Source organism: Mucilaginibacter sp. OK268 (genome assembly GCF_900103125.1).
Lineage (GTDB): Bacteria > Bacteroidota > Bacteroidia > Sphingobacteriales > Sphingobacteriaceae > Mucilaginibacter.
The window spans coordinates 634,386-749,728 of record NZ_FNJV01000003.1; the positions used below are offsets into that span (position 1 = coordinate 634,386).

89 protein-coding genes (2 of these 89 cut by a window edge) are annotated in these 115,343 nt (G+C 43.4%); 26 read left to right on the forward strand and 63 right to left on the reverse strand.

What is annotated here, in order from left to right:
• From BLR84_RS13025 to BLR84_RS13055, 7 genes are all read right to left on the reverse strand, one after another.
• Positions 1-836, reverse strand: partial view of an alpha-L-fucosidase gene (locus BLR84_RS13025; RefSeq protein ID WP_090468558.1) — the 5' portion only. 472 nt of this gene lie to the left of the window's left edge; the window shows 836 of its 1,308 coding nt (coding positions 1-836); the start codon lies at positions 834-836; its stop codon lies beyond the left edge, outside the window.
• A 7-nt stretch (positions 837-843) separates the two neighbouring features.
• Positions 844-2,781, reverse strand: a complete 1,938-nt coding sequence (locus tag BLR84_RS13030; protein WP_090469294.1) for an SGNH/GDSL hydrolase family protein — start codon at positions 2,779-2,781, stop codon at positions 844-846.
• A gap of 212 nt (positions 2,782-2,993) precedes the next feature.
• Positions 2,994-5,276 carry a glycoside hydrolase family 95 protein gene (locus BLR84_RS13035; protein ID WP_090468560.1) on the reverse strand — a complete coding sequence of 761 codons (2,283 nt, stop codon included), beginning with the start codon at positions 5,274-5,276 and terminating at the stop codon, positions 2,994-2,996.
• A 181-nt stretch (positions 5,277-5,457) separates the two neighbouring features.
• Positions 5,458-5,889: an L-rhamnose mutarotase gene (locus tag BLR84_RS13040; protein WP_090469297.1), complete on the reverse strand. Its 432-nt coding sequence runs from the start codon at positions 5,887-5,889 to the stop codon at positions 5,458-5,460.
• A gap of 12 nt (positions 5,890-5,901) precedes the next feature.
• The gene (locus BLR84_RS13045) at positions 5,902-7,557 is read right to left on the reverse strand and encodes a sodium:solute symporter (RefSeq protein WP_090468561.1); all 1,656 of its coding nucleotides are present in this window, start codon (positions 7,555-7,557) and stop codon (positions 5,902-5,904) included.
• A gap of 128 nt (positions 7,558-7,685) precedes the next feature.
• Complete coding sequence (locus tag BLR84_RS13050) at positions 7,686-8,915, reverse strand: enolase C-terminal domain-like protein (RefSeq protein WP_090468563.1); 1,230 nt, start codon at positions 8,913-8,915, stop codon at positions 7,686-7,688.
• Positions 8,916-8,920: 5 nt separating this feature from the next.
• Positions 8,921-9,718, reverse strand: coding sequence for an SDR family NAD(P)-dependent oxidoreductase (locus tag BLR84_RS13055; protein WP_090468565.1), 798 nt, complete (start codon positions 9,716-9,718; stop codon positions 8,921-8,923).
• Positions 9,719-10,064: 346 nt separating this feature from the next.
• On the opposite strand from BLR84_RS13055, the gene BLR84_RS13060 reads away from it, so the two are divergent.
• Positions 10,065-10,967, forward strand: coding sequence for an AraC family transcriptional regulator (locus BLR84_RS13060; RefSeq protein WP_090468566.1), 903 nt, complete (start codon positions 10,065-10,067; stop codon positions 10,965-10,967).
• Positions 10,968-11,176: 209 nt separating this feature from the next.
• Here the strand turns inward: BLR84_RS13060 and BLR84_RS13065 are convergent, their stop codons facing one another.
• Both BLR84_RS13065 and BLR84_RS13070 read right to left on the reverse strand, forming a co-directional pair.
• Positions 11,177-13,507 carry a GH92 family glycosyl hydrolase gene (locus BLR84_RS13065; protein ID WP_090468567.1) on the reverse strand — a complete coding sequence of 777 codons (2,331 nt, stop codon included), beginning with the start codon at positions 13,505-13,507 and terminating at the stop codon, positions 11,177-11,179.
• Positions 13,508-13,721: 214 nt separating this feature from the next.
• Complete coding sequence (locus tag BLR84_RS13070; RefSeq protein ID WP_090468569.1) at positions 13,722-14,831, reverse strand: twin-arginine translocation signal domain-containing protein; 1,110 nt, start codon at positions 14,829-14,831, stop codon at positions 13,722-13,724.
• Between the two features lie 335 nt (positions 14,832-15,166).
• Between BLR84_RS13070 and BLR84_RS13075 the strand changes: the two genes are divergently transcribed.
• The 3 genes from BLR84_RS13075 (at position 15,167) to BLR84_RS13085 (ending at position 18,132) form a co-directional block, all read left to right on the forward strand.
• Complete coding sequence (locus BLR84_RS13075; RefSeq protein WP_090468571.1) at positions 15,167-16,546, forward strand: ATP-binding protein; 1,380 nt, start codon at positions 15,167-15,169, stop codon at positions 16,544-16,546.
• A 165-nt stretch (positions 16,547-16,711) separates the two neighbouring features.
• Positions 16,712-17,089, forward strand: coding sequence for a response regulator (locus tag BLR84_RS13080; protein WP_090468573.1), 378 nt, complete (start codon positions 16,712-16,714; stop codon positions 17,087-17,089).
• Positions 17,089-18,132, forward strand: a complete 1,044-nt coding sequence (locus BLR84_RS13085; protein WP_176852054.1) for an adenylate/guanylate cyclase domain-containing response regulator — start codon at positions 17,089-17,091, stop codon at positions 18,130-18,132. Before BLR84_RS13080 ends, BLR84_RS13085 begins: the two co-directional genes overlap by 1 nt.
• An 87-nt stretch (positions 18,133-18,219) precedes the next feature.
• On the opposite strand, the gene BLR84_RS13090 is transcribed toward BLR84_RS13085, so the two are convergent.
• The 3 genes from BLR84_RS13090 to BLR84_RS13100 all read right to left on the reverse strand — a co-directional run bounded on the left by BLR84_RS13090 (position 18,220) and on the right by BLR84_RS13100 (position 22,484).
• The gene (locus tag BLR84_RS13090) at positions 18,220-19,098 is read right to left on the reverse strand and encodes a YitT family protein (protein WP_090468578.1); all 879 of its coding nucleotides are present in this window, start codon (positions 19,096-19,098) and stop codon (positions 18,220-18,222) included.
• Between the two features lie 11 nt (positions 19,099-19,109).
• Positions 19,110-19,688, reverse strand: a complete 579-nt coding sequence (locus tag BLR84_RS13095) for an HD domain-containing protein (protein WP_090468580.1) — start codon at positions 19,686-19,688, stop codon at positions 19,110-19,112.
• 402 nt (positions 19,689-20,090) lie between these two features.
• A complete protein-coding gene (locus tag BLR84_RS13100; RefSeq protein WP_090468582.1) occupies positions 20,091-22,484 on the reverse strand; it encodes a TonB-dependent receptor in 2,394 nt (797 codons plus the stop codon).
• 357 nt (positions 22,485-22,841) lie between these two features.
• Between BLR84_RS13100 and BLR84_RS13105 the strand changes: the two genes are divergently transcribed.
• Both BLR84_RS13105 and BLR84_RS13110 read left to right on the forward strand, forming a co-directional pair.
• Entirely contained in the window at positions 22,842-24,062 is a 1,221-nt protein-coding gene (locus BLR84_RS13105) for a dicarboxylate/amino acid:cation symporter (protein WP_090468584.1), read from the forward strand.
• Positions 24,063-24,547: 485 nt separating this feature from the next.
• Complete coding sequence (locus BLR84_RS13110; RefSeq protein WP_090468586.1) at positions 24,548-25,162, forward strand: trimeric intracellular cation channel family protein; 615 nt, start codon at positions 24,548-24,550, stop codon at positions 25,160-25,162.
• A gap of 56 nt (positions 25,163-25,218) precedes the next feature.
• Here BLR84_RS13110 and BLR84_RS13115 read toward each other — a convergent pair whose 3' ends face one another.
• From BLR84_RS13115 to BLR84_RS13290, 35 genes are all read right to left on the reverse strand, one after another.
• Positions 25,219-26,745 carry a RagB/SusD family nutrient uptake outer membrane protein gene (locus BLR84_RS13115; protein ID WP_090468588.1) on the reverse strand — a complete coding sequence of 509 codons (1,527 nt, stop codon included), beginning with the start codon at positions 26,743-26,745 and terminating at the stop codon, positions 25,219-25,221.
• Positions 26,746-26,768: 23 nt separating this feature from the next.
• A complete protein-coding gene (locus BLR84_RS13120) occupies positions 26,769-30,161 on the reverse strand; it encodes a TonB-dependent receptor (protein WP_090468590.1) in 3,393 nt (1,130 codons plus the stop codon).
• 283 nt (positions 30,162-30,444) lie between these two features.
• Positions 30,445-31,650: a FecR family protein gene (locus tag BLR84_RS13125; RefSeq protein ID WP_090468592.1), complete on the reverse strand. Its 1,206-nt coding sequence runs from the start codon at positions 31,648-31,650 to the stop codon at positions 30,445-30,447.
• A 101-nt stretch (positions 31,651-31,751) separates the two neighbouring features.
• Complete coding sequence (locus BLR84_RS13130; protein ID WP_090468594.1) at positions 31,752-32,351, reverse strand: RNA polymerase sigma factor; 600 nt, start codon at positions 32,349-32,351, stop codon at positions 31,752-31,754.
• A 170-nt stretch (positions 32,352-32,521) separates the two neighbouring features.
• Positions 32,522-33,118: a TMEM175 family protein gene (locus tag BLR84_RS13135; RefSeq protein ID WP_090468596.1), complete on the reverse strand. Its 597-nt coding sequence runs from the start codon at positions 33,116-33,118 to the stop codon at positions 32,522-32,524.
• A 15-nt stretch (positions 33,119-33,133) separates the two neighbouring features.
• Positions 33,134-34,357, reverse strand: a complete 1,224-nt coding sequence (locus BLR84_RS13140; RefSeq protein ID WP_090468598.1) for a glycoside hydrolase family 88 protein — start codon at positions 34,355-34,357, stop codon at positions 33,134-33,136.
• A gap of 125 nt (positions 34,358-34,482) precedes the next feature.
• Positions 34,483-36,681 (reverse strand): outer membrane protein assembly factor BamB family protein, encoded by a 2,199-nt coding sequence (locus BLR84_RS13145; protein ID WP_255366932.1) that lies wholly within the window; start codon positions 36,679-36,681, stop codon positions 34,483-34,485.
• Positions 36,682-36,690: 9 nt separating this feature from the next.
• Positions 36,691-38,001 (reverse strand): hypothetical protein, encoded by a 1,311-nt coding sequence (locus tag BLR84_RS13150; protein WP_090468600.1) that lies wholly within the window; start codon positions 37,999-38,001, stop codon positions 36,691-36,693.
• A gap of 487 nt (positions 38,002-38,488) precedes the next feature.
• On the reverse strand, positions 38,489-40,159 hold the full coding sequence (locus BLR84_RS13155) for an alpha-amylase family protein (protein WP_090468602.1): 1,671 nt from the start codon (positions 40,157-40,159) through the stop codon (positions 38,489-38,491).
• A 418-nt stretch (positions 40,160-40,577) separates the two neighbouring features.
• Positions 40,578-41,879: a sensor histidine kinase gene (locus BLR84_RS13165; RefSeq protein ID WP_090468605.1), complete on the reverse strand. Its 1,302-nt coding sequence runs from the start codon at positions 41,877-41,879 to the stop codon at positions 40,578-40,580.
• Complete coding sequence (locus BLR84_RS13170; RefSeq protein WP_090468607.1) at positions 41,863-43,236, reverse strand: sigma-54-dependent transcriptional regulator; 1,374 nt, start codon at positions 43,234-43,236, stop codon at positions 41,863-41,865. The genes BLR84_RS13165 and BLR84_RS13170 overlap by 17 nt, the downstream gene beginning before the upstream one ends.
• Positions 43,237-43,257: 21 nt before the next feature.
• Positions 43,258-44,448, reverse strand: coding sequence for an ABC transporter permease (locus tag BLR84_RS13175; protein ID WP_218128317.1), 1,191 nt, complete (start codon positions 44,446-44,448; stop codon positions 43,258-43,260).
• 27 nt (positions 44,449-44,475) lie between these two features.
• On the reverse strand, positions 44,476-45,705 hold the full coding sequence (locus tag BLR84_RS13180; RefSeq protein WP_090468610.1) for an ABC transporter permease: 1,230 nt from the start codon (positions 45,703-45,705) through the stop codon (positions 44,476-44,478).
• 22 nt (positions 45,706-45,727) lie between these two features.
• Positions 45,728-46,393 (reverse strand): ABC transporter ATP-binding protein, encoded by a 666-nt coding sequence (locus BLR84_RS13185; RefSeq protein ID WP_090468612.1) that lies wholly within the window; start codon positions 46,391-46,393, stop codon positions 45,728-45,730.
• 124 nt (positions 46,394-46,517) lie between these two features.
• A complete protein-coding gene (locus tag BLR84_RS13190; RefSeq protein WP_090468614.1) occupies positions 46,518-47,975 on the reverse strand; it encodes a TolC family protein in 1,458 nt (485 codons plus the stop codon).
• Positions 47,976-48,029: 54 nt separating this feature from the next.
• Entirely contained in the window at positions 48,030-49,277 is a 1,248-nt protein-coding gene (locus BLR84_RS13195; protein WP_090468616.1) for an efflux RND transporter periplasmic adaptor subunit, read from the reverse strand.
• A 378-nt stretch (positions 49,278-49,655) separates the two neighbouring features.
• Positions 49,656-50,450: an NIPSNAP family protein gene (locus tag BLR84_RS13200; RefSeq protein WP_143013896.1), complete on the reverse strand. Its 795-nt coding sequence runs from the start codon at positions 50,448-50,450 to the stop codon at positions 49,656-49,658.
• Positions 50,451-50,557: 107 nt separating this feature from the next.
• Positions 50,558-50,836, reverse strand: a complete 279-nt coding sequence (locus tag BLR84_RS13205; protein WP_143013897.1) for a hypothetical protein — start codon at positions 50,834-50,836, stop codon at positions 50,558-50,560.
• Positions 50,837-50,958: 122 nt separating this feature from the next.
• Positions 50,959-51,729: a 3-keto-disaccharide hydrolase gene (locus tag BLR84_RS13210; RefSeq protein ID WP_090468620.1), complete on the reverse strand. Its 771-nt coding sequence runs from the start codon at positions 51,727-51,729 to the stop codon at positions 50,959-50,961.
• 139 nt (positions 51,730-51,868) lie between these two features.
• Positions 51,869-52,744 carry a sugar phosphate isomerase/epimerase family protein gene (locus BLR84_RS13215; RefSeq protein ID WP_090468621.1) on the reverse strand — a complete coding sequence of 292 codons (876 nt, stop codon included), beginning with the start codon at positions 52,742-52,744 and terminating at the stop codon, positions 51,869-51,871.
• A 51-nt stretch (positions 52,745-52,795) separates the two neighbouring features.
• Positions 52,796-53,689, reverse strand: coding sequence for a hydroxypyruvate isomerase family protein (locus tag BLR84_RS13220; RefSeq protein ID WP_090468623.1), 894 nt, complete (start codon positions 53,687-53,689; stop codon positions 52,796-52,798).
• Positions 53,690-53,693: 4 nt separating this feature from the next.
• Positions 53,694-54,941, reverse strand: a complete 1,248-nt coding sequence (locus BLR84_RS13225) for a nucleoside permease (protein WP_090468624.1) — start codon at positions 54,939-54,941, stop codon at positions 53,694-53,696.
• A gap of 28 nt (positions 54,942-54,969) precedes the next feature.
• Positions 54,970-55,410 (reverse strand): c-type cytochrome, encoded by a 441-nt coding sequence (locus BLR84_RS13230; protein ID WP_090468627.1) that lies wholly within the window; start codon positions 55,408-55,410, stop codon positions 54,970-54,972.
• Between the two features lie 141 nt (positions 55,411-55,551).
• Positions 55,552-56,859, reverse strand: coding sequence for an MFS transporter (locus BLR84_RS13235; protein WP_090468629.1), 1,308 nt, complete (start codon positions 56,857-56,859; stop codon positions 55,552-55,554).
• Positions 56,860-57,043: 184 nt separating this feature from the next.
• On the reverse strand, positions 57,044-58,096 hold the full coding sequence (locus tag BLR84_RS13240; RefSeq protein WP_090468631.1) for a sugar phosphate isomerase/epimerase family protein: 1,053 nt from the start codon (positions 58,094-58,096) through the stop codon (positions 57,044-57,046).
• A gap of 7 nt (positions 58,097-58,103) precedes the next feature.
• The gene (locus BLR84_RS13245; RefSeq protein WP_255366935.1) at positions 58,104-59,255 is read right to left on the reverse strand and encodes a Gfo/Idh/MocA family protein; all 1,152 of its coding nucleotides are present in this window, start codon (positions 59,253-59,255) and stop codon (positions 58,104-58,106) included.
• A gap of 94 nt (positions 59,256-59,349) precedes the next feature.
• Complete coding sequence (locus tag BLR84_RS13250) at positions 59,350-59,916, reverse strand: gluconate 2-dehydrogenase subunit 3 family protein (RefSeq protein WP_090468635.1); 567 nt, start codon at positions 59,914-59,916, stop codon at positions 59,350-59,352.
• A gap of 140 nt (positions 59,917-60,056) precedes the next feature.
• On the reverse strand, positions 60,057-61,487 hold the full coding sequence (locus BLR84_RS13255; RefSeq protein WP_090468637.1) for a Gfo/Idh/MocA family protein: 1,431 nt from the start codon (positions 61,485-61,487) through the stop codon (positions 60,057-60,059).
• A 30-nt stretch (positions 61,488-61,517) separates the two neighbouring features.
• Positions 61,518-63,197, reverse strand: a complete 1,680-nt coding sequence (locus tag BLR84_RS13260) for a GMC oxidoreductase (RefSeq protein WP_090468639.1) — start codon at positions 63,195-63,197, stop codon at positions 61,518-61,520.
• A gap of 322 nt (positions 63,198-63,519) precedes the next feature.
• On the reverse strand, positions 63,520-65,232 hold the full coding sequence (locus tag BLR84_RS13265; protein WP_090468641.1) for a GMC oxidoreductase: 1,713 nt from the start codon (positions 65,230-65,232) through the stop codon (positions 63,520-63,522).
• Between the two features lie 2 nt (positions 65,233-65,234).
• Entirely contained in the window at positions 65,235-65,789 is a 555-nt protein-coding gene (locus BLR84_RS13270) for a gluconate 2-dehydrogenase subunit 3 family protein (protein ID WP_090468642.1), read from the reverse strand.
• Positions 65,790-65,965: 176 nt separating this feature from the next.
• Positions 65,966-66,880 (reverse strand): sugar phosphate isomerase/epimerase family protein, encoded by a 915-nt coding sequence (locus BLR84_RS13275; protein ID WP_090468644.1) that lies wholly within the window; start codon positions 66,878-66,880, stop codon positions 65,966-65,968.
• A 302-nt stretch (positions 66,881-67,182) separates the two neighbouring features.
• Positions 67,183-68,691: a TolB family protein gene (locus BLR84_RS13280; protein ID WP_090468645.1), complete on the reverse strand. Its 1,509-nt coding sequence runs from the start codon at positions 68,689-68,691 to the stop codon at positions 67,183-67,185.
• A gap of 199 nt (positions 68,692-68,890) precedes the next feature.
• Positions 68,891-69,967, reverse strand: coding sequence for a fatty acid desaturase (locus BLR84_RS13285; RefSeq protein ID WP_090468646.1), 1,077 nt, complete (start codon positions 69,965-69,967; stop codon positions 68,891-68,893).
• A gap of 457 nt (positions 69,968-70,424) precedes the next feature.
• Positions 70,425-70,994 carry an acyl-CoA thioesterase gene (locus BLR84_RS13290; protein ID WP_090468648.1) on the reverse strand — a complete coding sequence of 190 codons (570 nt, stop codon included), beginning with the start codon at positions 70,992-70,994 and terminating at the stop codon, positions 70,425-70,427.
• Between the two features lie 139 nt (positions 70,995-71,133).
• Between BLR84_RS13290 and BLR84_RS13295 the strand changes: the two genes are divergently transcribed.
• Positions 71,134-73,929 carry a TonB-dependent receptor gene (locus BLR84_RS13295; RefSeq protein WP_090468650.1) on the forward strand — a complete coding sequence of 932 codons (2,796 nt, stop codon included), beginning with the start codon at positions 71,134-71,136 and terminating at the stop codon, positions 73,927-73,929.
• A gap of 63 nt (positions 73,930-73,992) precedes the next feature.
• Entirely contained in the window at positions 73,993-74,682 is a 690-nt protein-coding gene (locus tag BLR84_RS13300; RefSeq protein WP_090468652.1) for a hypothetical protein, read from the forward strand.
• Positions 74,683-75,430: 748 nt separating this feature from the next.
• Here the strand turns inward: BLR84_RS13300 and BLR84_RS13305 are convergent.
• A complete protein-coding gene (locus BLR84_RS13305; RefSeq protein WP_090468654.1) occupies positions 75,431-75,928 on the reverse strand; it encodes an FKBP-type peptidyl-prolyl cis-trans isomerase in 498 nt (165 codons plus the stop codon).
• A gap of 25 nt (positions 75,929-75,953) precedes the next feature.
• The gene (locus BLR84_RS13310) at positions 75,954-77,966 is read right to left on the reverse strand and encodes a thioredoxin domain-containing protein (RefSeq protein WP_090468656.1); all 2,013 of its coding nucleotides are present in this window, start codon (positions 77,964-77,966) and stop codon (positions 75,954-75,956) included.
• Positions 77,967-78,220: 254 nt separating this feature from the next.
• Here BLR84_RS13310 and BLR84_RS13315 point away from each other — a divergent pair, with 254 nt between their 5' ends.
• The 3 genes from BLR84_RS13315 to BLR84_RS13325 all read left to right on the forward strand — a co-directional run bounded on the left by BLR84_RS13315 (position 78,221) and on the right by BLR84_RS13325 (position 83,171).
• Positions 78,221-79,846: a sensor histidine kinase gene (locus BLR84_RS13315; RefSeq protein ID WP_090468658.1), complete on the forward strand. Its 1,626-nt coding sequence runs from the start codon at positions 78,221-78,223 to the stop codon at positions 79,844-79,846.
• A 249-nt stretch (positions 79,847-80,095) separates the two neighbouring features.
• Positions 80,096-82,060 carry a M1 family metallopeptidase gene (locus tag BLR84_RS13320; RefSeq protein WP_218128319.1) on the forward strand — a complete coding sequence of 655 codons (1,965 nt, stop codon included), beginning with the start codon at positions 80,096-80,098 and terminating at the stop codon, positions 82,058-82,060.
• Between the two features lie 127 nt (positions 82,061-82,187).
• Positions 82,188-83,171 (forward strand): hypothetical protein, encoded by a 984-nt coding sequence (locus tag BLR84_RS13325; protein WP_090468660.1) that lies wholly within the window; start codon positions 82,188-82,190, stop codon positions 83,169-83,171.
• Positions 83,172-83,306: 135 nt separating this feature from the next.
• On the opposite strand, the gene BLR84_RS13330 is transcribed toward BLR84_RS13325, so the two are convergent.
• Positions 83,307-84,416: a DUF4097 family beta strand repeat-containing protein gene (locus BLR84_RS13330; RefSeq protein ID WP_143013899.1), complete on the reverse strand. Its 1,110-nt coding sequence runs from the start codon at positions 84,414-84,416 to the stop codon at positions 83,307-83,309.
• A gap of 128 nt (positions 84,417-84,544) precedes the next feature.
• Between BLR84_RS13330 and BLR84_RS13335 the strand changes: the two genes are divergently transcribed.
• On the forward strand, positions 84,545-86,350 hold the full coding sequence (locus BLR84_RS13335; RefSeq protein WP_090468664.1) for a right-handed parallel beta-helix repeat-containing protein: 1,806 nt from the start codon (positions 84,545-84,547) through the stop codon (positions 86,348-86,350).
• A 257-nt stretch (positions 86,351-86,607) separates the two neighbouring features.
• A complete protein-coding gene (fabV, locus tag BLR84_RS13340; protein ID WP_090468666.1) occupies positions 86,608-87,801 on the forward strand; it encodes an enoyl-ACP reductase FabV in 1,194 nt (397 codons plus the stop codon).
• 296 nt (positions 87,802-88,097) lie between these two features.
• Here the strand turns inward: fabV and BLR84_RS13345 are convergent, their stop codons facing one another.
• The 3 genes from BLR84_RS13345 to BLR84_RS13355 form a co-directional block, all read right to left on the reverse strand.
• Positions 88,098-88,301 (reverse strand): helix-turn-helix domain-containing protein, encoded by a 204-nt coding sequence (locus tag BLR84_RS13345; RefSeq protein ID WP_090468668.1) that lies wholly within the window; start codon positions 88,299-88,301, stop codon positions 88,098-88,100.
• 2 nt (positions 88,302-88,303) lie between these two features.
• Positions 88,304-89,287, reverse strand: coding sequence for a DUF2975 domain-containing protein (locus tag BLR84_RS13350; protein WP_090468670.1), 984 nt, complete (start codon positions 89,285-89,287; stop codon positions 88,304-88,306).
• A gap of 259 nt (positions 89,288-89,546) precedes the next feature.
• Positions 89,547-90,296 (reverse strand): AAA family ATPase, encoded by a 750-nt coding sequence (locus tag BLR84_RS13355; protein ID WP_090468672.1) that lies wholly within the window; start codon positions 90,294-90,296, stop codon positions 89,547-89,549.
• A gap of 626 nt (positions 90,297-90,922) precedes the next feature.
• On the opposite strand from BLR84_RS13355, the gene BLR84_RS13360 reads away from it, so the two are divergent.
• The 3 genes from BLR84_RS13360 (at position 90,923) to BLR84_RS13370 (ending at position 94,269) form a co-directional block, all read left to right on the forward strand.
• A complete protein-coding gene (locus BLR84_RS13360; protein WP_090468674.1) occupies positions 90,923-93,217 on the forward strand; it encodes an ATP-dependent helicase in 2,295 nt (764 codons plus the stop codon).
• 147 nt (positions 93,218-93,364) lie between these two features.
• Positions 93,365-93,733 carry a helix-turn-helix domain-containing protein gene (locus BLR84_RS13365; protein WP_076374337.1) on the forward strand — a complete coding sequence of 123 codons (369 nt, stop codon included), beginning with the start codon at positions 93,365-93,367 and terminating at the stop codon, positions 93,731-93,733.
• Between the two features lie 233 nt (positions 93,734-93,966).
• Entirely contained in the window at positions 93,967-94,269 is a 303-nt protein-coding gene (locus BLR84_RS13370) for a hypothetical protein (RefSeq protein ID WP_090468675.1), read from the forward strand.
• A 24-nt stretch (positions 94,270-94,293) separates the two neighbouring features.
• On the opposite strand, the gene BLR84_RS13375 is transcribed toward BLR84_RS13370, so the two are convergent.
• Complete coding sequence (locus BLR84_RS13375; protein ID WP_090468677.1) at positions 94,294-95,733, reverse strand: tetratricopeptide repeat protein; 1,440 nt, start codon at positions 95,731-95,733, stop codon at positions 94,294-94,296.
• A gap of 561 nt (positions 95,734-96,294) precedes the next feature.
• On the opposite strand from BLR84_RS13375, the gene BLR84_RS30015 reads away from it, so the two are divergent.
• The 4 genes from BLR84_RS30015 to BLR84_RS13385 all read left to right on the forward strand — a co-directional run bounded on the left by BLR84_RS30015 (position 96,295) and on the right by BLR84_RS13385 (position 99,261).
• A complete protein-coding gene (locus BLR84_RS30015) occupies positions 96,295-96,438 on the forward strand; it encodes a hypothetical protein (protein WP_176852055.1) in 144 nt (47 codons plus the stop codon).
• Positions 96,439-96,496: 58 nt separating this feature from the next.
• Entirely contained in the window at positions 96,497-96,640 is a 144-nt protein-coding gene (locus tag BLR84_RS30020; protein ID WP_176852056.1) for a hypothetical protein, read from the forward strand.
• Between the two features lie 257 nt (positions 96,641-96,897).
• The gene (locus BLR84_RS30025) at positions 96,898-97,770 is read left to right on the forward strand and encodes a hypothetical protein (RefSeq protein ID WP_176852057.1); all 873 of its coding nucleotides are present in this window, start codon (positions 96,898-96,900) and stop codon (positions 97,768-97,770) included.
• Between the two features lie 120 nt (positions 97,771-97,890).
• Complete coding sequence (locus tag BLR84_RS13385; protein ID WP_090468679.1) at positions 97,891-99,261, forward strand: dipeptidase; 1,371 nt, start codon at positions 97,891-97,893, stop codon at positions 99,259-99,261.
• A gap of 194 nt (positions 99,262-99,455) precedes the next feature.
• On the opposite strand, the gene BLR84_RS13390 is transcribed toward BLR84_RS13385, so the two are convergent.
• Genes BLR84_RS13390 through BLR84_RS13400 form a run of 3 tightly spaced genes read right to left on the reverse strand, consistent with a single transcriptional unit; the run spans position 99,456 to position 102,850 of the window.
• Positions 99,456-100,073, reverse strand: a complete 618-nt coding sequence (locus BLR84_RS13390; protein ID WP_090468681.1) for a gluconate 2-dehydrogenase subunit 3 family protein — start codon at positions 100,071-100,073, stop codon at positions 99,456-99,458.
• Positions 100,074-100,076: 3 nt separating this feature from the next.
• Positions 100,077-101,834, reverse strand: a complete 1,758-nt coding sequence (locus tag BLR84_RS13395; protein WP_090468683.1) for a GMC family oxidoreductase — start codon at positions 101,832-101,834, stop codon at positions 100,077-100,079.
• 11 nt (positions 101,835-101,845) lie between these two features.
• Positions 101,846-102,850 carry a sugar phosphate isomerase/epimerase family protein gene (locus BLR84_RS13400; protein ID WP_090468684.1) on the reverse strand — a complete coding sequence of 335 codons (1,005 nt, stop codon included), beginning with the start codon at positions 102,848-102,850 and terminating at the stop codon, positions 101,846-101,848.
• A gap of 139 nt (positions 102,851-102,989) precedes the next feature.
• Here BLR84_RS13400 and BLR84_RS13405 point away from each other — a divergent pair, with 139 nt between their 5' ends.
• A complete protein-coding gene (locus BLR84_RS13405) occupies positions 102,990-103,766 on the forward strand; it encodes an NUDIX hydrolase (RefSeq protein ID WP_090468686.1) in 777 nt (258 codons plus the stop codon).
• 118 nt (positions 103,767-103,884) lie between these two features.
• The gene (locus tag BLR84_RS30375; RefSeq protein ID WP_255366937.1) at positions 103,885-104,010 is read left to right on the forward strand and encodes a hypothetical protein; all 126 of its coding nucleotides are present in this window, start codon (positions 103,885-103,887) and stop codon (positions 104,008-104,010) included.
• A 42-nt stretch (positions 104,011-104,052) separates the two neighbouring features.
• On the opposite strand, the gene BLR84_RS13410 is transcribed toward BLR84_RS30375, so the two are convergent.
• Positions 104,053-105,150: a mandelate racemase/muconate lactonizing enzyme family protein gene (locus tag BLR84_RS13410; RefSeq protein WP_090469311.1), complete on the reverse strand. Its 1,098-nt coding sequence runs from the start codon at positions 105,148-105,150 to the stop codon at positions 104,053-104,055.
• 208 nt (positions 105,151-105,358) lie between these two features.
• On the opposite strand from BLR84_RS13410, the gene BLR84_RS13415 reads away from it, so the two are divergent.
• The 3 genes from BLR84_RS13415 (at position 105,359) to BLR84_RS13425 (ending at position 109,370) form a co-directional block, all read left to right on the forward strand.
• The gene (locus tag BLR84_RS13415; protein WP_090468688.1) at positions 105,359-106,099 is read left to right on the forward strand and encodes a DUF4290 domain-containing protein; all 741 of its coding nucleotides are present in this window, start codon (positions 105,359-105,361) and stop codon (positions 106,097-106,099) included.
• Positions 106,100-106,313: 214 nt separating this feature from the next.
• Positions 106,314-107,621, forward strand: a complete 1,308-nt coding sequence (murA, locus tag BLR84_RS13420) for a UDP-N-acetylglucosamine 1-carboxyvinyltransferase (protein WP_090468690.1) — start codon at positions 106,314-106,316, stop codon at positions 107,619-107,621.
• A 183-nt stretch (positions 107,622-107,804) separates the two neighbouring features.
• Entirely contained in the window at positions 107,805-109,370 is a 1,566-nt protein-coding gene (locus tag BLR84_RS13425) for an ArnT family glycosyltransferase (protein WP_090468692.1), read from the forward strand.
• Between the two features lie 107 nt (positions 109,371-109,477).
• Here BLR84_RS13425 and BLR84_RS13430 read toward each other — a convergent pair whose 3' ends face one another.
• The gene (locus tag BLR84_RS13430; protein WP_090468694.1) at positions 109,478-110,839 is read right to left on the reverse strand and encodes a pyridoxal-phosphate dependent enzyme; all 1,362 of its coding nucleotides are present in this window, start codon (positions 110,837-110,839) and stop codon (positions 109,478-109,480) included.
• A gap of 294 nt (positions 110,840-111,133) precedes the next feature.
• Between BLR84_RS13430 and BLR84_RS30030 the strand changes: the two genes are divergently transcribed.
• Positions 111,134-111,298, forward strand: a complete 165-nt coding sequence (locus BLR84_RS30030; protein WP_176852058.1) for a hypothetical protein — start codon at positions 111,134-111,136, stop codon at positions 111,296-111,298.
• 256 nt (positions 111,299-111,554) lie between these two features.
• Here BLR84_RS30030 and BLR84_RS13435 read toward each other — a convergent pair whose 3' ends face one another.
• The 4 genes from BLR84_RS13435 to tig form a co-directional block, all read right to left on the reverse strand.
• A complete protein-coding gene (locus tag BLR84_RS13435) occupies positions 111,555-112,409 on the reverse strand; it encodes an AMP nucleosidase (protein ID WP_090468696.1) in 855 nt (284 codons plus the stop codon).
• A gap of 180 nt (positions 112,410-112,589) precedes the next feature.
• The gene (gene clpX, locus BLR84_RS13440) at positions 112,590-113,828 is read right to left on the reverse strand and encodes an ATP-dependent Clp protease ATP-binding subunit ClpX (RefSeq protein ID WP_090468698.1); all 1,239 of its coding nucleotides are present in this window, start codon (positions 113,826-113,828) and stop codon (positions 112,590-112,592) included.
• Positions 113,829-113,996: 168 nt separating this feature from the next.
• On the reverse strand, positions 113,997-114,725 hold the full coding sequence (locus tag BLR84_RS13445; RefSeq protein ID WP_090469314.1) for an ATP-dependent Clp protease proteolytic subunit: 729 nt from the start codon (positions 114,723-114,725) through the stop codon (positions 113,997-113,999).
• Between the two features lie 297 nt (positions 114,726-115,022).
• Positions 115,023-115,343 carry the final stretch of a trigger factor gene (gene tig / locus BLR84_RS13450; protein ID WP_090469317.1) on the reverse strand. 1,038 nt of this gene lie beyond the right edge of the window, so the window shows 321 of its 1,359 coding nt (coding positions 1,039-1,359); its start codon lies beyond the right edge, outside the window; the stop codon is at positions 115,023-115,025.

The following is a 115,343-nucleotide window of genomic DNA, read 5'->3' on the forward strand; positions in this document are numbered from 1 at the left end:
TTCGGTTTCCAGGCCCATTGGTTGCAAATAGTAATGCAGCTTTCCCAGGGCTCATTCATGTTGATCTCTCCTATGCGTTGTTCGGGGGTTAAAAAGTCACCTACCGACTCTTCATTCAATTTGTCGCTTATCTTGCCTAATCTGTTGTTGACGATTACGTTGGCATCAACACTTTTAATAAACTGGTATATTTCTTTACCATCGGCAGTTGTCCAGGGCTTTTCCCAATAACCATCAAACCAAAGCATAAAGGGTTTGTATTTGGTGATCACTTCTTTCAACTCGTTTTTCATGCGGGTTTTAAAGGCAGTCATGTTGCCGCCAACACCCTTACTTTGGGTAGTGTCATGCGGGTTGTGGATGGGATAATCAGGATCATGCCAGTCTAACACGGTAAAATAGATACAAAAAGTTACCCCCTGTTTTTTGCAGGCCTGGGCAAGCTCGCCTACTATATCTCTCTTAAAAGGCGAGTTGGATATGTTATAATTTGAAAAAGCAGTTGGCCATAAGCAAAACCCATCGTGATGTTTGGCAGTGATCACCAGATATTTCATGCCGGCATCTTTAGCTGTTTTTACCCAGGCATCGGCATTGAACAAACGAGGATCAAACTCGTGGTACAGGTTATCATAATCGGCCTGGCTTACCTCGGCATTACGACTCCAGCCAATTTCGGTACCGCGCTGAGTAACCGGGCCAAAATGAATGAACATACCAAAACGTTTATCCATAAACTGATCCATAACCACCTTTGGTGTTTTAACCTCCTGGGCAAATACAGTGCAAATGCTTAACGCCAGGGCCATCACCAACCCCGCTTTTTTCTTCATCATATCTGGTTTATTTGTTGTTTACCAAAAAATGGACGATCCGGCAGGCATGTCCCTTGCTCGAACTGTTCTTTTTATCGCTGATCTTAATTTTAAGCACATGGTTACCATTGCTCAAATTATCGCCCAGTATATGATAAATGGGTAGGTGCAGCCAGCTGCTCCACTCCGTGAACAAGTCCTTATCTTTATATGGGCCGTTATCAACCGAATAGGATATGGTACCTGCATCGCCACCGGCTACAATGGCAATTCCTACGGCGTTATCTTTAAATGGCAGCGAAAGTTCTGAACCCGGTTCATCGGCATTTAATACCGGCACATGCACAAAACCATCACGGGTTGAAAGACCGTCCTTAGGACTCCAATCGGGTGTGATCTGCCATCCTTTACCCAGTTTGGCATTCGTCAGATCGTAATAGCTGCCATTTTCATAACGAGCCTTATCAATTACCTGGGGCAGCGGCATTTTAAACGGAACCTTGTATTTATCTTCCACACATTCCTGTAACAGTGTTCTGATCGAAGCGAAGTAGAGTTCCTGCCCATAATGTGCCGGGTGGATATCTTTAAAATCATCGGCCCAGGTGAGCTCTTTATTTTTGATCTTGTCGTTTACTTCCAGTGCCAGGTTTACATAGGGCAGGTTATAATGTTTAGCTATCAGTTCATGGTTCAACAACTCGGGCGATACTTTGCCTTTAGCATAGTTCTCCATTTTTTGCTGATCGACAAAAGCCATCAGGATCACGTCGGTATAGGGATTAGCGTTGCGGGCATGCCTCACAATACCTTCCAAGGCGCGTACCTGGGTGGTACTATCAGTACCACGATCATTCACGGCAGCTTCTAAAAACAGCAGATCGGTTTTGCCCGAATCCAGGATATCGCGCTGTACGCGGAAAGCATGCGGCAAACTGCCTAACGAAGGTATACCGGCGGCTATAAAATGAAAATCGGTTTCCGGATAGGTCTCTTTTAAATACCGGCAGATCTTGTTGCGCCAGCCCGGATTAAAGGTGATGGATCCGCCCAGGAACGAAACCGTGGCTTTCTTTTTAACCGTAACCGCGTAGTAAAAGTTATTGAGCTTGCTGGCCGTGTTTACATAATTGCTGTACGGCAGCGCGTTTTTTACCGGGTATGAGTTGTTGTAGATAAAATCGGCATAATATTCAGGGCGATCAATTTTAACGTGATGGCCCTGGAGTTCCACAGGTCCCTGGGTTATGGGTTGAATGCTCACCGGACCACCCAAAGCGATGTAATTTTGGGCAAAGGGGTAAGAATTTTCGTCAGGCGGCACCAGTTTATCATTTAAACCGATGGTATGCAGTACCGGCACGCGGAACGAGGCCAGCCCTTCCAGGTTATCTATCGGGTTATCTTTACAGGCCAGTGCCTGTTCTTCGGTAAAATGGTACACTTCTTTTAACTCTTTCCAGTTATTGGCATCACCCGGACCTTTACCTTTGCCACCTGGCCAGCTTTTGAAATCGCAAACGGGGGTTTCGCCATAAATACAGCTTACTTTATCGGGATTGCGCTTAGCCCAGCCGTACACATAAAGACCACCACGGCTCACGGCTTCGAGCGCTACTTTGTGGGCAAATGATTGTTTTTCGGTTAAATAGGCATAGAATTTATCCCAAATCTGCAAGGCCTGCGGACTGCCATATTGATTATCGACATTAACAAAGGCAACGTAAAAGCCCCTGGTGAGTAATATGCTGTCAATTTCGGTATGCCAATCCGGGAAGGAGGCGCGCCATACCCAGGGATTACCGGGCAGTGGGTGCGTAGGTTTTACATAATAGGCGTCGTGCCCGTCAATAGTCACGGTAGCTTTTTCAAAACCCTTCCAAAGGGTATTTTTATCCTGGGCTTTTACCGGTAAAAAAGCGCCGAATGATAGTGTTAAAATAAATAGGTATTTAAATTTTATCATGCCTTGCATCATGTAATACTGTTATAATAGTTTCGCCGGAAGGCTTCTTACTGGTTTGGTAAATGTATTGGCTAATTGTATCTCAAAAAATGGATAAATCTTTGAAGTAGATGGACAATCCCACACCTCACCTAAATCCTCTCCAAAGGAGAGGACTTTAATACTTTGGATAGTGCTTTTGAACCCTCTCCTTTGGAGAGGGCAGGGTGAGGTCAATTCCCCTCAAAATCATAAACTTTCCCTACCTCTGTCTTAAAACTATAGGCCACATCACTACCTGCTCCATCGGTTTTTGACACTTGTACATTGGTTTTTAAAGCATTAGGGCTTTGCAGCCTGCAATCTCCACCTGCTAAGGATTTAATGCTGAGCTTAACAATTTTGCCGTCTTTCCATTCCATATTGGTAATCTCAAAATCGCCGCGGGCACGCAGGCCTTGTACACTACCCGTTAGCCATCCTTTTGGCAATGCCGGTAATAATTGTAATTCGCCGGTTTGGCTTTGCAACAGCATTTCGGTTACCCCGGCTGTGTAGCCAAAGTTTCCGTCAATCTGGAACGGCGGATGAGCACAGAAAAGGTTGGAATATAAACCGCCGCCTTCGTTATAATTTACACCTGAACCGCCGACCAGTGTTATAAAATTATTCAGAATGGTATAAGCATGGTTACCATCCTGCAAACGCGCCCAGAAATTAATTTTCCATGCCATCGACCAGCCTGTGGATACATCGCCACGGGCCAGTAAGCTTACTTTGGCAGCCTTGGCCAGTTCGGGTGTTTTCAAGGTGCTAATGCGGCTACCCGGATGCAGACCAAACAGGTTGGAAGAGTGGCGGTGCGTATCTTTCGGATCATCACGGTCGGTTTCCCATTCCTGTAATTGTCCCCATTTACCAATTTTTGGTTTCAGGAGATGCTCACGCATATCGGCAACACGGTCGCGGTATGCTTTATCGATACCTAAAACATCAGTAGCTTGAATATAGTTCGTGAAAAGGTCGTACACTATTTCCTGGTCGTAAGTTACGCCGTCTTCGGTAGGGCCATGCTCTGGCGACCAGCCCTGTGGCGAAACCAGCGTTCCGTCGGGGCGACGTTTCAGGTGATCGTCCCAAAATTCTACCACTTCTTTTAAAATGGGGTAGCCAAAGTTTTTGAGATAGGCTTTATCTTGTGTAAAAGCGTAATGCTCCCAAATGCCCTGCATATACCAGGCGCTGCCGGGAGTATTCCACAAAAAGCTGGAGCCGCCGTAAATATTATTCTCGGTTTTTACCGTCCAACCACGAACACCTGGATATTCTTTGCGGGTGCTTTCCTTTTTCACCTCGCGCATGCTGTTAATATAATCGAGGTATGGGAAATGACACTCGGACAAATTGGTTGGCTCAGCCAGCCAGTAGTTCATCTGGATGTTGATGTTGGAGTGATAATCGCTGCGCCATGGCGGGTTATTGCTTTCATTCCATAAGCCTTGTAAGTTAGCGGGCAAGCCACCTTTACGTGATGAACTGATGAGCAAATACCTGCCGTACTGATATAATAAAGCTTCTAACTGCGGGTCGCCTTTGCTTTTATAAACCGCCAAACGCTTGTAAGTTGGTAAAGCAGCTTGCTCTGCCGGGGTATTCCCTAAATCAATAGCTACCCGGCCAAATAAAGCCTGGTAATCCTGAAGATGAGCTGCTAACAATTGAGTAAAGGTTTTACCCAGAGTAGCCGCAAGTGCCTGTTTTACTTTGATACCTGGTGCTTCGCCGCGCCAGTGTTGTTCGCGCTGGTTACTGTAATCGGTAGCAGTTGCCAGTAATAGGGTAAAACCATCGGCTTTGCTGATCACCAATTGTGAGCCGCCTTTACCATCCGATTCTACGTGGGTAGAGCCGCCTTCTGTTTTAATGGTTACTTCGCCATCATAGGCCAGGCCATTATCCAACTTGCCGGTAATTTGTAATGTTGTACCATTAGCGGTTACCACTGAGTTATGAGCATCTTTTAATTTAATAGTGGCTGAATAGACGCCTTTTTTATCAGCGCCAAAATGCAGTACCATCATCTTACCAGGGAAACTGCAAAAATACTCGCGTTTGTAAATTATGCCGCCGTCGGTATAGCTGATCTGTTGTACCGCCTTACTGATATCCAGCTCACGGCGATAATTTGCGGGTATTTTTTGGGTAGAATCCTTACCCTTAAAATCGATGTACAGATCGCCAAAAGCCTGGTAAGCGCCGGTTTCGTTCTCGTCGCCTGTCCACAAACTGATCTCGTTAAACTGGATATGTTCCTGGGCCAATCCGCCAAATACCATACCACCCATGCGGCCATTGCCTATGGGATAGGCTTCGGTCATCCAGTTTTTAGCGGGTTTATCATCCCAAACCAGTAAACTTTTTTGGCGCAGGCCGGGATTTACCTGTTGGGCATCTGCGGTAACCACCCATACGGTTTGCGTTAAAAAAAGCGAAAAACAAGCAATCTTTTTAATCATCAGAAACGAAAATTTATGTATTTAATTGGTTTTTATTGCTTGCTCCGGATATTTATACCATATTCTATCTCCAAAAGTACCCAGATGCAGCAATCGAGGCTAAAAATATAAATTAAATGTAATACTTACAGTTTTAATTTAAACACACATGATATTTGTTACATTTTGTCGGATATCATGATCAATCGGTATGAAAAACCTCTTCCATATTTTGCCATATTTTTTGCTGGGCCGCAGCTTCTGGCAAGGGGTTCTGTGTGGGATTAGTTTCTTTCCACCAGCGTTGGGTGGTGGTATCGGCAGCCATCCGGGCCATATCTTTGTCGAAATCAGTCCCCGCATATTCAAAATAGCTGAACAGAAAATACTTGCCCTCTATTTTTTGAATGTAGATGGAATAGTTGCGGATATGGCACTCTTTGATCTTTTTTAATACCCCCGGCCAGGCTGCGGCGTGCAGTTTTTTATAGTAAGCCAGCCTTTCGGGCTTTAGGCCGGTAACCATACCAAAGCGTTTTACTTTGACGGTATCGGTTGCTGATTGTTGCGCTTGCTGATGATCACATGCCGAAAAAGCCAGCAGGCAGATGATCGCTATACAGAGTTTTTTCATATACATAACCCGTTATCTAAAAATGTAAAAAAGCACTACCATGATTAATACCAGCAATACCGAGAGCACTTTGTAATTCCCTAAACCGCTCCATGCCGGGCCGCGTAAAGGCTCCCAAGGCGATCGCCAGTACAATACTGAACTTTCTTTGGTATGCTGTACCGGGTAGGCATAGGATAGCGTTACCTGTATCAGCACACAGATCACAAAAAGGTAAAAAGCCATCATCATAAATGGTATCTGCCCTATCACCGTATCCGGAAATAACTTATTCATCGCGAATACGATCACCCCAATAGCCGAACCTATCCACAAGGTATACTTGGCCGATACCGCCGACGCCTTTTTCCAGAATACACCCAGCAGGAACACGCAGGTTATGGGTGGAGCTATATGCGCGATGATATCGTTCAAGCCATCGAAAATACTGCCGTACCGGTTAAGCAAAGGCAGCAATGCCAGTGACAAAACCAGCGATACTCCGGCAGCTATTTTACCCACTTTTACCAGTCCGGCATCCTGTGCATCTGGTTTATAGCGTTTATAAATATCGTAGCTCACAATGGTGGAGATGGAGTTTAAGGCACCCGAAATCTGGCTCATTAAGCCGGACAATAAGGCAGCAACCAACACCCCTATCAATCCCTGTGGTATCAGCTGTGTGATCATGAGTGTGTAGATGCCTTTACTGTCAACTACCTCTTTTCCCGCAACAACCGATTTTAATGCCGAAATATCCAGGTGACCGCTTTGTGCCAGTGTGTAGGCAAACAGGCCTGGCATCACAAAAATAAAAACGGGTAATATTTTAATAAAACCACAGAACAAAGGTCCCACGCGGGCATGGTTCTCGTCCTTGGCACCCAATACTCGTTGCACAATGGTTTGATCGGCGCACCAATACCAGATCCCTAATACCGGGTAGCCTAAAAATACAGCGTACCAGGGCATTCCGCTCGGATCGCCATGTGGACGAAGCATGGAGAGTTTGTTTAATTCGCCCGTATGTTTTAATACATCAACCATCGGTTCCCAGCCGCCCATTTTATTGTACGCGGCAATACTCATAATAATAGCGCCACCTAAAAGTACCAGGGTTTGGATAGATTCAGTCACCACCACAGCAGTCAGGCCGCCAACGATGGTATAAATGGTGGTGATGATAGAGATGACAATAACACTGGTATACATATCAACGCCAAATAAAGTATGCAGTACCACCCCACCGGCCAATAAGGAAAAAGCGATATGAATAAGCACTGCGGATACCACGGATATGATAGCCAGCCAATCGCGACTGGCACGATCATATCTTTTCTCCAGGAAATCGGGCAGTGTAGCCACGCCAGATTTAATATAGAATGGCGCGAAGAACAAAGCCAGCAATATGAGCGTAAAGGCCGCCATCCACTCAAAATCGCCATTGAGCAGACCTTTATCAAAGCCACTTTGGGCCAGGCTCACCAAATGCACGCAGGATATATTGGTAGCGAATAAGGCCAGACCGATCATGGGCCAGCGCAGTTTTTTACCGGCCAAAAAGTACTCCCCCGCCTCGTTATTGTTATTCCGGGTTTTACGCTGGTGGCGGATGCCCGACCATAGCCCTATAATAAAAATAAAGGCGATGTATAGGGCACTGATAACTAAATCGGGGGTGTGGATCATGGTTTTTTGTTTAGAATCAAGAGACAAGAATCAAGAGTTAAGACAAAAACTTATAGCTTTATTAACCCTCTTATGATTCTCATATCCTGATTTTACATTCTTGATTTTTCTTTTCTTGATTCTTGACTCTAACCCAACGCTATCAGATCGCAACTACTGCCTGGCTCCTGCGGGGTGATGTATACGCCGTTGGTAATATGCACCGGGTTAACAAAATGTTGTTGTAAATGCGGTATATGCTCTAAAAACAAAGCCTCGTGCCCCATCGAAATATGATTGAACAATACCAGGTGCTGATGTAGCTGCCCCATATCGCCCACATGAGGCACTACCGGTACACTATACTTTTTACATAAAAGGCTCACCGTGATAAATTCGCTTACCCCACCCACCCGCACGGCATCCACCTGGATAAAGGAGGCGCAACCGGTTTGCAGGTAGTTTTTAAAGATGATCTTATTGGGCACATGCTCACCCAGGGCCAGCTTTACCGGGGCTACGGCATCGGCCAGTGTTTTATGAGCTAGTACGTCATCCGGGTGGGTAGGTTCCTCTACCCAGTAAGGGTTCATGCTTTTAAATTTGTTACAGATAGATATAGCCTGTGGCAGGTTCCATTGCTGGTTGGCATCGAGCATTACTTTTATATTATCACCCGCCACCTCACGAACGATGTGTGCCCTGCGGATATCCCTTTCCGGGTCAACAGAACCTACTTTAAGCTTCATGGCAGTGAAACCTTCTTCCAGCGCCTTTTTACAGTTTTCGCGTACCTTTTCGTCGGAATAGTTGAACCATCCGATAGATGTATCATAGCCCGGATAACCGGTTTGCAAAATATTTTCCCGCTGACGACTAGTCGACCTTTGCTCCGCCAGCATTTGGATGGCCTGCGATTGGGTCAGTTCATCTTCCAGATACGAAAGATCAAGCGTGGCCACAATTTGCTCTGGCGAAAGATCGGTCAATAGTTTCCATAAGGGAACGCCTCTCTTTTTGGCCCAAAGATCATAACAGGCATTGGTAACAGAAGCCAGCGCCAGGTGCACCACACCCTTATGCGGCCCCAGCCAACGGAATTGCTGGTCATTGGACAACTGGTTAAATAAGCGACCAAAATCGGCCATGGTTTCTTCAATATCTTTACCCACCAGTTTGCCAGCATAATAATGGGCGGCTTTGCAAACCAGGTCGTTGCCTTCGCCCAGGGTAAAGGCAAAACCAGTGCCTGTTAGTCCGCTATCATCAAACAAACGGGTTACCGCGTAGGAATAAACCGGATCGGTATGTATGGCATCACTTCCGGCGCTGCCATCAAGGGCATAGCGTACGTCGTCTACTTTGATATTCTTTATCATGTATTTTAGATCTGATTTAATGGGTTTGATGGATTAATAACACGACGATAGCCTAATTCAGCCCCACCGCTTACCGGTAAAATACAGCCCGTAATAAAACGGGCCTGTTCAGATACCAGGAACAAACAAGCATCGGCCACTACATCACCCTCGGGGCAATAACCCAAAGCATGGATCCCATTCAAATAATTTTCAATCGTAAGCGGATCTGGTTGCTGCTGGCTCCAACTGCGTAACATAGGCGTCCATACACCTGCCGGGGCAACCGCGTTCACCCGGATACCATAAGGTGCGTAATCAAGCGCCATTGACTTGGTAAGCGCGTTAATGGCTCCCTTGGTTGCGCTATATGCCGCGTGGATCTCCTGTCCTATCTCCCCAACAAGACTACTGGTATTCAAAATATTTCCCTTAGTTTTTTTGAGCTCATCAATACCAAAGCGGGTGGTGTTATAAATACCTTTTACATTCACGTCAAATAGTCTATCCCACTCTTCGGCAGTAGTTTCATGTACGGCTTTGGAGGGATTCGATATACCGGCATTATTATGGATCACATCAATGTTACCAAAAACAGTTACTGTTTCGGCAATGGCTCTTTGCATGTCGCCGGCTATAGAAACATCTGCTTTTATAAACAATATCCCGCCTGCCGGCAATTTTGCCTTTGCTTCCAAAATACTGGTTTCATTATGGGAGATGATGCTCAACCGGGCCCCGGCAGCGCTGTATACTTTGGCGCATTCTAAACCAATACCCTCGGTACCACCGGTCAAAAAAATCACTTTGTTTTTGAGTAACATATATTTTTATAGTTAAAGTCAAGGAATCGCATCAGCTACTTAGTGTGTAGCTTTCAATACGGCATCTCCTTAAAATTTATTTACAGTATGGTTAAATTGGTATTACAGAACAATTCAAAAGTAAAGCCCTGTGCTATTGTTTATAATAGGCAAAACATTTTTTTTAATGGATTATTCAACTAAAAATGAGTAGAAAAGTATTGGATATTGGCAAAATGCTGTCACCAGTTTACAATATGCCTTAAGTGATTGTATTTGCAGATTGTTTTATCTATAATAGCATCATATATTACGTACAGATCTTTTGATGATGTAATATTCCACTACAAAACCAATTATTACCTTCATGAACAGCAGCTTAAAAAGACGGGATGGCTTTATAGGAGAAAAGATGTTGGCTATCCCGCAAAAAATACTGCGGCATGCTAAAGATAAGAGCTCTGAGCTTTTCCGTATTTATATTACCTATATGGGCTATTTTCCGAAAGCGGCCGCTCATTACCGCGAGCGAAGGAAGGGGTGTGATGACAATATCCTGATCTATTGCCTGCAGGGAAAGGGGCATTATATATTGGACAATAAGCGTTATGAGGTAACATCAAACCAGTTCATCATTATACCTGCTACAGATAAATACATCCGCTACTGGGCCGATAAGGACGATCCCTGGACAATTTATTGGGTACACTATACCGGCGACCATATCCATGCCCTTAATCAATCACTCAACCTGAATATCACCAAAGGCCCGATACAAATACCCTTTAATGAAAAAGCCATAGAGATATGGCAAAATATCTACCAAACATTGGAAATGGGCTACAGCATAGAGAACCTGTGCAACGCCAGTTTTTGCCTGCACCATTTGATAGCTACGTTCCTGTTTCCACAGCGGCATGTTCAACACGATAAAGAGGATGATGGCGATATCATTACCAAAACCATCAATAATATGCGTGGTAATATCAGTCAGAAACTCACTGTGGAAGATATGGCCGCCCGGCATAGTTTATCGGTATCGCATTTTTCCAATATCTTCCGGAAAGCTACCGGTATGCCACCCATTGATTATTTTATCCATCTAAAAATGCAAAAGGCCTGTCAGCTGCTTTATACTCATGATGATAAAATAAAAACCATAGCCACCACCCTTGGTTATGATGACCCTTATTACTTTTCGCGCATCTTTAAAAAGTACGTTGGCTCATCGCCGGAACAGTATAGGGTTACGGCGAAAAATACGGGGTGATACCTTAGCGATGAGCCCCCTTCATGTCATTGCGAGGAGGTACGACGAAGCAATCTCGTAGCTATTCTTATTCGTGAGAACGCGACGAGATTGCCACGCTACGCTCGCAATGACATATTTTTTTATCCTTTTAAAGACGAAAAATGGGTCTTCAGTGAAGCGATGTCAGGGTAAATCTACTGCCAACTGCTAACCGCAAACTGCCCCCTCTACTTCCCCCAGGCTTTATTAGGCTTAGGCCCCATCACCAGCTCTAAAGTTGCGCCTGATGAAATAGCGGCATAATCCAAATAACAATGATGGTATGGCCTGCCGTTTAGCATGGCACTTTGAATATACACGTTAGCTGCGGAATTATTTTTGGCTACAATAGTAAATGCTTTTCCTTTGGCATATTTAGGATCGAGATTGATCTTCACTTTGCTGAACACAGGACTGGTGATCTCATAGCGCATATCTCCCGGACAAACCTGCGCTATACCACTTGCGGCCAATACATACCAGGCCGACATTTGCCCCACATCTTCGTTACCCACCAATCCCTCAACTTTATTATGATATGCACGCTGACAAATGATCCTCGTCCACTTTTGGGTAAGCCATGGCGCGCCTAAGCGATTAAACAAAAATGGCACATGATGCACTGGTTCGTTGGCGTGGTTGTAATAATCGTTCCAAAGTAAATTGGCCGGGGCTTTTTCAAAAAAGTTTGTCAGATCGGATATCGCCTTTTCATTACCACCCAACAGCTTGGCCAAACCCGGCACATCCTGCGGAACAAACCAGCCTTGCTGATACGGGTTGCTCTCCACCGTACCGTAGCCTTGCTGCAATCTGCCGGCGGCGGGCCATTCTTGCCATTCGCCATTATTGTTTTTCGGGCGGAACCAGCTTTTATCTTTATCCCATACATTTTTATAGGCCAGGGCTTTTTCGGTGTACTTAGCGGCGTCTTCTTTTTTACCAAGGGATTTGGCCAGCTGCGCTATACACCAATCAAAATATGCATACTCCAGCGTGCCAGATATACTGTTACCGCCGGTTGTAAATCCCCGCTGCCCATTACCGTCTTTTGTATTGGTATTTACACTGTACTCATAAGCTTTATTGATGTCATAGCCGCGGATGCCTTTTTGATAAGCATCAGCAATAACGGATATGGATGGACTACCGATCATACAGCCGCTATACGCGTTCAACAATTCCCAGCGATCAAAGAAATGCGAGCCATTCTCAGTTGCCAATGTAACCTGCGAATTGATCAAATCGTTCACCAAACCCGGATTGATAAGCGTTTGCAGTGGCATCTGGCTGCGGAACACATCCCAGCCGCTAAAGATGGTTCGTTTGGTAAAATGATCGGCCACATGGGGTTTCAGATCACCACCGGGATATTTCCCATCCACATCCTGAAACGTGCGCGGATCTATCATGGTGTGGTACATGGCTGTATAGAAATTATATTTTTCTTCCGTTGTGCCACCTGTCACCTGTATTTTTGATAAAGCCTTGTTCCACAAAGCTCGGGCTTGCTGATGAACTTTATCAAAATCCCAGTCTTTAATCTCGGTCTCCAGGTTGTTTTTTGCTCCTTCAATACTGTTGTAAGAGATACCTGTTTTTAATATCACCTGCTCATTGGCTTTGGTATCAAAATCGGTGTAAAAGCCCAGGTGTTTGCCCAGCTTTTCTTTAATCCCGGGCAATATGGCAGCGTGAGCTATGATGTCCTGGTATTTAGCGCTTTCAATATCTTCCAGTTTGCGGGTTTGGCCCTGCGGGATATTAGCGCTCCATACACCATATTCTTTTAAGGGTTTATTCAGCTGGGCATAAAAGTAAACGGTATAAAAAGCATGACCGGCACCGTTACCCCAGCCACCGCCTTCGGGTGTACATTTTATCCAGCCCTGTATGGTATGGTCGTCAATAACTTTTACATATTGATTAACCGAGGTACCGCCAACGCGACGGGCAAGATCGATCTGGATCCGGGAGCCACTGCCTTGCGGAAACGTAAACCGCATGATCCCACAATGCAGTGTGGCCGTCAATTCTGATTTGATCTGATGATCGGTCAGCATCACTGAATAATAGCCGGCTGATGCTTTTTCGCTGGCCTTATCATAATAAGATCGGTAACCATCATGATGGCCCTCCTTACCCGAGCTGGTTTTCAAGGTACCAGCTGTTGGCATTACTAAAAAATTACCCAGATCGCCATACCAGCCTATACCGCTCATTTGGGTTAAGGCAAAACCTTCTATAGTTTTATGCTCGTAGCTATAACCCGGACCGTTATCTCCCCCGGTAATGGTGTTTGGACTTACCTGGACCATACCAAAGGGAACTGCAGCTCCCGGAAAGGTTTTGCCCAAGCCGGCCGGGTTACCAGCCGACTGCATATTGGTGCTGGCACCAATAAAGGGGTTAACATAGTCGGCCAGTTGTTTTTGCTGGGCAAACAATGCAGTATGGAAAGATAGCGACAGACCGATGCCGATACATATAGCCTTGAGTGTACTATTATTTCTGAGCATGTTTATTTACTAAGGTTTATTGATAACCGGGCAACAAGGTATTACTGGTTTAACAAGTAAGGATTGGCAAAAATATACCTGAACCCTTTTGCCCGACATAGATTAAAACACGATGTTGATGGATTATATATGGAAACGATAGCAAATTTATGATTTAGCCCGGTTTTATGAGATGCCGGGCTATTATTAACGCTATTTTTACAATCTACCCGGTTTATACACGAGTTAGTTTTACCGGAGCGGTGTGGTAGGCATTCCACTGGCATACGTAAACATTTTTATCTTCATCTACACAAACATCATGGCCGTGCTGAAAAATAGGATTAACCGACTGTAAGGTTTGCTGCAGCACCCCATTCTTATAAATCGGAGCGGCACCGCCTGGGTTAGATACCACTTTATCCTTTGCATCCAACACAGTTACAAAGCCCGAATAATCAAAACGTTTCCCGGTTGCATCTTTCGACCAGCAAACACCTGCATAAATATTTTGCTCATTGATCACCGCCCGGCATACGTACATGCCCGGCATATCAATGCGTTTGATGAATTTACCATCGAGCGTAAATACTTTAAAACAGTTTTCCTCACGCGAGGTACATATCAGCGTTGGGTTATTTTTATCACGGGTATCAACTGTTACACCATGCGCATTCACCAGGTTATGATCTTTATTGGTATTGTGATGACCGCCAAAGTGATTGATATATTGACCTTTGCTATTGTAATGGATAATATAATCGGAGCCATAACCATCGGCCACATAAATATCACCATTAGGCGCTACAGCTGTTTCGGTGGGTTTAAAGGGCTCGTCATCTTTATAAATACCAATGGTTCGGGGGTGCCCTATCGCAAATATCAGTTTACCATCTAGCGTGGTTTTCAATACCTGGCCAGACTGACCGTAGTTATTACCCGTCCTGTCCAAAGCCCAGCCGCAATCGGTAAGCAATAAGAAATCTTCACCACCCTCTTTACTGATACTTAAACCATGCCCGCCAGGCAGTGAGGTTCCCCAATAATCAAGCAGTTTGCCCGATTTATCAAATATCAGGATGTTGTTATGGGTGTGGTCGCCCAGCATAATCAAGCGGCCTTTACTGTCCTGTACCATTTCATGGCAATTGGCCAGCGGGTTGCTGTTCACACTGATCTTCGCCCAGTTTTTATCGGCTTTATAGGTAAACTCTCCCTGTCCGATGGTTTGGTCATTTGGTTTCATATCCTGATGTAATATAGCAAAACTTTTTGCGGGTGCGGTAGCAACCAGGGCGGATGCAATGGCTGAATTCTTTATAAAATTTCTTCTCGATTTCTCCATGGATTTACAATTGTTCTATTGTATGAACATAATGCTAAGGTAATATATTTTCTTTCAAATTTCCGATACCTTAAGGCTTGAAAAAGGAAATTATTTACCCTGCCCCTATCCAACAGTTTTTTTATGAAACAGCAGCAGAAACGGGTTTTGAAAACTTGTCGTATTTTTCGCAGATATTTTAAACATAACCGGGCAAACACTCCATGCGTATAAAGGACCGGCTGCGCGTAATAAAATGTAACATGAACAGACTATACATTTAATATATTCAAATTAAATATTTAGTTTTAAAAACTGATCACTATTAACCATATCAGGACTAACTAAATTGATATATGGCGGGATTTGCGGCGCTTATTACCTTTATCTTATGTACACAACTGCGTAAAAACCTAAAACGTGATGGTGTCAATTCGCCGTGGTCGCAGTATTTGCTATATGCTATGTGTACCGCAGTCGCACTCATGGCCATGAGCTTTAATTTTGATAGCAGGTGGATTTTTCAATTGCTTACTTTTGGCTTGGCGGCTGGTGTTGTGGCTCTGCCTTATACCGTAGAAGAATTTAAATCAAGCCGCTCTCTTGTTAACGCAGTGATCCCCATTGTGGCAGTTGGTTTTCTTACTTTTATTTGCGAACATTTATTTCCTAAATTATACGAGAGCCTTGATAATGTTATGGAAAGCGCCATATGGTTCGCGGTAATTTGGTTTTGTGCTATGTGGTTTATCAATCGCCGGCAAAGCAAAGCGCTGGAGATCGAGCGTACCAAACGCCGTAATGAGGAAGAACAGAACCGCATGATGGCCGCCATGAAGGTTAACCTGGAAAGCCAGGTAAAAGAGCGTACCGCCGAACTTACGCAGCAAAAAGAAGAACTTCAACAAGCCCTGGCCGAACTAAAAAGCACCCAGGCGCAATTGGTACAGCAGGAAAAAATGGCATCACTGGGTGAGCTTACGGCTGGTATCGCGCATGAAATACAAAACCCTTTAAATTTCGTCAATAACTTTAGCGAGGTAAGTATCGAATTACTGGATGAACTTAAAGTGGACATTTTAAGCAAGCTACCCGATGAGACTAAGGAAGATGTGGACGACATTATCAATGACCTCACCCAAAATCTTTCAAAAATAAACCAGCATGGTAAACGTGCCGATGCTATTGTAAAAGGTATGCTGCAGCATTCACGTGCATCAACCAGTAAAAAAGAACCTACTGATATTAATGCCCTTGCCGATGAATATCTACGTTTAAGTTATCATGGCCTGCGCGCTAAGGACAAATCATTTAACGCAGGCATGAGAACCAGTTTCGACGAAACCATTGGCAATGTTGATGCCATGGCGCAGGACCTGGGACGGGTATTACTCAACCTGTACAACAACTCGTTTTATTCCGTAGCCGAAAAGAAAAAATTGAAAGGTGAAAGTTATGAGCCTATGGTTAATGTAGCTACCAAACACGTAACGCTTGCTAATGGTCATAACGCTGTTGAAATTACCGTAAGTGACAATGGTATGGGGATCCCGCAAAAAGTGCTGGACAAAATATATCAGCCATTTTTTACTACCAAACCTACCGGGCAGGGAACAGGTTTAGGTTTATCCATGAGCTATGATATTATTACCAAAGCTCATAATGGGGAATTGAAGGTAGATACCGCAGAAGGTGAGTACGCAAAATTTACCATCACCATACCGACAAATGGGTAGGATCTTGGGGAATAAGGACTTGGGGAGGAAGGATTTTTGGAACAAAGAACAAGGACTTGAAGTGCTAGGAATAATTTTTTTAATACAAATCACTAATTCATTAATTCACTAACTACGCAGTCCTCACGAGCACCGCGTAAAATTAACCACTAACGAATAATTAAATTGAAAATACTTGTTGTTGATGATGAGGCCGATGTACAGCCATTATTTACCCAGCGTTTCCGCAAGGAGATCAAAAGCGGTGAAATGGCATTTACGTTCGCGTTATCAGGTGAAGAGGCCATGGGATATCTCGAACAAAATCACTCAGAGGTGATCCTTATTTTATCGGACATTAATATGCCCGGCATGAGCGGACTGGAGCTGCTTAAAAATATCAGGAGTACTTACGAAAAACCGCCGCCGGTAGTAATGATGATAACCGCTTATGGCGATGATGAAAACTATAGACAATCAATGGATTTGGGGGCCAATGATTTTTTAACCAAGCCCCTTGATTTTAATAGCCTTAAAGACAAACTAAAACACATAGAACAATAATGGCCAAGATACTGGTGGTTGATGATGAATCTGACCTGGAATTACTCATCAAACAGAAATTCAGGAAAAAGATCAGAGAAAAGGTATTTGATTTTGTATTTGCCCAGAATGGTTTTGACGCCCTTAAAAAACTGGCCGAACAGCCGGACATTGATGTGGTTTTAAGCGACATCAACATGCCCGAAATGGATGGCCTTACCCTGCTTACCAAGCTGCCTGAGGCCAATCCTATCTTAAAGGCAGTCATGGTATCGGCCTATAGCGATATGGAAAATATCCGTACTGCCATGAACCGTGGTGCTTTTGATTTCGTATGTAAACCCGTTAATTTCGACGATCTGGATATCACCATCGAAAAAACGCTGCTGCACGTTATAGAGCTCAAAAAAACCTTACAGGCTATCAAAGAGAATAACATATTGCGCATGTATGTTGACGAGAATGTGCTGAACTTTATGACCCACAAGGAGTTTGAAACCAGCCTGCTCTCTAACGAAACCATCGACGCTACTGTTCTATTTATCGATATATGCGGCTTTACAGCTATTTCAGAACATGTGCCCGCCAATACGGTAGTAGGCTTGATTAACAAGCTTTTTGATGCCATGGTAAAAGAGATCATAGCGCAAAACGGGCATATCGATAAGTTCATGGGTGATGCGGTGATGGCCGTTTTCAGGGGCGAATATCATCTTGATCGCGCTATTGACGCCGCCCTTGCCGTACGGGAGAAAATGCACGCCGCCGAAGCCATAGTTTATGGCGACAGAACTTTTAAACCTGAGGTTTCTATAGGCATCAATTCGGGCGAAATGATTTCCGGCAATATTGGCTCAGCTTCTTTGAAACGGTTGGATTATACGGTAATAGGCGATGCCGTTAACCTGGCCCAGCGCTTACAGTCTGTTGCTCAGGCCAACCAGATCATCGTAACGGACGAGGTTTATGAAAAAGCCAAAGAATCATTCGAGTTCAATAAAATTGGCGAAGTAAGTCTGAAAAACAAAGCCAAACCGGTAGAGATATACGAGGTGGTTTCTTAGGTTATACGTGGTACGTTGTACGATAAATATAAATCTGTTTAGATCAAAACGTATAACTTACTACGTAAAACGTACCACCCTCTTCGCTTAGTGTTCCCTAACTCTTTTCTTCAATACACCACCTGCGGCTTCTTTGATGCTATTGGTAAATACGAAAGCTTTGGGATCGATACTGTGAACCAGGTTTTTTAGCCGGCGTACCTCAAAACGGGTTATTACCGTAAAGATGATATCAACTGGTTGGTGTACATTAAAACTTTCTTTCAGGAAACCGCGCTCGCCTTTGTAAATGGTAATCCCCCTGCCTAATTCCATCACCAGTTTTTCTTTGATGATCTCGCTTTGACCAGATATGATATTCACTGCCGTGTACTCTTCCAGGCCATCAATCACAAAACTGATAGTCCGCGAAGCGGTATAATAGGTTAAGATGGAATACAGCGCTGTTGGTAACCCAAGCTTAAAGGCCGCGATTAAGAATATGATGATATTAATACCCAGGATGATTTCGCTGATGGTGAAGCTGCTTCGTTTTAAGGTGTAAAGCGCCAGTATTTCGATACCATCCAATGCGCAACCTCCACGGATAGATAATCCAACTCCCAGCCCCATAAACACCCCGCCAAATATCGATACCAATAGTTTATCCGAGGTTATAACGGGATATGGTACATAGTGCAGGCAAATACCTAATGCAACTACACAGGCAAAGGTTTTAAGCGCGAACGACTTGTTAACCTGGAACATCCCCATAATAATGAAGGGGATATTGGCTACTACAATAACAAAAGCGATATTAAAGTGATACAATTCATGTATCAACAGCGATATACCAGTAACACCACCGTCAAAAAAGCTGTTGGGTACCAAAAAGCCTTTCAGGGCAAAACCGCAAAATAATATCCCGATGATAACCGTTACTACATCCTTAATTATTTCGGGTAAACTGTGTTCCGATTTGGTCATGAATTATACTTTTAAACTGTTCTTTTAATAATCTCATCCAGATGCAACTGCTTAACAGGGCCGCGCAACTGGATAGCCGTTTTTGTAAAGTAATGATGGTTTTTAAGAAAAATGATCTGCTGTTTATCCCAGTCCTGTTCACTTTTCAAACTATCAGTTATTACAAGTTCCGAAAATAGCTTTTTACTGAGTACAAAAAAATCATTCCGCCCTAAATAATCCAAATCGGCATCACAAATAATTTCACCTAAATGATCATGTGGGCTTTGCGGCATTTTTGTGGCCATAATAATATCACAGATCCGCTCAATATTTTCGCGGGTGTAGCCAAAGTTAGGTAAATATAAACGGGCATTATCACATGATTTGCTTTCATGATCTTTTTGTCCCGATAAAAAGCCCGAATCATGAAACAGTGCTGCAGTAAGCAACAGTTGGGTTTCATGATCGCCTATCCCCTCACTTTGCGCCAGTCGCTTTGATGCCGTATACACATCCACAGCATGATCGGCATTATGATAATGAAAACATTCAGGAAGCTCTTTTTTTAATTTATCCAGTATAAATTCCCGGGCCTGTTCAATCTGCATCGGTAGTTAAAATTGATCGCTAATATAATAAATTGCCTTATTGGAGACACAAATATGTGTCTCTGCAAAAAAACAACTGTAGAGACGCATTACATGCGTCTCCCGTAAGAGACCAATAGTCTATCAAGCGGCTTTAATCTCAAAGGGCTGTCATGCTGAGCTCCGTCGAAGCATGGTGGGCAGGCCTCTGCGCTCTACCCTTCGACGGTGCTCAGGGTGACAGCCCCTTTCCTTATTCGCCATGCCATGGGCTTTTATACATAAAAAAAGAGGAGACACAAGTATTGTGTCTCTACAAAAAAACAGCTGTAGAGACGCATTACATGCGTCTCCCGTAATACAATAATCAAAAAAGCCTGCCAATTACACATATAATCAGCAGGCTTTTTGATATTCAGCAATTTAAAATTTCAGATTCAGACTTAAAGTGAAACGTGTAGGGTTTTGCGGTGCCAAACGGAACGACCAGTATTTTTCATTGGTCAGGTTATCCACTTTTACACCGATGCGGTATCTGGGCTGATCATAAAAAGCAGTCGCGTCAACCGTGGTATACGATGGTATGGTGAATTTAAATGTTGCCATATTGGTTTGGTATGATGAGCTGCCATAATTGCCGCCAACACCCAAACCTAATCCCTGTACTTTACCATGGGTAATGCGATAGCTCATCCATAAATTAGCTAAGCGCGCAGGACCTGATGCTGCCGGGCGTAAACCCTGTAAGCCCGTTCCCGCTGCCGCGTTTGTTATTTTACTGTTGTTATACGCGAAACCGCCCACAATATTGAACCCGGCAAAAGGGTTGGCAATCACTTCGGCCTCGATGCCTTTACTGAGCTGTGTACCGGCCTGGGTTGAAAATCCTGCGTGGGCGGGATCATCCATAGTTGTATTGGTTACCGAGATATCATAATAGCTTACTGTGGAGCTTATTTTATGATCCCAGGCATCAACCTTTACACCTGCTTCCCATTGGTTGGCGTATTGGGGTTTAAAAGGTGTGTTATCAAAGCTGATTGCGGTAATATTGTTAAAGCCATTCATGTAGTTACCAAACAATGATACCTGGTCTTTTACAACCTGGTAAACCAGACCTAGCTTTGGCGACCATGCTGTTTGACTAAAATTACCTACAGTTTTGCCATCAGCCGGGGTGTAAGCGCCTTTGTTCACAAATCGGTCTATACGGATGCTGGCCATGGCGTTCAACCTGTCGGTAATGTTAAACACGTCCGATACATAGGCCGCGTATGAGCTCTGGTTGTTTTGAACATAATTGCCCGCTATTGGCGCCTGGGCGGCAATGAGAGCAGAAACCTTTTCAGGGGTAAAATTATTGTAAGCAGCTCCCGGGGTTTTATAGTTGATGAGCGGCATATTTACCGAAACATTCGTATTGTTACTTTTTTGGTTGTAGTACTCTACACCGGCAACAATGCGGTTACGGAACTGCCCTATTTTAAAGTCGCCGATAAAATTTTGCTGTACATTGGTAACATAGTACGGATAATCTTCTTTAATCGCCTGTCGTCTTATGGCAGTATCCGCTATGGTAAACGCTGTAACAAAGCCTTTTGTAGTGGAGAAGGTTTTGTTGAACATGGTTTGTGATTTCCAGTTATCAGATATCTTATAATTGATCAGTCCATAAATATCAATTTGACGGCTCTGATAATCGAGGTTGTTATTAGCAAAGGAGCGTTTATAATCGATACCCAGATCCTGAATATTGTATATTTTCGCTTTAGGGTCCGGCGCCAAACGATAAGCGGATGTTGCATTGCCATTACCTATTTCGGCGTCAACATCAATCGATAAGCGATCGTTAACGATGTAGGTAATACTTGGTGCTATAAAAAAGCTGCGGTTAAAGCCCGCATCCTGAAAGCTATGCTCATTATGTAAAGCCGTATTCACGCGGAATAATACCGTTTTATCCTTGTTCAAAGGCATATTAACATCGGCTGTAAGGCGGTTAAGGTCGAAACTGCCGGTATTGTAGGTTATTTCCGTACGCGTTCCGTCAAAAGGCTGTTTGGTAACCCGGTTAAACAGACCGCCAAATGATGCCAGACTGCTATTGAACAGCGTACCTGTAGGACCTTTGATGGCTTCTATCTTTTCGATATCCGCAGGGTCAATAGCGTTAAAGTTGTAGCCCGCAACGCTGTTACGGATAAAGTTACCGGTAGTAAATCCGCGGGATAAAAGGGTGGTACGCCCGTTATTGTATACCAATGGCACACCTGTTCCGGGAATGTTTTTAAAACCATCTACATAGCTGGTTACCACCTGCTCCTTCATCAGTTCGCTGGTTACTACGCTGTATACCTGTGGGTTTTCAAGGTTTTTTATGGGTAAGCGGGCAACATCCTCTGTTTCTTTTTTCAAAAACTTGTTATGTTTTGCGCTTTGAACATACACTTCCTGCAGCTCTTTACCGCCTTCGGCTAAAACAAAGTTTAAAGTGGCAGTTTCGCCGGCAACTACTACAACCTGTTTAGTTTGCGTTTGCAGACCAATAAAACTGGCCGACACACTATAAGTGCCAGGCGCTACATTTTTAATGGTAAAGTGACCGTTTTGCCCTGAAGTAGCGCCCTGGTTTGTTGCCGTAATAACAACATTCACATATTCAGCGGCTTTGCCATCAGATGTTTTCACTGTTCCTTTAACAGTACCCAGCGTTGATTGAGACCATACCAAACTGGTATTCAGGCAAAGTGTTAAAAAGAAGATGAAGGCTATAAAATTGAATGAGGGTGGATGAATTTTTCGTAAAAAATGCGTCATTGCTTTGGAATTAATTGCATTAAGGGGATCAATTTTATATATGTTTAAACCGATAGCGATTCAATGGCGCAAAGTTATTTTTATTTAGAATAAATCCAAATAAAAATACCAATACATTTTCAATTATAATCAGCTAAAAGTTTAGCTCCACGGGAGTAGACATAGCGAACAAATAATGTCCAAAGAGGGGGCTGGTCACCCTGAGCTCCGTCGAAGGGTAGAGCGCAGAGGCCTACCCACCATGCTTCGACGGAGCTCAGTATAACACCCTTTTTAAAAATGTCTCCTCATGGATTATTACCCGATCTCCTACTATATCGAAGGCTATTTTTGCCTTATAACAGTTATATTAGCCCAATGAATAACTGGTTTAAAAATTACAAGGGCATCATACTGCTCATGATCGGTATTATAGCAGGCAGTATAGCCGGATTATTTTTAGGCAAAAAAGTTGAGCTCATAAAACCTATCGGTGATATTTTCCTGAATTTGTTATTCACGGCCGTAGTGCCGCTCGTGTTTTTTGCCATAGCATCGGCCATTGCCGGGCTCGATGGATCAAACCGGCTTGGTCGGTTACTTGGAATTACCTCGCTGGTGTTTTTATCAACCGTACTTATAGCAGCTATCATTACTATTATCGCGACGTGGATATTTCCTATCCATCAGCATTTGGTGGCGAGCCCCATCACCGAAAGCATCGTCAAAAAACCATTTGGCGATCAGCTCACCCAGCTATTTACAACCAGCGAATTTTATGAGCTCCTATCCAGGAAAAGCATGCTGGCAGCCATTATATTTTCAATACTGATAGGCTTCGCTACCTTACGTTCGGGCGAAAAAGGGGCTTCTTTTGCCCGTTTTTTACATAGTGGTAACGAGGTATTTAAAAACATATTTATCCTGATCATGAAGCTCGGGCCCATTGGTTTGGGGGCGTATTTCGCTTACCAGGTTGGTGTGTTCGGTCCGCAGTTATTTGGCGGGTACGCCCGTTCCATGGCTTTATATTATGGCGTTGGGGCTTTTTATTTTGTAGTGATATTCAGCTTATATGCTTTTATAGCCGGCGGTGTAAAGGGTATAAAAAAATACTGGCGCAACAACATTATCCCATCAGCAACAGCCGTAGGCACCTGCAGCAGCATAGCTACGATACCAGCCAATTTGGATGCCGCAAAAAAAATAGGTATCCCGGATGTTATAGCCAATGTAACCATCCCGCTGGGCGGCACACTGCATAAAGATGGTTCAAGCATATCTTCTATAGTAAAAATGGTGGTAGTGTTTGCCTTATTCGGCAAAAGCTTTAACAGTGCCGATACCATAGCCCTGGCCCTGGGCATGACCGTACTGGTGAGCCTGGTTGAGGGTGGGATACCCAACGGGGGATACATCGGCGAATTGCTATTTATATCCGCCTATGGCTTTCCGCCGGAGGCCCTCCCTCCTGCCATGATCATCGGCACCCTGGTTGACCCCATGGCTACCCTTTTAAACGCCACAGGCGACACGGTTGCCGCCATGCTGGTAACGCGCTTCAGCGAAGGTAAAAACTGGCTTAATAAGGCCGAATAGCCACTCTCCTGAATAATAGGTCATAAATAAACAAGTGGAGGGGATGTCATCCTGAGCGCCGTCGAAGGGTAGAGCGCGGAGCCATGCTTCGCTGGACCACCCTCTTCGCCTGCGGCGAAAAATAAAGCCTCACCCCAGCCCTCTCCTTTGGAGAGGGTTATTACATGAAGGCTTCGCCGTTTAGGTGTGGTTCCTCTCTATGCGCAAAGCGGAGAGGGGGTGACCAGCGCAGCCATGCGGGGGTAAGTCGATACCGCCATGTTTACCACATGTCTTTTCGTAAACTATTATTTTCCTTTGGAAAATGATAAATTATGGTTTACACTGTAAACCCAAAATACAGCAATAAAAAATATTAACTAATTAATTTTCAATAGATTAAAAAAATGTAAACCATAAAAAGTGTAAACCATGTAAACCCAATTTACCTGTCTGTTTAAACGTCGTTTATTTAGTAAATTCGCACTCAAAACCCCAGGATCATTATGTTGCATATATTATACATCATCGCCATCATTGCCGAAGCTATGACGGCCGCTTTATCAGCCGGAAGGCGTAATATGGATTGGGTGGGTGTTTGTATTATTGCCTGGGTTACCGCACTGGGCGGAGGCACCGTACGTAATATCCTGTTTAACCACTACCCCATGAGCTGGGTTGAGCATCCCGAATACCTGCTGATCACCGCCGGGGCAGCCATACTGGCTGCGATCATCGCCTCCCTGATGACTAAACTCAAAAAGCTATTCTTATATCTTGATGCGTTGGGTTTGGTGGTATTTACCATCATAGGCTGCCAAATAGCACAGGAAATAAACCTCCCACCTATCATTGTGATGTTTAGCGGGATGATCACGGGCTGCGCGGGCGGTGTGCTTCGTGATGTATTGTGTAATGATATCCCCTTGCTTTTCCATAAAGAGATCTACGCCAGCGCCTCCATAGTTACCGGAGCTGCCTATTTAGGTATCGAGTATCTGGGCGGCAGTTCAGAGCTTGCCATCGTACTGGCATGCGTTATTGGTTTGGCATTACGCCTGTTATCTATCCGTTATAACTGGCAGATGCCCAAATTTGTTTACAACGAGGAATGGCATTAAACAAAAGCGTCCCCGGTTAACCGGGGACGCTTTTGTTTTCTCTTTAAAAAACTGTATTACCAGCCTGTGTTTTGAGTTAACTTACTATTGGTAGCAATTTCGCGTTGTGGTATTGGCCACAGGTAATATTGCTCCTTCATGGTAACCCCTTGCTCATTTGCAGTAGAAGTTGCCGGACCAAATACATTGTTCTTTACATCATATATCTGGTGGGTACGTTGGATATCGAAATATGATTTATCCTCAAAGGCGAGCTCATGATAACGTTCTTTCCAGATGGCTACGCGGAACTGATCTTTGGTTAAACCACTTAACGGAGCCAAATTTGCACGTGTACGGATCTGGTTAACCGCGGCATAAGCATCGGCAGTTGGGCCATTCACTTCATTTGATGCCTCAGCATAAGTTAGCATTGCTTCCGGTAAACGTAAAAAAGTCCAGTTTTCATCACATTTACCGCTGTTGGCAGTACCAGATACAGAGCTTTCCACATGGAAGTATTTGTACAGGCAGTGCTCACCAAAAATGATGACAGATGAGTTATCAGAGGCAGGATACTGAGAAAAATAGAATTGTTTTTCTTGTGTACGCTTATCACCGGCCTCATAGCTATTAAAGAAAGCGGTAGTCGGGATCATAGCGCCCAGGTGGTCGCCATAAGCACCTACCGGAAGGTTAAACGGCACGGTTAATTGAGTTATAGCGTTGGTAGCTATCTTTACATCATACTGTGCCTGAAATATCAACTCACCCTGGTTTTTATGTGCATTATCATGTAAATAAGCGTAGTCGGTAAACAAGGTATATGAAGGTATAGCCAGTTTGGCCTCATCAGCAGCTTTCTGATAATTCTCTGTTTTTTGTAAGGGATAACCGGCCATGGTCAAATACACACTTGATAGTAAAGTATGAACAGCTCCCATTGATGCTAACATACCATTAGTGCTTGGAAGGCCGGACTGTTCAGCGGCTAAAAGGTCACTCACCACCTGATCGTAAACCTGCTCTTTTGGTGTACGTGCAGGATATAAAAGCGCGCTATTCAAATCAACAGGTGCGGTAATCAAAGGCACATCGCCATATAACCTTACCAGGTGATAGTAAAAGAAAGCTCTTAAAAAATACACCTCGCCTAAAAGCGACTTTTTGGTAGCATCAGGCATGCTGATAGCTGGTATACGGTTTAACGCTATATTACACTCAGCAATAGCCGTGTAACTTCCTTTCCAAACGGTTTCAAATCCCGGGTTAGTTGGATCTGTACGCTCAAATATCACGTTATTGTTATTAACACTTTGTCCTAATGACGTAGCGTGACCTGCAAAAAGCTCCAGGGTTATAAAAGGGGCCTCGCCATAAGCGTCACCATTCATAAAAAGGTATGTGCCATAATTCTGGCCATTCAGGTTATTACCATAAATACCATTTACAAAAGTGCGGGCCTGACTCAGTGTTGTGAAATAATTTTGCTGTGTAAAGTTGCTCTTATTGGGTTCATCAAGATACTTTTTGCAACTGGTAACACTCGCTATAACGATAAGGGCCAACAAACCGGTCCTGTATTTTTTTAAATTAAATTTCATAATATACTTATTTAGGTATTTAATTAAAAACTTGCGTTTACACCAAGCAGGAATGTTCTTGGTTTTGGATAATCATAAAACTGTATGCCCTGAGTAAAGTTACTGCTACTGTTATAGGTAGAAGTTTCAGGATCATAACCAGTGTATTTTGTGATCAGAAACAAGTTTTGCCCTTGTGCATAAACTCTTAAGCGACTTAACTTAATCTTCTTAACCATATTATCCGGGAAAGTATAACCTAAAGTGACATTTCTGCCACGGATGAAGTTACCGCTCTCTACCTTGGTTGAGTATATTTCTGTTTGATAATAAACATAAGCAGGTCTGTCCTGGGCTATGCTCGTATTTTGATGATCAGGTGTCCAGGCATTTAATACGGTGGCATAGCTGTTTGCCTGACCAGTACGATCCTGGCCCGAGTGGCGGGTTAGGTTCATGATCTGGTTACCATAGTTAAACTGCAATTCAATACCCAGGTCAAGGTTTTTGTAACGGAACGTATTGGTAAAGGTTCCGTAACCTGACGGGGTTGATTTACCTAAGATCTGCTTATCATCTACGGTGATCTTTCCATCTCCGTTTGTATCCTGTATTTTAAGATCGCCTGGTAGTTTGCCGTATTTAGCTGCTTCTGTAGCTTCGGCTGTACCCCATGTACCTAATACTTTGTAACCGTAAAATACGCTGGCTGGTTGCCCGACACGTAAAAGATTAAATTGAGAAAGGAATGTTGGTGCCAGGAAAATATCGTCATTTGCTTCGCCCAAGTGCAATATTTTATTTTTCAGGAAGGAGATATTAAAAGTAGTATTCCAGCTGAAATCCTGTGTTTTAACGTTAACAGAGTTAATGGTTACCTCAATACCCTTGTTTTCAAGACTACCAATGTTTTTATAAACGCTGCTATAACCGCTGGTTTCAGGGATTGGGGCATTCAATAATAAAGCCTTGGTTTTTTTGTAATAGGCGTCTGCATCTACGTTCAATCGGTTATTGAACAGACCAAAAGCAACACCGAAGTTAAATTCGCTGTTTTTTTCCCATTGAAGATCAGGATTACCCGGACTGCCGGTATCAATTACGGTGCCGGTGCCACCAACAACGGTACTCCCGGATATCAGGTTTGCCTGTGACCTGTACTGACCAATTTCTGAGTTACCGGTTAAACCATAGCTGAATCTCAGTTTCAGGTCAGAAATGGTTTGGTTGTCTTTCAGGAAATCTTCCTGAGATACACGCCAGGCCAAAGCCGCAGAAGGGAAAAAGCCATATTTTTTTTGAGGACCGAAACGTGACGAACCATCCTCACGGCCGGTTAATGTTAACAGGTATTTATCTTTATACCCATAGTTTATACGGCCAAAGAACGACTGTATCTGCCAGGCATAATAATTGGATGTCGGTATTCCAGGAACAGATCCTGTACCCAGGTTATAAAATCCAAAATAATCATCTGATAAACCCGATGTAGAAGCACCAACACTGAGCTCATTAAAGCTTTGGCGTTCTGTACCTACAACCACATTCAATGAGTGTACTTTATTGAATGTTTTGTTATAGGTGAAGTGGTTTTCCCACTGCCAGAAGGTGTCATTGTATTCATTAATAGAAGCAGAGCTGTTACTTTGGTCAACCGTAGCACCACCAACTAAACCTGTTTGATAATGCGGGTTATAGTTAGCCTGTGTAGTAACACCTAAAGTACTGCGAAATTCAAGGCCAGGGGCCAGGTTAATGTTCAAATAACCATTACCGCTAAATATACGTTTGCGATACAGGTTATGGATCTCATTGGCTTGCGCAACCGGGTTATCTCCACCCTCTAAGTTAGGATAATCAGTTCTTTTACCATATGATCCATCAGGATAACGGATTGGTATAAATGGCACCATCTCAATTAACATACGCGGAATGTTGTTACCACCGGTGCCATCATCAGCAGTACGTTGTTCTGAGCTGTTATAGTTTAACGTAGCACCAACTTTTAACCATGGTTTCACCTGGTTATCAATGGTTAAACGCGCGTTGTAACGTTTCTGATAGCTATTCAATATAATACCTTCATCATCGGCATAATTTAAAAACAAGCCGTAGTTCAGGTTATCGGTTCCACCTGTAAAAGTTACGTTATGGTTTTGGCTATACGCTGTTCTGGTAGTAGCTTTTTGCCAATCCACGTCATATAAAGGGTTCAGGTTAGAATCGAACAATTTACCGATCAGCGCGGTACGGATCTTTACCGGGTTGTCATCGGTATATTTACCTGCTGCCCAACCTGCCGGGTCATATTTAGGAATGTTGGCATAAGATTGATCTTCAACTGATAAAAATTGCTTAGAGTTAAGAACTGGTAATTCTTTAGCCATATAGCTGATACTTCCATAGGCATCATAGCTAACAGAACCACCCTTTTTACCACGTTTAGTGGTTACCAGAATTACACCGTTTGCACCACGGGTACCATATATTGCTGTTGATGATGCATCTTTCAGTACGTCGATAGTTTCAATATCGTTAGGGTTAAGGGCGGCACCACCAGCTGTCCAAACCACACCATCCACTACATATAACGGATCTGTTGCTGCATTGATAGAGCTGTAACCACGTATACGGATCTTGGTTTCACCACCTGGCGCACCAGAGTTAGTTGAAACGTTAACACCCGCAATTTTACCGGCAAGCTCCTGCTCAACGTTAATAGCCGGTCTATCCTGTAGTTGTTTACCACTAACGCTACCTACTGAGCCGGTAAGGTCAACTCTTTTCTGTGTACCGTAACCTACAACCACCACTTCACTTAATGCTTTAGGGCTTTCAACAAGCTTTACATCAAGCTGGGTTTTATTAGCAATAGGCACTTCCTGTGTAACATAACCAACAAAGCTAAACACCAGGGTGCCGTTACCATCGGGTGTGTTTAAAGTATACTTACCATTCACATCGGTAACAACACCCACATTTGAGCCCTTCACCCTGACACTTACACCTGGGAGAGGTCCTTTATCGTCACTCACTGTACCTTGCACCTTAAATGCCGCCGGAGCAGTTATAGCAGCTGCATCTTTCTTTTTAACTACAATGGTTTCCTGGAATATCTTGTAGGTTAAAGGCTGATCTTTAAAACATTGATCAAGCGCGTCTGCCAATGAAGCATTTGATACTTCAACATTTATTCCACCGGTATTTGATACATCCTTTTTATCATACAGGAAATGATAGCCGGTTTGCTTTTCAATTGATCTGAGTACTTTTTCGACAGTAGTGTTTTTCTGATGCAAGGTCACTACCTGACTATAACTTTTTGCACTTACATTGGTAAGGGCTGCAATTATAATAATAGCCGTTAGCTTCATAGCCAGTATTATTTTGGATAATTGGGGCCATGCCAAAGACGTGGCCTTAGAATTAAAATTCATAAGTTTGTTGAGTTTGGGTTAAACATTAAATTCAATTCGTTGATTGCATTTTTTTGGGACCCAGATAATTGGCCGGGAAAGTGCAGCGAACACTTCCCGGTTTTTTATATCATATACCTATATACCTGCGCTTCTCTCTCTGTAAGATATGCTGAGCGGAAAACAGCGTATAAAAAGTTGTGGATCCCCCTGCGGGAGCTAACTTATTTTTGGTATTTCTTCCATCATAGGGTTGTTTAAGGTGAATAATTGGTTAGTTATCTTCTTATCCTGATAAACAGGATCATTGCGTTATCGTAATGTGTTTATTTTCTATTTTAAAATTGACACCCGCATATTTAAGCATTCCCAAAAGTTCAGACGCTTTTACATTACGGGATATACGGCCGGTAAACTCCCTAATGGGTATCTGGCCTTCATAGCTTACTTCCACATCATACCAGCGGGCAGCCTGCCTCATGATCGATTGGATGCTGGCATCCGTAAACTGAAACAGTCCGTCTTTCCAGGCTACCGACTCATCCGCATCAGCATCATTAACCACCTTGATCTCGCCATTTTGATTTAAAGAAGCCTGCTGTCCCGGTTTTAAAACACTGGTATAATGGTTGTTGCTTATTTTAACAGATCCTTCCAGCAGGGTGGTCTTCATTACGGCCTCATCATTATAAGCCATGGTATTAAAATGGGTGCCTAAAACCTCTATAACGGTATGGTTAGCTTTTACACGGAAAGGCATGGCCGCGTTTTTGGCCACTTCAAAATAAGCTTCACCGGTAATTTCAACCTCGCGGGTTTTACCGGTAAACACGGCCGGAAAGCTTAATGATGATGCAGAGTTTAACCAAACCCTGCTCCCATCGTTAAGTACTAATTGATATTGCCCGCCCCTGGGGGTGGTAATGGTATTCATCGGCACTGCTCCTTTTGTCGCCCCGTTTTTGCCGCCCTTATAAACCAACTGTCCATCGCGCGTTTTATTGATTTGGGTGCTTCCTTCCCTGGCCAGAACGCCATTTTGAGCATTGTCAAGATAAATCGTTTTACCATTAGCAAGCGTCAATAGAGCCCTGTTGCCTCCGGGTAAAACATCATGACTGGGCTGAGTTTTGGCTATGCTCTTTTTGGGGTCAGATTGCTTTTTTTTGTTGATCAAAACGTAGGCGCCAAAACCAAAAAAAATCATCAATGCGGCAGCAGTGCCCAGTCGCAGCCATAATCTGCGATGATCAGGAGGCTTAATAATATGAATATTATCCTGGTTGCCATTTTTCAGGATATTGTTTAACATATCCATGCTTTTTGAGGGGTCAAAAAGCGGTTCATTTACGTCAATATCATTCCATGCTTGCTGAATAAGTGCTGTTAATTCGGCATCATTGGTTGAGGCATTAATAATTTGAAACAGCTCATCCTGCTCCTGTTCGGTAGCGGTTTGATTGTAATAACTGTTAAAAAGATAACGTAATCTTGCATTCAATGCACTCATACCGTGTAATTGTTTATCATAGTAAATAATTGGCAAATTAAGGGTCTTAGGAAAACCTCAATCACATGACAACAAGCAGGGTAAAAAAGGGGGTATCAGCTTTAAAAAAAAATAAAAAAACTTTTTAAAGCGATCAGCAACAGAACTATAACTTCCAGGTGTTCATGCACATACTCTGTTATGGACACGGTAGCTATCTGCAAATATTTTTTCACGGTTTCGCGCGATAGCTCCAGTTGGTCGGCTATTTCGGCGTATTTTAAACGACCATGCCTGCTCAGTAAATACACTTTTTGCTGTTGAGGTGGTAGCTGATCAATAGCCTCATCCAATAAATTATAATACATATCCGTACCAGCCACTTCAGGGCTAAGACTACCTGCGTCAATATCGTCCAGTTGTTTGATCATGGCACGTTCCTTAGCCAGTTTTTTCAAACAGTTTAGCGCATGGTTTTTGGATATTACAAACAGATAGGCTTTAAAATTATCAACGCGAACCAATGATTCGCGGGTGAACCATATTTTCAAGAATACATCCTGCACTACTTCTTCAGCCAGTTCAATGGAGCTTGTTATACGCAGCATATGCACCCCCAATTGCTGGTGATGCCTCATAAACAACTGGCGAAAGGCATGTTCATTACCCGAAGCCACCTGCATCAACAGTTCTCTCTCATCAGCATGAGCAATTTCAAACATAGTTTAGTGTATAATTAATAGCAAATGATTAAACTTTATTACAACCTTTATTGCGCTTGAATAATTCAAGAGCAATAACAGTACTACGGTGATAAAGTTTATTCTTTTAGAAAATCGCTATTGCAGGGCGATAATATTTTACTCATTAGCAGGGGTATCTAAACTAATGGTTATTCTTTAGGTACTTCTTGGGTTAATTTCTTTTCAATTCTTTTATCAGGAATGAACCAAACGGCGGCAACCACACCATATAAAACAAAGCTAATAGCGGGACTTAGCCATGAAATACCAATTGCCGCAGCATATATAAATACCGAACTTTTTGCTTTCCAATCGCGACCCAATACACTGGCGATGAGCGATTTTTTACCATTGTGCCTGATCAGCGTTTTTTCCAGGATAGTGTAGGCCAAACCGTTCATGGCCAGTATAAATCCATAGCACGCCACAGGTAATTGTGTAAAATGGTTTTCGCCCATCCAGCCGGTTACGAAAGGTATCAGTGACAACCAAAAAAGCAGGTGAAGGTTGGCCCATAATACAGCTCCGTTTACCGATTTTACAATATGGAACATGTGGTGATGATTATTCCAGTATATGCCCACATAAATAAAACTTAGTATATAACTAAAAAAAACAGGCATGAGCGGTTTTAGCGATGCCCAGGTATCGCCGTGCGGCACTTTCATCTCCAACACCATAATAGTGATGATAATAGCCACAACGCCATCACTAAATGCCTCTACTCTTGTTTTACCAAACGCCATAGATCTTAATTATCCTTAATTTTTACTTTTTACGTTAAAAGCCTGGTACCTTTTCATCGCTTCAATAAAATAATAATCGGCATAGGTTAAGGGTACATCAACCTCACTGTGTCCGGGTAAATGCCCAACGCTATGCTCCAGTATAAACCCTCCGTTTGTTTGGGCCGGAGCTTTATAAGCCGGCGATGATAATGTTTTCAATATGGTTTCAGCAGTGGTAAAATACTCCTGCCCTTTGTTGTTATCCGCATAGCGGCAAAGTTCCAGCAAAGCCGAAGCCGCGACAGCTGCAGCCGAAGCATCTTTAAGCGCGTTAGGGATATTGGTAGCGTTATAATCCCAATAAGGTATCTTATCGGCCGGGAGGTTTGGATTTGTCAGGATGAACCGGGCTATATTTTGGGCCTGTTCTAAATATTTTTTGTCTTTGGTTTCGCGGTACATCACGGTATACCCATATAAGCCCCAGGCTTGTCCTCTGGCCCATGCCGATTCATTAGCAAAGCCTTGTGCGGTTTTCTTTTCTTTGACTGCACCTGTCTGCGCATCGTAATTGATCACGTGGTACGAGCTATAATCGGGCCTGAAATGGTTTTTCATGGTGGTGTTGGCATGGGTAACCGCTATTTTGTAATAGCTGGAATCGCCGGTTTCGCGGGTGGCCCAAAACAACAATTCCAGGTTCATCATATTATCGATGATCACGAGGTAGTCCGACGGATTTTTGGAGTCCCATGATTTGATGCAGCCTACTGTTGGATTGAACCTGGTAGATAACGATTTAGCGCTATTGATCAAAATTTGTTTGTACTCCGGTTTGGGTTCGATCTTATTGGCATTACCAAAACTGCAATACATCATAAAACCCAGGTCGTGCGTATGCGTATTGAATTGCTCTTTGGCCAGCACATCTAGGATGCGGTTAGCTTCAGTTAATAACTGCTGATCATGATCCTGCTCATACAGGTACAGTAAACTACCCGGGTAAAAACCACTGCACCACCAGCCAGAATTGCTATTTTCCTGCTTTTTGGTATCCGGGTGATAAGTTTTTGGGAACTCCTGCGGACCTATCTGTTGGGCCAAAAATTTATACTGATTATCAGCATCTTTAAAGTTTTTCTTGATGGTTGATAACAGTTCCTTTTGTGGCTTAAAACTATGTTGCGCAAACAGATTTAAGCTAAGCGCGGAAAATAAAAACACAAAACAAATAACAGGTAGAGTTCTGGACTTCATAAAAGGTAGTTATAAAAATTTGGCTGAGGGTAAAAATGCAAATTTTGATTGGAATTGCAAGCAATATAATTTACCCCCTAAGAGCTTGTTTTTGGATAATGATTAAACCAAGAAATTTCACACTTCTACAACGCAAAGCAAACATACTCATCGCCAGATTTACTGCCTATTTTTCCGCCACCGCAGGCTATTACCACATACTGTTTACCATCAATGGAATATGTTGCGGGGGTGGCATAACCGGCTGCTGGTAACTGGGCTTCCCAAAGTACCTTGCCTGTTTTTTTATCAAAGGCGCGGATCTTTTCGTCCTTAGTGGCGGCTATAAATACCAGGCCGCCTTTGGTTACCAGCGGACCTCCATAGTTTTCGGTACCGGTAATGGGGATGCCTTTTTTGGTTAGCTCGACGTACTCGCCAAGCGGTACTTTCCACAGTAATTTACCGGAAGTGAGGTCAATAGCATTCAGCGTACCCCAGGGTGGTTTTATGCCTGGATAACCATCCTTATCCAAAAAGCGGTTGTAGCCCGTCATGGTATAAGGCACTTCATCTACCATTTTCTTTTCTATTTTAGTGCTGGCTGTATGGTTGGCTGCGGGTTCTTTCGCTATTATTTTGGCTGCCTTGGCGTCTGGTAGTTTCAGCAAAAAAGCCAGCAGGGCCTTTTTATCGGCCAGCGCGATCTGTTTAAAAGACGGCATCATATTACGCCCGTTGGCGATGATCTGGCTGATCTGCTCCTCTTTATACTTTTTGCCGATATTCACCAGCGATGGGTATGAAGAGCCATTACCCTTCAACTCCGGGCCATGGCAGCCGATGCAGTTTTTATTATAGATAACCTGCCCCATGCCTTTTAGAGACTGGTCATTGCCGCCCTTCGGCACATTGATCATCACCTGCGCCCAGGGCATCTCGGAGCAATTGATATACATGATCTTTGATTCGGCATCAACAGCCGCGCCACCCCATTCACCGCCGCCATCAAAACCCGGGAATATCCAGCCGCCCTGTTTGCTGGGTGGGGTAAACATCAGCCTGTTTTTAACCTGGTTATACTTCTGCAGCATATCCTGGTGTGTTTCGGGCGAAAGATCGGTTACATCCTCCGGGTTAAAGATTTGCCTGGTAAAAGGCACCGGTAAGGTAGGGATAGGCTGGGTAGGCCAGGCTTGTTCGCCCGGCAATGCCATAGTGGGTACAGGCTTCTCCTCGATCGGGAATACCGGTTTGCCATTGGTTCTGTCGAACATAAAGATATAGCCATGCTTGGTGATCTGCGCCACGGCGTCTATCTGTTTACCGTCATGGGTAATGGTCACCAGGTTGGGATTGGCAGGTAAGTCGCGATCCCACAGGTCATGATGTACTACCTGGAAATGCCATTTGAGCTTTCCGGTAGCCGCATCCAGCGCCAGCAGGGAATTGCCGAACAGATTTTGCCCTTTACGGAGACCACCATAAAAATCGCCGCCTATGGAGCCGGTCGGAATATATACGATGCCGCGCTTTTCATCCAGCGACATACCCGCCCAACTGTTGGCACCACCAAACTTTTTCCAGGCAGCGGTATCCTGCCAGGTTTCATATCCCTTTTCGCCGGGATGCGGAATGGTATGGAAGATCCAGCGCATTTTGCCCGTACGCGCATCATAAGCCCGGATATGACCAGGCGCGGCATCGGCAGATTCGGCTACGCGTGTCCCTACAATGAACAGGTCATGATAAATCACACCTGGGGTAGTACCCGCTACAAACGACTTGGTTTCACGACCCAAATCTTTAGTGAGATCGATATATCCGCCCAATCCAAATGATTTTACAGGTGTACCGGCTTCGGCATCAATGGCATACGTTTTAGAACCTACACTGTAAAAAATGCGTTTTTCACCACCTTTACTGTTTTGCCAGTAGATCACTCCCCTGCTTACCTTGTAATAAGCCATCGGATCGTTTTTACCACTGGTATCCACACTTGCCGGGTCAAATATCCATCGCTGCTCGCCTGTGGCGGCATCCAACGCAAATAACTTCAATTTCGGGCTCGTACCATACAGCATCCCATCAACCACAATAGGGTTGCATTGGTTCTGGCTCCGATTGGCAGTATCCCTATCCTTCGTGCTGAATGTCCAGGCTACTTTCAGCTGTTTTACATTATCTAAGTTGATCTCCTCATTTGATGAATAGCGATTTCCCTCTTTAGTACCTGCATAGGTTTGCCAGCCGCTGTAAGCTGTTGGCGGCGCAGCTGGTTTGTTTTTGCAGGAGCCGTAGACCACTGTAAGCAGGCCTAACAAAGGGATAAGCTTCATTTTCATGACGATGTTTTATTTTTTCACCAAGCTCGCAGGAGCCACTTCATGGCTCAGCAGCTGACCAAACAATTCCCAGCGTTTTTGGGGATCTTTGGCTGTGCCGCCGCTACGTTCAATATAATTTTTTACCAGGTCGAGCCCGTAGTTATAGTTGATCACATAGCTGCGGTATTTTTTGATAAAGCTGAGCGATTTATCGGCGGTTTCATCATTCATCAAACAGTATTTGGTCAGGTAATTCCGGGCTTTATCGCGCGACATGGTATTGTTAACCAGTCCCCTTGCGGCTTCGTTACGAGCGTAATTCAGGTTACCTTTGATAGCCAAAGCCTTGAAATACAGATCGACACCGGCGGTATCCAAACCGGCTAGCGGCAGCAGCACGCTTTTGGCAAATTTCACTTTCTCATCACCGGGGAAAGCCATCTCGATACCGTAATTGGCGCTCCCTTCAGCAATTAATGATTGCGGACTGAACAGCGGATACAGCGAGATCTCCACCCAGCCTTTATCGCGGTATAAATTCTTCTCCAGCAGCATATTATACACATGATGACCGGGATAACTTTCATGACTGCCCACGTCAATCGCCCTGTCGATAAATATTTTCAGATCGGTATTGATCTGTACGGTACTTTTGTAGCCGCCCTTGTACCAGTTATAACCGCTCCAGGGTTTGTTGGTTACATATTCAAGCGTAAAGGTTTCACCGGCAGGCAGTTTATAGTGTGCCAGGGTGCGTTTGCGGGCCTCGGCTATGGCGGCTTTGATCACCGGGTCGAGTTTATCTTTGGGGATGATGAATTTATTGGCCAGTTTCTGGAAACGATCATTCACGCGGCCTTTGCCGGGTAAAATACTGTCCAGCTGCGCTATCTGGGCCTTGAAATAATCCTCGGTATAAACCGGGGCAGTTACGCCGAACAGTTCGCGGGATTCCTCGTCAAAAGGGCGCTCCTCACCAGAAAAAAGGCGGATCCGGCGACTAAAAGCCAGCAACTGATCAGACATCCATTCGGCACGCAATTTATTGGAATCCACTATAGCTGAGGTCTCTACCGACCTCAATTCATTCATCAAAATATTGGCATCGGCCAGCAGGCTGTCCTTCGGGAACTCCTTGGCAGGCTCGGTTTTGGGTTTGAGCGAATCGGGACCATAGTAGGCATCCACAAAATCAGAATCATACTGACCTATGGTAAGACCCAGTTTCACATATTTAACAGCCAGGCTATTAAGTTTTTGATTTTCGCGGTCGCGGGCAGGATCGACATTGCACGAGAGCATAAACAATATAGGTGCAAAAAGCAGTAATTTCTTCATGGTAGATTTTCGGGGTGATGTAAAAGTGGAACAAGATAATAATTCCATTGTTTATAAAATAAAAAACACCGGATTGGCAAGGCCAGAACTTTTTAAAGTCTTAATTTTAACACTTTTTTACACAAAAACAGGGTAAAAACCGATCAAAAAGCACTCGTTTTTCATTCAAAACACCCGATTTTAACACTTTTTAACAAATTTCAACAAAGTTTTGAAAGGTTTAAAAAGTATTAAATATTTGATTATCAAATAACTACCCACTAAATGATCGATTTTGGGGCTTGTTTTTCCTTTAACAAAACAGCCCGGTTCTCTTGGGTTAAGAGTACCGGGCTGTGGTTTGTATAAATATACGAAAAATTGTTGGGATGCGTGGTGGCGACCTCACCCAACCCTCTCCAAAGGAGAGGGCTTTAAAATACTTTTTTTTAAATCTCCACCTGCGGGGGAGATTATTACATGAGGGCTTCGCCGTTTAGAGGGGGTTTTACGCCCAGTTAAAATCTACCTCCCGATTGTTTAGTTTCCATTTTTGGGGTTGCATGTTGTCCATCCAGTCCAGGGGTTCACCGATGGGTTGTACTTTGGCGGCCCGGGCAAAGGCTTGTTTTATGGCCGCTTTCTGTTCTGTGCCGAGAGCTTCGGGTTGGGCCGATATAAATAATGGGGCACCACTTCCGGCCAGCAGTTCCAGCCATTGTTTGTTGCGGCTCCAGGCAATGTCTGTGGTCAAGCCTACACAATCGCCATCCACGGCGTAAAATTTATCGTGCTGCGGCAAACGGAAAGCCAGCGTATTCACCCCCATTTTACGGGTACGCTCCCATTCGTGGCCACTGGTATCATCGCCAATACGGCACATCTCAAACACGCCTGCCGATAAATGGCTCATGGTATTACAACCGATAACGTAAATACCATCCCCGGCAGCCTGGCGGATAGCGGCATACAGATCGTTGATGATCTCGGCGGTGGTTTTGCTGCGGTCGTTAAAATTCCAGCCGGGCGCAGTGATGCTGTCCTTCATGCTGCCACCCCATCGGCCCGTAATATCATAGGTGCTAAAATCATGTTTCACCATATCATACCCCCATTGCTTGTACACATCAAAATTATGTTTGATGCGAGCTATGTTCTCGGGGATGGTAGGATCGAGCACGGGATTTTTGGGATTATCACGACCGGAGATCTTTGGCGCGAGCAAACTGGCTTTTTCATCATGACGGGCACAAAGCGGGCGCATCCACAAACCGGGCCGCATGCCCAGCTGTTTGATCTCGTTGGCCAGCAGGTGCATGTCCTTGAATTTATCGTTAGGCTTGGAGAAATCATCGTTCCAGCCGCCATCTCCCGGCAACAAGGGCGAATAAGTTGCCCAACCCGCATCCACTACCGAAAAGGGGCGGTTATGCGTATCGGTCACCAGCTCGGCCATCATGGCTGTTGTTTTTTTGATCAGATCAAAGGAGTTATTGCCATAGGCAAAATACCAGTCGTTAATACCATAGGCGGGCTGCTTGGGCAGGCGCGGATTAGGGCACATCATACCGCAAAACCTGCGGGTGGTATAAAAAGCGTTTTCGTCCGAGCGACCGTTTGTAGTAATAATATCAGCGGCATGCAACTGACGCGTACCTAATAATACCCCGTTACCGCCGGAATGCGTATCTAAAGTAAGTTCCAGGCTATCATTGGTCAATCCCCACCAGCAAATACTTTTACAGCCGGTTTTTACGCCGAAGCAGGCGGTTTGTTTATCGTCATGAATAATCACATACCAGGGGTTTTTAACATGATCGGGATTGGTTTTCCATTGGAGGTCGCCATAGGAGCGTTCCCAATGATCACCCAGGAATTTGGAATTGGGCGACAAGTGATGTTTCCATTTCAGGCGCACCGCATTAAGCTGCTGTGTTGGCGAGCTAACCAATACGCCTTTGGCATTGCCAGTGCTTTTAAAACTAACGCTGATATCTTTATAGGTAAAGGCATTGCCGTTTGTACCCTTGAGCTTAAACCATTCCTCGCCGGATTGTGCCCAGACCTCGTCGGGAGCGTTGATAGCGGTGGTTTGGGTTGAGGTAGCATGGGTGATCCTACTAAAGAGTACAGCTGCGGTGGCCGCTGAAGAAAGTTTTAAAAAGTGTCGTCTTTGCATAGTTGTAAATTGGTATTACAACGTTACTAAAAGGATTCAGCTAATAAAAATATTTTGGGCGGAAAATAAAAAAGGCTGTCATGCTGAGCACCGTCGAAGCATGGCGGGCAGGCCTCTGCGCTCGACCCTTCGACGGAGCTCAGGGTGACAACCCCACTGTTTTTTTAGTTCCCTCCCCACGGGAGGGGTGCGGAGGGATAGTGTTGTGGCAGGGAGGGGTTATATGCGTGATGCAAGTTTACATGGTTATGAAACCCCTTCCTCCCCTTCCCGAGGGAAGGAATCGCACAGAGCCCTGGCTTTTAATTGGGTGTTATGCTGAGCGACTACAGAGAATTAAAACAAAAAAGAGACGCATGTGATGCGTCTCTACGATTAATTTTTGTAGAGACACATTACATGTGTCTCTTTGTTGAATTTAACTATACTGTATCCTAAACTCCGTTTGCTTATCAGCTACAGTCTTGAGGCTGAATTCGAAACCATGGTTGAGCAATATCTCACGCACCAGGGTGAGGCCTATGCCCTGTCCATCTTTTTTGGTACTGAAAAATGGGGAGAACAGGTTGGCATGTTCAGCAGAGTTAATACCCTTGCCGGTATCCGTGATCACCAACAGGCGCTTGGCAGGGATGATGGTAAATTTCACTGTACCTCCATCTTCTATAGCCTCCACAGCGTTTTTTACAATATTGATGAATGCCTGCTCCAGTTGCTGCTCATCGGCCTGGATACGGATCTCATCAGCGGGTAGTTCCATTTCAAATACCACGTTATTTTCGCGGGCTTTGGCGCTCATGAGCGTAGCTACCGAATTGATTATTTTTTGCAGTACGATGGGTTGCTTGTTGGCTGGCGGCAGTTTCACCAGGTCGGCAAAGTTGCGCATAAAATGGTTCAGGTTCTGGTTGCGGTCCATAGCTACCTGCAAGGCATCTTTCAGCACATCAAACTCGTGCCCTTCCCAAAGCTGATCGGTATGCATGGCCGATTGCATAATGGAATTTACCGGCCCAATGGTATTATTCACTTCATGCGCCATCATCCTGATTACTTTGCCATAAACCTTTTTCTCGGCAGCCAGGATCTCGGCGGTCAGGTCCTCGATCATGATAAAATGCCGGGAGAATCCCCTATCCACAAAGTGCGATTTTTGCAGCTTGAACGAGCTAATCCCATCAACCCTGGCCACTACCGTTTCGCCTGATTGTAGTTCCCTGATCTGTTGCATCAAGGGGTGGTCGAGTTCATAAATGGAGTACCCTTTCAGGCTTTCTTCGGTAACCGACAGTAATTGCAAGGCCTTAGGATTTACCTGCTGGATCCGGCTGTCATAATCCAGGATAATGATGCCCGTTGGCGAAGTGTATATCAGTTTCTCTAAAAAAAAATGCTGCTGCTCCTGCATGGTACGTTCCTTTCTTAACTCATCCATCATCCGGTTATACACCTCAATCAGTTCATCAACCTCATGTTTACCCGTTGATATCAGTTTTACGTTAAAATCCTTGTCCTTAATGGCATCTACGCCCTGCATCAATAGTTTAAGGGGTTGTATCAACTGGCGGTAAAGCTGCCAGGCTATAATGGCCGAAATGATAACAACTACTTCCGAGGCGATGAAGAATATTTTGTTATCGCTGAAAATAAAGTAAGTGAGCACCAGCGTTAACAGGTGCAGTATAACTACAAATAAAATATATTTAGTCCTCAGCTTCATCGTAAGGGATCTGGTATTTATCTAAGCGGCGGTACAGTGCGCTGCGCGTGAGGCCCAGCGCGGCGGCGGCCCGGCTTATTTTATTTTTATGATGATCCATAGCACGTTTGATCATCTCTACTTCCACCTCTTCCAGCGTGAGGGTACCTACGCCAGGCAGCTGCATATTACCTTTTTTTACCGGCGAAAGCTCCAGCTGCGAGCGGAAGTCATCAATACCCAACTCATCCTTTTTACTCACCAGGATGGAGCGTTCCACCAGGTTTTTGAGCTGCCTGATATTGCCCGGCAGCGGCAATTGCTGCAGCCATTTCATGGCACCTGGCGCTACGGATAACTTTGGCCGATTGTAGATATCCTTTAAGTTATTGATAAAAAACTCCACCAGCAAAGGGATATCCTTCGGCCTGTCGCGCAGGGCGGGCAGGTAAACTGTGATAAGGTTGATGCGGTAAAGCAGGTCCTCGCGAAAAGTACTCTTGCTCACCATTTCGTTGAGATTTTTGTTGGTGGCACACACTATGCGCACATCAACTGTTTTGGTGCGACTGCTGCCCAATACCTCATAGGTACGATCCTGCAATACACGCAGCAGCTTTACCTGGCTGCTGGCATCCAGATCGCCAATCTCATCCAAAAATATGGTGCCTTTGTTGGCCATTTCAAAACGACCGATCCTATCAAACCGGGCATCGGTAAAAGCGCCCCGGATATGGCCAAACATCTCGCTTTCAAACAGTGAGGTACTGATACCACCCAGGTTCACTTTGATAAATGGCTTGTTACGCCTCAGGCTGTTTTGGTGGATAGCTTCGGCAATCAACTCCTTGCCGGTGCCGCTTTCGCCCATAATGAGTACTGAGGCATCTGTTTGGGCCACACGACCAATGGTTTCCAGTATATCCAGCATTTTAGGGTCCTCCCCTATAATATGCTGAAAGTTATAGCTTTTGTCGAGCTGTTTGCGGGTACGGTGTTCGGCCTTATTGCCTTGCAGATCGAGCAGGGTTTTAACGGACTGTACCAGGTGCTCATTACTCCAGGGCTTATTAATAAAGTCGCTGGCGCCTATTTTCATACCGGCTACGGCCAATTCAATACTGCCCCAGCCGGTTATCAGTATCACCGGTATAGCGCTGTTGATCTGCTTTATTTTGGCCAGCAGATCAAGGCCTTCCTTACCCGAAGTATCTATCGAAAAATTAAGATCGAGCACGATCAACTCCGGGTTTTGCTTCCGGATAACTTTCAAAGCCTCGGCCGGGGTTTCGGTACATTGTACCTCGTAACCTTCGCCTTTCAGCAACAGCATCAGCGAGGTACGTACCGCTAAATCATCATCAATAACCAATATCATAACAGCAGGTTAATATCGTAATTATTCTTCATGTAAAGCCACTGCCGGATAAATTGCCGCGGCCTGCCTGCCCGGATATAAGGAGCATACAAATACAAGTAAGTAAATGAATATGATAGCCAGCAACATAGCAGAAATATAAATCCCTGCCGACAGATCAAAAACATTAAGCAAAGGGAATTGCACAGCAAAAAATGATCCCACAATTAAGGATAAAGTAGCCAGGATCATGGATTCATAAATAAGCTGCGACGATACCGCATTGCCGCTGGCGCCAACTGCCCGGCGTAAACCTATTTCGCCCCGGCGCTGGTTAATATTATACCAGAGTACACCAAAAAGCCCCAGCGCAACGTTAATGACCAAAAAACCTCCCACTATGCTCAGCACAATCATGGGTATCAACGTAAAGTAATTGATGCTTGTACGTTTATTAGTCAGATGCTCTATCTCTATGTTTGAGTCTTTCATGTAATTGGCCATGGTTTTATATAAGCGTCCCTCAAAGGCAGCACTGACACCTGGTACAACCTGCACCATAATCTTACCAAACCAACGGAGCGAACCGGTGTCTGCCCGTTGATAGAGCCCTAAACCAGCAGGTGCATAATCGCCTTTCACTTTAATACTTTGTACTACCCCTATCACCCTCATCATTTTATCTTTATCATCACCATTAACAATTAATTGGCCTACGGCAGTTCCCTTACCAAACAATTGTTCTTTAGTGTCACTATTGATCACGATAGGCTTATCTTTAGCGACTACATCAGTTTTGTTAAACCAGCGCCCCTCCAATACCTGCATGTTCATAGTAGCCTGGTAACTGTCATCGGCCGTATAAAAGTTCATATGGTAGAATTCTTTTTTATGATAAGTGACACGGCCTTGCGACATATTATTGCTAAAAGGGGTATTAAAGCTACAAAAGCTCAGTTCCCGCACCTCGGGCATGGCTTTGATGCTCTTGCGTAAAATTCCATAGTAGTTATTAAGCGAGTCGGCATTTTTTGTTTGGTAAGCGTTGTTATAGCTTATTACCCATACGTTTTGATACTCAAAACCCATCGGTTTTTTATAATTATCGTAATAATACACCAGCAGTGTAAATACCGCGAACAACACCAGGAACGAGAATAACATCTCGGTCATGAGCAAAAAGTTCTGTTTCTTTTTGTTCCAGATCAGTTTAAATAAATGCTTAAACATCATATCGTGATTTAAATGATTTAATAATATTTATTGCGCCTTTAAAGCGGTTACTACATTGAGTTTTGACATGCGCCATGCCGGGTAAACCCCCGATAGCAGGCCAAAGAAAAAACAAACCAACAAGCCAATACCCAGCACCGTAAAATTGATGGACAGTACCAGGTTGGGGATCAAATGAAAACTATTTATAACCTGGATGGCAATGAATGACAACACTACGCCAATAAGTCCGCCCAGCAACGTAAGGATAATATTCTCTACCAGAAACTGGTAAACCAGCGTACCGGATGATGCCCCAAACGCCTTGCGTACACCAATTTCTGATGAACGCTCCATGATACGGGTAATATTGATATTCACCAGGTTAAGTGTGGGTAGCACAGTTACCAGCAAAACAAATATGGTTATGATGATAAGTACAATGGTTACACCAGACATATTATCGTTACCGGTATTTACATAACTCCTGAAGTACGACTCGGCATGGCTGCTCATTTTGTTGTATTCCTTACTTTCCATAGGTATGCGGCGCATCATGGCATCGTATTCATCGCTCATGCGCGGTACATCGGTTGTTGAACTGGCCAGCATTACAGCGGTAAAATCCCCCAGATACCCACGCCCTTTTTTGTAATCGTTTTTTGATACGGTGTAGGGCAGATATATATCACTGTACAAATTATAACTGGTTATCGGTACGTTTTTCACTACACCAATTACCCGGTATTTTACATTATCGGCCTCAATATATTTACCAATTACAGATGGGATATCGCCAAAGTATTCACTTTTCATGTCCTCAGATATCACTGCTACTTTATCTGCATTATCAATCTGTAGTTTATTGAAAGCTTTGCCTTCGATAAAATCATACTCCATAATGTCCCAGTAATCGGCATTGGTGTATTTGTAGTTTACAGCCAATTTTTTATTGTTGACATAAGTATTGGTGCCTGCAAAACTTGTGGATATGCCCAGTTTAACGGGCGTTTTTAAGCTCCCCACAAAGTGAGTTAGAAAATAATAAGATGGGGTGCTGGAACTTTGTCCGTCTTTACCTGATTCCTGAAGGCGTGTAACATACAGCGAACGATCGCGTTTCCTGTCGGGGTAACTGTCGCCTACAACCTTGTCGATAAAAGAGGTAAGCACCAGCAATATGGTGAGCGTAAAACTGATACCAAACAGACTGATAAAGGTGAAGAATTTTCTGCGCCTTAATACCGCTATGGCTATTTTGAAATAATTTTTAAGCATGATCTAAATTCTAAACGATTAATTACTGAACCTGCGAACCATCGAATAAGCGCACCAACCGGTGAGTTTTATGGGCCATATTTTCATCGTGTGTTACCATTACAATAGTTGTACCCTCGTTGCGGTTCAGGTTGATGAGGATGTCCATGATCTCGTTGCCCATGGCGCTGTCCAGGTTACCGGTAGGCTCATCGGCCAAAATAATTTCCGGGCGGCCCACAATGGCACGGGCTATAGCCACACGCTGTCGCTGCCCACCCGATAGCTGCGTAGGGAAATGCTTGATACGGTTAGATAATCCTACTTTCTCCAATGCTTCGGTAGCCAGCATTTTGCGTTCTTTGGCTGTTGTGTTACGATATAACAAGGGCAGCTCTACATTGTCCAACACCTGCAGATCGTTAATGAGGTGATAGCTCTGAAAAATAAAACCCAGTTTCTGGTTCCTGAACTGCGCCAGTTGCTTGTCAGACAAATGATCGGTCTTTTGATCGCTTATCTTGATATCGCCTTTTGATGGTGTATCCAGCAGGCCCATGATATTCAGCAGCGTACTTTTGCCGCAGCCCGAAGGCCCCATGATTGATAAAAATTCACCTTTGGCTATATCAAGGCTGATGCTGTTGAGGGCCAGTGTTTCTATAGTGTCTGTACGGTACACTTTTTCGATGTTTTGTAAACGGATCATATCTTTTTAATTTTGAATTATTGATTTTTGAATTAGTGATAAGGTTTAGATTAATTATTGAATTACTGATTTAGTGAATTATTGATTTATTTTTATTTTTTGACTTCTAACTTTTGACTTAAATCTACTGATAGCTAATCTTATGGTTGCTTTCAAAATCATATAATGACAGCTGGCGTAGCTGGTAATAGGCTCCCCAGAAATCCCGGAGCGAGGTGATATAATCGCGCTTGGCCGCATCATTATCGCGAAAGGCTATACTCAGGTCGGTAATGCTCAGGTCGCCCAGCACGTAGCGTTCGCGGGCTATTTTGTATTTTTCTGAGGCTATGCTGTCGGCCTCGGCGGTATACACCAGTTGTTCCTTCATCATATTAAAAAGCGATACCTGTGTAAATATTCCCTGCTTAAAATTTTGCTTATCCTGCTCCACCGTGTACTCCATAAGTTGTTGGTTGGCCAATGCTGTTTGGGTACGTGATTTTGACCTGCCCCAATCCAATATAGGTACAGACAGCGTTAACTGTATTATCTGTTGGTTTTGCGGATTATTATATAACCCCGGGATACTGCTGGCCGTATTTGAAAAACCCAGGTTAGCGTTAAGGGTGGCTTTCAGGCCGGTTTCGCCTTTAGCTTTGGCCACATCCCTTTTGGCTTCGGCTATACGCCTTAAAAAGCCTATAGCGTCTGAGCGGTTGGCATAAGCCTCGGCCAAAACTTTGTCTGAGGTAACGTTCATCTGGCTGATATTTTCTGGTATCACCAACACAATTTTGCTATCATCCTCCTGCCCTATATAGCTGCGAAGATTAAGGGTAGTAGTTTCTATATCGCGTTTGGCGGTACCTACGGCTTTTTTGGCATTAATGAGTTCCAGCTGCAATTGTAATATTTCATTTTTTGACACCTTCCCTAACTCAAATTTGATATTGGTTATCGTCATTATTTTTTGAGTGTTGGTATAGTTGGTTTCGGCAATGTGCAAGTTAACTTGTGCCAGCAACAGATCAAAAAAATAACCCTCAACCGTAACAGCTATATTTTCCTGGTCTTCAATATACTTCTGTTTACTCTCGTTGTATTTTAGCGGCTCAATTTTTTTATCCCACTTGAGCTGGTTAAACTGAAAAAGCGGCTGTGTATAAGCAATACTATATGGAACACCATTATATAATGCATTGTGCCTGTCGAAATCAGTAAAACGCTGCAGCTGGGTTCTGCCGTAAATGGTGCCACCTGTAGCGGTAATGCTCTGGCTAAAATCAAGCTGCAATTGTGAATTATCATTATGCACAGGCTGAAACAATATGGTACCATCGGGCTGAAACACCTGTGAAAAAGTTTTTTGGTAATCGGGCAAAGTACCGCTCAGCGCCAGCTGCGGCTGGTAGTTTGATTTATAGGTGCGATATTCCCAGTATTTGGTTTCGCGTAAGGTAGCGGCCTGTTTGGCGGCTATAGAGTTTGCCTTGGCCATTTCAACCACCTGCTGCAGGGTTAGCCGCAGCGTATCGCTGTTACTGCGGCCAAATGCCCCTGCGCTCATGGTCAACAAACTTATGATGTATAAAATTTTCATTCTGTTATTCTAAGCGTCGTTGCTTCGTGCCTCGCAATGACGTGTCTCTTTATCTTAATTATTTATCGTTATCTCCTGGGAGTTTTTATACTCGCTCATATCCGAAGTGATCACCACGTCGCCGGGTTTTACACCATCTTTGATCTCCACGAAATCAAAATTGGTGAGACCGATGTGAACCGTCCTGCGCTCGGCCTTTGCACCATTGATCACAAAAATATCCTGGAGCGACGATCCCTTAAATGCCGGACCGTTAGCCACCTGCATCACTTTGCTATGCGTTGCGGTTACCAAAAAAACATCCACTTTCATGTTGGGCCGCAGCAGCTTGCTAGAGCGGTCGTCCAGCTGGATATCAAAAGAAATAATACTGTTTTGGATGGATGGCGATACGTTGCTAACATGCCCGCGCAGTTGGTTATCATTAAACCGGATGATGACCGGGATACCCGCGTGCAACTGATCAACCGAATTATCGGATATGCTGCCCTGTACCTTAAAGCTTCCCAAGTCCGCAATGCGGGCCAGCGTTTCGCCCTCATGTATATTGGCGCCTATGTTTTTGTTTACATAGGTAATAACCCCTTTGCGGGTGGCCACTATATTGGCCAGTTGCAGTTTGCGTTGCAGGGCCTTCAGATCGCTTTCCTGTATGGCGGCGGCAATCTCCGCCTCTTTGATCTCGATCCTCATGGTTTGCTGCTTATTTTTGATCTCGTTCTCCAGTTGTTTTTTCTCCAGCTGGGCCACTTTCAGGTTAAGCTCAGCCTGTTCAATATTTTCGCGGGTACCACCTCCTGCTTTATACAGGCGTTTGGCATTTTCAACCGCATCGGCCAGGTTGCTGATGTGCAGTTGCTTGATATCATTGTTGGACTGGATATCATAAAAACTTTTACCCAGATCAAGCTTCAGTTTACTGATCTCGTTACGTTTTGACTCCAGCTGAAAGTTGAGCTTGTCGTATTCCGTTTGGGTAGCGGTTTTATCAAGGGTGATAACGGATTGGCCCACATTCACCTTATTGCCGGCATCCATCAGCGCGTTTTTGATGGAGGCATTGATAGGACTGGTGATGATCTCTTCAAATTCGGGCAAAACTTCGCCGGTAGCGTTGATGGTATTTTCGATATTACCAACCTGAACGGCGGATGCTGTAATTTGACTCCTGTTTATTGACGACTTGATGAATCCACGTAAAACCCAGATCAGCAGCGCCATAACAGTTATAACTGCCAGACCTATGATCATACCCTTTCTACGTTTTTGTGTGGTTACTTCAAGGGCTATTTCCTTATCCATTGTTATACATTTTTGGATAAGGATTTGCAAGAGCTATACCAATATCAATATATTGACTATCAGCATATTATGAATTTTTAATTTTCAAAAAGTGATCGATTCCGGACATTTTTAATGATAATGGACAGATGGGGAGGTACGGGGAGAGAGTTGGGAGATTGCTCTTTTGTCATCCTGAGGAACGAAGGATCTTCTTCGACATGCCTCACGAAGAAGATGCTTCACTCCGTTCAGCATGACAATTTACTTTGTAGTTCGATAAAAACAAAAATGTCATCTCGAACGAGGTACGAGGAGAGATCTTTTGCGCGGGATATGCTAATCGCAAAAGATTTCTCACTATCGTTCGAAATGACAGGGTGATAACTCCTACGAAACTCAAAAATCCGAGTAAGCGGCGGGATACAGAAAAATAATATCCGCGTGCGATACATTGTTCTGATATTCGGGTTTGGCGACGAGGCTTTTCCAGTAAGCATCATTGCTAAAAGTTTCCCAGTGTTTGTCCCTGTCTGCTTTGTTGTTAAAAGTGGTCATGTACATGAGGTTGGGCATACGACTGCCCGCGATCACCTCCGAATAGAATACGGCATTAAAGCCCAGGCGTTTAAATAATCCTACCTCATCGCCTACATTAAACATGCGTACTTTGTTAAAATTATACTTTTCGGTAGCACTTTCGTAGCTGCGCAGCTCGTAAACCCTATCGGCTTTGGCGCCTGTTAAATTGGGTACAGCCGGAGCGGGCATACCCGGGAAAGCCTGTAATACGATGGTTTCTATACGGGTATACGGCGCATCTTTATATTCGGCATTAATATAGTCGTCACCATCCGTTAGGTATTCGGTATCGCCTTGCAATTTTTTGTCGATCCCCATCAGTTTATCAAAAGTGGCAAATGGTGTAAAAACATAGATACGCATATCGGCGGTATCCTGCTTCACCGGTTTAAATACGCCTACGTTTTTTATACCCGCCCGGTGCATAGCCGGTACATAAGCATGCTCCAGGTAACGTTCAATCCTGCCTTCCTGTGCCGTCGTCTTGTAATGATATATTTTAAGCTGATAATAAAACCTTTTAGCTGCCATAGCCGAAGAAGCCGACAGGCCCAGCATAAAAAATAATATCAACGCAAACAGTGAATAGCGGGTTTGGTAAAATGATTTCATGAGTTTATTAAAATGGTAAAGATAGTTTCAAATCTGATAATTTTTTGTGTTTTTTCGATGGAGATTGTCACAATTTTGAGGGCATTTATACCCTGATACCGCAAGCACTATTTATTGACTTCCTTATCGGTTTCCTTGCGTTTTTTATAAAGTACACCTAATTGAATACAGAGGTAACCCAAAAACAAAACTGCAGCCATTTCAAAAAAACCTGCCGCTCCATAAGTTACAGTTGTTGAACCACCGTATTTACCATATAACGTTCCACCGATAGAGCTTCGGGTAAAAAGTGAATAAATTCCCATCCCAATCAGTAAGACCATCGTGAAAATAAATACAAATCGTAGTTGTCTTTCTATTATCAATGGTTTGCGCGCCTCTTTCATTATACCTAAGATAAGAGATTGATTTCGAATAGCTCTTGCAAAATCTATAGAAAATATGACAACAAAAAAGCCTGTAAGCTTTTCGCTTACAGGCTTTAATATTTCAAATCAGGTAAGCGATGTTACAACTCGCGTACCCAGATATTTCTGAAGCTAAGCGGTTCGCTTTTATCGCCGTGTGCCTGTAATTTAATTGGGGCGGCGCCGTGTTTTTTACCTTCGTAAGATGCTTTGCCAATGTATTGGGTTGGGCCCCACAGTTCAAAGTTATTTTCAACTAAAACTCCGTTAAAGAACACGGTAGCTTTGGCTGCTGATTTTAAAGAACCATCCTCGTTAAAAACAGGTGCGGTCCAAACTACATCGTATACGTTCCATTCACCTGGTTTGCGGCCAGGGTTGGCCAATGGGATAGCCTGTTTGTACAAGCTGCCTGCCATACCGTTAACATAAGTTTTGTTGTTGTATGAATCTAAAACCTGTAGCTCATAACCTGCATCGCCCTTACCTAATGATGCCAGGAAGATACCGCTGTTACCGCGGGCCTGTCCTTCGCCAGTAATGCTAGCTGGTACGCGCCACTCAATATGTAACTGGTAATTGGTGAATTTTCTTTTGGTTTCGATATTGCCTTTGCTTTTATCTACGGTTAAAATACCGCCTTTAACCACCCATGTTGCCGGTGTTTGATCGGCAACAGAAACCCACTCGTCCTCATTTTTGCCATCAAATAAAACAATAGCGTCAGACGGGGCATTACCCAATACTTTTCCGGGAACAACAACTTTGGGTATCGGTTCCCAGGTTTCGGTATCTTCTGGTTTTGCCTGCTGCGCGTTAGCTACAAAAAAGCTTCCTGCTAAAAGCGCTGTTAATACAATTGGATATTTCATATCAGTATTATAGTTGGTTTTTAAATTAGAATCAAGAGTTAAGAGTCAAGAATCAAGACTTAAGAATAATAACAGGCCAATTTTTACTTTAGACTACCTAATTTTTTCTTGATTCTTGGCTCTTGATTCTTGTCTCTCCTTACACGTGTAGTGTATTTTTTAAGTACGACGCACTTTTGGTAATACTCACATACGGATCGATATTGGTATAGTTTTCCTGCTCAACAATAAAGTGTTTAATGCCGGCAAGTTTCGCTTTACCTAAAATGGTTTTAAAATCAATGTCGCCGTTGCCAATTTCGGTATTCAGGTTGGCATTGGTTTTATCACGATCTTTAATGTGTACAAAAGTAAAACGGCCCGGGTGTTTCTGGAATATAGCTACCGGATCCTGGCCTGCACGAACTACCCAATAAAGGTCCATTTCCATATTCACCAGCTTAGGGTCGGTATTGTTCAGTACTACATCATAAAAAGTAGTATCGCCAACCGGATGCCATTCAAAATTATGATTGTGGTAACCCAGTTTTAAGCCTGATGCTTTGCAGATCTCGGCAATCTTATTCATCTTATCGGCAACAGCTTTACAGTCGTCAACCGTTTTGATGAAATTGTGGTTCAACGAAGGGATAATGATATATGTTTGACCGATGGTGTTGGCTACTTCAATGTAAGCTTTCAGATCGTCGGTTTTACCTTCGCCAAAATACTGATCAAGACCGTAGTGGCCGCTTGGCGTGCTCAAGCCATTATCTTTTAACAGCTGACCAAAATCTTTACCCTGTAAACCCCAGTAACCGGTTTGCTGATTAAAGCCAAAGGTTTCTACTTCTTTGTAACCGGCTTTGGCAACCTGAGCTATTACCCCTTTTACATCTTTTGGCAGCTGATCGCGCAGGCTATATAATTGCAGCCCGACACCATTAGTGCTTTTGGCCGATAGTAAGTTTGGTTTTATCATCACACCTGCCGCAACTAATCCGGCTTGTGCTAAGAATGTTCTTCTGGTTGTCATGTATAGTTATTTGGTTAATGTATTTATTAGAGCAGCTGCAAACCATAAGGTTTAAACATCGCAGATATGTACCGCTTTACGTAAAGAAGCGATATGATCCGGCTGCTTCGGAATAAATTCCTGGGCTACAAAGCCTTTATGGCCTACGGCTACAATAGCTTTCATAATGGCAGGGTAATATAATTCCTGTGTATCATCAATCTCGTTACGACCAGGTACACCACCGGTATGATAATGCGCGATGTATTGATGATTGTCGCGGATGTTGCGGATCACGTCGCCCTCATCTATCTGCATGTGGTATATATCATACAGGAGCTTAAAGTTTTCGGAACCTAATCTTTTGCAAAGTTCGGCACCCCATGATACACGGTCGCATTGATAATCTTTATGATCAATCTTGCTGTTCAGCAGTTCCATCACCAGTACCACGTTGTGTTTCTCGGCAAGAGCCACTAAAGGCTTTAGGCCTTCCACACAATTGTTCCAGCCGGTTTCGTTATCCTTACCCCGACGGCTACCGCTAAAGCAGATGAGGTTTTTATAACCTGCAGCTGCCACCTTCGGTATCATTTCCGAATAGTTTTTCTGTAACTGGGCATGAAACTGCTTGTCACCAAAACCATCGGTCAGGTTTATTTCGGCGCCGTTACACATGGATGAGTACAGACCATACTTTTTCAGCGTAGGCCAGTCGGATGGGCCAACCAGGTCGATCCCCTTGATGCCGATATCTTTGGCAGCTGCACAAAGTTGCTCCACCGTTATATCACCATAACACCAGCGGCAAACCGCATGGTTAATATTTCCTTTAAGCGTATCAGGTAACATTGGTTTATCTTGTTCGGTTGATGTAAATGAAGTAAGCACGCCCGATGCTGTGATGGCAGCGGTGCCTGCAAGCATGTTTTTGATAGCCGATCTCCGGTTTTGGTTTGATGCCATTGGTTTAGTTATTAGTTGCAGATTCGTTAATAGCTACGTTATCTTTTTGATCTTTAAAGAACAATACAAACAGGATAAATACTACGGCCGCGATACCGGCAGGTATCAGCCATATCATTTTCCAATCGTGCCCGGCAGGGCTGTTATAACTGTCGGAAATTAATCCGGCAATATAAAACCCGATCAACATACCAACGCCATAGGTAGCCAGGGTTATCATACCCTGGGCAGCGCTTTTATATTGAATGCCGGCTTTTGAATCTGTATAGATCTGTCCGGAAACAAAGAAAAAATCATAACAAACGCCATGAAGCGCGATGCCTATAATCAGCAGGAAGCTCAATTCGCCGGCGTTACCGTAAGCGAACATCGCATACCGAACAGCCCATGCCAGCATACCCACCAGGATCGTTTTTTTAAACCCGAATTTCTTAAAGAAAATAGGCAAACAAAGCAAAAACAAGACTTCCGAAGCCTGACCAATGGTCATTTTTCCGGTAGGGTTATCAACCTTAATGTCGGCTAAAAATGCGCCTGCATTCTGGTAATAAAACGCTAATGGGATACATATCAGGATAGAAGCTACAAAGAATATGGCAAAATTCTTATCCTTTAACAATTTCAAGGCATCAAAGCCTAATAACTGACCAACGCTTATTTTTTCGCCTTTGGCTACCTTAGGCGGAGTATTTGGTAACGTGAAACTGAATAAACCTAAAACCAGGGAGGCAATTCCTGCCATCAGGAAGGTATTTTTTAAAAAGCCCTGTGCAATACCATTTTGAGAATCCCAGTGGAACAAATAGCTGATCAATATACCCGCCAATATCCACCCTACGGTTCCCCAAACACGGATAGAAGAAAACTCTTTCTCCGGATCGGTCATCTGATTAAATGAAACGGAATTTACCAGCGCCAGCGTTGGCATATACAGCACCATATACCCCAACACGTATGGATAAAATCCAGCTACATCCGGGGCCTTGTACATCTGGTACATTAATACAGCACCCAAGATATGCAGTATACCTAATATTTTTTCGGCGTTAAAATACCTGTCGGCAATTAAGCCAATAATAAAAGGCGCGATAATAGCTCCCCATGATTGGGTTGAAAATACAGATCCGGCCTGAACGCCTGTGGCATGCAATGTTTTGTCTAAAAATGCGCCCAGTGTTACAAACCATGCTCCCCAAATAAAAAATTCGAGGAACATCATGGCAGAAAGTTTTACCCTGATTCCAGTGGTCATAGTTGTTTTTTAAGAAGATAAAATCAGGTTATTTTTTCAGAGACAAAACGTATTTAACCATTTCTTTGGCATCGTCTAATGATACGGTTGGGTGTGGTGTCATCGGGATATCTCCCCAGTTACCTTTACCACCGTCAATAACTTTTTTAGCCAGAGTTTCAATGTTGGTTTCGGTAGCCGGGTATTTAGCAGCCACATCCTGAAACGCAGGACCTATAATTTTGGTATCCACTTTATGGCAGGTATTGCAATCAGCTGCCGCTATTAAACTTTCGCCTTTAGCTGAGCCTGCTGATCCGCCTGCCGCTTCTGTACCTGTTTTTGCAACAACTGTATCAGCATTAGCATCAGCAGCTTTTGCGGTTTGGTTTGCCGCGCTGGTGCTGTCGCTACCACCTTTAGTTGATGAATTACTGCCACATGCTGTTACTACCGCGCTGATACAAAGAATAAAAAAAGCCTTTTTCATGAGTGTTTTTTGTTTTTTTAATAATAACCTGACAGGGGCATATCTGTTTTAGCTTATTACTCCTGCCGGTTTACTTCTGTTTTTTTGGTTGTGATTAACTAGGGTGAAAAATACAATTTTTTATCATAATCAGTGTACTTTTTACACGGTAACTGTGCTTAATGGTTCACTTTTTTTCTTGCCGCGCATGTAAAACACCAAAGCGGCAAAAGCAACTATCAATGCCACAGGGATAATGAGGGTAGTATTTAGCACTTCAGGACCGGCGGCTGACCGGGCAGCATCAAAAGCTTTAGCCATATCCGTACCTGCGGCTGCCGACCGATAGGCGTCCAAACTGGCACCTGCCGGAAGTTTCTGAGCCATAATAGTATCATAATGGCCACCCATAAATATCATATAAATAGATACCCCAAACATGCCTGCACCACCCATCAGGTTTAAACCGACGGCTCCTGTGCGTGGCAGGTTTTCAGCCACAAAACCTATCATACATGGCCAGAAAAAGGCTACACCCAATCCAAAAACAACGGCTGCAAAATAAATGGCATCACCGTGCAAATGAATCATCAGGTAAATTCCCAGTGCCGATAAGATAGCCGAAATAAGCAGCACGCCCTGCGGAGCCAGGCGATGCACAATAGGAGCAGCAAACGCCCTGCCCAATACCTGTACCGATGCCACGAAAGTGAGAATCAGGATAGCATTGTCAGTAACTGTTTTGAACAACACATCCGTCCACTGATTGGTAAACAGTTCTGTTATAGCTGTACCAAACATACATATGATCATGAACAGAAACAACGGGTTCATCAATGACACATACATATCGCTTGTGCTTACGCCTGCAGATACCCGCTCTGTAACCGGGAATTGTAATTTGGAGAAAAGAAAACCATAAGCCAAGGTAGGGATGAGCATAATAGCAACTTCCAGCTGTGAGATCCAGTAAGGTTTTGGAGATACGCCATGAGCCAAAGCTTTATCCAGCCCAAATACGATCAACGTACCGATAACGATACCTGCCGGAAACCACAAGTGAAAGTGGTTAAGCTTGGTAGTTTTATTATCGGTATATAAAGAAGCCACCAAAGGATTACAGGAAGCCTCGACCGTGCCGTTGGCAATACCGATCATCAATGTCGAAAGGAACAGGGTCCAATATCCGTTGGCGAAAATAGTAAGCAAAATACCTATTAGATGAAAAACAAAAGCCGATACCAGCAATTTTTTCATGCCGATGATATCTACAATAAAGCCACCCACAATGATAGCTAATGGGAAGCCCCAAAAAGCCGTTGCAGCAATGGTGCCCAGTTCTGAGGCGTTCAAATGAAATCTGACACCCTGGTCGTTCAATATACCCGCGCGGATACCAAAGGATAATGATGTTACCAACAGGGATAAACAACTGGCCCTGAAAAGCTGTGTACGGTTAATGGCTTGCATTTAAAGATATTTAGGTTAAATTAATTGGTTAATTGGTATCTCAAATATAATGCTTTTATCATATGAGAATGCAGTCATGCTGAACTTGTTTCAACATCCCACATGCAGGATCTGCGTACAGCCTACCTTGCACGTGGGATCCCGAAATAAATTCGGGATGACTTCATTTTATTAGAGGGGGTGTTTATATCCCCAGCGTTTTCCTGTTAAAAGCTTCATCAGAACCTGACGCGGCGAAATCATCAAAGGCACGTTCAGTAACCCTGATGATATGATCCTTGATAAATGTGGCACCTTCTCTTGCCCCATCTTCGGGATGTTTAAGCGCGCATTCCCATTCTAATACGGCCCATCCTTTATAATCATATTGGGTTAATTTGCTGAAGATCCCTTTAAAATCAACCTGACCATCACCCAATGAGCGGAAACGGCCTGCACGGTCGACCCAGTTTTGGTAACCACCATAAACACCCTGACGACCTGTCGGGTTAAATTCAGCATCCTTTACGTGGAACATTTTAATGCGTTCGTGATAGATATCGATATATTCTAAATAATCCAAACACTGCAATACAAAGTGAGATGGATCATACAGCAGGTTCGCACGCTTATGATTGTTCACTTTTTCAAGGAACATTTCATAGGTGATACCGTCATGCAGGTCTTCTCCCGGGTGAATCTCGTAGCAAAGGTCGATGCCGTTGTCTTCGTACACATCCAGGATCGGTGTCCAGCGTTTGGCCAGTTCATCAAAACCGGTATCTACTATACCTGCAGGCCGTTGCGGCCATGGGTACACCATTGGCCAAAGCAAGGCGCCGCTAAAGGTAACAGAAGCATTAAGCCCTAAATTTTTTGATGCTTCTGCGGCATATTTCAGTTGTTGTACCGCCCATCTTTGTCTGGCGGCCGGGTTATTACGGTAAGCCTCTGGCGCGAAGGCATCAAAAAGCGAATCGTAAACCGGGTTTACGGCTACCAGCTGACCTTGCAGGTGGGTTGACAGTTCGGTTATTTCTAATCCGGCAGCGTTCACAATACCTTTGATCTCATCGGCATAGGTCTTGCTTTCGGCAGCTTTTTGCAGGTCGATAAAACGGACATCATTGGTTGGCAGCTGAACGCCTTTGTAACCCAGGCCCGCGGCCCATTTACAAATTGATTCCAAACTGTTAAATGGCGCGGTATCGCCTATAAACTGCGCTAAAAATATGGCTGGTCCTTTTATAGTTGTCATAATGTTTTTAAATAGAAAATTCGGTCCACTTTTTATCTGATTTGCCCGAGGCGATCACATTTTCAATAAATGCCATGCCGCGTACGCCTTCTTTTACTCCGGGGAAATCCAATTCTTCAGGTGTTGCTGTTCTACCCTCGATTCCTGCCTTAACGGTTAAAGCAAAGTTGCGATACAGGTTGGCAAAGGCTTCCAGGTAACCTTCGGGGTGACCAGCCGGTGTACGGGTATTATGCTGCGCGAACGAGCTGGTGTAACCACCGCCAGTGCGCCATACTTCCATGGGTTTATCGGTATACATTACGGTAAGGGAATTAGCATCGCTCTGGTGCCATTCCAATCCGCCTTTTTCGCCGTAAACACGTATTTTAACATTATTTTCTTCGCCGGCGGCAATTTGTGTGGCGGTTAGTACGCCGCTTGCGCCGTTGTTAAATTTGAGTAGTGCAGCGCCGTCGTCGTCTAACTTACGACCAGCCACCACAATATTGATATCGGCACAAATTTGTGTTACCTCTAAGCCTGTCACATATTCGGCCAGGTTAAAGGCATGGGTACCAATATCGCCCATGGCACCCGCAATACCGCTTTTACCCGGATCGGTGCGCCATGAGGCCTGTTTATTATCATCACCTTCCAGAAAGCTGCTGAGCCATCCCTGCGGATACTCTACATATACTTTGCGGATAGTGCCTAATTTTCCTGCTTTAATCAATTGTTTGGCCTCTTTAACCATCGGGTAGCCGGTATAGGTATGGGTAAGGCAAAATAATTTGCCTGTAGCCTTTACTATTTTATCCAGCTCTTTGGCTTCGGCTAAAGAAAAAGTCATGGGTTTATCTAACACCACATGAAAACCGTTTTCCAGTGCCATTTTTGTTGGAGCGAAGTGTACGTGGTTTGGTGTTACAATACTGATCACCTGTACACGCTCGTTCTCTGGCAGTTGTTTTTCTTTTTCGATGAGTTCGGTGTATGAATTGTAGATGCGGTTGGCAGGTAGCCCCAGTAACAAACCGCTGGTTTGTGATTTTTCTGCATTACTGCTAAAAGCGCCGCAAACCAGTTCATATTCACCATCTATGCGCGCGGCTATGCGGTGCACGGCGCCAATAAACGCACCCTGCCCGCCACCGATCATTCCTAATCTTAGTTTCATTCTTTTTAGTGAGTGGTTAATTCAATCGATTGGTGAGTGGTTGCATGAGCTTATAACCATTCTCCACTCACCTAATCAACTAATAACTAATTTTTTAAGTAGCCCAGGCTTTATCACCTTTTTTGTAGGGCACGTTGCCGTCATAATGTCCGGGTACAGCAATGTAGCGCAGGGCCTTGGTTGCACCAACTTCGGAGGTAAAGTAACCCAGCAGGGTTAGCTCTTTCATCATCCGGAAGTAATGGTTCGGATCTTCGGGCTTTTTGCTTTTGGTGTAGTTCTTTTGTTCGGCATCCAGTTCGGTAAGCAATTCGGTACGCTGTTTAGCGTCGGCTTCCATAAACGATTTGCTGAATTTTTTCTTGCTGGCCTCGTCCAAATCGGAGATACCTTTTACAAATACCTTCTGATCTTCGGGTTTATAGCAATCCTGAACCATCATGGCCATAAAATTGCCTATAGCGGCGGCTTTGGCGCCCGGTGTGCTGGTAGCAGGTAAAATGGTTTCGCCAATTTCATCAAATAAAGCTACGTTGTTCTCATCAAACAATTCGTTCACTTTTTTGGAGCTTGGTTTACAACCCGAGATAAAAAACTCAGCGCCGATTATGGTACCTCCCAGTATCAATCCAACCCTGCCTAAAGCTTCTCTTCTATTCATTTTATTTAGTGATTTATTGAATTAGTGAGTTAGTGAATTATTTTAGTTATTAAATTAGTGAATCTAAATATAGAATTAGTGATTGATAAAATCTGCTTTCCACAATCACTAATTCACTAAATCGCTAATTCAAAATTAATTTATGCTTTTAGTTTAAATCCATCAGGATAATCCCTTTGGATGTATTGGTTAACATCTTCAAAGTTGGTCACTTTCATAGCTTTGTTATCCCATAGCAATTTTACCTGGCCACCTTTAAGGTCATGACCGCGCACTGCAAGGTTAGCCATTAACAAGGCTTCGGTAAGCGGACCAGCTTTATCAAATGATGAGCTTAGTTCTGTTTTACCATATCCGGCCAAACAGCCTTCAACCCATTGTGCATAGTGGCCTTCGGCACCGCCTGGTACACGTTTCCATTTCTGAGGCGCGTTGGCGCTTGCAGTTAACGATTTTGGTAACAAAGTTGCCGCGTCTGAATAAGTGCTGGCATACATTTTACCTTTTGTACCGATAAATAATGTACCATTACCTTCTTCGCCGCCAAATTTCTCATTAGCTTCTAATTCAACAGGTCTTTCTGGCATAATACCGCCATCCATCCAGTGCATGGTAACATCGCCTTTTGTTTTCTCGGTTTTAGGGAAAGTTAAGGTGATGTGGCTTGATGGAGGACAGCTCTCAGGGAAATGACCTTGTTTAAACTCATCAACATACACACTGCCTACACTGGCCTGTACGTCTTTTACATATTGTAAACCCAATACACGGAACGGAGCTTCAACCAGGTGACAGCCCATGTCGCCCAAAGCACCGGTTCCGTAATCCCACCATCCACGCCAGTTAAATGGCACCAGTTTATCTACGTAATCTTTTTTAGGCGCTGTACCCAACCACAGGTTCCAATCCAGTTCTTTTGGGATCTCTTTTGCAGGCTGAGGCCAGGCAATACCCTGAGGCCATACCGGACGGTTTGTCCAGCAGTAAATGGTGTGCACATCACCAATCAGATCGGCATCATACCATTCCGACATCAGGCGGGTACCATCATTTGATGATCCCTGGTTACCCATTTGCGTAACTACTTTATATTTTTTTGCCGCTTCGGTTAATAAACGGGCTTCCCAGATATCGTGGGTTAATGGTTTTTGAACGTATACGTGTTTGCCCAGCTGCATAGCATGATAGGCAATTAAAGCATGGTTATGGTCTGGTGTCGAAACTGATACCGCGTCAAAATGTTTTGACTCTTTATCATACATCTCGCGCCAGTCTTTATAATATTTGGCTTTAGGAAATTTAGCACGTGAATTTGCCGACCTTCTATCGTCTACATCGCATAGAAAAGCGATCTCGGCTTTTCCACTTTTGTAGAAATTGGCAATATCGCTCTGACCCTTACCGCCCGCGCCTACACCGGCAATAAGCAGTTTGTCGCTGGGTGCTATAAAACCCTTGCCGCCCAGCACAAAACGCGGAACGATCATGAAACTTGCCGCGGCTAATGTACCTTTTTTAAGAAAATCCCGTCTGGAGGCGTCGGGAGTACTTTTGTCCTGTTCTTCAGTCATTGGTTTGTATATTTTGGATATCCGGTTAATTTAGATCTCGTTTTTCTTCAAGGCATCAACCGCGTAGTTAGCTGCACGGGCGGTCATGGCCATATAAGTAAGTGACGGATTTTGGCAGGCTGCCGATGTCATGAAAGAACCATCGGTAACAAATACGTTTTTGGCATCCCAAACCTGGTTCCACTTGTTTAATACGGATGTTTTTGGATCATGGCCCATACGAGCGGTGCCCATTTCATGGATACCACGGCCTAAATATGGGTTTTTGCTGCTTGTTTGTACATTTTTAATACCTGCCGCTTCTAGCATGGCCTTTCCTTCGCTTTCCATCGCAATACGCATCTTTTTCTCATTGTCTTTCAGCTCTGCGTCAATGGCAATGACCGGAAGTCCCCATTTATCTTTCTTGGTTTTATCAATGAACACTTTATTGTCATGATAAGGCAATGTTTCGCCAAAGCCGCCCATACCTACTGACCATGAACCAGGCTCGGTAAGCGCGTCTTTAAAGGCGCCGCCTATACTCAATTCGGCAATATCGCGGCTCCATCCTTCGCGGCTTGCACCACCCTGGTAACCAAAACCACGTATAAAATCGCGTTTATCGTTACCCAGATTGGCAAAGCGCGGAATGTAAAACCCATTTGCCCGGCGCCCGAAATAGTATTTATCCTCATAGCCTTCTACATGTCCCCATGCATTAACATTTAAGTGGTGATCCATCAGGTTATGACCCAATTCGCCGCTGCTGCTTCCCAAGCCACCTTCCCAAACATCATTTGCTGAATTCATCAGGATCCAGGCAGAATTGATAGTAGAAGCGTTCAGGAATACCACTTTGGCAAAGTATTCATAGGTTTGGTTAGTTTCGGCATCCAGTACCTCTACACCTTTGGCTTTTTTGGTATCCTTATCGTACAAGATCTTGGTAACGATTGACCACGGGCGAACGGTTAAGTTACCGGTAGCCATAGCCGCAGGTAAAGTAGCCGATTGTGTGCTGAAGTAAGCCCCGAACGGACAACCCAACCAGCATTTATTACGATACTGGCAATTAGTACGATTATTATGTGGCACAGTGATATTGGCTGTACGGCCAATGATCATAGCCCTTTCTTCTTTATAGTATTCTTTTAATCTTTTGGCAACATCTTTTTCAACAACGTTCAATTCCATCGGCGGCATAAAATCTCCATCAGGTAAAATGGCCAAACCATCCCTGTTGCCTGATATACCTGCAAATTTCTCAGCATAGCTGTACCACGGAGCGATATCCTTATAACGGATAGGCCAGTCCACAGCAATACCATCTTTCAGGTTGGCTTCAAAATCAGTATCGCCCCAGCGGTATGATTGCCTGCCCCACATCAATGAACGACCACCTACGTGATAACCACGGAACCAGTCAAATCTTTTTACTTCCGTGTACGGACTGTCTTTATCACTTGCCCAATAATCCAGATTGGTTTCGTTTAAGGGGTAATCGCGTTTTAATACCGGGTAATCATCGATCATTTTTTGTGTACGCCCGCCACGATGCGGGAATTCCCACGGCGCTTTGTTAGCGTTCACATAATCCTTAATGTGCTCGATGTTACGACCACGCTCCAGCATAATGGTTTTTAAACCCTTTTCTGTTAGTTCCTTGGCAGCCCACCCGCCTGAAATTCCTGAGCCAATGACTATAGCGTCATAAGTGTTTGCAGACATATTTATTCGGTTAAATGAATTTGTTTAGTACTTGGTTATCCCGCTAAATGTATGAATAAAAATTATTTTACAAATATTACATTGTGTTTTTTTTACACACTGAAATCTGTCGTTGGTTTATAACAATTAAGCTGTTTAGCTTTGGTATATGGGAACTCATGCTCCCATTGCTCTAAGTAACCATCACCTAATTGCATTACCTATTTATATACTAAAAATTTAAAATAAAACCATCTTTAAAAAACACAAACTATTATATATCAATAAGTTTCTAAAAACATCAACCCGAAAAGTATAAATACAATTTAGGTTACATCATTACTTATATATTACCTTTTTTCATTTCACTAACTGCATAGTCTGCCGAGCAGGCGGTAAAGGCCATGTAAGTTAAAGATGGGTTTTGGCATGAGGTTGATGTCATGCTGGCTCCATCGGTTACAAACACATTATTAACCGCGTGCATCTGGTTCCATTTATTCAATACCGATGTTTTAGGATCGTTGCCCATGCGTGCGCCGCCCATTTCATGAATATCCAAACCCGGCGCACGATTGTCGCTTTCGGCTTTAATATTGGTAAAACCGGCACTGGTGAACATTTCGGTTAACTGCTCAATATAATCCTTCTTCATTTTGGCGTCGTTATCGTCATAATCCATGGATATTTTCAATAGCGGCACACCCCATTCGTCTTTTAATTTATCGTCAAGTTTCACATAGCTAGCTTCTTTAGGTATGGTTTCGCCCATCATGTGCGATCCTACATGCCATGGACTCAGCTCACCCTTCGCCAGGTTGTCTTTAAAGTCGCTGCCTACACCATCCCAGTTTTGTTGCTTCCATCTGTACGCGCTGAAACCAGAAGCATAACCGCGTAAAAAGTCGGTTTCCTGCTTATGCAGGTTCCTGAACCGGGGGATATAACCGCCGCCTGCCGGGTTACGACCGTCGGTAGTCCACTCCAGCATGCCATCATATTGCGCGCTGATATGTGCCGAATAATTGTGGAAAGCCACATATTTACCCAGTACGCCACTATCATTACCCAAACCATTTGGGAAACGATGCGATGTAGAGTTAAGCAACACCAGGTTAGTGTTCATAGCCGCCGCATTCACAAATATGATCTTAGCGTAATATTCAATCGTTTCTTTGGTATTGGCATCCACCACACGAACGCCGGTAGCTTTACCTTTTTTATCATCATAGATGATAGATTCCACCACCGAATGCGGTCTTAAGGTTAGATTGCCCGATTTTAATGCCCAGGGAATGGTTGAAGCATTGGCGCTGAAGTATCCGCCGAAGGGGCAACCGCGCTGACAAAGAATACGTTCCTGGCATTGTGCCCGGCCCTGATCCAGATGAATCTGGTTGGGTTTTGACAGATGCGCACAACGGGCGCTGATCACATGGCGGCCATATTTACTTTTAACGTGTTTACTAAAATACTGCTCTACGCTGTTAAGCGGAAAAGCGGGTAAAAACTCACCGTCGGGTAGTTCGGCCAGGCCATCTTTATTGCCTGATATACCCGCGAATTTTTCTACATAACTATACCACGGCGCGATATCCTGGTAACGGATGGGCCAGTCGACCGCGAAACCATCGCGGGCTGGGCCTTCAAAGTCAAAATCGCTCCAGCGTTGGGTTTGGCGAGCCCAAAGTAATGATTTACCCCCTACCTGGTATCCACGGATCCAGTCGAAAGGTTTGTCCTGTATATAAGGGTGTTCTTTATCTTTTACAAAAAAGTGGGCGGCATCTTCATGAAAGGCATAGCAACGGTTTACGATGGGATTGGCTTCCTGAACAGCCATAGGCATTTCGCCGCGGTGTTCAAACTCCCAGGGATACATATTGGTTGTAGGATAATCCTTAATGTGCTTTACGTCGCGGCCACGCTCCAGCATCAGGGTTTTAAGCCCTTTCCCGGTAAGCTCCTTAGCAGCCCAGCCTCCACTCATTCCCGAACCTATTACGATAGCATCAAAAGTGCGATCTTTAATACTATCTGTATTTAAATTAGCCATGTTTATGCTGTTTGCTTTTGCTTAACCGGGTAAAACGCGTTGTACCTGCCGGGTACCAATTCATATACCACTTGTTTGGTCATAAAGTATTTTGAAGTGGTGTACCCATTCACCGTTTGCCCTTTTACCGCGCCATAAAAAGTTTTTAATTCGGCAGAATAGGTACTGCTTTTAGGGTCCTTATCCTTTTCAATATTCAACAGTATCTGCTCGCGTTGCTTTACAGTACAATCGCTAAATGAGTTACTATAACGTTTTCGGACATAGTCATTAAATTGGCCTATACCGGTCATAAAAGCCTGTTGATCTTTTTTGGTGGCGCAATCATCAACCATTTTCAACACAAATAAATGCAACTGCAGGTCCTTAGCTCCAGGTGTGCTGGTTTTGGGGATGATGGTTTCGGCCATATCACCTATCAGCTTTTCCTGGTCGGCACTGATGTTCAAATTGGTCAGTTTGACAGATGCTTTACCATTTTCATGTACACATGACGGTAATAAAGCAGCGCCCCCAATAATTAAAGCTAAATTCTTTATAGCTATACGCCTGTGCATATGGTAAATGGTTTTAGCAGCTCTTAGTTAAGCTACCTGTACTTTAAAACGCGTACAGGCGTATGGGCTTAATAAATGAACCTTGGTTTATAAAACGATTTTCAAACTTAATAATTTTAACCACTAAAAAGAGTCGGTTTGGAAATTTATTGTATGGTGAAATTACCTTAATAATATTAATAACCCCATTTTTTCATGATTTGTAAATCAATTTTTACACAATCAACCGGATCTTTTCCCTGGTAGGCTTCCTGCTCAATGATAAACAGAACCGTACCACCTTTTTTGCTCGCTGCTCTTACAATTTCTTTAACCGGCAGTACACCCTGGCCCAATACAGTGCTTTCGGTATCATCACCATCAGCACGAGGAGCTACTTTGATCTCATCTTTTACGTGTAATGATTCAAAACGACCCGGGTATTTATTGATAAAATCAAGCGCTACCCCACCGGTACTGAACATATTGCCAATATCCATTTGCTGGGCAACTAAAGCCGGATCGGTGTTTTGAATAATAAAATCATACAGGGTGATATCTCCTACTTTGGTACTGATTTCAAAGTTGTGGTTATGGTACCCAAATTTCATAGATGATTTTTGACACAGTTCCCCGCATTTGTTAAACTGCTCCATAAAGCGTTTCAGCTTGTCGGTATCATGACGCAGGCTTTCATCCAACCACGGACTGATCACGTAACGCTGGCCAACAGTAGCAGCATCCTCCACGGTGTATTTCCAGGCATCGGTAAAATCGTTTTTGGCGGTATCCCAATGTTCGGCTGTCATTACAGTATGGCCGCTTGGCATTTTTATTTCCAGATCGGTTATTATTTTTTTAAACTCCTTTGCAGTATAACCATAAAATTTACGGTCGACATAATTGGCATGCTCTACATGGTGATAACCTGCATCGGCCAGTTTTTTTAGCGTTCCTTTCGGATCAACTTTCATGGCATCGCGCACGCTGTACAACTGTACACCCACACGCTGCAGGTGCTTTTCTGAGGCCAGTAAATGATCCGGTAATAAAGCCGCGCCCGCTAAGGCTACTGCGCTCGTTTTTAAAAATGATCTGCGGGAGGTTTGCATTGATATGATGTATTAAGGTTATAATTTGGAATCTTAGAATCAAGAGTTAAGAATCAAGAGACAAGATAGCTACATATTTCAAAAAAGAATCAAGATATTAGAATCAAGAGACAAGATAGCTACATATTAGGTTATTTTGTTTCATTTAATTCAATTTATCACTTTGATTTAATTAAGGTGATTTTCGCATATTTTTTCACCTTCAATTTTTTTGATTTCTTTCCTGATTCTTGACTCTTATCTCTTGACTCTTTTTCACTGCATTTCTTTCCTGATTCTTGACTCTTATCTCTTGACTCTTTTCACTGCGAGTTGCTCACAAACGCGATGTGCTTACTATCCGGCGACCATGAGGGGGTATTGATGGTACCCTGCCCGCCATACAAATAGGCCACCACTTTGGATGGACCACCACCAACCGGCATTACCCGGATGAACACGTGTTTATAAAAAGGGTGATCGCCGGGTTCCACTTCGTTTTTGAGGAAGGTGATATAGCAGATCCATTTACCATCGGGTGATACATGCGGAAACCAGTTGTTGTAGTCATCACTGGTGATCTGCGTTTGTTCGCTGCCATCGGCTTTCATACGCCAAACCTGCATCAGTCCGCTGCGTACGGAGTTAAAATAAATGTATTTACCATCGGGTGTATATTCCGGGCCATCATCCAAACCGGAGCTCGTGGTTAACCTTACTTCTTTTCCCCCGCCCGAAGGGATCCGGTATACATCAAATTCTTTATTGCGTTCGCCGCAAAATACAATGTACTTACCATCCGGCGACCAGCCGTGCATATAACTCGCGCCCACACCTACAGCGGATACTCTTTTGGCCTTACCACCGGTAACAGGTACAGTATAACCAATTGACGGACCGCCATCGTTGCTACTGATAGCCAGCATTTTGCCATCGAATGATAGCACATGGTCATTATTATTATTTTTGGCCGGGGTAGTGTTCAACACAGCCGGTTTCCCGGTTTTAAGGTTGAATTTATATAAAGACCCCTCGCTGTTATAAATAAGCGATTGCCCATCGTGCATCCAGTTGGGTGCCTGTAATGATTTGGGCGATTGGTAAATAACAGTACTGTTTTGCGTTGCCAGATCAAGCAATTCAATACTGCTGCCCAGGTATTGTTTATACGGAACCAGCGTTGGCGGGGCCGGTACTACGATGCGCACATTATTAAAGGTGGCTTTTTCGGTTACATTGGCATTGTGTGAACAGATAAATATACCTACATAAACCTCATCGCCCAGGTCAAGATCGCTTACTTCTTCGGTCACAAACATATCGCCTTTGCGGGCTACAGACATGGTGTAGGTATTGCCCTTCCGCTCCAATTGGATCACATTGGCAGCGGTAAGGCTTGATTTTTTCTCTTCGGTAATACCACCTACCGTTTTGCGGTATTGCAATGATGTTAAACCATCGCCATGAACAACCGCGTTAATATGTTTGGAATTGGAATCAAGTGTGCTGCGAATCATTAAACCAACTTTACGGTGCTCCTCTACCCCTTTACCTATAAAAGCGGCATTGGTGCGCAATATAAAATCGCCTTTCATGCGCTTCCACACAAAATGAAAGGCATCGCTGGTGGCCCATATATTAGCTCCGGAACCTTCCAGGTGGTATTGCTGTAATTTAGGGTCGTATTGTAAACTGCCTTTATGTTTTACAATACCTACATCACTTTGATCATCAAATATCCCAGTGGACGAAGCCTGGGCAATTGCTTTTTGGTTAAGAAGAATAATAAAACAGAGCAGACAGAAAAACAGGCTATGTATTTTGCTACGCATGGGTTTGGGTGTTTATATTACACTATATAATTGGCCTCACTAAGTTATAAAATCCGATTGTAAATAGTATAGTACTATTTTAACCGTATCATATATTTTACTTACCTGTCTTTATTCCTTATGCGTGTGTTTTTAACAAAAAATGGAGTGATAGCTTAGCTATCACTCCATTTTAATTTTATTTAGTATTGGTTAATTATTATTCAACCACGAGCAAGGTTTTAGCTGTTTGCGGGTATTGGGCAATTGGCCCAACAACCGGTTTCACGGTGCAATACTCCAGCAGAAATTGTTTCTTAGAATCGCGGTAGGAACTCACTGCTCCTATCAAACTTAAAAATTTAATGTAACACCAGGCCAGATCAAGCTGATGCGATTTAAAACCAGAGCGGGCGCTGTTTGGGAACAAATGATGATTATTATGCCATTCGCCGGCCACATAGCCCGGCCACAGCTGATTGATGGACATATCCTCGCGGTTATAATCGGTTCCTTCACGACGTTTATCCTCGCCTTTACCATGACCTTCATAATTAAAGGTACGCACGCCAACGGCCCAGATACCGGCCGAACCAAAAACGGCACAAGCCAATGGCATACCACCCATCAGGTAAAATGCAGCAAACCAGAAGCCCCAGTTTAATATAATGCCTACAACAGTACGGTATGGATTAGCAATGGTTCCCCATTTTTGGTATTGTTTATAGGTATTGGGTGTAACGCCTACATGATTCATGAGCTTAACACATTTTTTATAGCAAGCCTCATCCATATTGCGGGCAATAGGCTGGTGATTTACATCGGCCAGGAAGCAGTACATAAAGCCGCCTTGTGCATTATAAGGATCGCCGGGTTGGTCTGAAAGCGCGTGATGCACATGGTGCGATACCGCGTAGATCTCTTCAGGAATGATCTTCAATGTAAGGTTCTGGGTAAAAAAGCGCCAGAATTTATTTGTGAAGGTATAAGCGCTATGCGTACAATACCGGTGATGCCAGATAGTACCATGCGTACCCATGATGATCATGCTGTACACAAATGCCACTATTAAACCAACAATACTGAAATATTTAAATATAAACAGACCTAAAAATGGCACCAAAGCCAGTACCAAAAACCAGCTTAAAAACGACAGCCAGTTCTTTTTGTCTTTAAATACATTGAGTCTTAAAAAAAATTCTTTTACAATTTTGCCGTTAGAGGGTTTCGCGAGGTCACCGTTTTCATCCGTCCAGCCGTACGAAGGCGGTTCAAGTACCGTGTTTAAAAAAGCCATTAAGTTCGTGGGTTAATAGTAAATAGTTTTAAAGGGGATAATTAGTCGGTCACAATGTAGCGATATAATATCACCGAATTGTCATCTTCTAAAGATATATTATGTTGTGCCCAATCCCTGCTAAAACTTAAACCCTTTTCGGAATATTCCTTTGAGTTGTAAGTGGGATAGACAATTGGTAGGAGTAGTATGGGTGTATATTGATTAGTGACGGTTAAGTCCTTCCATTTGATGCAGGTTAATTCGTGAAGAGCGAAGGGTATTATATTTAATACCTATAGTTTAAACTCCAAAGTAGATACTTTATTTCATCCAATGTCAAATAAATGTCAGAAAGTTACCGCTGATGTTTTTGATTACGTTGATCCCGCTGATTTTTGGCTGAACCATAATTTTTTCAGATTAAAGGATTCTCTGGATTTCAATCACTTAACATAATATCCTTTTGCCTTTTGCCTTACTCCCCTGCTACCAGGCAGCGTTCGCCCAGGAGCATGGCTATGCAATGTTCGTAATTATCGGGCATCTGAATCTGCTCTACTTCTTGCATATAGCTTTGTTTGATCTCCTTGCGCCTGCGCGATTCAATAAAACGCCTCACCTGTTCGCGGTTTTCCAATATCAGTCCGGGTACTTTTACCGGCTTATTGTTGTCGTCCTTGGCTACCATGGTAAAGTAACTGGTATTGGTGTGCATCACAGAGTTGTTCTTGATATTTTCCGATATCACCCGGATACCTACCACCAACGAAGTTTTGCCCACATAGTTAACCGATGCCATGAGCGATACCAGTTCGCCAACTTCCACCGGTTGTAAAAAATCAACCGTATCAATTGATGCCGTTACGCAATAATTACCGGCATGTTTGGCGGCGCATACATAGGCCACCTTATCCATCAGCGACAGTAAAATACCCCCATGAATCTTTCCTCCGAAGTTGGAGTAGGAAGGTATCATCAATTCGGTGATAGTAGTTTGCGAAAAGCTTACCGTTTTGTAATCGGCTTGATCGGTCAGGGCTGTCATGCGTTATCAGTTTTGTTATAAGTTCGTTACAAGTTTAAGCATCAAAATGCCAATTTCTGCAACAATAGTATTACACACGTTTAATATATTAAACTTAATCAAATCTTTATGGTCAATAAAGCACTTTTAAACCTGAACTATGACCAAACACCTACTACTCATCCTCATTTGCTCTCTGTTTATAACACGAACCCTTGCACAGCAAAGCCGTAAGGTAAGCGGCACCGTTATAGACAGTGTTGGTGCAGTACCCGGTGTTAATGTAAAGTTGATATCAGATAAAGATAGTCTCACGGCTGCTACCGGCCCTGGAGGTGCATTCAGCTTTCCGGCGGTTAGTTCAAAAAACTTTAAAATAACGATAAGCGGCATTGGCTATCAAACCCTCATACGCCGCTATGTGATGGATAATGATACCAAACCCATCAAACTCGATCCGATAAAAGTTCAGGTACAAACCAACTTTTTGAAAACGGTACACGTGGTGGCCGAAGCTAACCCCATCACCATTAAAGAAGATACAGTAGAATACAAGGCAAGCGCCTACAAAGTACGCGAAGGCTCGCCGGTGGAGGATCTGCTTAAAAAACTGCCTGGTGTAAGTGTTGATAAGGATGGCAATGTAACGACCCACGGCAAACAGGTAAGTAAAGTGCGGGTTAACGGAAAAGATTATTTTACCGGTGATGTGCAAACCGCCACCCAAAACCTCCCGGCCGATATTGTGGAGAATATACAGGTGATTGATGATTATGGCGACCAGGCCAACCTTACCGGCATCAAAACCGGCGACCCCGACAAGATCCTGAACATTACCATACAAAAAGGTAAAAGCCGGGGCAACTTTGGCCAGGGTAGCGTGGGTGTTGGGAATGATGACCGGTACCAGGCGCGCCTGTCGGCCAATACATTCTTGGATGCCCGGCAGATAGCTTTGATCGGTACGCTTAATAACACCAATACCAACTCGTTTAACATCGGTAGCGCAGGCGGTGGTGGCGGCAGGGCCGGTCGTGGCGGAGGTGGTGGCAGCGGGGGCTCGCAGATCAGTACCGCTAATGGCATTACCACCAACCGCTCAATAGGTGCCAATTACCGCGATGATTGGGGTAAAAAGATAACCGTTTACGGCAGTTATAGCTTTGCCGATAAAGACAAGGATCAGAATAGCGCTACCGTTCAGCAAAACCTCTTTCAATCAGGCACACTCATCAATAATGATAATAGCGACGACAGGAACCGCGGCATAAACCATCGTTTTGATTTTAATATGGAGTACAAGATCGATACTTCTAATTATCTCAAGGTAAATCCCAGTTTTTCATATGGCATCTCCAATACCATCAGTACCGACACTTTCAGCAATACCCGTAACGGCACCCTGGTTACAGGTAACGAATTGGCATTAACCGATGCCACCTCAAAAAGCGGGGGCATCAATGTATTATACAATCATAAGTTTCATAAAAAGGGTCGCAATTTTAGCGTTAGCGCCGGCCTAAGCTTGTCTGAAAGCGATCAGGCATTAAATGATCAATACACTACCCGGCAGGACACCATTGTAACCCCGCTTTTTCAGCAAATCAACAGCAATAACAACTCGCGGCGGGCAAACGTACATTTATCATACATTGAACCTATCGGCAAAACAACTTACCTGGAAGCTAATTATGGTTACAGTTATTCCAACACCGATAATAACCGGTATAACTACCGGGTTGATCCTATAACAGGAAGTCAAACCTTTGTCGATTCATTGAGCACCATTTACAATTACCAGTTTATCACCAATCGTTTCGGTTTAAATATCCGAGGGATAGGCGCCAAGTATAATTATACCATTGGCATGGCCGTGCAGCCATCAACACTGGAGGGCGAATCACACAACTTCCGCACTACTACCAATACCTTTAATGTAATACCAACGGCCAGGTTCATCTATAATTTTTCGCGTAATCATTCCTTCACCATCAATTACAGTGGCTCTAATAGTCAGCCTTCGTTTACACAATTACAGATCCAGCCCGATTATTCAAACCCGCAGAACCGGGTGTATGGTAACCCCGATCTTAAACCATCATTTACCAATAGCTTAAACCTGCGTTATAATCAGTTTGATATCGCCAGCGGTAATTCGTTGTTCACCAACCTGTCGTTTTCAGAAACCCAGAATGCCATAGTAACCAACACCTCACCTGTTTCAACCGCAACAGGATCAACGGGTAACGACGCTAACCAACGCAACAACACCATACAGGAAACCCGCTACATGAACACCAATGGTCTTTATAACGTGAACGGTAATTATTCTTTCTCCAAACCATTTGCCGAGCGCAAGTTTACCGTATCATTAAACGGCAGTGCGGGTTACAGCAACAACGTATCCTTCATCGAAGATCAGCGCAACCTGGGCAAAAACTGGGTATGGAACCAGGGCTTAAAACTTAGGGTGGATATAGATAGCATTATGGACAGCGAATTAAGTGCTAACTACAGCGTTAACACCACCCGCTACAGCCTGCCATCATCCCTAAACACAGATGCCAGTACCTGGACGCTGGGACTGGATGGTCGCAATTATTTCTTTTACGCCTGGGTATTGGGTTATAACTTAACACAAACCATCAACCACGGCTTCAGCAGCACGGTAAAGGCTAACCCTACCCTGCTGAGTAGTTACATAGAATACCAGTTTCTGGCCAAACACATCGCCTCTTTACGTTTCCAGGCCTTCGACTTGTTCAACGAAAACAAGGGCGTAAGCCGTACCGTATCCGGCAACCAGATCATCGATACACGTACTAATAGGCTGGGCCGATATTTTATGCTTTCCTTCACCCTGCGTTTGCAAAAGTTTAAAGGAAGCCGGCCTTCGGGCGGTGGTGGTCGCAGGAATGGTGGCGGTGGTGGTGGACGCAGAGGCGGCCTGGGTTAATTTAAGGAGCGGCGTTTTGACATTACGTAAAACCTGTTTTATATTTACCAAAATTGAATTGTGTTGAAAATTATAACCTTATTTATCGCCCTGCTTTTTTATTTAAACACTGGTTTTGCCCAGGAAACCGTAATACGTAAACATCGCCTTACCGATCAGATAACCGAACGGATATCGGTACTCAAGAGCGATAAAAGTACCCGGCAGGGCCTGTACCAGGCTGTAACCGAAAAAAACATAGCCGTGGCGAGCGGCAGCTTTAATCAGGATAAAAAAACAGGTGTCTGGCATTTTTATGATCCGCAGGGTCGCTTGCTTCAAAATTACGACTATACCCAAAAGACTTTACTATTTGAAGCTGTTGAAGATACCACCTCAAACCTGCGGTATTTTGTAGATAAAGCATTAACCGATTCTGACCGTACCGCCAAACCCGTTAAAGCCGGTGGCCGGTATTTTGGTTACATCCCCTACCTCAAAGTATTTAAATTACCCGAGGCCCTCATGAGTATCAGCCGCACCGCATCCTATGCCGTTATTGAATTATTGGTAAGCCCGGGTGGCCGCCTGGCCGATTTTAAGGTGCATATATTTAGCGGACTGACTTATCATAAAGTATTTAACATGAGCACCGATATGCCCAACGAAGAAGATAAAATATTTATACCCGCCACCGTAAACGGCGATCCTATAGGTTGCCGCATCATGATGAGGTGCTGGATAGATAATGAGGGAGGATTGGAGATTAATTAGTGATTTAGTCCGAACCAGGATTAAGCCGATTAAAGGATTACCGGGATTTTTTGTTATTGCGAATGACCGCGGATATCTGCAACCTAAAAAAGTTTTGTCATCCTGAGGAACGAAGGATCTTCTTCAATATGCTTGTCTCACAATAGATGCTTCAACCGTTCAGCATGACATACCCCCCTCATGTCATTGCGAGGAGGAACGACGAAGCAATCTCCTCGCTCGCGTATAAACAAGCGAGGAGATTGCCACGCTACGCTCGCAATGACATAGTTTTTATAAATGTACATTAGTGTAACATATCATTTCACCTTCAGAGGCCCGGATTTTAAAACTCAGCGTGACAAAAGTAGTTGTATAACATAAAGGTTTTCCTCCCCCGTCAGCAGATAAGCTTCGGGCGAAAGCGGGCAGAACGATGGTGGCCGGTGCGGTGGCAAGGGCATAGCAAGTTTTTGCTGAAGCGAAGGGAAATGAGCGAACGAAGTTGGGCAAAATAATTGCAGCCCGTGGTTCTGCCTGGTTTGCGGGGTAAAGGCTATGTGCGGCAAAGAAGCATTTCTGCTGAAGCCTTTTTGGTTACTTTTGTGGCGACAAAAGTGACTGGCCCTCCCGCGGCCAAGAGCGGGTATACGCTTGGCTAAACGGCTCTGTATAGCATGCGATTGCCGCGCTACGCAATGACATATTTAAACTAAAAACGCCGGGCATGAAGTCCGGCGTTTTTATTATCTATTTTATATCAATAAAATTAGTGAGCGTGGTGACCATCCGGGCCATGTGCATGGCCGTGTGATAATTCTTCTGGCGTAGCCGGGCGTACATTCAAGATGCTGCCTTTAAAATGCAGTTCCTGACCAGCCATAGGGTGGTTCAGATCAACAATAACAGCGTCCTCAGCAACAGATACTACCTGTGCCTGGAAGCGGTTGCCATTGTTATCCTGTAAAGGCAAAATGCTGCCGATCTCAGGAATTTCCTGACCCTGGAACATTTCTTTAGGCAGATTGGCTACAGCTTCTTCATCATATTCGCCATAAGCATCCGCTGCCGAAAGCCTGAATTCATAAGTATCGCCGGTTGACAGCGTGCTTAAGTTTTCTTCAAATTTGGGCAGCATCTGGCCGGCACCAAATAAAAAGGTTAATGGTTGTTCTTGTGTGGCGCTTTCGGTTAAAACTTCTGCTCCATCCTGGTCAACATACAAATCGTAAGTTAATGACACTACGTGCTGTGGTTCAATCTTCATTGTAAAGTATTTTTTAAATAAGCAATCAGGCCTCTAATTGTTTTAAAGCATCGGCCGTGTTATTGGCAGGTAATCCGCAGGTTTTATCTTTACAAATAAAAATTTGTGTTGATTGACCAAACTTATCCTGCAACAAAGGTAAACTTCCTTTTTTACCACCCAAGATTATTTTGTTGGGGATGTAATTATTTTCTATTTCCCTTCGCACAGTTTCGGTTTCGTTGCCTGTTATCGCTATCTCATAAATACCAAACACTTCGTCCAGTAATAATAAGGTCCAGTTAGAATAAGCTGTACCATATTTAGCCAGTTGCGGCATGATATTGCGTAACAGCTGCGCCGAAACCGCTGCATAGCCTTCGTTATCAAAAAGCAAGCCTAACTTTTTCAGGTTAAGCGCCATGGCCGAATTACTGGCCGGCGTTACCCCATCCATGATCTCGGATTTGCGGGCTATCAGCTGTTCGTCATCATCAGCAGTATAAAAAAAGATGCCGTTCACTTCATCGTAATAATGTTCGATAGCCGTATCAGTCAGTTTTTTGGCCTGTTGCAGCCAGTCTTCATCAAAAGTAACTTCGTACAGGGCGATGAGACCATCAATAATATTGGCGTAATCATCCAAAAAAGCTACCGGAGTTTCGCCTGTCTTATTGGCACTATAAACTCTTGAGATCCTGCTATTTTGACTTACCTGGTTATTCAGGATAAACCCGGCATTCTGCAGTGCCAGTTCCAGGTATTTTGGATTATTAAAGGCACGGTAAGCTGTACACAGGCCTTTTAACATCAACCCGTTCCAGGAAGCCAGTATTTTATTATCCAGACCTGGCCTGATGCGATGCCGGCGAACTTCAAATACACGCTTTTTGGATGCTTTGATCTCCGATAGCAGATCATCAACCCCTAAACCTAATTGTTCTGCCAGTTCCTCATCGCTTTCGCGGCGGAATAATACGTTGGAATGCTCCTCTTCCCAGTTGCCATCATCAGTAATATGGTAGTAAATACAGAACAGTTCGGCGGCATCTTCGCCCAAGATCTCTTCGATTTCCTTTTTGGTAAAGATGTAGAACTTGCCCTCCACCCCTTCGCTGTCGGCATCCAGTGCCGAATAGAAACCAAGCTCAGGCGAAGCCAGTTCCCGGGTCGAGAACGTAATGATCTCCTCCACCACCTGTTCATAAAGCGGATCGGGGTTCCAGGTATAAGCTTCGGAGTACAAGCTGATGAGCTGCGCGTTATCATACAGCATTTTTTCGAAATGGGGTACATGCCAGCGGCCATCAACCGAGTACCGGGCAAAGCCGCCACCTATATGGTCATAAATACCGCCAAAGGCCATTTTATGCAGGGTGAGTTTTACCTGGGCAGCTATCGCGTCATCCTTCATGAGGTGGGCATAGCGCATCAGCAGCAGCCAGTTGTTAGGCATCGGGAATTTGGGCGCATTGCCGGTGCCGCCTTCGTACTGGTCAAAATATCGTTTCCAGTTATCGCTGATCACTTCCAGATCGGCTTTGGTATATTCCGGTTGCTCCCCTACAAACTGAACCGATTCATAGTTTTGGATACCTTCGGTAAGGCGTACAGCATATTCTTCAGCCTCTTCGGGTTTTTGTTTATAAAAATCGGCCAGGTTAAAAAGCAGAGAAGTCCAATCATTCTTGCGGAAATAAGTACCCCCATAAATAGGTCGTTGATCGGGCAAGCAGATACAATTCAGAGGCCAGCCTCCCCTGCCGCTCATCAGTTGCACGGCGCTCATATAAATCTGGTCGACATCGGGGCGTTCTTCCCGGTCGACTTTGATGCACACAAAAAATTCGTTCATTACAGCAGCCACGGCTTCGTCCTCAAAGCTTTCATGCTCCATCACGTGGCACCAGTGGCAGGCCGAGTAACCGATGCTCACCAGGATCAGTTTGTTCTCGGCTTTGGCTTTATCCAGAGCCTCTTTGCCCCAGGGATACCAGTTAACCGGGTTGTTGGCGTGTTGTAATAAATATGGGGATGACGAATTAGCCAGGCGATTCATAGCAGATGTATTATTTGATAGCAAAGATGCGGATATTAAATGTACCCGTAAACCATCAATAGTAACTTCAAAGTATATATCCCGTATAAAAGCACAATAATTATTCTTTTTATTACAAAAAGTAGGTATTTCAAAATTATTGAGACATTTTACGTGCGGCACATATTTTCACAAATCACTATCCTGTAATAATTTATATTTATTGACCCTTTTTAATAACTATTGACATAAATCGACAAAACAACACGTTTGTAATGACTTCTAATACCCCTAACCTAAGTAACCATGCGGTTTGCAGTTCAACAGCCTGCCCATCTGTTATTGCAAAACCTCATCCTTTAAATACCGGTACTTTTGATCAAATCAAAGATTTTTTTAGCAAAATTCTCAACACCAATGATTGGCCCCCGCGCTGGCATTGCGGAAACTGGACCGATTTTCATGGCTGGTTGTACATCATATCTGATGCAAGTATCTGGGCAGCTTATTTTGCCATCCCTTTTTTATTGATCCGTCTTATTGTCAAAAGAAAGGACATCCCTTTTAATAAAGTATTCTGGTTATTCATCGTATTTATACTCTTATGTGGTTTAACGCACTTAATAGATGTTATTATATTCTGGTGGCCAGCTTACCGTTTAAGTGCTTTGATTCGGTTTATAACCGCTATTGTATCCATATTTACGGTATATGCTCTTTATAAGATCCTTCCGCTGGTGTTTACATTAAGAACTGTTACGGAACTGGAGGCCGAGATCGACAAAAGACGTGTTATAGAAGAAAAATTAGCGGCGAGCGAGTTTTTATTATCAGAAGCAAGCAGAATAGGTCGGGTAGGTGGCTGGGAACTGGATGTTATTCAGAATAAAATAACCTGGTCAAAAACGGTATTTGATATTTATGGCCTCCCCTATGACTTTGCCGTAGATGAAAATGGTATGATGAATTATTTTCTGGAACCATACAGGCAGATGTTAGTAGATGCCTTGACCAGGGCCCATGCCGAAGGTGTTAAATGGGATGTAGAGCTATTGATGATAAACGCTAAAAAAAACACACTATGGGTAAGGTCAATAGGCGAACCTTTGTATGACGAAAAAGGAGTATTAGTAAAACTGAGGGGTGTTTTTATCGATATTGACCAGTATAAATCCACCGAAATGGCGCTTCATAAATCTATTGGATTAATTACCCAAAGCAATCAGCAACTTAAAAACTTCACACATATTTTATCGCACAACATCAGAAATCATGCAAATAACATATCCTTGGTGACATCCCTGGTTAACACAGAAACCATGGATCCTGAAAATGCGGAACTTTTTGGGAAATTAGATAACGTATCAAAATCACTAAACGCAACGCTGGATGATTTATCTGAGGCTATCAAAGTAAAAGAAAGCACGATCAAATCAGAAATTATCAATTTTAATACGCTCATCAAAAAAGTATTAGGCGTTATTGCTTTGGAATTAACAACCAGTAATACCGAAGTTGAATTGCATTTAGAAGTTAGTCATGTCAATTTTCCACCAATCTATCTGGAAAGCATCCTTTTAAATCTGATCTCCAATGCCATCAAATACAAAATGGTTAATAAACAGCCGCACATTATTTTAAAAACATATAAGAATGAGCAAAATGAAACGGTGTTGGAGTGCCGGGATAATGGCCAGGGAATAGATCTTGATTTACATGGAAAAAAAATATTCGGTCTTTATAAAACCTTTCACCAACAAAAAGATGCCCATGGGGTTGGTTTATTTTTAGTCAAAACTCAGATAGAATCGCAGGGAGGCAGGATAGAAGTGATGAGTTCGCCCGGAAATGGCGCTGCGTTTAAATTAATCTTCAATGAAAGTTCAATAAATCTTAATTAATACAGTGGCTTTAATGTAAAGTTTTTTCTCCGCGGGTCATTGCGAGGTACGAAGCAATCCCCGATTAGTAGATCACTCTGTATAGCATAGAGATTGCTTCGTACCTCGCAATGACGCGTTTCTTATTTAAACCGTAACAATACCATTACCCACTCATAAAATTCGCTTATACGCAATCGGTTAAGTATTCAAATTACCAAGTTCACAAATTATTTCCCTTTATTTGCGGCTTTATTATTAAAAATTCAAATGCGCTATTTTAAACTGATCGACTTTTTATGCGCCATGGGCTTATTAGCCGGTGCAATACCCGTGGCAGCGCAAACTGCCGATACCTCTAAATATAATCACCAGGATGTATTTGGCCCTATTACCTGGCCGGTTACCAGCGGTGGCACCCGTTCTGCCAGTGGACAGCCAGCTGCCAATTACTGGCAAAACCGTGCCGATTACCAGATTAAAGCTACATTAAACGAAGGTCGCGATACTACCATTACCGGCGAAGTGACCATTACCTATACTAATAACAGTACCGATAAACTGGATTACCTGTGGCTGCAATTGGATCAGAACCTTTTCCGCCCCGACTCACGCGGCGCGGCAACTACGCCCGTATCCGGTGATCGTTTTGATGTTCGCGGATTTAGCCGCGGCGGGTATCATATCGGTTCGGTAAGCGTGACTTACAAAGGAGAAACCTATGCTGTAACCCCAGTTATCACCGACGCGCGCATGCAGCTGCGCCTGAATACCCCATTGGATGGTAAAGGCGAAAAAATACAGGTAAAGATCAACTATGATTTTGCTATTCCTTTTTATGGCGCCGACCGTATGGGTCGTAAAAAATTCAAACAAGGTTATGTATATGAGATTGCACAATGGTACCCGCGTATGTGCGTATATGATGATGTAGAAGGCTGGAATACCCTGCCCTACATGGGCCTGGGCGAGTTTTACTGCGAGTATGGCGACTTTGATTATTACATCACCGCTCCTGCCAACATGATCGTAGTAGGCTCCGGCGATCTGCAAAACCCGGAAGAAGTGCTTAGTGCTGCCCAGCTTAGCCGATTGGCCAAAGCCAAAACCAGCGATAAAACAGAAATGATTATTAAACCGGGCGAAGTAGGCAAAGCTTCTACCCGTCCGTTCAAAGGCAGCTTAACCTGGCACTATAAAATGGAAAACACCCGCGATATTGCCTGGGGCGCTTCCAACGCCTTTATATGGGATGCCGCGCAGGTTAATTTCCCTTCGGGTCGCAAAGGTATCGCTATGTCTGCCTATCCGGTTGAAAGCGCTGGTAATGATGCCTGGGGCCGCTCAACAGAATACTTAAAAAACAGTATGGAGATCTATTCCAAAGCTTATTTTGAATACCCATGGAACTCGGCCGTTAATGTATCGGGCGTGGCTTTGGGTATGGAGTATCCTGGCGCTATATTTTGCCTGAGCAACTTTAAAAAAGGTCAGCTTTGGGGCGATGTTACGCATGAGATCGGCCACAACTGGTTTCCGATGATTGTGGGTTCAAACGAGCGCAAATACATGTGGATGGACGAAGGTTTTAACACTTTTATTAATGAATATGCCAGTCAGCAGTTTAACAACGGCGAGTATGCCGATCCATCAAAACAAGCACAGAACATACTGGCCTCCTACCGCAACAGCAAAGATCCTTTAATGACCGCCCCCGAGGCCATCGGTTTAAATGATTATGGTCAGTACTATAATAAAACCGCTTTAGGTTTGGATATATTACGTAACGTAGTGCTTGGGCCCGAGCGTTTTGATTATGCTTTCCGCGAGTATATTAAGCACTGGGCGTTTAAACACCCGCTGCCATATGACCTTTTCCGCGCCATGAATGATGCCAGCGGCGAAGATCTGAACTGGTTCTGGAAACCATGGTTCTTTACCACCTGGAAACTTGACCAGGCTGTTACTTCGGTTAAATATGTACAGGACGACGCTGCTAAAGGCGCCATGATCACGCTATCCAATAAAGAAAAAATGGCCATGCCTGTTGATTTGAAGATTACCCAGGCTAACGGTAAAACCGAAACACTTCACCTACCGGTAAACATCTGGCAGCGCGGCGGTGTGTGGACCTTTAAATATCCATCCACATCGGCCATTAAATCTATCGTGATCGATCCGGAGCATGAATTGCCGGATGTTGACCTGAGAAATAACAAGTACGAGGAAAATTAGTGAGTTTGAGTTTGACAATTTTTAAAAAGCGATGGGTGTTTTACCTATCGCTTTTTTTATATTAGGACTTTAGTAATACTGTGCCGCGAATGCCTTTCAAATTAAATATATCAACCGAATCCTTATCATGGAACGAAAAACATTAACTACAAGCTCTCTGTATACGATTAGTTGGTTTGGTAATACCATAGTTGATTGGGGCGCGGCAGGAACACATTATTTTATGGACGGTCAGGTAAAGCAGCTTCATAAGTATCATCTCACACTCAACTTCGATGGTTCAATTAATTCAGTCGATGGCAAGTATGCTTTCATCTATCAAAAACTGGGCACAAAAGGGCTTTTACTAAAAGAGGGAGAATTGCTGAGAGAAATTAACCGTAGCTACTACTGTGCTAATGTATATGAATATCCGGCAGCTTTTGTTACGGTAAACAATATCACCTATTTGATTCATTGCCCCATAAGCTATTGTCAGCTTGATTTTGAAAATGTGGAAACCGGCGAAATTGTCACCAACATACCGCAAAGAAATGCCGGCGACGAGTTTTATTCAAGACTGGAAATAAGCAGCGACAGTAAATTCTTAATGAGTAAAGGCTGGCATTGGCATCCTGTAGATGTTGTGTATGTTTTTGACATAAATGAATGCCTGAGAAATCCTTTAATGCTCGACCACTCAGTTTTAAGTCCGGATGCGGATACAGAAATCTGTACGGCCAGTTTTATCGATAATACCAGGGTCCTTGTCGGCACATCGGGTGAGGTTTTTAACGATGAGGCTGATATTTCTCTTAACAATTTCCCACCAAAACATATAGCTATCTGGTACCTGGAAACCAACCTGATCTCCAAACCCGTTAAGGTAAACGGCGAGTTTGGCAACCTGTTTGCGATTGATGAAGACCAGGCATGGGATATGTATTTATTTCCCAAGATCATCAATATCCATACCGGCGAAATAATTGATAAAGATGAAACGCTTGACAGCGGAAAACAAAACTCCGCTATAACCGGTCAGAATGAACAATTGCCGCAAATCGTATTCAACCGGCAAACCAAACAAATAGCTATAAGCGGGCATGGAAAAATAGAGATACTTACGCCTTAGAGTTATTAAGATAATAATCTTAAAAGTGGTGTCATGCTGAGCGCCGACGAAGCATGGTGGGTGAGCCTCTACGCTCTACCCTTCGACGGGGCCCAGGGTGACACCTCCCTTTGAATATTATTGTATTACCTCTTCTTAATTAAAATCTACATGCCCAAAATTAGATCTGATGGTGATTGTTTTATCTGGGTTGCCTTTACCTAACTGACCTGTATAATTTCGTTGAGGTTCGGAACCCGGTGTTTTACCCGACATACTGGTGTGGGCCTTATCGTAATTAAATAAGCCATAATAGGTGGTGATATCAAAGTTGGCGTTTTCGTTGTTATCGATACCTACTTTTACCCCGGAGTAAGACGCGGTGATATCCAGCATTTTCAGGTTTTTATCCAGACCAGCTATCTGGAGTTTACCGCAATATTTAACCTTAATATTTGCGGAAGTGTGTAGGGTGCCTATTTTAACCGGACCATAGCTGATATCGGCATTCAATTTATCGCCGTCTGTTATATTAAGGCTGCCATAGGCTATTTGTAAACTACCACCTGTAAGGCTACCGATAACAACATCGCCGGAGCGGACTTTTATCTCACTCAGCGGATTTGACAGGCTTTTTGCTTCCAAATTGCCATAAAAGCTGTGTATAGTTACCTTTCCCTGCAGATCTGGTAAAGTGGTGTTGCCATATTTATTATTGATGCTCAGCATATTTTTTGCCGGCATGTAAACCACATAATTGATCTCTATTTTTTTGATATGGTTGTTGCCATCCCCTTTCCATAGTTCGGGGCTCAGGCTGCCATTGTCGCCAATTACGGTTTTAAACCATGCCAGTCCCGCCGTTTTGCTATCGTTTATTTGTATAACATCCAGAAACTTGTTGGCGTCGGCATCAACATTGGCGTAAACTTTTATCTGTACCTCTATCTTAAATTCCTTGCGGTCCCAGGTGTTTACAGATACCTCGCCAAAGCTGTTTTCTATTTTTAACTCATCATTGCTGGCTGCCGGGTAAACCTTGCTATAGGTTTTAACTTTTTCTTTCACCTCGCCGTTCTCCACTTTATTTTTCAGATCGGTGTCGGAGTATTCAGCTTCAAACGGGCTCGGTACAGCTTTCGTAATTAGGGGAACAAAAGCCGTATCCACGCGGGTGTTGTCATTATCAGACGGTGCTTGCGCGTTTGCCGCATTTATTCCGAATACTACGGCAATGAGGCATAATAAAATGAGCTTAGGTTTCATGTTGTCGGTCATTTAATTTTTTTATAGTGATACTTTTCTGCTTTAAATGACAAACAATTTTCCGGCGCGTTGCACAACAAAAAATAATCATAAACGCTGCCACTATTTTTTCTATTTTTCTGCCCGATATGAAAAAACACCACCTGCTCCTGATATTGCCTGTTTTTCTGCTGATACTTTTTTGCTCCATCCCGGCACAAGCAAGGAAAAGTAAAACGATATATTACATTAACCCGCAAACCGGTAACGATCAAAATACAGGTAAAGACAGCCGCCATGCCTGGAAAACATTTGCCCCACTCAACCAGCTGACCCTTTTAGCCGGCGATCAGGTGAATATCATAACCCCTGGCGATTTCCATAACTCTTTAATATTAAATGCCAAAGGAAGCAGTGCGGCGCACATTACTCTTAATTTCGCGCCCGGAATCTATAATTTTTACCCTGATGGCGCTTTAAAAAAACAATTCCAGATCTCCAATACCAATGATGTACCCGACGGAATGAAAGCCATCGCTTTATATGTAAACAATTGCCGGTTTGTGGACATCAAAGCGCGTGGCGCCAAACTGGTGATGCGGGGTAAAATGATCGAAACCTGTGTTGATCACAGCGAAAACATCAGCATTGATGGCATCACTTATGATTATTATCGCCCTACCGTATCTGAGTTACAGGTAGTCAATACCGGCGAGCATTTTGCCGATTTAAAAATTCATCCCGAATCAAAATACAGCATTCAAGACAGCCTGTTGACCTGGCAGGGAGAAGGCTGGCAACACAAACCCTTCTGGTTATGGCAGGTACTCGACCCGCAAACCGGGGATCTGCAGCGTACGGATATTGCGGTAGATGGTATCCGGTATACCGAAACAGGCACCAACCAGGTGCGCGCTTATTTTAAAAAGAATCCGGGCTTTAAAATCGGGTTGATATACCAAAACCGAGATGTAACCCGCGATTGCGCGGGCATATTTATGCAGCGCAGTAAAAACATTACCCTTAAAAACATCCACATTAATTTTATGCATGGCATGGGTGTGGTGAGTCAATTTTGCCAGAATATCCGTATGGATAGGATCAGTGTGCGGCCCGATCCAGCTTCCGGGCGTACCTGCGCCGCCTGGGCAGATATCCTGCATTTTTCGGGCTGCCGGGGTAAGATCGAGATCAGTAATTCCTATCTATCAGCTGCTAATGACGATGCCATCAATATCCACGGCACTTATTTACGGGTGATCAACACCACAAAGCCTCAACAAGTACTGGTGCGTTTTATGCATAACCAAACCTATGGTTTTGATGCTTTTACCCCGGGCGATAGTATAGCTTTTATCCATGCCGAAAGCCTGCGGGAATACAGCAACAATGTGGTAGTGCAGGCGCATAAGATCAATGATAAAGATTTCCTGCTCACGCTTAAAACCCCTGTTCCCGCGCATATCGACCCAACAGATGTCATTGAAAACACAACCTGGACGCCCCAAATTTGGATCCACCACGATACCGTAGCCCGCATACCTACACGGGGGATACTGGTCACCTCGCGTCGTAAAACAGTGATCGAAAACACCCTTTTTCTGCATCCGCACATGAGCGGTATATCCATTGCCAACGATGCCGCCAGCTGGTATGAATCGGGCATGGTCAAAAACGTAACCATCCGCCATAATCAATTTATACAATGCGGCGAACCTGCTATTATCATCTGCCCGGAAAACACCCGGTCAGACGGCCCGGTGCATCAAAACATAACTATTACAAATAACCAGTTCAACTTGCAGGGCTTGCACGTACTTTCTGCCAAAAGCACTTCGGGGATCATCTTTAATAACAATACCATCAAGGCAGAAAAGGCTTTTGATATTAAAAAGGGTTTGGAGCTGAAAGATTGTGTGGATGTAAAGGTGTCGGGGAATATTATTGGGAATTAGATTGTAAGATAAAATAAACGCCTTGTCATTTCGAACGAGGTACGAGGAGAAATCTTTTGCGCTGTGCAAGTGGGACCTTATATGCAGCAGAAGATTTCTCTCTCCGTTCGAAATGACAACTTCTTTATTTCAGCCTGTGGTTGGTGTTATCACCGTACCATTCCCACCCTTTCTCCCCTTCCTGAAAAATTTTAAAACCATTTTAGAAAAAGAATTCTTATATATGCCCCCGATATTGTTAAAATCAATTTTACATTATGATCATTGAACCCAGAATTCGCGGCTTTATTTGTTTAACTACACATCCAAAAGGCTGCGAGCAAAACGTAATAAACCAAATCAATTACGTTAAATCAAAAAACAACCCTGCGGGTACCAAAAAAGCGCTCATTATTGGCGCGTCCACCGGTTTCGGTCTTTCTTCCAGAATCACCAGCGCATTCGGATCGGGAGCGGCCACCGTGGGCGTTTATTTTGAAAAGCCACCGGCACCCGGCAAACCGGCATCTGCGGGCTGGTATAATACCGCCGCTTTTGAAAAACAGGCCCATGCAGCCGGTTTATATGCCAAAAGCATCAACGGTGACGCTTTTTCTGACGAGATCAAACAAAAAACCATCGACCTGATCAAAGCGGACCTGGGACAGGTTGACCTGGTAATCTACAGCCTGGCTTCACCACGTCGTACTAACCCCAAAACCGGTATAACCCATAACTCTGTATTAAAGCCTATTGGAGAATCTTTTACAAATAAAACCGTCGATTTTCATACCGGTGTGGTATCCGAAATCTCTATCAACTCCGCTACTGACGAAGAAATAGCTAATACCGTGGCCGTAATGGGTGGCGAAGACTGGCAATTTTGGATCAACGATCTGAAAGCCGCCGGCGTACTGGCCGATGGCGCTATTACCGTTGCCTATTCTTATATCGGTCCGGCAGTTACCGAAAAGGTATACCGCAAAGGCACTATCGGCAGAGCTAAAGATCATTTGGAGGCCACTGCTAAACAGATCAGCGAGCAATTGAAAGATATCAATGGTAAAGCACTGGTATCGGTCAACAAAGCGCTGGTAACCCAGGCAAGTTCGGCCATCCCGGTTATTCCGTTGTACATTTCGCTACTGTATAAGATCATGAAAGCCGAAGGCACGCAGGAAGGTTGTATTGAACAGATACAACGCTTATTTGAGCAACGCCTGTTTACCGGTGGCACTATCCCTACAGATGCAGAAGGCAGGATCCGTGTGGACGACTGGGAAATGAACCCCGAAGTGCAAGCTCAAATAGCCAAACTATGGCTGGAAGCGACCACCGAAACCCTACCCGATCTGGGCGACCTGAAAGGCTATAGAACCGATTTCCTGAACCTGTTTGGTTTTGACGTTCCCGGTGTAAATTACCAGGAAGATGTTGACGAAATGGTAGAGATACCGGGATTGGTAGGATAAAGCCTCACCCCAACCAACTAATCATGTCATTGCGAGGAGGAACGACGAAGCAATCTCCTCACTGTTCTTATCCGTGAGAACGCGAGGAGATTATTAATGCAGTTAATTGTTTTTTACGGTATTAATGAGCTCCCTCCGGTCGGTTGTCCACGCTATCGCTCGCAATGACATATTCAATTAATTCCGAAACCATATAGAAAAAAGGCCTGTCAGTCTGAGCTTGTCGAAGACTCGGGCGCAGAGGCCTCCCACCATGGTTCGACGAGCTCACCATGACACCCTGTATTTAAAATACCCTACTCCACATACTCCAATATATCGCCTGGCTGGCAGTTCAGGATCCGGCATATGGCATCCAGCGTTTCTAATCGTATGGCTTTGGCTTTTCCGGTTTTCAGGATAGACAGATTGGCCATAGTAATACCCATTTTTTCGCTAAGCTCGGTTAACGACATTTTTCGTTTGGCCATCATAACATCCAGATTTACAACTATGGGCATCGTTAAACGGTTAGATCTTGCTCGTCTTTTAATTTCTTCCCTTGACGGAAAGCTTTAAACAGCAGTAAAAATATAATTCCCACAACTATAATTTTCCAGTCGTTACTCCATGCCCAGGTATTCAACACAACATCATCTGTAAAATAACTACTGAATACCGGGTACATCAGCAGGTTGAGTAAAAACGACACTATCGGAAATCCCAATAAACTCAGGGAAATAAGCTTTAAACGGAACACGTTTTCACTGGTAAAGGAAAAGCCTTTGGATACATCAACAATAAATTTCAAAAATGCCGCTATCAGGTAAAATATGTAAACGACCATCAACATCAGCGTAACGAACATCACAATATTTACTGTATTCCTTAACCGCTCACTTACGGGTATCATGATATGGTTCTGTAAAGTATTATACCTGAATTTAACCGGAATATCTGCCATGTGGATCTTGTAATTTTTTGATCCATCTTTTTTTGGTACTATTTTATCAACAATGGCTTTCCTGATATAGGATTGCTTGTGTTCCACATGAAATACAACAGAATCTAAATTATAATAGTCAAAGGTGGCATGCTTTACCTTCCAGCCGGGAAGTTCAATGTAGTATTGTTTTATACCCGGTATATTCCCTCTATTGAGATCTACGGTACAGGTATCGCAAAGCATCCCGCCGCCCATACCCATCAATCCTCCCATTTGGGCACCTCCCAAACCAAGAAACTCGCCGTTTTTTAACAGGCGTGTAATTTTGATCTTATTTTTCAGGTCCAGGTATTGACTATAAGGCAGGTCTGTAGAAGCAGAAGGATCGATGTCTGGTAAATGATTATTCCAGCTATAGCTATCACCCGGCATCGTTTTGCCATGAATAATGGTATTACCACTTGTAAAAAAAAAGCTACCACCTATTATAATGACGTAAAAAACAATTACACCTATTATAAATAAATTAACCACCAGGTTAGTATTGATTTTAATCTTCATGATTCTATCTACGGTTTAGTGATACAATAATAAATATACTTTATTGCAAAACAAATATATTTTATTGTTTTACAATAAATAATTATTGTTATTTGAAACATAATCTACATGCAATACATATGAGAAACAAAAATAAAAGGTCATCCTGAACTTGTTTCAGGATCCCTCAGGACAGGGTTAACAGCCATGTCGTACACCTTGCTTGTGGGATGCCGAAACAAGTTCGGCATGACTTCGATTTTGGGCAAAAGTAGTCCCCTTAAGACAGATTCAGGGGATTCCCCATCAACGTCCGGGTCATTGCTTCGTGATTGTTCAAAAAGTATTGGGTGATCAGGAAGTGCTCGGTTTCTTCGTATTTTACTTTGTGTATGCCATCCTCATCCAACTGATAAATAACTGCATTGGGATAAGCGAGTAAAATAGGCGAATGGGTAGCTATAATAAACTGCGAATTGGCTTGTACGAGCTCATGAATGGCCGATAGGGCAGCCAATTGCCTTGCCGGCGATAAAGCCGCTTCAGGCTCATCAAAAATGTAAAGGCCATTGCCCGAAAGCCGGTGGGTTAGCGTGGCCATGAACGATTCGCCGTGCGAGCACTCGTGCAGGGAAGGCACGCCATAGTTACCTTGTATAAACCCCTTACCCGCTTCTTCCAGGTAAGTAGCTACGTTATAGAAGCTCTCTGCCCGCAGAAAGAAGTAATCGGCGGGCTTGCGATAACTTTTGGAGCTGCCCAGATAATCAAACAAAACCGAGGCATTTTGATGGGTCTTGGTCTGCATACTTTTACTGCCGCCCTCAATACCAAAGCCCAGGTGCAGGGCTATAGCTTCTATCAACGTTGATTTACCCGAGCCATTTTCGCCTATAATAAAAGTAACATCCCGGTGAAAAGCCATCGACGACAAATTCTTCACCGCGGGGATATGAAAAGGGTACGCATCAAATGACGACACCGACTCGCGCTTAAGCGATATTTGCTGCAGATAGGGCTTTGCTTCCATGGCTTGGTAAATTTAAGGAAGAAAAGAAATAATATCGAATAATGAATTTTGAATATCGAACACCGAATCTTTTACTTCGTTATTCAACGTTCGATGTTCAGTGTTCGATATTAAACCTGAAGGCCTTGCAGGTTCCGCACAATTTTCGTATCTTTAAGTATACCAAGGGCCAGCCCTGCTTACTTTGAAAATTGTAAGCAGGGCTGTTTGGTTAAAGGACAAAAACGTCCGAAAAACCGACCGTTTTGTATGTAGTTATTTGAATACCAATAAATTAATACTTTTTAAACCTTTCAAAACCGTGTTAAAATTTGTTAAAAAGTGTTAAAATCGATGGTTTTGAATAAGTTTTGAGCAATTTTCGATTCGTTTTCACCTCATTTCAGGGCAAAAAAGTGTTAAAATAAAGGTTTAAAAAGTCACCCGGGTACAGGAGGAGGTTTGAATTTTGTAAGTTTTGTTTTTTGCTGATAAAAACGTCGGCCGGAATCAGGGCAAAAGTTTTGAACACTCATTTTTCGCGCCTTTACTATTGTTGATATTTTTATCCCATCTGGCATCAATCTTACTTTCCCCTTTCGGCTCAAAACCTTAATTTCGCTGATTCAAGAAAAGAGGAAAAGATTTTGGATTATCTACAGGGTTTAAACCCCGAACAAAGGGCTGCGGTTGAACAAACCGAAGGACCGGTAATGATTATTGCCGGCGCCGGATCTGGCAAAACAAGGGTTATTACATACAGAGTGGCACACCTGGTACGCAAAGGTGTCGACTCCTTTAACATACTGGTATTAACATTTACCAACAAGGCCGCCCGCGAAATGCGCGAGCGTATTACCCATGTGGTGGGTCCCGAAGCCAAAAATATCTGGATGGGTACTTTCCACTCGGTATTTGCCAAGATACTGCGCGTGGAAGCCGATAAAATTGGCTACCCAAGCAATTTTACCATTTACGATACCGACGACAGCAAAAGCGTACTACGGGCTATTTTAAAGGAAATGAACCTGGATGATAAGCTGTACAATGTAAACTTTGTGCTCAACCGCATATCAGCTTCTAAAAACAACCTTATTTCGTGGCAGGAGTATCAGAAAAATGAACAGATCCAAGCCGACGATTTTTCGAGCGGTCGCGGGCAATTGGGACTTATTTACCAGACCTATGCCACCCGCTGTTTCAGGGCGGGCGCTATGGATTTTGACGATTTACTGTACAAAACCAACGAACTGCTGAAACTGCACCCCGATACGCTGAACAAGTATCAGCATAAGTTTAAATACCTCATGGTGGATGAGTATCAGGATACTAACTTTTCGCAATACCTGATTGTAAAAAAACTGGCTGCCGTAAATGAAAACCTGTGTGTGGTGGGTGATGATGCGCAAAGTATCTATGCCTTCCGTGGTGCCAATATCCAGAACATTCTCAACTTTGAAAAGGATTACCCTGATCTGAAAGTGTTTAAACTCGAGCAAAACTACCGCTCTACCCAAAACATTGTAAATGTTGCCAACAGCATCATCAGCAATAATAAGGATCAGCTTAAAAAGAACGTTTTTTCTGAAAAGGAAAGCGGTGATAAAATAAAGGTAATGCGTGCCTTCAGCGATAACGAAGAAGGTAAAATGGTAGCCGAAACCATTATGCAGGACCGCAGTCTGAAAGGCCGAAAATGGCATGATTTCGCGATCCTGTACCGCACCAACGCGCAATCACGATCAATGGAGGAAGCCCTGCGCAAGTTGGGTATCCCCTATAAAATATATGGCGGACTGTCCTTTTATCAACGCAAGGAGATCAAGGATCTGATAGCTTATTTCCGGCTTACCTTTAATCCTAACGACGAGGAAGCCTTGAAACGGGTGATCAACTACCCTAAAAGGGGCATTGGCGATACTTCGGTTGATAAGATCATTGTAAGTGCCGATCAGCATGGCATCACCCCATGGGAAGTGATTGTGGAGCCGGGCAAATACCTGGAAGGAAAAATATCGGGCGCGGTAGGCACCTTTGCTACCATGATCCAGAGTTTCCAGGTGCTGGCCAAATCAAAATCGGCCTATGAATCGGCCTTGTATATCGCGCAGCATTCCGGCTTATTGAAAGATTTGTATGAAGATAAATCAGTTGAAGGACTTAACCGTTATGAGAACATACAGGAATTAATGAACGGTATCAAGGAATTTTCGGAAAGGGAAGACATTGAAGAAAAAGGACTCGACGTTTTTATGCAGGATGTGGCCCTGCTCACCAATGATGATAAGGACAAGGAGAAAGATGCCGATACGGTATCATTGATGACCATTCACTCCAGTAAAGGATTGGAATTTCCGCAGGTATATGTGGTAGGTCTGGAAGAGAACCTGTTCCCGTCGCAAATGTCGCTCAATTCGCGCAGCGACCTGGAAGAGGAACGCCGGCTGTTTTATGTAGCTGTTACCCGTGCCGAAACCAAACTGACCATCAGTTATGCCACATCGAGGTTTAAATTCGGCACGCTCATTAGCTGTGAGCCAAGCCGTTTCCTGGACGAGATAGATGCCAAATACCTGGAGCTTGACTACAGCGCTAAACCGGCAAGCAGCGGTAACGCGTTCTTTGACGACGATCGTAAAGCCTGGAGCGGCGGCAAACAAGCTGATGCCTTCTCCAAGCCCAAACCGGCAACATCGGCCCCGGTTAAAACCACATCCATATTGGCTAAAGCACACGTGCCATCGCCAAACTTTAAACCATCTGATACTTCAAACCTACAGGTGGGTATGGAAGTGGAGCATGAACGTTTTGGTTTTGGAAAGGTATTGAGCCTGGAAGGTAATAAACCAGACATTAAGGCAACCATATTTTTTAAAGAAATTGGTCAGAAACAATTACTGCTTAAGTTTGCCAAACTCTATATCGTTAATAATATCAACTGAAGGTTAAGCTCTGTTTTCGTGTAAATAATTCCCCATTTTTTTTAACATCCCGTTAAACGGCAAGGTATTCCCGATAGTTTTAACGGGAATGAATGATGGCATACCATTTGGATATGTTCCCTTAGTTAATTATGAGGAAACATTGATATGAACGACAGCACCAAAAAGAAGACGAACAAATCCGTTGGAAAAAACATCAGAACTTTACGTCACCAACGCGGATGGAGCCAGGAGGATGTGGCCAACCGGTTAGGTATTTCTATTCCGGCTTTTTCAAAGATCGAAACCGGTGTAACCGATATTAACCTGTCGAGATTGGAACAGATTGCCAATATATTTGAAATAACAGTTGCGCAAATTTTAAGTGTTGAAGAAGGTGAGGTAGACCTTACTCCATCAAACCTGAGCATCGCCCAGAAAAAATTGGTAGATAGGGAATCGGAAATAGCGAGCCTGCAGCGCAAAGTGATTTTACTTTATGAAGAATTGCGAAACAAAAGCATTTTAGTCCTATAATTTAATAATGTGTTCTGTAAACCTTACAGTTACACCTTTTATGCTACATACCTTGATATAAATTGTCGATTAATTTAATCTACATCAATTAAATATTGGTTAACAATATTTAATTTTAGTAAATTTTTCAAGAAAAAGGCAAATAAGTTGACACAATTTCATTTTATATCTCATATAATTTAAAATTGGAGTAAAAATTGTGGCATAAACATTTTTTATCATAAAAAATGTTTATGTCAAATTATCTTATATCTATTTCAAAAAACCAGGCTTTGAAAGATGGGACCATTCATGACCCCAAAAGCAAACTTAAAGTTAAGGTATTCGATCTTTTACAATCAAGGTTTAAACCCAGGAAGGGTGAAGTTAGATTTTTTGTTACCGCTGGTGATGAAACATTGGCCTTTGAAACCGAGGGTTATGACAAACACCGCCAATTGCTTATCCTGCAAATGATATCCAGATATTGTATTTACCTGGGCCTTATTGAGGCACAAATACACTCTACCTGGCCAAGCGCTTTTAATCTGGGCTGATCAGTATAAAAAAACAGAGCTGTTTCAGGGGTTGCTATTATGCGAAGGGCCGTGCAGCATATCGCTCATTTCAATTATTTTTTCGTCAATTTCCGAAACACATTTGTCCATCATAGTGATACATTCTTCCTGATCAACCAGCCCTTCCTTTTCCAGGTTTATTAAACCACGCAAGGTAGCAATCGGCCCCCTGATCTGGTGCGAAAGATAAGAGGAATGTTCAGAAAGCTTTTTGTTTTTGATCTGCAGGTCTTTTGTTCTTTCATCGATGATCTCCTCCAGGTGATGGTTTATCCGGTCAAGGTTATCCTTTTGTCTTAAAACCTCTCCGTTGAGCATAGTAAGCTGCGCATTAGTTTTGGCCTTTCGTTTCACATTACCAACTAATAAGCCAATTACCACCAGTAATAAACCAGCTACAGTGCTCACAGCCCAGAAACGGGAACGTTCATAAGCTTGCCTGTTGGCAATAAGTTCATTTTCTTTTGCCTGCTCTTCCTGCTTGCGTTTGGCCTCAATCAGATTCATCTGTACAGATACATTCGTTTTATACGTTGCGCTGTCCAATTTATATATCTCTCTTAGTGATGATAAGGCGCTTTCAAAATTCTTTCTGTTAAGTTCCAGCTCATAAGTGGTATACTTATAATCATATTCCAATTTGGGGTCTTTAACCAATTGAGTGTAGGCTGTACCTTCCCGTACCATTTTTTCGGCATCATCAAACTTACGCTGTGCCATATACAACGAGGCCAGCGTAAGATTGATACTGGCTACGGATTCGTTCAGATCTCTTGCCTTGGCTCCTCTGTTAGCTTCCAGCAGCAAACCAAGTGCTTTGTCATAATCCTTTAACTTAAAGTATATCACCCCTCTGTTTAACAGACATTGTATCAGATTAACGGAATCCTGCAATTTACTGAACAGATGATAGCTTTTATCATAATAACTAAGGGCCTGATGCAGATTGTTTTTACGATTATAGGTATTTCCAATGTTCAGGTAGGAAGCAGCTATCAATTTATTATCACTAATTTTTTGGGCAATAGCCAGCGATTTATTTAAATAAACCAGGGAGCGGTCATAGTCATGATCACGAAACAATACCCCTATATTGTTATAAACTTTAGCTTCGCCCCTAAGATTATTGCTCTTGCCAAAATAAGCCAACGCGTTAAGGTAATTATCAATGGCTTTTTCGGGCTGGTCAAGGTAATATTTTCCAATACCTATAACACGATAAGATTCTGCAATTCCATCTAAATAACTGAGTTTAGTAGCCAGCGTTAAGGCTTTAGTTGCATCCTCGACTGTTTGTTTTGGATCAGTTAACCTATTTGCATAAGCCTGGCTATTTAAATTTACTACCTCGTTTGTATCCTTAGCCACCACCTCATTAATATCCCTTGCATATACAGTAAGTGTTATAAAAAAAAATAAAAAAAATGTACAGTTTTTTTTCATTAAAGCACTTTTACGGTCATTTAGCGTGAAAGTTATGAATTATGCTGTAATATATCCAATAACTAAGATAAAAACGTTGTTGAAAACTTTTTTATTTTTTTTACCTAAAAAACAAAAAACATATTTATATTTGCAGTGTTAATTAATTGATATACAATAGATTGAGTATAAATATTATAATATTTATACAACATAAAAATAGCATATCACGCTTCAAATTAAAGCATAAAAATACTTAAGAGGCTATATTTTAAACTATTATACTATCTGATCAATTAAAATAAATAAAAAAACAACAAAAGTTTTAGTAAGCATACAACTAACGCCTCTAAAACTACTGTTTTTTTTCAAGAAAAGGACATGAATTATTATACATAAGGTTAAAATAATTACCCCGTATAACATTGATTATCAAATTAAAATTTAAAACAATATAACAACCGTTTAAACATATGGTAAACCGGTTGCAGACAAGTTAAACACACGTATTGTTAAATATTAGTTACAGTATTATTTAACAATAGTTAATTAAATATAATATCAATATAAATATTAACCAGCATGAAAAGAACCATCCTATTGGCATTGCTTATAGTAAGCACAGGAGTTTTATCGTCATCATCAAAAAAGACCGCAGAATTACCAGTGGCAACTTTTAACAAAACAGCTACCGGGTTTAAAAGAGATTTAGGCAGCGCCGACTAAGCTTTTAAATTCCACACTAAATATTAACTGAATCTGTACAGCATTAGATATATAAGTCATGAAAAAACTGATCATCATTACACTAGCTATTCTTTTTACCGGCATTATTTCATCTTGCCAAAAAGTAAGTGTACGCACCGAGCTCATCGGTACACACTCATTTACCAATGGCTTTAAAAGAGACTTGGGCAGCGCCGATTGATCTTTATTAACCATGACTACAAACACGCTTAAATTATTTGGTCAAATGAAAAAACTGCCTGCAATAATATTTACAGAAATGAGTACCAGCGTATTGTTGTCTCAAAAAGAAAACACAGTGCCGCATCGACCAAATGAACATTTAGCCTCCAACAGGATTTAAACAATACTGATTAAACCTGTATACAAATACAACTTAGAATAATTTAACAAAGACAAAAATATTCATCCCCCACAAACAAATTTTAAAAAAACATCATGAAAAAGTCAACAATCATAACAGCTTTAGCATTAAGCGCTTTCCTAACTTCTTCAGTTTACAGTTCAAACATTTCGACTCCAGATGGAGACAAAACAGCTACTGTATCTGGCCCTAAAAGAGATTTAGGTTCTGCTGATTTCGCTGCCGTATCTGGTCCTAAAAGAGATTTAGGCTCTGCTGACTTCGCTGCTGTGTCTGGTCCTAAAAGAGATTTGGGTTCTGCTGATTTCGCTGCCGTATCTGGTCCGAAAAGAGATTTAGGTTCTGCTGACTTCGCTGCTGTGTCTGGTCCCAAAAGAGATTTAGGTTCTGCTGATTTCGCTGCCGTATCTGGCCCAAAAAGAGATTTAGGCTCTGCTGACTTCGCTCTTGCATCTGGTCCGAAAAGAGATTTAGGCTCTGCTGACTTCGCTCTTGCATCTGGTCCGAAAAGAGATTTGGGTTCTGCTGACTTCGCTCTTGCATCTGGCCCAAAAAGAGATTTAGGCTCTGCTGACTTCGCTCTTGCATCTGGTCCGAAAAGAGATTTAGGCTCTGCTGACTTCGCTCTTGCATCTGGTCCGAAAAGAGATTTGGGTTCTGCTGATTTCGCTGCTGTGTCTGGTCCGAAAAGAGATTTGGGTTCTGCTGATTTCGCTGCCGTATCTGGTCCTAAAAGAGATTTAGGCTCTGCTGACTTCGCTCTTGCATCTGGTCCGAAAAGAGATTTAGGCTCTGCTGACTTCGCTCTTGCATCTGGTCCGAAAAGAGATTTGGGTTCTGCTGATTTCGCTGCTGTGTCTGGTCCGAAAAGAGATTTGGGTTCTGCTGATTTCGCTGCCGTATCTGGTCCTAAAAGAGATTTAGGTTCTGCTGACTTTGCCGCATAATTATTTATACAGGTAAATCACCTTCCTTATATATACGCAACAGTTCATGCCATTAAACCGCATGAACTGTTGCTGTTTTAAGTCAATAAACATCAATATATTTGCTGCAAATTGATAACTATGCAGCATATAAAACAGTATGTAGACGAAAACAAACAACGTTTACTTGACGAGTTGTTTGAGCTTTTACGTTTCCCTTCGGTTAGCGCCGATCCTAAATACAAACCCGACGTTTTAAAAACCGCCGATTACGTAGCACAAAAACTACGCGACGCGGGCGCCGATAAAGTGGAAGTTTGCCAAACCGCCGGTTATCCCATTGTTTACGGCGAAAAAATAGTTGATCCTTCAAAACCTACCGTATTGGTATACGGGCATTATGATGTGCAGCCACCAGATCCGCTGGAGCTTTGGAAAACCCCACCATTTGAACCAACCGTACGCGATGGTAAAATATATGCCCGCGGCGCCTGTGATGATAAGGGACAGTTTTACATGCATGTAAAAGCGTTTGAATTGATGATGCAAACCAATACCCTGCCCTGCAATATCAAATTCATGATAGAAGGCGAAGAAGAAGTAGGTTCATCAAACCTGGCTATTTTTGTAAAAGCCAATAAAGAACGCCTGAGAGCCGATGTGGTATTGATATCAGACACCTCGATGATCAGCATGGAGCATCCTTCGTTGGAGACTGGTCTGCGTGGCCTGTCCTACCTGGAAGTTGAAGTAACCGGTCCTAACCGCGATCTGCACTCTGGTGTTTATGGTGGCGCGGTAGCTAACCCGGCGACTATACTGGCCAAAATGATCGCATCTCTACATGACGAAAACAATCACATCGCTATCCCTGGATTTTATAATGATGTAGTTGATCTTACTCCTGTAGAACGTACTGCACTTAACAATGCACCTTATAATGAGGCCGAGTATAAAAAAGACCTGGATGTACAGGAGCTTTGGGGCGAAAAGGGTTATACTACTTTTGAGCGTACCGGCACCCGTCCCACTTTGGAAGTAAACGGTATTTGGGGTGGTTACATTGGCGAAGGTGCCAAAACGGTATTACCATCAAAAGCAAGCGCCAAAATATCCATGCGTCTGGTACCCAACCAAACTAGCGAAAAGATCACCGAGCTTTTCACCAAACACTTTTTAAGCATAGCCCCGGCAAGCGTTAAAGTAAAGGTAACCCCACATCATGGCGGCGAACCAGCTGTAACACCAACCGATAGCGTGGCCTATCGTGCGGCCCAGAAAGCCATAGCCGAGTCATTTGGTAAAGACCCGATACCTACACGCGGTGGCGGCAGTATCCCTATTGTGGCTCTGTTTGAGGCCGAGCTTGGTCTTAAAACCGTACTGATGGGTTTTGGTCTGGATAGCGACGCATTACACTCTCCAAATGAAAAATATGATATTTTCAATTACTATAAGGGCATTGAAACTATCCCATTATTCCACAAATATTTTGCGGAATTAAGTAAGTAGGGATAAAGGATTTTTGGATCAAAGAACAAGGATTACAAGAAAGCCCGGCAGTTTTCGAACTGCCGGGCTTTTTCATAAAAGGAAGTCATGCCGAACTTGTTTCGGCATCCCATAAGCTGCATATACATCATGCAGGCAGACCACCCTGTGAAGCCGAAACAAGTTCGGTATGACGGGCTCTTATCTTATAAAGACTACACCCCCTCCAACCCATACTGCTTTAATACATCTGCAGGCACCCCCTCCCATTTACCGGGCGAATTTCCTTTGTAACCCAAATCGGCAATACCAATTTTACTGGTGAAAAAACCGATGGCCGTCAGTTCACGCATTTTATTAAAAAAAGTAACGCCCGGTAGCATATCCGGTTTGGCCAGCATAGGATAGGCGATCTGGCTGCATATAGCTTCCTGCTGTTGTGGGGTACAGCCTTTAAATTCGTTGCCATAAAGGTTCAAACATTTCACATCCAGCCAGCGCAGGCCACCCCGCATAGGTAAGGCGTGTTCGGGTTCATCCTTGACAATAAACTCTATAAAATCGACCACTTTGGCATCTGAGGCGCTGCCGCTATGCTCGTCCCTGGGGATAATAATATCGGCCAGCACGATTATCGTAGCCAGTTCATGATCGGTAAAGTACTTTTCAGTCAGTAGGTGTTTTTCCCGTTCGGTTTCATAAGTCAGGCGACCGGGTTCGGCTGTTACTTTACCATCTTCTGTTTTAACATCAGGGTTTGTTTTGCAGGCATCCAGCAACACTACTGTTGATACCGATAAACCTATGGCTTTTAAACTCTCTCTTCTGTTCATGGCTTACACGTTTAGTTTTCGTTTCTGATCTAAAATATATTCGGCTGTGCGCATCGAGAGCGTGAGGATTGTCCAGGTGGGGTTCTTTTCAGATTGCTGGGTAAATGCAGCACCATCCACCACAAAAAGATTTTTACAATCATGCGCTTGGCACCATTTATTCAATGCCGATTTGCCTGCCTTATCGCCCATACGTACCGTACCTACCTCATGAATACCCTTACCCGGTTTATCCAGGCCATAGTTTTTGTCGGCTCCCACCGGCTGTCCCAGCGGAATGCCCCCCATGGCTTTGATAATTTCCTGGGTAGTTTGCTGCATGTGCCGGGCTTGCTTTATTTCCTCATCGCCCCATTTATAGTTAAAACGTAATACGGGGATGCCGTATTTATCGACCACACTATTATCTATCTCGCAGTAGTTGTCTTCTTTGGCAATATCGGTACCGTGACAGCCTACTCCGGCCATTGTACCGTAAAAACGACGGTAATCTTCTTTCAATGATTTGCCAAAGCCACCACCAGGTTTCATCTTACCATCGGCGCCGGGTAAATACCCATTGATATAAGGTACCAGCGTGCCCTCAAACCCCAAATACCCCCCGTACGATGGCATCATCATACCGCCAAAGATCTCCAGGTGATATCCCCGGGCAAAGTCGAGCTTTTTATGATCGCCCCACCAGGGTGCGTACAGGTGCAGGCTACCCACACCGTCTTCATTAAACCGTTTACGATTGAGCAGTTGAGGCATAATAGCAGCGCCGCCGGTTTGGGTAGAGTCATGCAGATATTTCCCAACCACATTACTACTGTTGGCCAAGCCATTGGGATGCTGTGCCGATTTTGAGTTGAGCAATATACGCGCCGACTCACACGTACCCGCCGCCAGGATCACTGTTTTGGCCTTTACACTGTACTCCTGCATATCGTTTTTATTGATATAAGATACACCATTAGCCAAACCATCGGATCCGGTCTGTATCTCGCGCACCACGGCATTGGTGATCACAGTAAGGTTGCCTGTTTTGATGGCTGGGATCACCAGGCAGGAGGAAGCCGAAAAGTCGGCATATATTTTACAGCTGCGGTTACATTGCCCGCAAAAAAAGCAGGCGCCCCTGTCCTTATTACCCGGTAGCGGCACAGTAAGTACAGAACCACGCCCGGCAATTACTTTGATCCCCAGCCCGGTAGCTGCCTTTTTCACAAACAGCTCGTTAAGCCGAGGTTTGGGGGCTGGTAAAAAGATCCCGTCCGGGTCGTTTTCCAATCCTTCATTGCTGCCATATACACCGATGAGCCGGTCTACCTTATCATAATAGGGCTTGATATCATCATAGGTAATGGGCCAATCATCGCCTGCACCAAAGCTGCTGTAACATTTAAAATCTTTAGGGCCCATGCGTAAGGATATGCGTGCCCAGTGATTAGTACGCCCACCCAGCATTTTGGCCCGGAACCATTTAAAATCAGTATCGCCCTTTTGCGTATACGGTTCGCCATCAATATCCCATCCACCATACGCCGCGTCAAAATCGCCCATGGGCCGGGTGGCATTACCACCACGACGCGGCGACTCATAGGGCCATTTGAGTTGCAGCGAATCTTTAGCCGGGTCAAAAAAAGGCCCGGCTTCCAGCATCAGCACTTTTATTCCGGCATGGGCCAGCACATAACCGGCCATACCACCACCTGCGCCCGAGCCAATGATCACTATATCATATACCTCGGCCGACTTTTTGATCTGAATATCTTTCATATCGGGATGGGTTAAGCGGCTTTACCGGCCTTTTCAACTAATTTCTTGGTAGCGATAACACCCGCGTCATCATCCAGGTAATTGCTTTGCGGGGCGTACATCTTAAACAAGCCGCCTTCATATTCAATACTCACCCAGCCATTGAAACCCGATTTTTTAATAATGCCGAACATTTTATAATAATCGGTCTCGGTATCATTGCCTGCTGCATCAAACGTGTGGCTTTTGGCGTGTACACCCTTGGCATAGGGCATTAGCTCGGTAATACCTTTGTACCTGTCGTACTCTTCCAGGCATTTGGTTTTCATGTAGGCATCCATGGTTTGCGCTTCGGGTTTAGTGCGGTTGATACAGAAGTTACCAAAATCGGCCAGGGTGCCACAATGTTTATTATTAACGCTTTTCATTACCCCGGCCAACCAGGCGCCGTTGCAGGAGATCCCTACATGATTTTCTACAATCACATCTATCTTGCTTTTACTTCCGTATGCTATGAGTTTAGCCAGACTGTCAGCAGCAGCTTTGGCCACTTCTTCGGGTGCCCCTTCGCCTTCTACATTTACCCTGATCATGGGGCAACCCAATAAAGCAGCGGCATCTATCCATTTATAATGATTTTCGATAGCTTTGGTGCGTTCGGCAGCATCCAAATGCCCCAGAACTCCTTCCCCATCAACCATAATACGCAGGTTGTAGCAACCATTATCTGCCGATCGTTTTTTCAATTCATTTAAAAACGTGCTATCCTCTGCCTTATCAGCAAAAAACATGGAGCAGTAATCTAATCCTTCAATACCGAAGGTAGTTTTCGTCTTCATTGGAAAATCAAGCGGATCTAGCTTTTTGCTCCAGAACTGGCTCGCCAGCGAAAACTGCGATAAGGCAAGCTTAAAAAACAGTCCATCAGCTTTATGTTCTGTTTTTGCATACAAAAAATCCGGAATGCTGGCAGCTATACCAATCCCGGCCGCACCCATTGCGGCACGGGTAATAAAATCTCTTCTGTTTAATGTCATAACTGGTTAATGGTAAAAGGAGGTTTCTATTTGGTAAATTTTACACAATAAAGTTATGGCTTAATTTCTATTTTGCAAATTTTACTAAATAGAAATTTATTAGTTTAATTTAAGATATATTTGATGTACCCTAACTTATATGGAAACCACAAACGAACTACAAGATTTTATTATCAACGGGTATAAACATTATATACCACACATATCTATTGATGCCGCCATATTTGGCTATCACGATCACCAGTTAAAAATATTATTATCGGGTTTCAAATCATTAGGAGGTTATTGCCTTCCCGGAGGATACATTAAACGTACAGAAACCCTGGATGAGGCTGCCAACCGCATTGTAGCCGAAAGAACCAGCCTGACAGACCTGTATCTGCAGCAATATAAAACCTTTGGCGATCCAGACCGCATTAAGTGGAATGAGTTAGATTTTGAAAAATTTTCGGAGAAGCTGGGCATACCTTATTTTAAAGATAGCTGGCTCATAGACCAAACAATTTCTGTGGGGTACTACGCTCTTACCGATTTTTCGCTGGTTACACCGAAGGCAGGTCTAATGTCCGACTCTTGTGACTGGTTCAATATCGACGAGATTCCACCCCTGTTATATGATCACGACCAGATGGTTAAAGATGCCCTCCATACCCTGCGCGTGCAGCTGTACTATTACCCTATAGCCGAAAAACTGTTGCCTGCCAAATTCACTTTGACCGAGATACACGCGGTTTATGAAACTCTGTTAGGCAAAAAACTCGACATCCGGAATTTCCCCAAAAAGCTGGTGTTTTTAGGACTAATTAAAAAATTGAACGAGAAACGAAATATCGGGCCGCACCGGGCACCTTTTTTATACAAATTTGATCTGAAAAAATACACTAAGGCCCTGGAAACCGGCACAACATTGACGTAGATATGACAACATTTTATTCACATTAAATAAATACAATAATATGACAGTTTTCGTTATATTTACTTGAAACAAAAGCACCTGATAGAAAGTATTATTCATATATATAAAACATACTATTATGGAAATCAAGGAAAAATCAAAAGGCGAAACTGTAAAGGAAGTAAGGGAGGTTAAAAACACTAAAGCCGAAAAGGACACAACGGCAAAAAGCGCTAACAGATTTAAGCGTAAGCCGCTGTTATAAACCATACGATGGGGCCCCGGCAAACACCGCGGCCCCCATTGCCTAAATCTTAAAATGCTCACAATGGGCCAAAAAGGCCTCGTTTGCATCGGCGCCGATGCCTGGTTCATCCCCGATGTTTAACTGGTAACCTTCGTAGCTTACACCACCAATGCAGGGATCTTCCAAATGGCCCAGCATACAGGTATCCATATCATAAAACTGAATATTAGGGCTGGCATATACAAAATGCAGCTTAGCGCTCAGGCCAATGCGGCTCTCGAGCATCCCACCCATCATACAAGCAATCCCTTTGGAGGCGGCTTCATCATGGATCTGTTTAGCTTCCAGTATCCCGCCCGATTTTGACATCTTGATATTGATATAATGACAGGAGCCACTGTTGATCTGTTTGCGGGCATCATGATGGTTATATACGCTTTCATCAGCCATGATCTTAACGGGCGATAACTGCATCAGCTGTGGTAAACGGTCATCATACCAGGTGCGCATAGGTTGTTCACAAAACTCAATATCATATTGCCCCATGGCCTGCAGGGCAAAAACAGCATCGTCAAAACTCCAGCCCTGGTTAGCGTCAATACGGATTTTGATATCGCTGCCCACAGCCTCCCGGATCTGACGGATGCGTTCCACATCTTCCACGGCATTCTTGCCCAGCTTCACCTTCAGGATAGTAGCACCAGTTGCTTTAAAATCAAGTGCCTTAAGCGCCATCATGTGCGGTCCGGCAATGCCTATGGTGATGTCTGATTCTATTTCGCGGCGTTCGCCTCCCAACAATTGATATAAAGGCACACCGGCGTTTTTGGCGGCAATATCAAACAGGGCGATATCAAAGGCGCTTTTAATGGTGGTATTACCGGCCGTAAAATTGTGCAGCTGCTGCATCCGGGCAGGTATATCCAGGGCATCATGACCTTTCCAAAGTTTGGCAAATTCACGGGCCATTACCAGGCAGGTATCCTGCGTTTCGCCCACGATCATGGGGAAGGCCGAGCACTCTCCCACACCATAAAAACCGGCATCGGTATGTACCCGGATAAAAACATTCTGCGCATGATCCATAGTTCCCGTTGCAATGGTAAAAGGCTCCATGGGGATGCTGAAACGGTATATATCAATATGGGTAATGATTATTTTATCTTTCACGGGAATAGAAGATTATATTTATGATTGTCTAAAGTAACATTTTGCGCCAATAATTTGCACATTGATACTATTACGTTATATTTGCGTTACTACAATATTAGTAACAATTCAATTTTAGCCTCATATCCCAAATTCACGGGCATTTGTCTGGCTAAATTTAAATCCTTCTTAATAATAACATTACAACAGCATAAACATGGCTCAACAAAACACGCCTGAATTTGACTATAATTCAACCAGGAATAAACTTATCCTGTCAGAATATGGCCGCAACGTACAAAACATGGTAAAATACATTGTTGCGTTGCCTACTAAAGAAGAACGTAACCGCTACGCGCAAGTAGTGATTGACCTGATGGGTTTTTTAAACCCGCACCTGCGCGATGTGGCCGATTTTAAACATAAGCTTTGGGATCACCTGCACATTATATCTGATTACCAGATAGACGTAGACTCGCCATATCCAAAACCATCGCCCGAGGCTATCCATATTAAACCGCAGCCTTTAAGATATCCGCACCAGCGCATCAAATATAAGCACTATGGCAAAACCATTGAGCTGATGATCGAAAAAGCCAAAAGCATTGATGACGCCGATCGTAAACGCCACATGGTACAGGCCATAGCCAATTTTATGAAAATGGCTTATGTGCAGTGGAACAAGGATTCGGTTGCCGACGAAAGTATCCTGGCCGATCTGTACGCATTATCAGGCGGTACGCTGAAACTGGAAGAAAACATCAACCTTAACCGTGTTGAATTTCGTCCTAACCAAAACAACAGCAATAACAACCAAAACAACCGCGGGCGCAGCAATCAGAACAATAATCAAAACAACCGCGGGCGCAGCAATCAGAACAATAATCAAAACAACCGCAGCAACAATAACAACCAAAACAATCGCAACCGTAATAACGGCGGCGCTAAGAAATACTAGTTTATTGGTTGATTGTTCACTGAACAATCAAAGAACAACAGCCCGATTATCTGCAAGGTAACCGGGCTGTTTGCTTAAAACCTATCAAATATTTGATAATAAAGATAAACTTGTCTCCATTAATTTTATAATCTTTGCCCTTAAATAACACACTTGTTTTGCTAAATGTAAGTGTGGGCAAAAATGAATCATGATCAATCAATTATAAACTCCTATGACTAACGCATTTGTGATAAACGGCGGGAAACCGCTAAAGGGCGAGATTACTCCGCAGGGAGCAAAAAATGAGGCTTTACAGGTAATTTCGGCGGTATTGTTAACCGATCAGAAAGTTACCATCAGTAATATACCCGATATAAAGGATGTAAATAAACTGATAGAGCTGCTTGGCGATATGGGCGTTATAGTGGAGAAAACCGCGGCCGATACTTATACCTTTATAGCTAAGGATATTGATCAGGATTTTTTCCAGTCTGAAACTTTTAAATCAAAAGGTGGGGGCCTTCGCGGGTCGATCATGATCGTGGGGCCGCTATTGGCCCGTTTTGGCAAAGCATCCATCCCCAAACCCGGTGGTGATAAAATTGGCCGCAGGCGTTTAGATACCCACTTCCTGGGTTTCGAAAAACTGGGTGCGCAATTTAACTACAACCCTGCCGATGGCTTTTTTAATGTTGACGCTTCAAACCTGAAAGGCACCTATATCCTGCTGGATGAAGCTTCGGTAACCGGTACTGCTAATATTGTGATGGCTGCTGTTTTGGCCAAAGGTATTACTACTATATACAACGCTGCTTGCGAGCCATACTTGCAACAGCTTTGTAAAATGCTGAACCGTATGGGCGCCAAAATAAGCGGCATAGGCTCCAACCTGCTTACCATTGAAGGTGTTGACTATCTTGGTGGTACAGATCACCGTTTACTGCCTGATATGATCGAGATAGGTTCATTCATCGGCCTTGCTGCCATGACCGGCTCCGAGATCACTATTAAAGATGTAAAATACCCGGAACTGGGTATGATTCCCGACGTATTTAAACGCCTGGGTATAAAACTGGAGCTGCGTGGCGATGATATTTATATTCCCGCCCAGGATCATTACGAGATAGAAACTTTTATCGACGGATCGATCATGACCGTTGCTGATGCCCCGTGGCCAGGCTTTACGCCCGACCTGATCAGTATTGTATTGGTGGTAGCCATACAAGCCAAAGGATCGGTGTTGATCCACCAAAAAATGTTCGAGAGCCGTTTGTTCTTCGTGGATAAACTGCTGGATATGGGCGCGCAGATCATCCTTTGCGACCCGCACCGTGCCACCGTTATCGGCTTAGACAAGCAAGTACAGTTGCGTGGTATCTCTATGACCTCACCTGATATCCGCGCCGGTGTAGCCTTGCTCATAGCCGCATTATCGGCACAAGGCCAGTCAACCATTTACAATATCGAGCAAATTGAACGTGGATACCAACATATCGATGATCGTTTGAAAGCTCTTGGCGCTGATATAACAAGAATATAAACAAGCTCAAAGCGGAAAGCTTAAGGCCAAAAGCAAGATAAAAGCTTTCGGCTTTAGGCTTTTTGCCTTTAGCTACCCTCCTTAAATCGTTACATTTCATCTTTTTGTTTTTTAAGGATTGTTATGTTACTTTAGCTTTTGGCTTTGCCCCTGCTTTCAGCCATTATAAAACCTACCAGAACAATGCCATATAAAAACCGAAGGTCGACTTATGCATACTTCATACTGATTTTTGTATTTATAAAAGTTGTTCTTAATTTATTCGCTATAAGTCATTTTGGCTTTCACCGCGACGAATTACTGCACCTGGTTTTGGCTGATCATCTGGATTGGGGTTATAAGGAAGTCCCCCCATTTATTGCCATCGTAGCCAAAGTTTCCAACATTCTTTTTGGACATTCAATTTTTGCCGCTCGTATTTTCCCGACCATTTGCAGTGGACTCATTGTTTGGTTTACCGGTTTGATTACGGTTGAATTTGGCGGGCGCAAGTTTGCCATTACCCTAACCTGCCTGGCTCTTATATTTTCGCCTGCATTTGTGGCGAGTGGCTATCTTTTTCAGCCCGTGGTGTTCGATCAGTTCTGGTGGGTATTAACCGTTTGGCTGCTGATCAAATACCTCAACACTACCGATGTTAAATACCTGTACTGGCTAGGCCTGGCCGTAGGTCTGGGTATGCTCACCAAATATACCATGGCCTTTTTCACGTTTGCCATGATCATCGGTATCCTTATCAGTAAGCAACGTAAACTATTATTCAACAGGCATATACTGGGTGCGGTTTTAGTGGCCTTTTTAGTTTGTCTGCCTAATCTTATCTGGCAAATCCAGCATCACTGGCCGCTCATCCATCACATGAAAGCCTTGAGGCAGGAGCAATTAAGTTATATTAAACCCGCCGAATTTATTGAACAGCAGTTGCTGGTACATGGTGTGGCTCTTTTTGTATGGTTCACTGGTTTGCTGTTCCTCATATTTTCTTTCAGGTTGCGTAACTTTCAATTTTTAGCCATCGCCTACGTACTGATATTTATTTTTTTACTGGAAATGGATGGCAAAAACTATTACCTGTTTGGCGCCTATCCTATGCTGTTCGCCGCGGGTGGTTTTGGGTTTGAACGATGGCTAAAAACCAAAGGTTATGTACTCCGCACCGTTACCATAGCGGTATTTGTGTTGCCTAATATGATCTTGCTGCCTATGTTGCTGCCTCTATTTTCGATAGATAACACGCTGGCATTTTTCAGGTTTGCCCATAAAAATATAGCCGCGACAGATTTTCTGATCACCTGGGAAGATCAAAAACAACACCCATTAACCCAGGATTATGCCGATATGTATGGCTGGGATGAGCTGGCCCAAAAAGTTGGTGAAGCTTATAACAAATTAACGCCGGAGCAGCAAAAGCAAACCCTTGTTTATGCCGATAACTACGGCGAAGCAGGCGCCCTGAACCAATACAGCAAACAATTCAAGTTCCCAAGAGCCATATCCCTTAACAGTAGCTTTACGCTGTGGGCTCCCGATAGCCTGAAATGCAAATACCTCATCTATGTGGATGATAACGGCGGCGAGAATATACGTCAGTTTGTAGCCGGTAAGATGATAGGCTCCTACGAAAAACTGGGCCAAATTGATCACTACCTGGCCCGCGAAAAAGGCACCAGCATCTATCTGATAACCGATATTAAAGCCCCCTTACAGGAACGATATACGAAAGAATTGGCGAGGAAAAGGTTGGAGTAGCATTAAAAATGCCCGTCATTGCGAGGTACGAAGCAATCTCTAAACTATACAGAAAGGCTCTGCTTATCGGGGATTGCTTCGTACCTCGCAATGACGGGCTGAGATTACTAAGCCGATATCGCGTTGATGATATCGTATTGGGTAATGATCTCTATTTTACCCTGTCCGTCTTCAACCAATACGGCGATGTTGTCCTTATTGATCATGCTTGATATCTTATCGATAGAAGTATTCAGATCAACAAAAGGGAACGGCGTTGTAGTGATATTTTTGATCGGCTGAGATTTGATGGACGGGTTTTCGAGCAATGAATTCAGAATATCACTTTCGGTGATCTTGCCGATCACCATACCTTTTTGCGTAACCGGGATCTGCGATATATTGAGCGATTTGATGGTATTGATAGCCTCCAGCACGCTTTTTTCACAGTCGATAGTGATAATTTCCTGCACATCCTTTTTACTGATGATATCAGCGGCGGTTAGTTTGCCATCCTTCAAGAATCCGCGGTCGCGCAGCCAATCGTCATTATACATTTTGCCCAGGTAACGCGTGCCATGATCCGGGAAGATGATCACCACTACGTCGCCTTCTTTAAACTTGTCCTTCATTTGTATAGCACCAGCAACAGCCGATCCAGTAGAGTTACCTGCGAAGATACCCTCCTTGCGGGCAATTTCACGGGTCATGAGGGCAGCGTCCTTATCTGTTACCTTTTCAAAATGATCAATCAGGCTAAAGTCGACGTTTTGCGGTAAAAAGTCTTCACCAATACCTTCTGTGATGTATGGATAGATCTCGTTCTTATCCATAATACCGGTTTCTTTATATTTTTTAAATACAGAGCCGTAAGTATCAATCCCCAACACCTGGATGTTCGGGTTCTTTTCTTTCAGGTAACGTGCAGTACCCGATATGGTACCACCAGTGCCCACCCCTACTACCAGGTGCGTAATCTTGCCTTCGGTCTGCTCCCATATTTCAGGACCGGTTTGCTCGTAATGCGCCTGCGAATTGCTCAGGTTATCATACTGATTAGGTTTCCATGAATTAGGCACCTCGCGCTCTAAACGCGAAGATACAGAGTAGTATGAACGCGGGTCTTCGGGCTCTACGTTGGTGGGGCAAACAATTACCTCGGCGCCAAAAGCGCGCAGGGCGTCAAACTTTTCTTTTGATTGTTTATCGGTGCTGGTAAAAATACATTTGTACCCTTTAATAACCGCGGCTATAGCCAAACCCATACCGGTGTTGCCCGATGTACCTTCAATAATAGTACCGCCAGGTTTTAGTTTACCGCTTTTTTCGGCGTCCTCTATCATTTTAAGGGCCATACGGTCTTTGATAGAGTTACCGGGATTGGTAGTTTCTATCTTAGCCAAAACCGTTGCCGGGATGTCTTTTGTTACCTTATTTAACTTAACCAACGGTGTGTGACCAATGGTTTCTAATATATTGTTATACCACATAATTTAAATATCTACTAACCCGGTATATTTAGCCGGATAACTCCCCAAAATTAGCTTTCTTAAACGATATTTTTTTAAAAAAGAAACATCCGTTGAGAATCAAGAGTCAAGAATCAAGATATAAGACTCCTGTTTTCATGCAAAAGACAGAAAGAATAAAACTAATATTTTTTCCTGTCTTGATTCTTGACTCTTGATTCCTGATTCTCATCCACACAAATTATATATTTTTTTATGGAATAGTTCATCAACCTGCATCCTTTAAGTATAACCCAAAAGCTTATATTTAAACCTATGGTATCTACAACCTATAACAACCTATCCTTATCATTAAAAATAGCCATATTTATTTTATTGCTGATAGGTATTTGTGAAAGCCCTGCATTTTCGCAAAAGCTATTGAGTCCAAGCAGGCAGAGTAGTTATTATATCAGTAAACTATCAGCAGAAGATTGCTAAATTGTTTGTGAGGATACAAACAACATGGGGTAAAAAACAAATGTCATCTCGAACGAGGCACGAGGGGAGATCTTATACGTGAGCTATGCTAATCGTATAAAATCTTTCTCTACCGCTCAAAATGACAAGCAGGAAATAAATATAATTGTAGTCCTGAGCATAGCGAAGGATCTATTCCTCAACATATATATTGTGAATAGATGCTTCACTTCGTTCAGCATAACAGTTTTAACTGGTCAATGGCCTCATGAATCAATTAAAACTTCAAATGTTTAACCGTTAACCCGTTATTGATCAGTTGCTTTAACGATTCGATACCGATACGCAGATGTGTTTCTACAAATTGTTCGGTTACAGTTGAGTCGCTTTCGGCAGTTTTTACACCTTCGGGTATCATCGGCTGATCTGATACTAACAGCAATGCTCCTGTCGGAATCTTGTTGGCAAAACCAGTGGTGAAAATAGTAGCAGTTTCCATATCAACAGCCATGGCGCGCAGATCTTTCAGGTACTTTTTAAATACTTTATCATGCTCCCAAACACGGCGGTTAGTGGTATAACAGGTACCGGTCCAGTAATCGCGGGAAAAATCACGGATGGTGGTTGATATCGCCTTTTGTAAAGCAAATGACGGCAAGGCCGGTACTTCTGGTGGTAGGTAATCATTGGATGTACCTTCGCCACGGATAGCGGCTATCGGCAGTATCAGATCGCCAACGGCATTCTTCTTTTTAAGACCACCACATTTACCCAAAAATATAACCGCCTTTGGATGTATAGCGGTAAGCAGGTCCATCACAGTAGCCGCTACCGAACTGCCCATACCAAAATTGATAATGGTGATACCATTCGCTGTAACGCTTTGCATCGGTTTTTCCAGACCCATGATCGGCGCGTTGTCATTCCACTGCGAAAATAATTGTATATACTTCGAAAAGTTGGTCAATATGATATATTCGCCAAAAGCCTCCAGTGGGCGACCTGTATAACGCGGCAACCAGTTAACCACAATGGCATCCTTAGTTTTCAACCCTGATTTTACGGGTGAGTGCACTTCTTTTACTACCTGTGCATCGGTAGGATCCTTTTTTACATTCAATTGTTCATTCATATTTTTTTAGTTTACAGTTTGCAGTTGCCAGTTTGCAGTAAGCAGTGACATTTGGAGAAGAATTATCGACTGCTAACTGCCAACCGATAACTGCAAACTAAAGTATACAACAAACCCCGGCGTTTCACCAGGGTCTGCAATTATTATAATAAAGATAGCTACTTAATTGATATCAAATTGTTACGCTACTTTTAATTTTTTCAGATCCGATTTTTCAAACTTCTCGTGAGCATAGTCTAAAGTAACCTGCAGGCGTTTCACATCTTTTTTAGATGGAAACTCAAACATAGCATCTATCATGATCGCTTCGCAGATAGAGCGAAGGCCCCTTGCACCAAGCTTAAATTCCATGGCTTTATCAACTATAAACTCCAGCACTTCATTATCAAAATCAAGCTTTACGCCTTCATATTCAAACAGTTTTTTGTACTGTTTCAATAAAGAGTTTTTAGGCTCGGTTAATATGTTGCGCAGGGCATCCCTGTCAAGCGGGTTCAAATAAGTTAATACCGGCAAGCGGCCAATCAGCTCGGGTATCAGCCCAAATGATTTCAGATCCTGCGGAGTAATATATTTGTACAGGTTTTTCAGGTCAACCTCGCTATCGTCACGTTTTAGTTTGTAACCAACAGTTTGCGTACGCAGACGGTTAGCTATTTTACGATCGATACCGTCAAACGCGCCGCCGCATATAAATAATATGTTGCTGGTATTTACGGTGATCATTTTTTGATCGGGATGTTTACGTCCGCCTTGTGGTGGTACATTAACCATAGTACCTTCCAATATCTTTAATAAAGCCTGCTGTACACCTTCGCCGGATACATCGCGGGTGATGGAGGCATTATCGCTTTTACGGGCTATTTTATCAACCTCATCAATGTACACAATGCCTTTTTCGGCAAGGGTTACATCATAATCTGCCGATTGCAGCAAACGGGTCAATATGCTTTCCACATCTTCCCCTACATAACCAGCTTCGGTGAGCACGGTAGCATCACAGATACAAAACGGAACGTTTAATATCTTGGCCATGGTTTTTGCCAGCAAGGTTTTACCCGTACCGGTTTCGCCCACCATAATGATGTTTGATTTTTCGATCTCTACCTCGTCCTTATCAATACGCTGGTTTAAGCGTTTGTAATGGTTATATACGGCTACAGAAAGTATCTTTTTGGCATCATCCTGACCGATTACATACTGATCAAGGTGACCTTTAATTTCGGCAGGTTTTAATAAAGAAGGTGCCGAAGGCGAAGCTTTTACCTTACGTACCTTTAACTCCTCAGCCAATATTTCATTAGCCTGATTAACGCATTTATCACAAATGTGAGCGTCGAGGCCTGCAATTAACATCAGGGAATCCTGTTTACCTGCACCGCAAAATGAACACCTGATTTCCTTACTGTTCTTATTCATCTGATTCGTTTGTTATCCAAAATTAACTAATTAGTGGCAGAAAAAAAAGTTTTGGGTCTGAAAGTCGATATGAAAGCCGAAAGCCGTCAAAGCCCAGACGCAAAAGCAGCTCTTTGAAACCCCCTCACTTCCAGACTTTAACACCTTTCAAACTCGTCGACTAACGACTTATTTATTCGTTTTTCCGCTGCCTTTTAAAATCTCGTCGACCATACCAAATTCTTTGGCTTCTTCGGCAATCATCCAGTAATCACGATCCGATGCATCCCAAACTTTCTGGAATGGCGCACCGCTATGATCGGCAATGATCTGGTACAGCTCTTTTTTCAGCTTGGTGATCTCATGGTAAGAGATCTCGATATCTGACTGCTGACCTTGCGCACCGCCCGATGGCTGGTGGATCATTACCCTGGCATGTGGCAATATAGCCCTTTTGCCTTCGGTACCGGCACATAATAATACCGCTGCCATTGATGCTGCCATACCTGTACAAATGGTGGCTACATCATTTGATATAAATTGCATGGTGTCATAGATACCTAAACCCGCGTAAACAGAGCCACCAGGTGAATTGATATAGATCTGGATATCGCGTTTGCTATCGGCCGACTGTAGGAACAGCAATTGAGCCTGGATAATGTTTGCAATATTTTCATAAATGGCATCGCCCAGGAAAATAATACGGTCCATCATCAAACGTGAAAACACGTCCATCTGGGCCACATTTAACTGACGTTCCTCGATGATATACGGGGTCATGCCGGTTGGGGTATAAATACCGGATGGCATTCTGCTTCTGTCAACAGCAGAAATATATTTATCTACATGCAGGCTGTTTAAACGGTGATGCTTAACAGCGTAATTTCTGAATTCGTTTTTATCGATGTTACTACTCATGGTTTTTGTTATGTTATTTTTAGGATGCAAGTGTTACTTGCGATAAATATAGTTTTTAGTTGAATATAATTTTAAACAGATAGTATGTATTAAGTAAAATATTTTGGTGGTGAAGGCATCTTCTACACGTCATTGCGAGGCACGAAGCAATCTCTATACTGTACAGAGCAGCTATACAAATCCGATCTGCCTGTGTAGAGATTGCTTCGTACCTCGCAATGACGACTTTTTGCTTTTATACACCAAAAGCAACCTTGTGAGTTGCTTTTGATGTTTTGTACAGAAGTAAAAATGAGCTTATTGCTGCTCTTTTACCAGCTCGCTGAAATCTGTATAAAGGATATCTTTTTTATCTAAAGTGATTACGCTTTTGATATGATCAAATACCTTAAGCGCTTTTACTTCTTCAAATATCTTGTTAGCATTCTCTTTGTTTTGAAGATATTGTACAGTGTACTGACCTAGCTGCTCGTCAGGAATAGGCTGTGGGCTGTACATTCTGAATTGCTGATCTAAACGAACTTTTGCCAAAGCAAAAACCTCGTCATATTTAATCTCGATCTGGTTGTCCTTAATGATCTTGTTTTCGATCAGGGTCCATTTCAGGTTGGTAGCAAA

What these genes read in the sequence shown, in the direction of transcription:
- BLR84_RS13110 (WP_090468586.1), top strand. Translation starts at nt 24,548, where the DNA reads ATGTTGCATATATTATACATCATCGCCATCATTGCCGAAGCTATGACG.
- BLR84_RS13350 (WP_090468670.1), bottom strand. Translation starts at nt 89,287, where the DNA reads ATGAAGATTAAAATCAATACTAACCTGGTGGTTAATTTATTTATAATA.
- BLR84_RS13280 (WP_090468645.1), bottom strand. Translation starts at nt 68,691, where the DNA reads ATGCGTAGCAAAATACATAGCCTGTTTTTCTGTCTGCTCTGTTTTATT.
- BLR84_RS13165 (WP_090468605.1), bottom strand. Translation starts at nt 41,879, where the DNA reads ATGAAGCTGAGGACTAAATATATTTTATTTGTAGTTATACTGCACCTG.
- BLR84_RS13375 (WP_090468677.1), bottom strand. Translation starts at nt 95,733, where the DNA reads ATGAAAAAAAACTGTACATTTTTTTTATTTTTTTTTATAACACTTACT.
- BLR84_RS13060 (WP_090468566.1), top strand. Translation starts at nt 10,065, where the DNA reads ATGAACAGCAGCTTAAAAAGACGGGATGGCTTTATAGGAGAAAAGATG.
- BLR84_RS13390 (WP_090468681.1), bottom strand. Translation starts at nt 100,073, where the DNA reads ATGAACAGAAGAGAGAGTTTAAAAGCCATAGGTTTATCGGTATCAACA.
- BLR84_RS13185 (WP_090468612.1), bottom strand. Translation starts at nt 46,393, where the DNA reads ATGATCCGTTTACAAAACATCGAAAAAGTGTACCGTACAGACACTATA.
- BLR84_RS13345 (WP_090468668.1), bottom strand. Translation starts at nt 88,301, where the DNA reads ATGCCCATAGTTGTAAATCTGGATGTTATGATGGCCAAACGAAAAATG.
- fabV (WP_090468666.1), top strand. Translation starts at nt 86,608, where the DNA reads ATGATCATTGAACCCAGAATTCGCGGCTTTATTTGTTTAACTACACAT.
- BLR84_RS30020 (WP_176852056.1), top strand. Translation starts at nt 96,497, where the DNA reads ATGAAAAAACTGATCATCATTACACTAGCTATTCTTTTTACCGGCATT.
- BLR84_RS13225 (WP_090468624.1), bottom strand. Translation starts at nt 54,941, where the DNA reads ATGACCACTGGAATCAGGGTAAAACTTTCTGCCATGATGTTCCTCGAA.
- BLR84_RS13430 (WP_090468694.1), bottom strand. Translation starts at nt 110,839, where the DNA reads ATGTGGTATAACAATATATTAGAAACCATTGGTCACACACCGTTGGTT.
- BLR84_RS13155 (WP_090468602.1), bottom strand. Translation starts at nt 40,159, where the DNA reads ATGCAAAGACGACACTTTTTAAAACTTTCTTCAGCGGCCACCGCAGCT.
- BLR84_RS13435 (WP_090468696.1), bottom strand. Translation starts at nt 112,409, where the DNA reads ATGAATGAACAATTGAATGTAAAAAAGGATCCTACCGATGCACAGGTA.
- BLR84_RS13090 (WP_090468578.1), bottom strand. Translation starts at nt 19,098, where the DNA reads ATGACCAAATCGGAACACAGTTTACCCGAAATAATTAAGGATGTAGTA.
- BLR84_RS13050 (WP_090468563.1), bottom strand. Translation starts at nt 8,915, where the DNA reads ATGATAAAGAATATCAAAGTAGACGACGTACGCTATGCCCTTGATGGC.
- BLR84_RS13445 (WP_090469314.1), bottom strand. Translation starts at nt 114,725, where the DNA reads ATGAGTAGTAACATCGATAAAAACGAATTCAGAAATTACGCTGTTAAG.
- BLR84_RS13045 (WP_090468561.1), bottom strand. Translation starts at nt 7,557, where the DNA reads ATGATCCACACCCCCGATTTAGTTATCAGTGCCCTATACATCGCCTTT.
- murA (WP_090468690.1), top strand. Translation starts at nt 106,314, where the DNA reads ATGACTAACGCATTTGTGATAAACGGCGGGAAACCGCTAAAGGGCGAG.
- BLR84_RS13190 (WP_090468614.1), bottom strand. Translation starts at nt 47,975, where the DNA reads ATGAAAATTTTATACATCATAAGTTTGTTGACCATGAGCGCAGGGGCA.
- BLR84_RS13100 (WP_090468582.1), bottom strand. Translation starts at nt 22,484, where the DNA reads ATGACGCATTTTTTACGAAAAATTCATCCACCCTCATTCAATTTTATA.
- BLR84_RS13325 (WP_090468660.1), top strand. Translation starts at nt 82,188, where the DNA reads ATGGAACGAAAAACATTAACTACAAGCTCTCTGTATACGATTAGTTGG.
- BLR84_RS13315 (WP_090468658.1), top strand. Translation starts at nt 78,221, where the DNA reads ATGACTTCTAATACCCCTAACCTAAGTAACCATGCGGTTTGCAGTTCA.
- BLR84_RS13320 (WP_218128319.1), top strand. Translation starts at nt 80,096, where the DNA reads ATGCGCTATTTTAAACTGATCGACTTTTTATGCGCCATGGGCTTATTA.
- clpX (WP_090468698.1), bottom strand. Translation starts at nt 113,828, where the DNA reads ATGAATAAGAACAGTAAGGAAATCAGGTGTTCATTTTGCGGTGCAGGT.
- BLR84_RS13210 (WP_090468620.1), bottom strand. Translation starts at nt 51,729, where the DNA reads ATGAAATATCCAATTGTATTAACAGCGCTTTTAGCAGGAAGCTTTTTT.
- BLR84_RS13265 (WP_090468641.1), bottom strand. Translation starts at nt 65,232, where the DNA reads ATGGCTAATTTAAATACAGATAGTATTAAAGATCGCACTTTTGATGCT.
- BLR84_RS13395 (WP_090468683.1), bottom strand. Translation starts at nt 101,834, where the DNA reads ATGAAAGATATTCAGATCAAAAAGTCGGCCGAGGTATATGATATAGTG.
- BLR84_RS13295 (WP_090468650.1), top strand. Translation starts at nt 71,134, where the DNA reads ATGACCAAACACCTACTACTCATCCTCATTTGCTCTCTGTTTATAACA.
- BLR84_RS13245 (WP_255366935.1), bottom strand. Translation starts at nt 59,255, where the DNA reads ATGAAACTAAGATTAGGAATGATCGGTGGCGGGCAGGGTGCGTTTATT.
- BLR84_RS13230 (WP_090468627.1), bottom strand. Translation starts at nt 55,410, where the DNA reads ATGAAAAAGGCTTTTTTTATTCTTTGTATCAGCGCGGTAGTAACAGCA.
- BLR84_RS13130 (WP_090468594.1), bottom strand. Translation starts at nt 32,351, where the DNA reads ATGTTTGAAATTGCTCATGCTGATGAGAGAGAACTGTTGATGCAGGTG.
- BLR84_RS13070 (WP_090468569.1), bottom strand. Translation starts at nt 14,831, where the DNA reads ATGGAGAAATCGAGAAGAAATTTTATAAAGAATTCAGCCATTGCATCC.
- BLR84_RS30015 (WP_176852055.1), top strand. Translation starts at nt 96,295, where the DNA reads ATGAAAAGAACCATCCTATTGGCATTGCTTATAGTAAGCACAGGAGTT.
- BLR84_RS13425 (WP_090468692.1), top strand. Translation starts at nt 107,805, where the DNA reads ATGCCATATAAAAACCGAAGGTCGACTTATGCATACTTCATACTGATT.
- BLR84_RS13310 (WP_090468656.1), bottom strand. Translation starts at nt 77,966, where the DNA reads ATGAATCGCCTGGCTAATTCGTCATCCCCATATTTATTACAACACGCC.
- BLR84_RS13215 (WP_090468621.1), bottom strand. Translation starts at nt 52,744, where the DNA reads ATGACAACCAGAAGAACATTCTTAGCACAAGCCGGATTAGTTGCGGCA.
- BLR84_RS13205 (WP_143013897.1), bottom strand. Translation starts at nt 50,836, where the DNA reads ATGAAAGAGGCGCGCAAACCATTGATAATAGAAAGACAACTACGATTT.
- BLR84_RS13170 (WP_090468607.1), bottom strand. Translation starts at nt 43,236, where the DNA reads ATGATATTGGTTATTGATGATGATTTAGCGGTACGTACCTCGCTGATG.
- BLR84_RS13275 (WP_090468644.1), bottom strand. Translation starts at nt 66,880, where the DNA reads ATGCAAACCTCCCGCAGATCATTTTTAAAAACGAGCGCAGTAGCCTTA.
- BLR84_RS30025 (WP_176852057.1), top strand. Translation starts at nt 96,898, where the DNA reads ATGAAAAAGTCAACAATCATAACAGCTTTAGCATTAAGCGCTTTCCTA.
- BLR84_RS13415 (WP_090468688.1), top strand. Translation starts at nt 105,359, where the DNA reads ATGGCTCAACAAAACACGCCTGAATTTGACTATAATTCAACCAGGAAT.
- BLR84_RS13250 (WP_090468635.1), bottom strand. Translation starts at nt 59,916, where the DNA reads ATGAATAGAAGAGAAGCTTTAGGCAGGGTTGGATTGATACTGGGAGGT.
- BLR84_RS13035 (WP_090468560.1), bottom strand. Translation starts at nt 5,276, where the DNA reads ATGATTAAAAAGATTGCTTGTTTTTCGCTTTTTTTAACGCAAACCGTA.
- BLR84_RS30030 (WP_176852058.1), top strand. Translation starts at nt 111,134, where the DNA reads ATGGTATCTACAACCTATAACAACCTATCCTTATCATTAAAAATAGCC.
- BLR84_RS13355 (WP_090468672.1), bottom strand. Translation starts at nt 90,296, where the DNA reads ATGGAAGCAAAGCCCTATCTGCAGCAAATATCGCTTAAGCGCGAGTCG.
- BLR84_RS13055 (WP_090468565.1), bottom strand. Translation starts at nt 9,718, where the DNA reads ATGTTACTCAAAAACAAAGTGATTTTTTTGACCGGTGGTACCGAGGGT.
- BLR84_RS13240 (WP_090468631.1), bottom strand. Translation starts at nt 58,096, where the DNA reads ATGACAACTATAAAAGGACCAGCCATATTTTTAGCGCAGTTTATAGGC.
- BLR84_RS13335 (WP_090468664.1), top strand. Translation starts at nt 84,545, where the DNA reads ATGAAAAAACACCACCTGCTCCTGATATTGCCTGTTTTTCTGCTGATA.
- BLR84_RS13255 (WP_090468637.1), bottom strand. Translation starts at nt 61,487, where the DNA reads ATGACTGAAGAACAGGACAAAAGTACTCCCGACGCCTCCAGACGGGAT.
- BLR84_RS13030 (WP_090469294.1), bottom strand. Translation starts at nt 2,781, where the DNA reads ATGATAAAATTTAAATACCTATTTATTTTAACACTATCATTCGGCGCT.
- BLR84_RS13180 (WP_090468610.1), bottom strand. Translation starts at nt 45,705, where the DNA reads ATGCTTAAAAATTATTTCAAAATAGCCATAGCGGTATTAAGGCGCAGA.
- BLR84_RS13220 (WP_090468623.1), bottom strand. Translation starts at nt 53,689, where the DNA reads ATGGCATCAAACCAAAACCGGAGATCGGCTATCAAAAACATGCTTGCA.
- BLR84_RS13195 (WP_090468616.1), bottom strand. Translation starts at nt 49,277, where the DNA reads ATGGATAAGGAAATAGCCCTTGAAGTAACCACACAAAAACGTAGAAAG.
- BLR84_RS13040 (WP_090469297.1), bottom strand. Translation starts at nt 5,889, where the DNA reads ATGAAAAAACTCTGTATAGCGATCATCTGCCTGCTGGCTTTTTCGGCA.
- BLR84_RS13150 (WP_090468600.1), bottom strand. Translation starts at nt 38,001, where the DNA reads ATGAAGAAATTACTGCTTTTTGCACCTATATTGTTTATGCTCTCGTGC.
- BLR84_RS13105 (WP_090468584.1), top strand. Translation starts at nt 22,842, where the DNA reads ATGAATAACTGGTTTAAAAATTACAAGGGCATCATACTGCTCATGATC.
- BLR84_RS13305 (WP_090468654.1), bottom strand. Translation starts at nt 75,928, where the DNA reads ATGAAGATTGAACCACAGCACGTAGTGTCATTAACTTACGATTTGTAT.
- BLR84_RS30375 (WP_255366937.1), top strand. Translation starts at nt 103,885, where the DNA reads ATGGAAATCAAGGAAAAATCAAAAGGCGAAACTGTAAAGGAAGTAAGG.
- BLR84_RS13270 (WP_090468642.1), bottom strand. Translation starts at nt 65,789, where the DNA reads ATGCACAGGCGTATAGCTATAAAGAATTTAGCTTTAATTATTGGGGGC.
- BLR84_RS13120 (WP_090468590.1), bottom strand. Translation starts at nt 30,161, where the DNA reads ATGAATTTTAATTCTAAGGCCACGTCTTTGGCATGGCCCCAATTATCC.
- BLR84_RS13200 (WP_143013896.1), bottom strand. Translation starts at nt 50,450, where the DNA reads ATGAAATCATTTTACCAAACCCGCTATTCACTGTTTGCGTTGATATTA.
- BLR84_RS13235 (WP_090468629.1), bottom strand. Translation starts at nt 56,859, where the DNA reads ATGCAAGCCATTAACCGTACACAGCTTTTCAGGGCCAGTTGTTTATCC.
- BLR84_RS13370 (WP_090468675.1), top strand. Translation starts at nt 93,967, where the DNA reads ATGTCAAATTATCTTATATCTATTTCAAAAAACCAGGCTTTGAAAGAT.
- BLR84_RS13135 (WP_090468596.1), bottom strand. Translation starts at nt 33,118, where the DNA reads ATGGCGTTTGGTAAAACAAGAGTAGAGGCATTTAGTGATGGCGTTGTG.
- BLR84_RS13290 (WP_090468648.1), bottom strand. Translation starts at nt 70,994, where the DNA reads ATGACAGCCCTGACCGATCAAGCCGATTACAAAACGGTAAGCTTTTCG.
- BLR84_RS13140 (WP_090468598.1), bottom strand. Translation starts at nt 34,357, where the DNA reads ATGAAGTCCAGAACTCTACCTGTTATTTGTTTTGTGTTTTTATTTTCC.
- BLR84_RS13385 (WP_090468679.1), top strand. Translation starts at nt 97,891, where the DNA reads ATGCAGCATATAAAACAGTATGTAGACGAAAACAAACAACGTTTACTT.
- BLR84_RS13330 (WP_143013899.1), bottom strand. Translation starts at nt 84,416, where the DNA reads ATGAAACCTAAGCTCATTTTATTATGCCTCATTGCCGTAGTATTCGGA.
- BLR84_RS13400 (WP_090468684.1), bottom strand. Translation starts at nt 102,850, where the DNA reads ATGACATTAAACAGAAGAGATTTTATTACCCGTGCCGCAATGGGTGCG.
- BLR84_RS13405 (WP_090468686.1), top strand. Translation starts at nt 102,990, where the DNA reads ATGGAAACCACAAACGAACTACAAGATTTTATTATCAACGGGTATAAA.
- BLR84_RS13365 (WP_076374337.1), top strand. Translation starts at nt 93,365, where the DNA reads ATGAACGACAGCACCAAAAAGAAGACGAACAAATCCGTTGGAAAAAAC.
- BLR84_RS13075 (WP_090468571.1), top strand. Translation starts at nt 15,167, where the DNA reads ATGGCGGGATTTGCGGCGCTTATTACCTTTATCTTATGTACACAACTG.
- BLR84_RS13115 (WP_090468588.1), bottom strand. Translation starts at nt 26,745, where the DNA reads ATGAAATTTAATTTAAAAAAATACAGGACCGGTTTGTTGGCCCTTATC.
- BLR84_RS13145 (WP_255366932.1), bottom strand. Translation starts at nt 36,681, where the DNA reads ATGAAAATGAAGCTTATCCCTTTGTTAGGCCTGCTTACAGTGGTCTAC.
- BLR84_RS13260 (WP_090468639.1), bottom strand. Translation starts at nt 63,197, where the DNA reads ATGTCTGCAAACACTTATGACGCTATAGTCATTGGCTCAGGAATTTCA.
- BLR84_RS13095 (WP_090468580.1), bottom strand. Translation starts at nt 19,688, where the DNA reads ATGCAGATTGAACAGGCCCGGGAATTTATACTGGATAAATTAAAAAAA.
- BLR84_RS13175 (WP_218128317.1), bottom strand. Translation starts at nt 44,448, where the DNA reads ATGATGTTTAAGCATTTATTTAAACTGATCTGGAACAAAAAGAAACAG.
- BLR84_RS13085 (WP_176852054.1), top strand. Translation starts at nt 17,089, where the DNA reads ATGGCCAAGATACTGGTGGTTGATGATGAATCTGACCTGGAATTACTC.
- BLR84_RS13285 (WP_090468646.1), bottom strand. Translation starts at nt 69,967, where the DNA reads ATGGCTTTTTTAAACACGGTACTTGAACCGCCTTCGTACGGCTGGACG.
- BLR84_RS13065 (WP_090468567.1), bottom strand. Translation starts at nt 13,507, where the DNA reads ATGCTCAGAAATAATAGTACACTCAAGGCTATATGTATCGGCATCGGT.
- BLR84_RS13125 (WP_090468592.1), bottom strand. Translation starts at nt 31,650, where the DNA reads ATGAGTGCATTGAATGCAAGATTACGTTATCTTTTTAACAGTTATTAC.